Annotated in this window: 103 protein-coding genes; 49 read left to right on the top strand and 54 right to left on the bottom strand. The window is 69.5% G+C overall.

The features are described 5' to 3' along the window. The first annotated feature begins 372 nt into the window (after positions 1-372). Entirely contained in the window at positions 373-540 is a 168-nt protein-coding gene (locus H7965_RS14255) for a hypothetical protein (protein WP_186771256.1), read from the top strand. Positions 541-568: 28 nt separating this feature from the next. Here H7965_RS14255 and H7965_RS14250 read toward each other — a convergent pair whose 3' ends face one another. From H7965_RS14250 to H7965_RS14220, 7 genes are all read right to left on the bottom strand, one after another. Continuing rightward, positions 569-2,050, bottom strand: coding sequence for a sulfite reductase subunit alpha (locus tag H7965_RS14250; RefSeq protein ID WP_186771255.1), 1,482 nt, complete (start codon positions 2,048-2,050; stop codon positions 569-571). A gap of 15 nt (positions 2,051-2,065) precedes the next feature. Next, positions 2,066-3,073, bottom strand: a complete 1,008-nt coding sequence (locus H7965_RS14245; protein ID WP_186771254.1) for an FAD:protein FMN transferase — start codon at positions 3,071-3,073, stop codon at positions 2,066-2,068. 34 nt (positions 3,074-3,107) lie between these two features. After that, positions 3,108-3,926: a DUF4198 domain-containing protein gene (locus H7965_RS14240; RefSeq protein ID WP_186771253.1), complete on the bottom strand. Its 819-nt coding sequence runs from the start codon at positions 3,924-3,926 to the stop codon at positions 3,108-3,110. A gap of 21 nt (positions 3,927-3,947) precedes the next feature. After that, positions 3,948-4,460 (bottom strand): DUF2271 domain-containing protein, encoded by a 513-nt coding sequence (locus H7965_RS14235; RefSeq protein WP_222440611.1) that lies wholly within the window; start codon positions 4,458-4,460, stop codon positions 3,948-3,950. Positions 4,461-4,471: 11 nt separating this feature from the next. Beyond that, positions 4,472-5,179: a PepSY-associated TM helix domain-containing protein gene (locus H7965_RS14230; RefSeq protein ID WP_186771251.1), complete on the bottom strand. Its 708-nt coding sequence runs from the start codon at positions 5,177-5,179 to the stop codon at positions 4,472-4,474. A 100-nt stretch (positions 5,180-5,279) separates the two neighbouring features. Then, positions 5,280-5,690 carry an aldolase/citrate lyase family protein gene (locus H7965_RS14225; protein ID WP_186771250.1) on the bottom strand — a complete coding sequence of 137 codons (411 nt, stop codon included), beginning with the start codon at positions 5,688-5,690 and terminating at the stop codon, positions 5,280-5,282. 57 nt (positions 5,691-5,747) lie between these two features. Next, on the bottom strand, positions 5,748-5,912 hold the full coding sequence (locus tag H7965_RS14220) for a hypothetical protein (RefSeq protein ID WP_186771249.1): 165 nt from the start codon (positions 5,910-5,912) through the stop codon (positions 5,748-5,750). A gap of 614 nt (positions 5,913-6,526) precedes the next feature. Between H7965_RS14220 and H7965_RS14215 the strand changes: the two genes are divergently transcribed. Beyond that, entirely contained in the window at positions 6,527-8,284 is a 1,758-nt protein-coding gene (locus H7965_RS14215; protein ID WP_186771248.1) for a flavin-containing monooxygenase, read from the top strand. 239 nt (positions 8,285-8,523) lie between these two features. On the opposite strand, the gene H7965_RS14210 is transcribed toward H7965_RS14215, so the two are convergent. The 4 genes from H7965_RS14210 to tcuA all read right to left on the bottom strand — a co-directional run bounded on the left by H7965_RS14210 (position 8,524) and on the right by tcuA (position 13,660). Further along, positions 8,524-9,258, bottom strand: coding sequence for an endonuclease/exonuclease/phosphatase family protein (locus tag H7965_RS14210; RefSeq protein WP_222440609.1), 735 nt, complete (start codon positions 9,256-9,258; stop codon positions 8,524-8,526). Positions 9,259-9,704: 446 nt separating this feature from the next. Then, complete coding sequence (locus H7965_RS14205; protein WP_186771246.1) at positions 9,705-11,108, bottom strand: MmgE/PrpD family protein; 1,404 nt, start codon at positions 11,106-11,108, stop codon at positions 9,705-9,707. 46 nt (positions 11,109-11,154) lie between these two features. Next, positions 11,155-12,144 (bottom strand): NAD-dependent epimerase/dehydratase family protein, encoded by a 990-nt coding sequence (locus H7965_RS14200; protein ID WP_186771245.1) that lies wholly within the window; start codon positions 12,142-12,144, stop codon positions 11,155-11,157. Between the two features lie 4 nt (positions 12,145-12,148). Further along, positions 12,149-13,660, bottom strand: a complete 1,512-nt coding sequence (gene tcuA / locus H7965_RS14195) for an FAD-dependent tricarballylate dehydrogenase TcuA (protein WP_186771244.1) — start codon at positions 13,658-13,660, stop codon at positions 12,149-12,151. A gap of 187 nt (positions 13,661-13,847) precedes the next feature. Between tcuA and H7965_RS14190 the strand changes: the two genes are divergently transcribed. The 3 genes from H7965_RS14190 (at position 13,848) to H7965_RS14180 (ending at position 16,154) form a co-directional block, all read left to right on the top strand. After that, positions 13,848-14,591: a GntR family transcriptional regulator gene (locus H7965_RS14190; RefSeq protein ID WP_186771243.1), complete on the top strand. Its 744-nt coding sequence runs from the start codon at positions 13,848-13,850 to the stop codon at positions 14,589-14,591. A 249-nt stretch (positions 14,592-14,840) separates the two neighbouring features. Then, a complete protein-coding gene (locus tag H7965_RS14185) occupies positions 14,841-15,185 on the top strand; it encodes a hypothetical protein (RefSeq protein ID WP_186771242.1) in 345 nt (114 codons plus the stop codon). Positions 15,186-15,482: 297 nt separating this feature from the next. After that, complete coding sequence (locus H7965_RS14180) at positions 15,483-16,154, top strand: cyclase family protein (RefSeq protein ID WP_222440608.1); 672 nt, start codon at positions 15,483-15,485, stop codon at positions 16,152-16,154. 133 nt (positions 16,155-16,287) lie between these two features. On the opposite strand, the gene H7965_RS14175 is transcribed toward H7965_RS14180, so the two are convergent. The 5 genes from H7965_RS14175 to H7965_RS14155 all read right to left on the bottom strand — a co-directional run bounded on the left by H7965_RS14175 (position 16,288) and on the right by H7965_RS14155 (position 20,832). Continuing rightward, complete coding sequence (locus H7965_RS14175; RefSeq protein ID WP_186771240.1) at positions 16,288-16,446, bottom strand: hypothetical protein; 159 nt, start codon at positions 16,444-16,446, stop codon at positions 16,288-16,290. Further along, on the bottom strand, positions 16,443-17,357 hold the full coding sequence (locus H7965_RS14170) for an MBL fold metallo-hydrolase (protein WP_186771239.1): 915 nt from the start codon (positions 17,355-17,357) through the stop codon (positions 16,443-16,445). The genes H7965_RS14175 and H7965_RS14170 overlap by 4 nt, the downstream gene beginning before the upstream one ends. A 37-nt stretch (positions 17,358-17,394) precedes the next feature. Further along, entirely contained in the window at positions 17,395-17,919 is a 525-nt protein-coding gene (locus tag H7965_RS14165; RefSeq protein ID WP_186771238.1) for a GNAT family N-acetyltransferase, read from the bottom strand. Positions 17,920-18,168: 249 nt separating this feature from the next. Beyond that, a complete protein-coding gene (locus tag H7965_RS14160; RefSeq protein ID WP_186771237.1) occupies positions 18,169-19,359 on the bottom strand; it encodes an amidase in 1,191 nt (396 codons plus the stop codon). A 102-nt stretch (positions 19,360-19,461) separates the two neighbouring features. Further along, positions 19,462-20,832, bottom strand: a complete 1,371-nt coding sequence (locus H7965_RS14155; protein WP_186771236.1) for an esterase-like activity of phytase family protein — start codon at positions 20,830-20,832, stop codon at positions 19,462-19,464. A 352-nt stretch (positions 20,833-21,184) separates the two neighbouring features. On the opposite strand from H7965_RS14155, the gene H7965_RS14150 reads away from it, so the two are divergent. Continuing rightward, positions 21,185-21,994 (top strand): ferredoxin--NADP reductase, encoded by an 810-nt coding sequence (locus H7965_RS14150; protein WP_186771235.1) that lies wholly within the window; start codon positions 21,185-21,187, stop codon positions 21,992-21,994. A gap of 58 nt (positions 21,995-22,052) precedes the next feature. Here the strand turns inward: H7965_RS14150 and H7965_RS14145 are convergent, their stop codons facing one another. Further along, positions 22,053-23,678: a GMC family oxidoreductase gene (locus H7965_RS14145; RefSeq protein ID WP_186771234.1), complete on the bottom strand. Its 1,626-nt coding sequence runs from the start codon at positions 23,676-23,678 to the stop codon at positions 22,053-22,055. A gap of 128 nt (positions 23,679-23,806) precedes the next feature. Here H7965_RS14145 and H7965_RS14140 point away from each other — a divergent pair, with 128 nt between their 5' ends. The 3 genes from H7965_RS14140 to H7965_RS14130 all read left to right on the top strand — a co-directional run bounded on the left by H7965_RS14140 (position 23,807) and on the right by H7965_RS14130 (position 26,419). After that, complete coding sequence (locus H7965_RS14140) at positions 23,807-25,219, top strand: FAD-binding oxidoreductase (RefSeq protein WP_186771233.1); 1,413 nt, start codon at positions 23,807-23,809, stop codon at positions 25,217-25,219. Between the two features lie 132 nt (positions 25,220-25,351). Next, positions 25,352-26,101, top strand: coding sequence for a dienelactone hydrolase family protein (locus H7965_RS14135; protein WP_186771232.1), 750 nt, complete (start codon positions 25,352-25,354; stop codon positions 26,099-26,101). A 12-nt stretch (positions 26,102-26,113) separates the two neighbouring features. Next, on the top strand, positions 26,114-26,419 hold the full coding sequence (locus tag H7965_RS14130) for a DUF6295 family protein (protein WP_186771231.1): 306 nt from the start codon (positions 26,114-26,116) through the stop codon (positions 26,417-26,419). A gap of 143 nt (positions 26,420-26,562) precedes the next feature. Here the strand turns inward: H7965_RS14130 and H7965_RS14125 are convergent, their stop codons facing one another. The 4 genes from H7965_RS14125 to H7965_RS14110 are packed head-to-tail and all read right to left on the bottom strand — an operon-like array spanning position 26,563 to position 31,871. After that, positions 26,563-27,954 (bottom strand): dipeptidase, encoded by a 1,392-nt coding sequence (locus H7965_RS14125; protein WP_186771230.1) that lies wholly within the window; start codon positions 27,952-27,954, stop codon positions 26,563-26,565. A gap of 25 nt (positions 27,955-27,979) precedes the next feature. Next, positions 27,980-29,995 (bottom strand): ABC transporter ATP-binding protein, encoded by a 2,016-nt coding sequence (locus H7965_RS14120; RefSeq protein WP_186771229.1) that lies wholly within the window; start codon positions 29,993-29,995, stop codon positions 27,980-27,982. A gap of 8 nt (positions 29,996-30,003) precedes the next feature. Beyond that, positions 30,004-30,864, bottom strand: coding sequence for an ABC transporter permease (locus tag H7965_RS14115; protein ID WP_186771228.1), 861 nt, complete (start codon positions 30,862-30,864; stop codon positions 30,004-30,006). Continuing rightward, the gene (locus H7965_RS14110; RefSeq protein ID WP_186771227.1) at positions 30,861-31,871 is read right to left on the bottom strand and encodes an ABC transporter permease; all 1,011 of its coding nucleotides are present in this window, start codon (positions 31,869-31,871) and stop codon (positions 30,861-30,863) included. Before H7965_RS14110 ends, H7965_RS14115 begins: the two co-directional genes overlap by 4 nt. A 63-nt stretch (positions 31,872-31,934) precedes the next feature. Between H7965_RS14110 and H7965_RS14105 the strand changes: the two genes are divergently transcribed. Further along, positions 31,935-32,942 carry an NAD(P)-dependent oxidoreductase gene (locus tag H7965_RS14105; RefSeq protein WP_229682613.1) on the top strand — a complete coding sequence of 336 codons (1,008 nt, stop codon included), beginning with the start codon at positions 31,935-31,937 and terminating at the stop codon, positions 32,940-32,942. Between the two features lie 12 nt (positions 32,943-32,954). Then, positions 32,955-34,037, top strand: a complete 1,083-nt coding sequence (locus tag H7965_RS14100) for a TauD/TfdA family dioxygenase (RefSeq protein WP_186771226.1) — start codon at positions 32,955-32,957, stop codon at positions 34,035-34,037. A gap of 6 nt (positions 34,038-34,043) precedes the next feature. On the opposite strand, the gene H7965_RS14095 is transcribed toward H7965_RS14100, so the two are convergent. Then, positions 34,044-35,324, bottom strand: coding sequence for an LLM class flavin-dependent oxidoreductase (locus H7965_RS14095; RefSeq protein WP_186771225.1), 1,281 nt, complete (start codon positions 35,322-35,324; stop codon positions 34,044-34,046). Between the two features lie 23 nt (positions 35,325-35,347). Continuing rightward, the gene (locus H7965_RS14090; RefSeq protein ID WP_186771224.1) at positions 35,348-36,970 is read right to left on the bottom strand and encodes an ABC transporter substrate-binding protein; all 1,623 of its coding nucleotides are present in this window, start codon (positions 36,968-36,970) and stop codon (positions 35,348-35,350) included. A gap of 236 nt (positions 36,971-37,206) precedes the next feature. Between H7965_RS14090 and H7965_RS14085 the strand changes: the two genes are divergently transcribed. The 6 genes from H7965_RS14085 to eno all read left to right on the top strand — a co-directional run bounded on the left by H7965_RS14085 (position 37,207) and on the right by eno (position 43,767). Continuing rightward, positions 37,207-38,289: an amidohydrolase family protein gene (locus H7965_RS14085; protein WP_186771223.1), complete on the top strand. Its 1,083-nt coding sequence runs from the start codon at positions 37,207-37,209 to the stop codon at positions 38,287-38,289. A 34-nt stretch (positions 38,290-38,323) separates the two neighbouring features. After that, complete coding sequence (locus H7965_RS14080; RefSeq protein WP_186771222.1) at positions 38,324-39,433, top strand: amidohydrolase family protein; 1,110 nt, start codon at positions 38,324-38,326, stop codon at positions 39,431-39,433. 3 nt (positions 39,434-39,436) lie between these two features. Further along, positions 39,437-39,850 (top strand): Rieske (2Fe-2S) protein, encoded by a 414-nt coding sequence (locus tag H7965_RS14075; protein WP_186771221.1) that lies wholly within the window; start codon positions 39,437-39,439, stop codon positions 39,848-39,850. A gap of 68 nt (positions 39,851-39,918) precedes the next feature. Continuing rightward, positions 39,919-40,242 carry a preprotein translocase subunit SecG gene (gene secG, locus H7965_RS14070; protein WP_186771220.1) on the top strand — a complete coding sequence of 108 codons (324 nt, stop codon included), beginning with the start codon at positions 39,919-39,921 and terminating at the stop codon, positions 40,240-40,242. Positions 40,243-40,676: 434 nt separating this feature from the next. Further along, entirely contained in the window at positions 40,677-42,311 is a 1,635-nt protein-coding gene (locus H7965_RS14065) for a CTP synthase (protein ID WP_186771219.1), read from the top strand. A gap of 178 nt (positions 42,312-42,489) precedes the next feature. Continuing rightward, entirely contained in the window at positions 42,490-43,767 is a 1,278-nt protein-coding gene (eno, locus tag H7965_RS14060) for a phosphopyruvate hydratase (protein ID WP_186771218.1), read from the top strand. Positions 43,768-44,089: 322 nt separating this feature from the next. On the opposite strand, the gene H7965_RS14055 is transcribed toward eno, so the two are convergent. The 10 genes from H7965_RS14055 to H7965_RS14010 all read right to left on the bottom strand — a co-directional run bounded on the left by H7965_RS14055 (position 44,090) and on the right by H7965_RS14010 (position 54,485). Further along, positions 44,090-45,070 (bottom strand): Bug family tripartite tricarboxylate transporter substrate binding protein, encoded by a 981-nt coding sequence (locus tag H7965_RS14055; protein WP_186771217.1) that lies wholly within the window; start codon positions 45,068-45,070, stop codon positions 44,090-44,092. A gap of 26 nt (positions 45,071-45,096) precedes the next feature. Then, positions 45,097-45,954: an amidohydrolase family protein gene (locus tag H7965_RS14050; protein ID WP_186771216.1), complete on the bottom strand. Its 858-nt coding sequence runs from the start codon at positions 45,952-45,954 to the stop codon at positions 45,097-45,099. Between the two features lie 332 nt (positions 45,955-46,286). Beyond that, entirely contained in the window at positions 46,287-47,600 is a 1,314-nt protein-coding gene (locus H7965_RS14045; protein WP_186771215.1) for an MFS transporter, read from the bottom strand. Positions 47,601-47,927: 327 nt separating this feature from the next. Then, positions 47,928-48,560, bottom strand: a complete 633-nt coding sequence (locus H7965_RS14040; protein ID WP_186771214.1) for a flavin reductase family protein — start codon at positions 48,558-48,560, stop codon at positions 47,928-47,930. A 165-nt stretch (positions 48,561-48,725) separates the two neighbouring features. Next, complete coding sequence (locus H7965_RS14035; RefSeq protein ID WP_186771213.1) at positions 48,726-49,814, bottom strand: ABC transporter ATP-binding protein; 1,089 nt, start codon at positions 49,812-49,814, stop codon at positions 48,726-48,728. Then, entirely contained in the window at positions 49,811-50,581 is a 771-nt protein-coding gene (locus tag H7965_RS14030; protein ID WP_186771212.1) for an ABC transporter permease, read from the bottom strand. Before H7965_RS14030 ends, H7965_RS14035 begins: the two co-directional genes overlap by 4 nt. Before the next feature lie 38 nt (positions 50,582-50,619). Further along, positions 50,620-51,396, bottom strand: coding sequence for an ABC transporter permease (locus H7965_RS14025; RefSeq protein ID WP_186771211.1), 777 nt, complete (start codon positions 51,394-51,396; stop codon positions 50,620-50,622). A gap of 64 nt (positions 51,397-51,460) precedes the next feature. Beyond that, positions 51,461-52,444: a polyamine ABC transporter substrate-binding protein gene (locus H7965_RS14020; protein WP_186771210.1), complete on the bottom strand. Its 984-nt coding sequence runs from the start codon at positions 52,442-52,444 to the stop codon at positions 51,461-51,463. 113 nt (positions 52,445-52,557) lie between these two features. Then, a complete protein-coding gene (locus tag H7965_RS14015) occupies positions 52,558-53,856 on the bottom strand; it encodes an NtaA/DmoA family FMN-dependent monooxygenase (protein ID WP_186771209.1) in 1,299 nt (432 codons plus the stop codon). A 422-nt stretch (positions 53,857-54,278) separates the two neighbouring features. Next, positions 54,279-54,485, bottom strand: coding sequence for a dodecin (locus H7965_RS14010; RefSeq protein WP_390624568.1), 207 nt, complete (start codon positions 54,483-54,485; stop codon positions 54,279-54,281). Positions 54,486-54,817: 332 nt separating this feature from the next. On the opposite strand from H7965_RS14010, the gene H7965_RS14005 reads away from it, so the two are divergent. Both H7965_RS14005 and H7965_RS14000 read left to right on the top strand, forming a co-directional pair. Further along, complete coding sequence (locus tag H7965_RS14005; protein ID WP_186771208.1) at positions 54,818-55,126, top strand: hypothetical protein; 309 nt, start codon at positions 54,818-54,820, stop codon at positions 55,124-55,126. Positions 55,127-55,441: 315 nt separating this feature from the next. Beyond that, a complete protein-coding gene (locus H7965_RS14000; protein WP_186771207.1) occupies positions 55,442-56,665 on the top strand; it encodes a M23 family metallopeptidase in 1,224 nt (407 codons plus the stop codon). Between the two features lie 67 nt (positions 56,666-56,732). Here H7965_RS14000 and H7965_RS13995 read toward each other — a convergent pair whose 3' ends face one another. From H7965_RS13995 to H7965_RS13975, 5 genes are all read right to left on the bottom strand, one after another. Then, on the bottom strand, positions 56,733-57,695 hold the full coding sequence (locus H7965_RS13995) for a Bug family tripartite tricarboxylate transporter substrate binding protein (RefSeq protein ID WP_186771206.1): 963 nt from the start codon (positions 57,693-57,695) through the stop codon (positions 56,733-56,735). A 191-nt stretch (positions 57,696-57,886) separates the two neighbouring features. Then, entirely contained in the window at positions 57,887-58,660 is a 774-nt protein-coding gene (locus H7965_RS13990; protein ID WP_186771205.1) for an SDR family NAD(P)-dependent oxidoreductase, read from the bottom strand. Continuing rightward, a complete protein-coding gene (locus H7965_RS13985; RefSeq protein ID WP_186771204.1) occupies positions 58,657-59,337 on the bottom strand; it encodes a cyclase family protein in 681 nt (226 codons plus the stop codon). Before H7965_RS13985 ends, H7965_RS13990 begins: the two co-directional genes overlap by 4 nt. Positions 59,338-59,340: 3 nt before the next feature. Continuing rightward, positions 59,341-59,484 (bottom strand): hypothetical protein, encoded by a 144-nt coding sequence (locus tag H7965_RS13980; RefSeq protein ID WP_186771203.1) that lies wholly within the window; start codon positions 59,482-59,484, stop codon positions 59,341-59,343. A gap of 18 nt (positions 59,485-59,502) precedes the next feature. Continuing rightward, positions 59,503-60,309: a Bug family tripartite tricarboxylate transporter substrate binding protein gene (locus H7965_RS13975; RefSeq protein WP_186771202.1), complete on the bottom strand. Its 807-nt coding sequence runs from the start codon at positions 60,307-60,309 to the stop codon at positions 59,503-59,505. A gap of 83 nt (positions 60,310-60,392) precedes the next feature. On the opposite strand from H7965_RS13975, the gene H7965_RS13970 reads away from it, so the two are divergent. Then, positions 60,393-61,433, top strand: coding sequence for a cobalamin-independent methionine synthase II family protein (locus H7965_RS13970; protein WP_186771201.1), 1,041 nt, complete (start codon positions 60,393-60,395; stop codon positions 61,431-61,433). Between the two features lie 46 nt (positions 61,434-61,479). Here H7965_RS13970 and H7965_RS13965 read toward each other — a convergent pair whose 3' ends face one another. Then, positions 61,480-62,886: a phospholipase D-like domain-containing protein gene (locus tag H7965_RS13965; protein WP_186771200.1), complete on the bottom strand. Its 1,407-nt coding sequence runs from the start codon at positions 62,884-62,886 to the stop codon at positions 61,480-61,482. Positions 62,887-63,024: 138 nt separating this feature from the next. Then, a complete protein-coding gene (locus H7965_RS13960) occupies positions 63,025-63,603 on the bottom strand; it encodes a TetR/AcrR family transcriptional regulator (RefSeq protein ID WP_186771199.1) in 579 nt (192 codons plus the stop codon). A 124-nt stretch (positions 63,604-63,727) separates the two neighbouring features. Here H7965_RS13960 and H7965_RS13955 point away from each other — a divergent pair, with 124 nt between their 5' ends. The 6 genes from H7965_RS13955 (at position 63,728) to H7965_RS13940 (ending at position 70,704) form a co-directional block, all read left to right on the top strand. Next, positions 63,728-64,939 (top strand): efflux RND transporter periplasmic adaptor subunit, encoded by a 1,212-nt coding sequence (locus H7965_RS13955; RefSeq protein ID WP_229682615.1) that lies wholly within the window; start codon positions 63,728-63,730, stop codon positions 64,937-64,939. Positions 64,940-64,981: 42 nt separating this feature from the next. Next, positions 64,982-68,140, top strand: coding sequence for an efflux RND transporter permease subunit (locus H7965_RS13950; RefSeq protein ID WP_186771198.1), 3,159 nt, complete (start codon positions 64,982-64,984; stop codon positions 68,138-68,140). Positions 68,141-68,238: 98 nt separating this feature from the next. Next, positions 68,239-68,724 (top strand): DUF1269 domain-containing protein, encoded by a 486-nt coding sequence (locus tag H7965_RS13945; protein ID WP_186771197.1) that lies wholly within the window; start codon positions 68,239-68,241, stop codon positions 68,722-68,724. A 139-nt stretch (positions 68,725-68,863) separates the two neighbouring features. After that, entirely contained in the window at positions 68,864-68,992 is a 129-nt protein-coding gene (locus tag H7965_RS30895; protein WP_261394197.1) for a hypothetical protein, read from the top strand. A 27-nt stretch (positions 68,993-69,019) separates the two neighbouring features. Further along, on the top strand, positions 69,020-69,154 hold the full coding sequence (locus tag H7965_RS30890) for a hypothetical protein (protein WP_261394196.1): 135 nt from the start codon (positions 69,020-69,022) through the stop codon (positions 69,152-69,154). A gap of 245 nt (positions 69,155-69,399) precedes the next feature. Beyond that, on the top strand, positions 69,400-70,704 hold the full coding sequence (locus H7965_RS13940; protein WP_186771196.1) for an MFS transporter: 1,305 nt from the start codon (positions 69,400-69,402) through the stop codon (positions 70,702-70,704). A gap of 6 nt (positions 70,705-70,710) precedes the next feature. Here the strand turns inward: H7965_RS13940 and H7965_RS13935 are convergent, their stop codons facing one another. Beyond that, the gene (locus H7965_RS13935; RefSeq protein WP_186771195.1) at positions 70,711-72,087 is read right to left on the bottom strand and encodes an MFS transporter; all 1,377 of its coding nucleotides are present in this window, start codon (positions 72,085-72,087) and stop codon (positions 70,711-70,713) included. A gap of 172 nt (positions 72,088-72,259) precedes the next feature. Between H7965_RS13935 and H7965_RS13930 the strand changes: the two genes are divergently transcribed. After that, positions 72,260-73,240 carry a Bug family tripartite tricarboxylate transporter substrate binding protein gene (locus tag H7965_RS13930; RefSeq protein ID WP_186771194.1) on the top strand — a complete coding sequence of 327 codons (981 nt, stop codon included), beginning with the start codon at positions 72,260-72,262 and terminating at the stop codon, positions 73,238-73,240. Positions 73,241-73,706: 466 nt separating this feature from the next. Here H7965_RS13930 and H7965_RS13925 read toward each other — a convergent pair whose 3' ends face one another. Continuing rightward, on the bottom strand, positions 73,707-75,053 hold the full coding sequence (locus H7965_RS13925; protein ID WP_186771193.1) for an LLM class flavin-dependent oxidoreductase: 1,347 nt from the start codon (positions 75,051-75,053) through the stop codon (positions 73,707-73,709). Between the two features lie 34 nt (positions 75,054-75,087). Beyond that, positions 75,088-76,419 (bottom strand): LLM class flavin-dependent oxidoreductase, encoded by a 1,332-nt coding sequence (locus H7965_RS13920; RefSeq protein WP_186771192.1) that lies wholly within the window; start codon positions 76,417-76,419, stop codon positions 75,088-75,090. A 200-nt stretch (positions 76,420-76,619) separates the two neighbouring features. Here H7965_RS13920 and H7965_RS13915 point away from each other — a divergent pair, with 200 nt between their 5' ends. Beyond that, positions 76,620-77,318 (top strand): CoA transferase subunit A, encoded by a 699-nt coding sequence (locus tag H7965_RS13915; RefSeq protein ID WP_186771191.1) that lies wholly within the window; start codon positions 76,620-76,622, stop codon positions 77,316-77,318. A 13-nt stretch (positions 77,319-77,331) separates the two neighbouring features. Next, on the top strand, positions 77,332-77,991 hold the full coding sequence (locus H7965_RS13910; protein WP_186771190.1) for a 3-oxoacid CoA-transferase subunit B: 660 nt from the start codon (positions 77,332-77,334) through the stop codon (positions 77,989-77,991). Between the two features lie 51 nt (positions 77,992-78,042). On the opposite strand, the gene H7965_RS13905 is transcribed toward H7965_RS13910, so the two are convergent. Beyond that, positions 78,043-79,203 (bottom strand): phytanoyl-CoA dioxygenase family protein, encoded by a 1,161-nt coding sequence (locus H7965_RS13905; protein ID WP_186771189.1) that lies wholly within the window; start codon positions 79,201-79,203, stop codon positions 78,043-78,045. 209 nt (positions 79,204-79,412) lie between these two features. Continuing rightward, positions 79,413-79,946, bottom strand: coding sequence for a 4-vinyl reductase (locus tag H7965_RS13900; protein WP_186771188.1), 534 nt, complete (start codon positions 79,944-79,946; stop codon positions 79,413-79,415). A 124-nt stretch (positions 79,947-80,070) separates the two neighbouring features. On the opposite strand from H7965_RS13900, the gene H7965_RS13895 reads away from it, so the two are divergent. Next, a complete protein-coding gene (locus H7965_RS13895) occupies positions 80,071-80,799 on the top strand; it encodes a transporter substrate-binding domain-containing protein (protein ID WP_186771187.1) in 729 nt (242 codons plus the stop codon). A gap of 118 nt (positions 80,800-80,917) precedes the next feature. Here the strand turns inward: H7965_RS13895 and H7965_RS13890 are convergent, their stop codons facing one another. Next, on the bottom strand, positions 80,918-81,589 hold the full coding sequence (locus H7965_RS13890; RefSeq protein WP_186771186.1) for a hypothetical protein: 672 nt from the start codon (positions 81,587-81,589) through the stop codon (positions 80,918-80,920). Positions 81,590-82,040: 451 nt separating this feature from the next. Between H7965_RS13890 and H7965_RS13885 the strand changes: the two genes are divergently transcribed. The 7 genes from H7965_RS13885 to H7965_RS13855 all read left to right on the top strand — a co-directional run bounded on the left by H7965_RS13885 (position 82,041) and on the right by H7965_RS13855 (position 91,390). After that, positions 82,041-83,306 carry a metallophosphoesterase family protein gene (locus tag H7965_RS13885; protein WP_186771185.1) on the top strand — a complete coding sequence of 422 codons (1,266 nt, stop codon included), beginning with the start codon at positions 82,041-82,043 and terminating at the stop codon, positions 83,304-83,306. A gap of 2 nt (positions 83,307-83,308) precedes the next feature. After that, a complete protein-coding gene (locus H7965_RS13880) occupies positions 83,309-86,821 on the top strand; it encodes an AAA family ATPase (protein ID WP_186771184.1) in 3,513 nt (1,170 codons plus the stop codon). Between the two features lie 62 nt (positions 86,822-86,883). Then, on the top strand, positions 86,884-87,780 hold the full coding sequence (locus H7965_RS13875; RefSeq protein WP_186771183.1) for a cupin domain-containing protein: 897 nt from the start codon (positions 86,884-86,886) through the stop codon (positions 87,778-87,780). A 158-nt stretch (positions 87,781-87,938) separates the two neighbouring features. After that, complete coding sequence (locus tag H7965_RS13870) at positions 87,939-88,250, top strand: putative quinol monooxygenase (RefSeq protein ID WP_186771182.1); 312 nt, start codon at positions 87,939-87,941, stop codon at positions 88,248-88,250. Between the two features lie 254 nt (positions 88,251-88,504). Next, a complete protein-coding gene (locus H7965_RS13865; RefSeq protein WP_186771181.1) occupies positions 88,505-89,680 on the top strand; it encodes an ABC transporter substrate-binding protein in 1,176 nt (391 codons plus the stop codon). Between the two features lie 29 nt (positions 89,681-89,709). Further along, positions 89,710-90,156, top strand: a complete 447-nt coding sequence (locus tag H7965_RS13860; RefSeq protein ID WP_186771180.1) for a cupin domain-containing protein — start codon at positions 89,710-89,712, stop codon at positions 90,154-90,156. 4 nt (positions 90,157-90,160) lie between these two features. Beyond that, positions 90,161-91,390 (top strand): flavin-dependent oxidoreductase, encoded by a 1,230-nt coding sequence (locus H7965_RS13855; RefSeq protein ID WP_186771179.1) that lies wholly within the window; start codon positions 90,161-90,163, stop codon positions 91,388-91,390. Between the two features lie 57 nt (positions 91,391-91,447). On the opposite strand, the gene H7965_RS13850 is transcribed toward H7965_RS13855, so the two are convergent. From H7965_RS13850 to H7965_RS13835, 4 genes are read right to left on the bottom strand one after another with little or no spacing between them, the layout of a single operon-like run. Next, entirely contained in the window at positions 91,448-91,822 is a 375-nt protein-coding gene (locus tag H7965_RS13850) for a phage tail fiber protein (RefSeq protein WP_186771178.1), read from the bottom strand. A 28-nt stretch (positions 91,823-91,850) separates the two neighbouring features. Further along, positions 91,851-92,153: a hypothetical protein gene (locus H7965_RS13845; RefSeq protein WP_186771177.1), complete on the bottom strand. Its 303-nt coding sequence runs from the start codon at positions 92,151-92,153 to the stop codon at positions 91,851-91,853. 28 nt (positions 92,154-92,181) lie between these two features. After that, positions 92,182-94,635 carry a glycosyl hydrolase family 28-related protein gene (locus H7965_RS13840; RefSeq protein ID WP_186771176.1) on the bottom strand — a complete coding sequence of 818 codons (2,454 nt, stop codon included), beginning with the start codon at positions 94,633-94,635 and terminating at the stop codon, positions 92,182-92,184. A 53-nt stretch (positions 94,636-94,688) separates the two neighbouring features. Continuing rightward, positions 94,689-95,342, bottom strand: coding sequence for a hypothetical protein (locus H7965_RS13835; RefSeq protein WP_186771175.1), 654 nt, complete (start codon positions 95,340-95,342; stop codon positions 94,689-94,691). 250 nt (positions 95,343-95,592) lie between these two features. Here H7965_RS13835 and H7965_RS13830 point away from each other — a divergent pair, with 250 nt between their 5' ends. From H7965_RS13830 to H7965_RS13805, 6 genes are all read left to right on the top strand, one after another. Beyond that, the gene (locus tag H7965_RS13830) at positions 95,593-96,690 is read left to right on the top strand and encodes an extracellular solute-binding protein (protein WP_186771174.1); all 1,098 of its coding nucleotides are present in this window, start codon (positions 95,593-95,595) and stop codon (positions 96,688-96,690) included. After that, positions 96,691-97,548, top strand: coding sequence for an ABC transporter permease (locus tag H7965_RS13825; RefSeq protein WP_186771173.1), 858 nt, complete (start codon positions 96,691-96,693; stop codon positions 97,546-97,548). It begins immediately after the preceding gene. After that, positions 97,545-98,345 carry an ABC transporter permease gene (locus H7965_RS13820; protein WP_186771172.1) on the top strand — a complete coding sequence of 267 codons (801 nt, stop codon included), beginning with the start codon at positions 97,545-97,547 and terminating at the stop codon, positions 98,343-98,345. The genes H7965_RS13825 and H7965_RS13820 overlap by 4 nt, the downstream gene beginning before the upstream one ends. 55 nt (positions 98,346-98,400) lie before the next feature. Then, positions 98,401-99,603, top strand: a complete 1,203-nt coding sequence (locus H7965_RS13815) for a pyridoxal phosphate-dependent aminotransferase (protein WP_186771171.1) — start codon at positions 98,401-98,403, stop codon at positions 99,601-99,603. A 134-nt stretch (positions 99,604-99,737) separates the two neighbouring features. Beyond that, positions 99,738-100,940, top strand: coding sequence for a pyridoxal phosphate-dependent aminotransferase (locus H7965_RS13810; protein WP_186771170.1), 1,203 nt, complete (start codon positions 99,738-99,740; stop codon positions 100,938-100,940). After that, positions 100,937-101,971 carry a GNAT family N-acetyltransferase gene (locus H7965_RS13805; protein WP_186771169.1) on the top strand — a complete coding sequence of 345 codons (1,035 nt, stop codon included), beginning with the start codon at positions 100,937-100,939 and terminating at the stop codon, positions 101,969-101,971. The genes H7965_RS13810 and H7965_RS13805 overlap by 4 nt, the downstream gene beginning before the upstream one ends. Positions 101,972-102,014: 43 nt before the next feature. Here H7965_RS13805 and H7965_RS13800 read toward each other — a convergent pair whose 3' ends face one another. Then, on the bottom strand, positions 102,015-102,893 hold the full coding sequence (locus H7965_RS13800; RefSeq protein ID WP_186771168.1) for an alpha/beta fold hydrolase: 879 nt from the start codon (positions 102,891-102,893) through the stop codon (positions 102,015-102,017). A 184-nt stretch (positions 102,894-103,077) separates the two neighbouring features. Here H7965_RS13800 and H7965_RS13795 point away from each other — a divergent pair, with 184 nt between their 5' ends. After that, positions 103,078-103,902: an isocitrate lyase/PEP mutase family protein gene (locus H7965_RS13795; RefSeq protein ID WP_186771167.1), complete on the top strand. Its 825-nt coding sequence runs from the start codon at positions 103,078-103,080 to the stop codon at positions 103,900-103,902. A gap of 36 nt (positions 103,903-103,938) precedes the next feature. Here H7965_RS13795 and H7965_RS13790 read toward each other — a convergent pair whose 3' ends face one another. Then, the gene (locus tag H7965_RS13790; RefSeq protein WP_186771166.1) at positions 103,939-104,931 is read right to left on the bottom strand and encodes a Bug family tripartite tricarboxylate transporter substrate binding protein; all 993 of its coding nucleotides are present in this window, start codon (positions 104,929-104,931) and stop codon (positions 103,939-103,941) included. Between the two features lie 345 nt (positions 104,932-105,276). On the opposite strand from H7965_RS13790, the gene H7965_RS13785 reads away from it, so the two are divergent. Further along, a complete protein-coding gene (locus H7965_RS13785) occupies positions 105,277-106,434 on the top strand; it encodes a thiolase C-terminal domain-containing protein (RefSeq protein ID WP_222440607.1) in 1,158 nt (385 codons plus the stop codon). 4 nt (positions 106,435-106,438) lie between these two features. Next, on the top strand, positions 106,439-106,858 hold the full coding sequence (locus tag H7965_RS13780; protein WP_186771164.1) for a Zn-ribbon domain-containing OB-fold protein: 420 nt from the start codon (positions 106,439-106,441) through the stop codon (positions 106,856-106,858). Between the two features lie 45 nt (positions 106,859-106,903). On the opposite strand, the gene H7965_RS13775 is transcribed toward H7965_RS13780, so the two are convergent. Continuing rightward, a complete protein-coding gene (locus H7965_RS13775) occupies positions 106,904-107,869 on the bottom strand; it encodes a Bug family tripartite tricarboxylate transporter substrate binding protein (protein WP_186771163.1) in 966 nt (321 codons plus the stop codon). Then, positions 107,866-109,464 carry a class I adenylate-forming enzyme family protein gene (locus H7965_RS13770; protein WP_186771162.1) on the bottom strand — a complete coding sequence of 533 codons (1,599 nt, stop codon included), beginning with the start codon at positions 109,462-109,464 and terminating at the stop codon, positions 107,866-107,868. Before H7965_RS13770 ends, H7965_RS13775 begins: the two co-directional genes overlap by 4 nt. Before the next feature lie 221 nt (positions 109,465-109,685). Here H7965_RS13770 and H7965_RS13765 point away from each other — a divergent pair, with 221 nt between their 5' ends. The 3 genes from H7965_RS13765 (at position 109,686) to H7965_RS13755 (ending at position 113,931) form a co-directional block, all read left to right on the top strand. Beyond that, entirely contained in the window at positions 109,686-111,284 is a 1,599-nt protein-coding gene (locus tag H7965_RS13765) for a GMC family oxidoreductase (RefSeq protein ID WP_186771161.1), read from the top strand. Between the two features lie 42 nt (positions 111,285-111,326). Further along, the gene (locus H7965_RS13760; RefSeq protein ID WP_186771160.1) at positions 111,327-112,070 is read left to right on the top strand and encodes a glucose 1-dehydrogenase; all 744 of its coding nucleotides are present in this window, start codon (positions 111,327-111,329) and stop codon (positions 112,068-112,070) included. Positions 112,071-112,284: 214 nt separating this feature from the next. Beyond that, positions 112,285-113,931 (top strand): flavin-containing monooxygenase, encoded by a 1,647-nt coding sequence (locus H7965_RS13755; protein ID WP_186771159.1) that lies wholly within the window; start codon positions 112,285-112,287, stop codon positions 113,929-113,931. The last annotated feature ends 277 nt before the right edge of the window (positions 113,932-114,208 follow it).

Below are 114,208 nucleotides of genomic sequence, written 5' to 3'. Positions count from 1 at the left end.
GTATGGGCGGCGTGATCATGCATGGCTGCGTGGCATGCCATTGCGGCTGAATAAGACGGAGAATAGAAATATTTGCAATGATTGGCGCCGACCGCTTGGCAGACTTGGTTGCCGTTAGGATACATGAATGTGGCACCGTCGCGGCACCGCGAGTGATCATGACAAGCACTTGAGCGCATCGTTTAAATCACATCGTGCTTTCATTTCTGATGTGGGTGGAAAAGGCCGCCGACGCTTCGGCTATTCAAATTGAGTCTTGATAATTCGTCAGACCTGCAAAAATGGCATGGGAATGGTGGGGGCTTCCTACGGCGGCATCATGTCAGCCCGCCCGATCCTGATCGTCGAAACGATGCAACCCTTCGCACTGCATTGGCCCATCAACTGACCTGCGACGACAGCTTCCTGTCCGATGAGACGGATTGCGTGGCGGATGCCGAGGTCAAGCTGATGGCCGCCAGCCCAGGCTGCGACGCGATCCTGCCGACATGGCCGCCGGGCCTGGACGCCATCGATCGCAGCGCGCTGCGGGAGGGGTGAGGACGTCCGCTCGCGGTGGATACCGGCCTCAGTAGACGTCCCGTCGATAGCGGCCGCTGTCCGTCAGCGCTTTCAGGGCCGCTGTGCCAAGAATGTCGGCCAGCGCGGCTTGCACATCGCCGGCCATGCCCTCGAGACTGCCGCAGACATAGATCGCAGCGCCCTCGTCCACCCAGCGGCGCAGCTCTTCGGCAGCCTCGCGCAGCCGGTGCTGCACATGGATCCGCTCTGCCTGGTCGCGGGAGAAGGCGAGGTCGAGGCGCTGGAGGCTGCCCTCGGCGCAGCAGGCCTCGATCTCCGTGCGATGGAAGAAATCGCAGCCCCGGCTCCGCTCGCCAAAGAGCAGCCAATTGCGGCGCTGCCCCGCAGCGCGGCGGGCCCGCAGATGCGCCCGCAGCCCAGCCAGCCCGGTCCCATTGCCGATGAGGATCAGCGGCCGGCCCGGCTCCGGCGGGTGGAAGCTGCGGTTGGTCCGCACCCGAAGCGCGATGGCACCGCCCAGCGGGGCATGGGCGGTGAGCCAGCCGGAGCCGAGGCCGAGCCTTCCATCGGGCCGTCGCACCTGCCGCACCAGCAATTCGAGGCGCCCATCTTCCGGCAAAGAGGCGATGGAGTATTCCCGGTGCGGCAGGGGTGGCAGCCGCCGGCGCAGCTCCGCTGGCGGCAGGCCGGCCAGTGCGGCGATCGCCTCGGGCTCCTGCGGCAGCAGCCGATCCTCGAAACCCTCGGCGGAGCCGAGACCGAGGCGATGGAGGAAACCCGCCACCGCCTCAGCGGCATTGCGCGGTCCGATCTCGGCAATGTCGCCGGCACACCAGCGTGGCGCGCCTGCGATGGGCTCCAGCGCCAGGTGGAAGGCCGGGCCGCCCTGGCTGCCGGGATTGAGCAGCCGGCGCTCGACCAGCCGCCACGCGTCGAAGTGTGGCGCCTCCCAGTCCGGCAGCTCAGTCGTGCCGGCCAGGCGGCCGAGATGGTGCTGCCAGTGCCGCAGCGCCCCTTCCTCGCCGTCATCCACCTCAACCCTGTCGAAGAGCGGCGTGGCGCCACACTGCCTCAGCCAGGCGTCCAGGCTGCGGCCGAAGGCGCAGTAGCGGGCGTAGCTGCGGTCGCCGAGCGCCAGTATGCCGAAGCCGAGGCGCGAGAGATCGGGCGTGCCGGCCATGACCCTGCGCAGGAAGCGCGCGGCGCTGTCGGGGGCGTCGCCCTCGCCGGTGGTGCTGACAACGAAGAGGGCGCGGCCCGCCACGGCCAGGGAGTCGGAGGACAGGGCGCCGAGCGCCTCGACGCGCACCGGCAGCGCCGCGGTCCGCAGCAACTCCGCGCTGCGCCAGGCGAGCTCCTCGGCAAAGCCGGTCTGGCTGGCATGGGCGACGAGCAGTGCCGGCGCCGCATCCTCCGGCGCCACGCTGCGGCGATGCCGGCGCCTGGCGCGCAGCATCACCAGGGCGCAAAAGCCGAGGTAGAGCAGCAGCACGGTGAGCGCCGCCAGCAGGCGTCGCGGCTCGGACATCATGGCCGCCACATCTCAGTCGAGCATCGCGGCGAAGGCGGGGGAGACATGCTCGCGCAGCCGGCCGGCCTCGCGCGTCAGGAAGCGCGCGGCGATGCCGTGCCGCCTTGCATGATGAAGCCCTGCCTCGGTCCCCAGCACGCTGAGCGCGGTGGCCAGCGCATCGGCGCGCATGCAGTTCGGGTGCAGGACGGTGACCGAGGCGAGGCTCTCCTCCACCGGCCAGCCGGTGCGCGGGTCCAGCGTATGACCGTAGCGTCGTCCGCCATGCTGGAAGAATCGCCGGTAGTCGCCCGAGGTGGCGACGGACAGGCCGTGCAGGGCGACGACGTATTCCTCGCCCCCGGCCGCCTCCATTGGCTGCTCCCCTGGTGGTGTCTCCAGCGCGACCCACCAGGGCGTGCCGTCCGGCTTCATGCCCTGGCCGCGCAACTCGCCGCCGATCTCGACCAGGAAGGCGGCGACTCCCGCCGTGGCGAGGGCCTCCGCGACCAGATCCACCGCATAGCCCTTGGCGATGCCGGAAAGGTCGAGGCCGAGGCCGCCCGGCTGCAGCGCCCGCCCGCCCGGGACATCCAGCCGGAGCCTTTGCCAGCCGCCGCCGGCCCGGGCCGGGGCCAGCAACTCAGCCCCGGGCGGGCCGGGTGTTGGGGCGGGCCGCGGGCCGAAGCCCCACAGATCCACCAGCCTGCCGATGCTGGGGTCGAAGGCGCCGCCGGTCTCGGCGGCGATCGCCAGGGCGCAGTCCAGCACGGCGAGGAACTCGGCGGGCAGGCGCTGCCAGCTGCCGGCCGGGGCACGGTTGAAGCGGCTGAGATCAGAGCCCGGCTCCCAGCCGCTCATCTGCGCCACGACGATGTCGAGCCGGGCCTGGATCCTGGCCCGCAATACCTCCGGACGGGCGCTACCGACCCAGCGGACCGACCAGCGCGTGCCCATGGTGGCACCATCCAGGGCCTGCACGCGGTCGCCCGCGGGCCGTCCCGGCGCGGCCTGGAGCGTGGGGATCAGGATGCGCGGCATGGGGTACCGCGTGCGTCAGCCCTGCGGCCTGGCCTCAAGGCAGGACCTCGAAGGTCGCGACATAGCTGGCGTTGCGCTGGACGTTCGGGATGCCGGAGCGGTCGTCGCGCACCGACCCGCTCAGCCAGTACATGCCGGGGCCCTGCCACCGCACCTCGATCAGCCCCGCCTCGTCGGCCTTCACCTTCGTCTCGCCGAGGTTGTCGCGGTAGCGGATGCCGCCGGCGATCACCGAGACCTCGACCCCGGTTGCCGGCTTGCCGTCCAGCAGCAGGCGGAACCGGGCCGGCTCGCCCGCGACCAGATCATTCGGATGGGTGACCGGCACCAGCTCCAGCCCTTCATTCGTCGGCTGCAGCGCGCGGTCGGTCGGCGCGCCGCGGGTGACGAAGAACTCGACCCGGCGCTGGCCGAAGGTCACGCGCAGCCCCTCGGCAGTGGCCGGGACCTCGCGCGCGAAGGCTTCCCGCGAGCCGCGCCAGCGGCGCGGCTGCCCGTCCTGCTGCCAGGACGCCATCATCGTGTCGCCGGCCACCGCGACCCGGTAGGTGCCGGCCTGCTTGAGCTGGAAGTCGAAGGTGCTGCGGTAGCGGCCACGGGCCTGGTTCTCGGCCTCCGCCCGTGAGCCATCCGGGGCGGTGATCAGCAGCCCGTCGAGCGGCATCGGCATGTGCTCGAAGTAAAACAGGTCGTTGGAGATCGCGGCATCCACCGTGACCCAGGGATTCTCGCCCGACAGCACGGTGGCCGAAGGCAGCATCCAGGCACGGTGCGCCGTGGCCGGCAGGGGCAGGAGCATGACGACCGCGAGCAGCAGCCGTCGGCAAGCCGGGAGAGTTCGGGAAAGCCTCATGATCGCCACTCCTCTATCGCCTCACGGCTTGACGTTGATGGCCACGGCGCCGAGCTCGCTGCTGCCCCGGGCTTCGGCGGTCTGGGGGGCGGTGGGCGGCCACTGGAAGGGCAGGCGCAGCATCTCGCGCCCGCCGACCTCCCGCGCCGCCTCCACCACCAGATTGTAGGTGCCGGGCGGAAGCTCGGAGAGCGGGCCTCTCGCCGCGCCGAAGGCCTGGGTGTGGCGGCCAGGAGCGCGGGTCGCGCCGCTGACGCCATCGACCGGCATGCGCATCTCACGCCCGGCGCGGCGCCACCACTGGCGGATGTCCTTCAGCCATTTCTCGCCCTCGTTGTTCCGCATGTCGAGGTCGTACCAGACCGCGAGGGTGGCGGCGGCCTGCTGGTCCGCGCGCTCCACCCAAATCGCGACGTAGGGCCGGTGATATTCCGCCACGTTGAGGCGCGGAACCTCCACCGTCACGCTGAGCTCCGCCGCCGCGGCGGGCGCGGTGGCCATGCCGGCGGCGGCGAGAATGGGCAGGATGCGCATGGAACGCCTCATCAATGGATGAACAGGATGGCCAGGATCAGCGGCACCACGAGGCCCAGCCCGACCACCGGCCAGGTGGCCGGGCGCGCCCCCGCATGCAGCTTCAGCAGCACCAGGCCGGTGGCGCAGAAGACCAGGCAGGCCGCGGCGAAGACATCGATGAACCAGCGCCAGGCCCAGCCGGTGTCGCGGCCCTTGTGCAGGTCGTTGAGATACCCGATCCAGCCGCGGGTGGTGACCTCATGCGTCGCCTCGCCGGTCTCGCGGTCGATGCTGAGCCAGCCATCGCCGCCCGGCCGCGGCAGCGCGAGGTAGATGTCGGTGCCCGACCACTCCGCCTCGCGCCCTGCTGCGCTCACGCTGAACTCCTGGCTGATCCAGGCGTGGAGCGGGGCCGGCAGGGGATGCTTCCCATCGGGCGCGGAGTCGGGGGTCTGATTCAAAAGGCCGGCCGGCAGGGTTGCGTTGCGGGTGGTGACCTGCGGCGTCGCGCCGATATCGGCAGCGTGGTTGAGGGTGATGCCGGTGACGGCGAAGAGCAGCATGCCGACGAGGCACAGGGCGGCGCTGACCCAGTGCCATTGGTGCAGATGCTTCAGCCAGAAGGAACGGTTGCCGCGCGACCTCGCTGCATCGGACCGGCTCGCAGCCCCTGATGTTGCGGCTGGCCCGGACACAGGATGGACCTGACCCCGTGCCGTCCCTGGGACGGTACGCATCGCCGCCGATCCCGCATCTCGCTGCACCATACGCCGGCCAACACCCAATTTGCGAATGATACGCAATATCGTAAATGACCTGCCGGAGCAACACATGCCGTTAGCGGGTCGGCCGATGCCTGGTACCGGGATTGGAGGCTTCGCTTCGTTCGGGGAATACGGTGTCGATCGGCGGCTCCAGCCCGGCGCAGCGGCTGGCCAGCACCACCTCGCTGCGCGCCGTTGCGAGTTCCGCCTCGTCGCGCATCCAGGTGATCCCGAGGTCCAGCGGATATTCGCCCGCCCCGAAGGCCAGCCGCCGGACCCGCCCACCCAGGCTCGCCGCCGCCGCCAGCTCGCGGCAGGCGGCCAGGCCGCGCCCGATTTCGATGATCGGCATCAGGTCGATGCCGCGCTCCGGCAGGCCGCGTTGCCGTTCCAAAGCCGCCATGGCCCAATCGACCGCCACCAGTTGCGCCGGCGCCTCCAGCATCGGCAGCACGATGCCGTCCAGTCCTGGTCCGTTCTGCAAGCACCAGGTCACGGCGGATCGGCGCTCAGCCGGGACCGCAAGCTGCCGCAGTTCCGCTCAGCCATGCCGCTGCAGCGTCAGCTCATGGTTAAAGCGTTCGGCAGGCTGGAACTCGGCCGCATCAACATTGCCTCTCGCGGTCGGCTCGCCGGAGGGGGCGCTGCGTATGGCCACCAAATACGCCCAGCTGCGCAGGACCTTCGGCAAGTCGGTTGCAAGCATCAGGTAATCCCTCGGAGACCGACAACACCTGATTCACCCGACTGACGATGAACACCCACCCGCTGCACTTCGGCATGGCCTATGCGGCGAGGCCGGAGTCCGGGCGGCCGCTGGTGAACAGCTGCCTCACCCTGTCCGTCATCGCCGGGACAAGCGTCAGCGACCTCAGCCAGAAGGCGATCGGCAATCTCGGTTGGAACGACATCGCCGGACCGCATCGGTCTTCATCGGCGATACGCTTTACGCGGAACCCGAGGTGCTGGCGAAACGGAAATCGACCAAGCGCCCGACCCAGGATGTCGTCACCCTGCGCACCATGGGGAAGGAGGCGGACGGCACCGTCTGCATGAGCTTCGGGCGTAGGATGCTGATACTGAAGCGCGGCCATGCTGTCGATCACATGGTGGAGTACTGGTGGCGGAGCCGCCCGGTCGGGGGCCATCGTCACCGGCCTCGACATGACGCGCAGGCCCGAGCCGGAATGGCGTGAACTGTACCAGGTCGTTGTATCCGCCCAAGGCCGGCGGCGCCTTGCCGCATAGGCGGGTGGCGATTAGCATCCGGGCAAAGCATCCTCGCCGCGGCGAGGATCGGCATTGGAGGGAAACGGCGCCATGGATGGCATCCTGACCGGCATTTCTGCGGAGGCCGCAACCAAGGCCTGGCTTGACGATTTCGAGGCGGCGCTGACCTCCGGCGAGGCCGCGCGCATCGCAGCACTCTTCGCCAGCGAATGCCACTGGCGCGACATCCTCGCCTTCACCTGGAACCTGCGAACGACTTCCGGGGCCGCCTCAATCGCCGAGCGGATGGTGCCGACCCTGGCGCGCATGGCGCCGCGCAACCTGGTCCTCGCAGCCGGCCGCACGCCGCCGCGGCGCGTGCAGCGCGCGGGAACCGAGGCGACCGAGGCGATCTTCACCTTCGAAACCTCGGTCGGCCCCTGCAACGGCGTGGTGCGCCTGGTCTCCGAAGGCGGACAGCCGCGCGCCTGGACGCTGATGACCACGCTGGACGAGATCCGCGGCCATGAGGATCCGGCCAACGGCAAGCGCTGGCAGAACGTCGACTGGAAGCGGAATTTCGGCGGGGAGAACTGGCTCGACCGGCGCAACAAGGCGCGCGCCTATGCCGACCGCGACCCCGCCGTGCTGGTGGTGGGCGCTGCGCAGGCGGGACTGTCGGTCGCGGCGCGGCTGACGCAACTCGGCGTGGATACGCTGGTGGTGGACCGGGAAGCGCGGATCGGCGACAGCTGGCGCCGCCGCTACCATGCGCTGACCCTGCACAACGAGACGCGCGTCAACCACCTGCCCTACATGCCCTTCCCGCGGTCCTGGCCGGTCTTCATCCCGAAGGACATGCTGGCCAATTGGTTCGAGATCTATGCCGAGGCGATGGAGCTCAACGTCTGGACGCAGACCGAGCTCACCGGCGGCAGCTGGGACGAGGCGACGCAGCGCTGGGATGTGACGCTGAAGCGCGGCGACGGCACGGAGCGGCGCATGCAGCCGCGCCACATCATCTTCGCCAATGGGGTCAGCACCACGCCGGTCATGCCAGACCTGCCGGGGCTGAAGGAGTTCGGCGGCGAGGTGCGGCATTCGAGCAGCTATGGCAGCGGGTTGGACTGGAAGGGCAAGCGCGCGCTGGTGCTGGGCACCGGCACCTCGGGGCATGACGTGGCGCAGGACCTCTGCGTCTCCGGTGCGGCGGAGGTGACGCTGATCCAGCGCCGGCCGAGCCTGGTGGTGAGCCTGAAGGAGGCGCAGGCGCCCTACGCGCTCTATGACGAGGATATCTCCTTCGAGGATTGCGACCTGCTCGCCACATCCTTTCCCTTCCCGATCTATCGCCGTTCGCACCAGCGCATGACGGCGATGAACCGTGCGGCGGACCGGGAGCTGTTGGAAGGCCTGGAACGACGCGGCTTCCGCCTGAGCTTCGGAGAGGATGATACCGGCTGGCAGATCATGTATCTGAAGCGCGGCGGCGGCTATTACTTCGACGCAGGCTGTTCGCAGATGATCATCGACGGCCGCGTCGGGCTGATGCAGTTCGACGACATCGAGCGCTTCGGGACCGCGGGCGCGATGATGAAGGACGGCAGCGTCAAGCCCGCCGACCTGATCGTGCTGGCCACCGGCTACGAGGGCCAGGCGGCGGCGGCGCGGCGGCTCCTGGGCGACGCGGTGGGAGACCGAATCGGCCGCGTCTGGGGCTTCGACGAGGAAGGGGAACTCCAGGGCATGTGGCGGCCCACTGGGCAGAAGGGGCTGTGGTTCCATGCCGGGGGGCTGGCGCAGTGCCGTATCTTTTCGAAGGTGCTCGCGTTGCAGATCAAGGCGCGGGAGCTGGGCATCACCGCATGATCGAGGTGGTGCGGGACGCGGGGGCTGTCGCCGGTTCCGCGGACGGCTGATCGGCCGTTACCTTGGGGTGGATGCTGCCCGTGTGGCCGCGGCGACCGCAGGCAGGCTTGATGCGTTGGACGGGCGAGCGGTGCCTGCAGCCGCTCATTGAAGGCGGTGCTCCTGGCCTTCTTGCTCCTTTTGTGGCCGTCCCGCATCCGGGCGGAGGATGTGTGGCAGCCGTGCCATGCCGCGCCGGCTCAAGGTCCCGCCCGGATGACCAGATCCGCGACAAGCGGCAGATGGTCCGAGGCCAGACGCTCCAGTGGGCCGCGGCGCACCTCGACCCGAACCGCCTCGACCCGCTGGCCAAGAAAGATATGATCGATGCGCAGCAGCGGCCATCGTGCTGGAAAGGTCGGGACGGATCTCTGCCCGGGTGGGACGCCCTGGACATCACGCAATTGCGCAGCCAGTCGCCGGTAGGTGCGCGACCGGGGCGGCGCATTGAAGTCGCCGAGCAACACTATCGGCTTGGTACGGCAATCCGGATGGCCAAGCCACGCTGTCCCGAGCAGCGCCTCAGCTTGCGCCAGGCGTTCGTCTCCCCGCAGTCCGAGATGGGTGGTGACGACCTGCAGCTCCGTCCCGCCGCCGACATCCACAGCAACCCAGAGCGCGCCACGTGGCTCCAGCAGTGGCCGGCGTGACAAGCCAGGAAGTGCCCCGGTCTTGACCAGACGAAGGGGCAGGGAGGTCAGGATCGCATTGCCGTAGCGCTCCTCCTCCACCCGCAGTGCAGGGTGAAAGTGGAAGTCCATGTTGATGCTGCGCGCAATGATCTCCGCCTGATCCAGGCTGCCGCTCCGGGCGCGCCCGACATCGAGTTCCTGCAGCGCCACGATGTCGGGCCGGGCCGCGCCGATCACCCTGGCGATGCGTTCGGGCGAGAGATGGCCGTCGGTGCCGCGGCAGCTGTGCACATTGTAGGTCATGACGCGAATCATGCCACGGCAACGCGCAACGGAGCTCTTGGAGCCGGATGGCTGCCAACTGTGCCGCATCAAGGCCAAGCTCATTCAGCCGCGCCGCCACATCGCTGTCAGCCAGCACGGTGTTGAGCGCCAAAGGCGGCGTGGCCGACGATCTTGGCAGGCGTCGCGACCGGCGCGACCAGCGAGCACCAGACATCGCGTCGAAGCCGGGCAGTTAGCAGCCGATCGGCGGCAATTCCGGCGCCAGCGGGAAGTGCTTTCCGTTGGTCACGGTGATCAGGCGCACCCGGCTGCCGCGGTGCTGCGCCATGCCGGCACTGAATCGGTGAGGTTGCAATCCACCTGCCCGGTGTGACTTCGGCCAGCGCTTCCGTCCCGCCGCACAGGGCATGGCGGTCATGCGGATGCCGGCGGCCCGGCCGATCATCTATGCCATGATGGGCATCTCAGCTCCCTCCCAGCACGGCGGTGGTGTGGCGGATGGGATGGCGGTCGATGGCCAGGATGGCGTCGCGCGCCCGCGTGGCGATGGCGGTGTCCAGCACCATGCCGGCCGCGCCCATGAACTTCGCCGAGGCACCGGCGACGTCCAGCTTGCGCTCCCCGGCGCCGCTGTTCACCCGTTCGTGCCAGCGCAGCGTGCTGCCATCCTGCAGGGTCACCTCCACCCCGCCGGAGAAATAGGTCGGGAAGGCAGTGTCGGGATCCGCTTCACAGCGGCTGCGGGCGGCGAGTGCCAGCGTCGCCTCATCCGCCAGGGCCTGGGGCAACAGCTCGGCCAGGCCGAAGCGGCCCAGGCGCAGGCAGGTGGCGACGACGAAGGGGGCGCTGAATTTGGCGGCGTAATCCGTGGCCGGGCGCAGCTTGTCGGCCGCCGGCTCGGCCACGATGGGCAGGGTCTGGGCGGGGACCAGGATGCGGACGCTGCGGATCGCCTCGACACTCGGGATGCGCTCGCGCAGCGCGATGGCGGAATCCGCCGCGCCATGGATGAAGTGGCAGACCGGATAGGGCTTGATGGCGGTATCGGCGAGATCCCAGCGCTCGCCCAGACCATCGCTCAGCGCCGCAACATCGGCCTCGGCGGCATGCGCCTGCAGATGGGATTCGAACAGGCCGAATTTCCCCTCATAGGGACGGCTCGGGCCGATGAAGCCATGCTGCGCCAGATGCGCAGCGGTGATGCCCGCAACCGCACCCCAGCCGGGGTGGAAGCGCTTGGTCCAGGCGCCTTCTTCCAGGAACACCTGCAACCCGGCGGCGGAGCTGGAGGCGATGCCCTGCGCATGCAGGATCTGTTCGGCGGAGAGCTGCAGCAGCCGCCCGGCCACCACCGCATTGCTGAAATGGCTGACGATGCCGGTGGCGTGATAGCCGGCATGGTGAAAGCCGCCCTTCACCGCGGCGCCGATGCGGATCGCCACCTCCATCCCGGCGGTATAGGCGGTGAGGAACTCCTCGCCGCTGGCATCCAGCGCCTCGGCCAGGGTCAGTGCCGCCGGCAGGCAGGCGGCGGTGGCATGGACGATGCTCGCCAGATGCGTATCGTCGAAGTCCAGCCCATGCACCAGGATGCCATTGGCCAGCGCGGCATCGCGCAACGGCAGCTTCTGCCGCCGGCCAAGCACGGTGCAATCGCCGGCGCCGCCCAGCGCGGTGAGCCCGGCCAGCGCCCGGTCCGCGAAGGCGAAGGCGTTGGAGGCGAAGCCCACCCCCAGCCCGTCCAGGATCTGGATGCGGGCGCGTTCGCGCACCGTGGCGGGAATATCTTCATAGCGCAGCGCAGCGGCGAATTCGGCAATGCGGCGGGCAGGCAGCAATGCACCCGTGCCCTTGTCGATGGCGGTCATGCGCCTCCTCCCATTCTTGTTGCGTATGCCGGCGTGGCGCCGGGTTTCAGACCGGTTCTTGCTGCCGCAGCCAGCCGATGTAGCGGCGGATACCTTCCTGCAACGAAAATCTCGGCACCCAGCCGATCATCGCTTCCGCCCGCACCCGGCTGAAGCCGAGATGCGTGCCGCCGGCCGAGCGCACGGCGCGCGTGTCCGGCCGGTATTCCGGCTCAAGCCGTGATTCGCAGATATCCAGCACCGCCTGCACCACCTGGGTCAGGGTCGAATCCACGCCGGTGACGAGGTTCAGCACATGGCCATGGCTGTCGCTGGCCATGGCAGCCAGACAGCCGGCGGCGACATCGGTGACGTGGATGTAGTCATGCACTTCCCGCCCATCGCCGATGATCACCGGGCGTTCGCCCTTGCGCACGCGCTCATAGGTCTCGGCGATGAAATTCGCATTCACCGCCCGCGCATGTTGCCGTTCGCCATAGACCGAGCCGAAGCGCAGCGCGTTGAACTGCATGCCATATTTCTGCGCATAGAGCCGGCACAGGCTTTCGCCGAACAGCTTGCTGACGCCATAGACGGCCGAGACCGGCGAGAGGGTGGTGATGACGGTCGGCGCATCCTCGGCCAGCACCTCGGCCTCGGTATTGCCATAGGCTGCGACCGAGGAGGAGAAGACCAGCCGCCGCACGCCTGCGAAGCGCGCCGCCTCCAGCGTGTTCAGCAAGCCGATGGTGTTCACCTGCACACCCAGCGAGGGTGTCGCCAGCATGGGAATGGTCAGGAAGCCGGCGAGCGCGAAGATGCCATCCGCGCCCTGGCTTGCCTCCAGCACCTCGTTCAGCCGCAATACGTCGCCGCGGATCAGCTTCACCCGCGGATCGTCCATGAGGTGGGCGATGGTGTCCGACGTGCCGAGGGCGAAATTGTCCAGCAGCCGCACCTCGGCGGCACCGCCCGCCAGCAGCGCATCGGTCAGGTGCGAGCCGATCAGGCTCGCCCCCCCGGTGATCAGATAGGCTTTGCCCGTCACCGCAAGCATGGGGCTACTCCGCCGCCGTGCGCGTGGCCTGGGTGGCGTATAGCCCGGCCGAGCGGCCGGACAGACGGCCGAAGACCGAGCCCGACATCAGCCCGGCGCCGCCCAGGTAATTCTGGTAGAAGATACCGCCCACCAGCTCGCCGGCCGCATAGAGGCCGGGGATCGTGGCATCCGTCGTGTCCTGCACCTCGCCGCTGGTGTTAATGCGGAGCCCGCCGAAGGTGAAGGTGATGCCGCAGGTGACGACGAAGCCGTAGTAGGGCGGTTCGTTGAGCGGCAGCGCCCAGTTCGACTTGGGCGGGGTGATGCCTTCCGTGCGCTTCCCATCCAGGATGGCCGGGTTGTAGTCACCCGCCTGGCAGGCGGCGTTGTAGTCCTTCACCGTGCGCGCCAGTCCTTCGACATCGATCTCCAGCGCCCGGGCCAGACCCTCGATGGTGTCGGCCTCGGCCTTCGTCACCTGCTTGATGCGATATTCGTCCCGCACCATCTTGATGGTCTGGCTGTCGAAGATCTGCACCGCCGCCCGCTGCGGCTGCTTCATCACCTCGCGCCCGTATTTGGCATAGGTGTGGTTGCGGAAATCCGCGCCCTCATCGATGAAGCGCTCGCCGTTCATGTTGACGACGATGCCAAGCGGGTAGGAGTGCTTCTGGTAATTGTCCAGCACCACGCGGTCGCCGAAGGGCGGCGCGCTGATGTCCCATTGCACGGCGTGGCAGGTGGACCAGCCGCCATAGGCCTGGGCGCCGATATCGAGCGCGGCGCGGATGCCGTCGCCGGTGTTGTGCTTGGTGCCGCGTACGCGGCACAGCTCCCACCCCGGGCCGAAATAGCGCGTGCGCATTTCCGGATTGGCCTCGAACCCGCCGCAGGCCAGCACCACCGCCTTGCCGTGGATCTCCTCATACCCCTTGGGCCCGAAGGCCAGCACGCCGGTGACCGCGCCACTCTGCGCCTGCAGCAGCTTGCGCAGCCCGGTGGAATAGCGGATCTCGATGCCGGCGCGCTCCGCCGCCTTGACCAGGAAGTCCACCAGGCCCCAGCCGCCGCCGACGGCCTCGATGTTCACGCCGCCGTAGAAGTGGTGCTTGCCGTTCACGGAGTAGGACTGACGGCCGAACATGGGGATGAAGCGCACGCCCTTGCCGCGCATCCACACAACCGTCTCGCGTGAGCGGCCGATCAGGATCTCGGCCAGCTCCTCCTGCGAGAGGTTCTCCGTCACCTTCATCAGGTCACGCATGTAGAGGTCCGACGGCAGCGGCGGGATGTAGATCTGGTTCGCCTCGGTCTCCGACAGATCGACCAAAATGTCCTTGCGCAGATCCTCTAGCCCATCGTGGACGAAGCGGAAGCCGCCGGCGGTGAAGGTGGAATTGCCGCCGCGTTCCTCCTTGCTAGCCTTTTCCAGCACCAGCACGCGGGCGCCCTGTTCGCGCGCCGACAATGCGGCGCAGAGCGCGGCATTGCCGGCGCCCACCACGATCACGTCGTATTCGGTGCTGTTCGCCATGGGGCGGCCTTCCTCCTTTGCTGCCGCATGGGGCGGCGACTTGTTGCTTGGCGAGAGGGTGGGACCCGCTAATAAACCTGTCAATACTTATGTATACATGGGTATCCTTGTTTCTCTTGAGCGGAGTGGGGTAGCCGACCTATACCCGTGCCACCGCCATCCCGGCCGTGGTCTGTCTGGAGCAGGTATGAGTTTCGAGAATCCGGGCGCCGTCCCGGAGGATGACAGCGCGCGCAACAGCCGCGGCCGAAGCGACTGGGCCTATGACATGCTGCGCGAGGCGATCCGCGAGGGCACGATCGAGCCTGGCCAGCGCCTGATGGAGACGGAAGTCTCAACCTGGCTGCGCGTCAGCCGCACGCCGGTCCGTGAGGCGATGCACCGCCTGCAGGCGGAAGGGCTGCTGGAGCACGCCCCCGGCGGCGGCCTGGCGGTGGTGCTGTATGATCTGCGCGCCATCGGCGAATTCTACGCCACGCGCGAAAGCCTGGAGGGGGCAGCGGCGGCGCTGGCGGCGCGGCATGCCGACGACACCGAGATCCGCATCCTGTCCGCCATAGGGGACACCATGCGCGCCCTGCCGCCTGACCCGCGCGTCCATGCACGGGAGAACCAGGCCTTCCACGAACAGATCTACCGCGCCGCGCATAACCGCTTTCTGCTGAAGAGCCTGCAGACGCTGCTGAACTTCGTCCCCCTGCTGGGCCGCACGACCTATAACGCGCCCAGCCGGGTGGAGGACTCGCTGCGCGAGCATGCCGCCATCGTCGAGGCAATTCGTGCCCGCGACCCTGCCCGGGCCGAGGAAGCCACGCGCCAGCATATCCGCCACGCCTATGAAAGCCGCGTCCGCGTGGTGACCGAGGATCTCCGCAACGCGACCCAGCGCCGCTCCGCGCGCCCACCCATGCGCGGCCCGCTGGGAGGCTGAGCCGGACTAGGCATTCGACCGGCATGCGCCCGCGTGGATGGTGCATCTCGAAGTCGAGCAGGGCTGATGTCCGGAGCGGCGAGCCATCTGGCAGGGCGTGACGCCTTCCGGTGGATCGCTCTCGTTCGGAACCGGGCGATGGCTCCGGGGCACGCATCCGTTTGTGACAGGCGGCGGTCAACCGAGCCGTGGACTGCGGCGTTCTCCTGGCAGTGCAAGGGCGCTCGCGCCCGGAAGGAGGAGATAGCCATGAGGCGACCCACCGCCTCGGCCATGGGCATGCTGGCCTTGCTGGGGGCCAGCCTCTGTGCCTGTGCCGGGCCGACCGGCGGCCGCTCGTGGAGTGGTCCCGACTATTACCCCGGCGGCTACACCGGGCGTAGCTACGGGAGCTACTATCCTGGTCCAGGCTACTACCGCGACTACCGCGCCGACCGGTACGGCGCGTTCCAGCCGCATGGTCCGCGGCACTGGACGCGGCCGCCGGAGCATCGGCCCGCGCCCAGGACGCAGAACTGGTCGCAGGACCGGCTGCGCCAGCACTGGGATCAGTTGAAGCAACGTGACTGTGCTGCGGCCGGGATCCGTTGTTGAACTGAGAAGCCGGGCCACCGCTCGCCGAACACCCCGTCTGGTTGATGCCGGTTCCATATCGGCAATGCACTGCCGCCAGCAGCCCCCCCGGCTGCTATTGTCCCCCGTGGCCCCTGATCTGCCGGCGTTTCGCTGGCCTGGGCTGATGGGAGGGATGCGATGTGCAATGCCTGCGTAATGGACATCGTTGCAAGCCGGCTTGGGCGCCGCAAAGCGCTGGCCGCGGCGGGTGCGGCGATCGCCGCCTTCCGGCTCTCCGCCGCGCCCGCCGCCGCGCAGGCCATCAGGACGGCGCGGGTGGTGGAGCTCACCCACAGTCTGGGTCCGAACTTCCCGACCTTCGACGGGGCGCCCGCGATCGAGATCGAGCGGAAGCTCAGCTTCGCGCGCGACGGCTACAACATGAATAAGCTGACCTATCTGGAGCATGTCGGTACGCATTTCGACGCGCCGATCCACTTCAGCACCAATGGCCCATCCGTGGACGCGATCCCAGTAGAGTCGCTTGTCTGCCCGCTCGTGGTGCTGAACGTCACCGAGCGTGCCGCTGCTGATCCCGATTACCAGCTGACGCCCGAAGATCTGGCGGCGCATGAGCGCACCCATGGCCGGATCCCGCAGGGCGCCTGCGTTGCGCTCCGATCAGGCTGGGACGCGCATGTCGCCACCTCGCGCTTCCGCAATGCGGATGCCGCGGGCGTGCTGCGTTTTCCGGGCTTCCGTCCCGACCTGGCGCCGATTCTGCTTGAGCGCGGCGTCGCCGGCGTGGCGGTGGACACGCTGTCGCTGGACCACGGCGCCTCGCGCGACTTCGCATTTCACCTGGCCTGGCTCGGCGCGGGCCGGTGGGGGCTGGAGTGCGCCGCCAATCTCGGCGCTTTGCCGCCGACCGGGGCGACAATCGTCGCGGGCGCCCCCCGGATCGCCGGTGGCACCGGCGGACCTGGCCGCGCTTTGGCGCTGCTGTAGCCCAGGTCAATCCGGCGCGATGCTCCGCTGTGGCGTGCGGCTGCCGCGCAGCCAACCTGGAGGAACACCGTCCGGCGATCGCGCGAGCCGCCGTGGCCAGCGGCGCAGACCAATCCGGCCGTCGAACACCTGACTACGGCCGGTGCCGCGCCAACTGCTCCAGCAGCAGGGCATTGACCCGGTCAGACATCTGATCCGTCGCGTAATGCCCGACGTCGGGCAGCACTTCGAAGCGGCAGGGTCCGGTGACGAAATCCACCGTGCCCTCCGCCGCCATGCTGTCGGTGATCATCGCCCGCCGCCGGCTACGGCTGGCGGCTGGGTATTGGCGCCGCGCAGCCCGCCCTTCATCGTCACTGGGATGCGCATGTAGCGCACGCCATTCGCCTCGGCCGGGGGGAAGCGCCCGGCCCGCATGTTCACCTGGATGGAGGGCAGCAGCAGCAGCGGCGGCGCCAGCTTGGCGTCACGGCCTTCACGCATCGCGACGAATTCCGCCTCGGTCATGCCGTCCTTCACATGCGGGTTGCGCGCCCGCTGCTCGGCGACGGTGCTTTCCCAGGCGAAGCTGTCGCGGCCGGGCGCCTTGTAGTCGTGGCAGGTGAAGATGCGGGTGGCGGGCGGCAGCGCCAGCAGCCGATGGATGCTGCGCCAGAGCGCCCGCGCATCGCCCCCCGGGAAGTCGCAGCGTGCGGTGCCGTAATCCGGCATGAACAGCGTATCACCGACGAAGGCCGCATCCCCGATGACATAGGCGATGCAGGCCGGGGTATGGCCGGGCACATGCAGCACCTTCGCGGTGAGCCCGCCGATGGCGAACTCCGCGCCATCGGCGAACAGCACGTCGAAATCCCCGCCATCCGGCAGCAGGTCCTCCGCGCCGAAGACGGGGCGGAAGATCGCCTGCACGTCGCGGATATGTTCGCCGATGCCGATGCGGCCACCGGCCCGTGCCTTCACATAGGGCGAGGCGGTCAGATGGTCCGCATGCACATGGGTCTCCAGCACCCAGTCGAGGGTCACCCCCTCGGCCTCGGCCGCCGCCAGCACCGCATCGGCGCTGCGGGTATCCGCCTCGCCGCTGCGGTTGTCCCAGTCGAGCACCGGGTCTATGATCGCGCCGATGCGCGTTCCCGGGTCCCAGACCAGGTAGGTGACCGTATTGGTCGCCTCGTCGAAGAAGGCCCGGATCGCTGCCGCCATCACATCCTCCATCCGCAGCGGAAGATAACAGCGGAAATCAGTCCGCCGGTACATCCTGATCGCCGAGGCCCATGCTGCGTTGCATCAGCACCAGGTCGACCCAGCGACCGAACTTCACCCCGGCCGAGCGCAGCACACCAGCCTGGCGGAAGCCGAGCGAGACATGCAACCCGATCGATCCGGTATTCTCCGAATCGCCGATCAGCGCGAACATCTGGCGGAACCCCGCCGCCTCCGCCCGTTGCAGCAACGCCGCCACCAGCGCCTTGCCGACGCCCTGGCCGCGGACGTCGTCGCGGACATAGATGCTGTCCTCGGCGGTGAAGCGATAGGCGGAACGGTCGCGGAACTGGGTGTAATAGGCGAAGCCGATGATGCCCTGGCCCGGCTCATCGGCAACCAGCCAGGACCAGCCCTGGCCTTGCACCCGGGCGAGCCGCCGGGCCATCTCCGCCTGATCCGGCGGCGCTTCCTCGAAGGTGCCCGCGCCATGCAGCACGTGGTGGGCGTAGATCGCGGTGATGGCCGGCAGGTCGGCCGGGTCGGCATCGCGGATCGGCATGCGGGGCTCCCCAGCGTATCGTCTACAGCCTGCTCCTAGAGCAGTTTCGCATAGATCGGAAACGGTCCGCGTGACGGAATTTGCTTCGGCCGAATCCGCCTGCTCGTCTTCGATCACCTGACGCCCGCCGGCGGACTGTCCGGGGGCGATGCTCCACGAGCACGACCTCACGGTCCGCCTCCAGGCAATATCATGCAAAACAGCAACAACAAGCCGGCTGCGGACCGGCGGCAGCGCCGGCCGTGGCGATCAGCGGCCGAGCGCCTCGGTCAGCCGCGCCGCCAGCGCCAGCAGCGCCCGGTCGCGCCCCGGCGCGGCGACCAGCGAGAAACCGACCGGTGCCCCCTCCGCCCGGCCGGCCGGAATGGTCACCTCCGGCAGCCCGCCGAGCCCGGCAATGGCGGTGACTCCCATGGTCCGCTCCCGCACCGCATTCTGCTCCGCCTGGCTGCTGTCCCGCTTTGGCGCCGGCGCCGGGGAGGTGGGGTAGGCGAGCACCGCGCCGCCGGCCAGCAACGCCCGCAACTCTGCCTGGAATGCCCGGCGGAAGGCGCGGCCGGCGCTGGCCTTCGCCGGGTCCATCGCACGGGCGGCTTCGAAGCGTTCCTTCACGCCGGGACCGAATTCCGGCTTGGTCGCGGCGACCCAGGAGCCCAGCGTGGCCCAGGCTTCCTCCGCCTGGACGCAGCGGAAATGCTCATAGAGGGCGCCAAGGCCAGCAGGGGCCACCTCGATCCGTCGGGCGCGGCCGAGCAGCCCTTCCAGCGCAGTGAAGGCCGGGGCCAGGGCGGCAGCGGTGGCGGGCTCGGCATTGGCCCAGGCCTGCTCCGGCCGCAGCAATGGGCCGATGGTGCCGGGCGCATCCTCCGGCAGGAGCACCTCGCCGACCCGCGCCAGCACCGCGGCGCTGGCAGCGAACCAGCCGGGCGTGTCGAAGCTGGGGCCGAGGCCGCAGGCGCCGGCCAGGCTGATCGCCCCCCAGCTCGGGCGGATGCCGAAGGTGCCGCAATAGCTGGCCGGGATCCGCACCGAACCGCCGGTGTCGGACCCCAGGGCAAAATCGACCAGCCCCGCCGCCACCGCCGCCGCCGAGCCGCAGGAGGAGCCGCCGGGGAAGCGGTCGGGCGCCGCCGGGTTGGTTGGGGTGCCGTGCCAGATATTCTCGCCAGTCAGCCCATAGGCCAGCTCAACCGTCTTGGTCTTGCCGCGCAGGTGGGCGCCGGCCTGCAGCAAGGCGGTGACGACCGGCGCAGTCGCCGCGGCAACGGGGTGGGTGAGGGCCCAATCCGGATTGCCATAGGTCGTGGGCTGGCCGGCGACGTCGTAGAGATCCTTCACCGCGAAGCTGAGGTCAGCGAGCGGCCCCGTTGGGCTGCCGGCGATCTCCACCCGCGGGCCGGGGATGAAGGCGCCTACAGTGTCGGTCAGGATCTCGGGCATCGGCGCCTCGGCTGTCGCGTGAGGTCCGAAACTGCGGCATCTGCATCGCGCGGGCAAGCAGTGGCCGGGGCGGCCGATGCCGGCCGCCCCGCCTCGCGTGGGTCAGCGCCCCCGTAGCAGCTCCGGCACCCGCAGCAGGATGAACTCATTCGCATCGGCCCGGGTCAGAAAGCGGCCGGCGCTGAACGGCAGGTTATTGTCATTCGCCACGATAATGTGGTCGGCATCCACCACCGCGACATTCTCGATGGTGAAGAAGGGGAAGCCGAAGCGGTCGGCCGGAGCGCCGGGCCCGCGGTCGCCCTGGGTGCGGGCCAGCTTCTGCGGATCGCGGATTGCCATCAGGTCGATATGGCCGATCTTGTGGACGAAGCCCTCGGCGTCGGTCCGCTGCAGGTCGACCAGGTAGATGCGCTTGAGCCCGGCCGGCTTCGGGAAACAGGCCGGCGGCTGCTGGCCATCGGCGCAGGCAAGGGACGGATCGCCCTCGCCATCGTCGCGCTCGATGATCAGGGCGCGACGCTCGTCCACCATGTTGAAGTCGCCGATCGAGGTGCTGCCTGGCTCGAGGCGATACTTCATGGCCCGGCCGGTCCAGGCGCCGCGGGCGGTGTCGAGTTCCAGGATCCGCAGGAAATTCCCTTCCGGCTGCCCGGCGGAGATGAACAGCGGCTTCTCCAGCAGGGCAAACAGCCGGCTGCCATCCGGGGAGAGCGCCAGGCCCTCATAGCCACCGCTGCGCTGGGCGCGGAAGGCGGTGGTGGCGGAGGGGTTGGCCGCCAGTTGCAGTGCCGGATTGTCGGGGCTGCGGATCTCGGCGTTCTCAAGCTGCGTCGCCACCACCCGCTGCACCCGGCCTTCGAGGTCGAGCTTGATAAGGAAGGGGCCGAATTCCTCGCCGATCCAGAAGCCGTCGGCGACCGGCTGGATGCTCTCCGGGTCGAAATCGGCGCCGGTCAGGAAGCGGGTGGCGGAGGAATCGGTGGCGATGGGGAAGGGCACCACCCGGTTGGGATCGGAGAGAAAGATGCTGCGTTCGATGGTCACGTTGCCGGTACGGAAATCCGGCCGGAGCTTGTGGAACATCAGCAGCGCGTCGGAGGAATTGCGCCGGTTGCCGAAGCCGTTGTCGGTCAGCACCCAATAGGCGCCCGGCTCGCCGGCCACCGGCTTGATGCCGGAGAAGCCCTGCACCGGCTGGCCTTCGAAGGGCAGCGACAGCCCGGTCGGGCGGCGGCCATAGGCCGGGCCGGTGTCGCCCGGCATGCTGCCGCGCTGCTCGACCCGCAAATTGCCCGGTCCGGTGAAGCGGCCTGAAGTGGCGAAGCCCGGGAGGGCCCCCGCCGGCGGCGCGACGAAGCTGGCGGCGGGCAGGAAGGCGTGGCCGGCGAGCGTTGCCTCGAAGCGCTGGTCGGCGCGGGCGGCGCCAGGCAAGGCCGCCATCAGGCTGGCGGCGAACAGGATTGAGCGCATGCTACTCCTCGATTCGGCAACGAGGGCAGGCTAGCGGTCGGGTGTTTCAACGGCGCTGCGGTCGCGTGACACCTCGGCGACCGGCGACCGGCGACCGGCAACCGGCGACCGGCGACCGGCGACCGGCGACCGGCCACCGGTGATCGATCACACGATCTCGAACAGCACCGTCCTGACCGCCAGCGCCGCGCTCACGGCCACAGCCGAGGAACCCCGGCGATGATCTCGTTCAAATTGCAGCACGGGCAGAAGAACGTAATGTTGAAATTGCGCAATAAAAAGGGAAATTGCAGGCCAGCATTGCACTGTCCCGTGTTGCGCTTTGCACCACCTTGCAGCATCTAACCGCCCCATGGACACGCTCGCCCCAACCTCGAAGCCCGCCATCCCCGCCGCCTTCCATGGCGAGACGGTCACCTGGGTGCAGCACTGGACCGATCGGCTATTCTCTTTTCGCTGCACCCGCGACCCGCGGCTGCGCTTCACCTCCGGTCAATTCGCCATGATCGGCCTGATGGTCGCCGGCAAGCCGCTGGTCCGGGCCTATTCCATGGTCAGCCCGGCCTGGGACGAGGCGTTGGAATTCCTCTCCATCAAGGTGCCGGACGGCCCGCTCACCTCCCGGCTGCAGCACATCGGGGTGGGCGACACGGTGCTGATCGGCCGCAAGCCCACCGGCACGCTGCTGACCGAGAACCTGCTGCCGGGAAAGACGCTCTGGCTCCTCGCCACCGGCACCGGCCTCGCTCCTTTCATGTCGCTGATCCGCGAGCCGGAGGTGTATGAGCGCTACGAGAAGGTCGTGCTCTGCCACACCGTGCGGGAGGTGAAGGAGCTGGCCTATCGCGACTACATCACCCAGGAGCTGCCGCAGCACGAATTCCTTGGCGAGATGCTGCGCGGCAAGCTGCTCTACTACCCGAGCGTGACCCGCGAGCCCTTCCCGACCCAAGGCCGTGTCACCACGCTGATCGAGTCCGGCCGGATCTTCACCGACCTCGGCCTGCCGCCGCTGTCGACCGAGCATGACCGGGTGATGCTCTGCGGCTCCGAGGCGATGAACGCCGATGTGAAGGCGCTGCTGGAAGCCCGCGGCTTCATCGAGGGCTCGAACAGCGAGCCCGGCAGCTACGTGGTCGAGAAGGCTTTCGTCACGAAATAGGCCAGGGGGGGCGTCGCCCCCCTCTCGGCACCAACGGCGAGCCGATTCCAGCAGCCGCTCAGGCCGCCAGCCGGACCCGCGCCGATGCCTTCACCATCTCGGCGCATTTCTCGCCAATCATGATGGCCGGCGCATTGGTGTTGCCGGAGACCACCGTCGGCATGATCGAGGCATCGGCGACCCGCAGCCCCTCGATGCCGCGCACCCGCAACTCGGGATCGACCACGCTCTCGGCGTCGCCGCCCATGCGGCAGGTGCCGCTCGGGTGGTAGATCGTGCCGCCGGTGCAGCGGATCCAGGCGAGGATCTCATCATCCGAGGCGGCCGCCGCGCCGGGGGAGATCTCCTCCTCCACCCAACGCGCCATGGCGGCGGCCTGGGCCAGCCGGCGGCCGAGCTTGACCCCTTCGATCATGCAACGCCGGTCGGTCTCGGTGGCGAGGTAATTGGCGTGGATCAGCGCCTTGGCCTGCGGGTCGGCGCTGGCCAGGGTGATGGTGCCGCGGCTCTCCGGCCGCAGCTGGCAGGCGCTGATGGTCATGCCGGGGAAGGGGTGCAGCTCCAGCATCGTCGTGCCGGTGCTGAAGGGCAGGAAGTGGTACTGCACATCCGGCGTCTCGCTGCCCGGTAGCACCCGCGCGAACAGCCCCGCGGTGCCAGCGCTGACGGTCAGCGGGCCGGTGCGGCGCAGGGCGAACTCGGCGCCCATCAGCGCCTTGCCCCACCAGCTGCGGGAGCGGGTGTTCATGCTGGCGCGCTGGTTGACGCGATAGGCCAGCCGCGCCTGGAAATGGTCCTGGAGGTTGCGCCCGACCTGCGGCAGCTCATGCACCACCTCGATGCTCAGGCTGCGCAGATGCTCCGCCGGGCCAATGCCCGAGAGCATCAGCAATTGCGGGGAGGCGATGGCGCCGCCGCAGAGGATCACCTCCCGCTCCGCCCGGATGGTCAGGGCCGCGCCGTGCCGCACCAGCTTCACCCCGGCAGCGCGGCGACCTTCCAGCAGCAGCCCGGTGCTGTGCGCATCCGTCACCACCACCAGGTTCGGGCGGCTGCGCGCCGGTTTCAGATAAGCGGTCGCCGCACTGCAGCGCCAACCGTTGCGTGAAGTGGTCTGATAGAGGCCAGCGCCCTCCTGGGTGGCGCCGTTGAAATCCGGATTGTGTGGAAAGCCCAGCTCGGCCGCCGCTGCGATGAAGCTCTCGGCCAGCGGGTTGCGGTCGCGCATATCGGAGACGGCGAGCGGCCCGCCCGTGCCGTGGAGCTCGCTCGGGCCGCGCTCCTGATCCTCGCTGCGCTTGAAGAAGGGCAGCACATCCTCGAAGGACCAGCCGGTGCAGCCAAGCTGGCGCCAATGGTCGTAGTCGGCGGGCTGGCCGCGCAGATAGAGCAGCCCGTTGATGGCGGAGGAACCACCCAAGGTGCGGCCGCGCGGCCAGGGCACCCGGCGGCCATCGAGGTTGGGCTCCGGCTCCGTCATCAGGTTCCAGGACAGGGTCGGGTGGTACATCGTCTTGGCGTAGCCGATCGGCACATGCAGCCAGGGGTTCCGGTCGCGACCGCCGGCCTCCAGCAGCACCACCCGCACGCCGGGATCCTCCGACAGTCGCGCGGCGACGGCGCAGCCGGCCGAGCCGGCACCGACCACCACGTAATCCGCACTCAACGGCAACACATCGGCCATGCCAGATCCCCGGAAATCGCTGTTGCGACGCAGCATGCTCGACGCCGCGCCGCATGCAGCAAAGCCCAACATCGGTGGCGCGACCAGGGGGCTTGCTGCGCCGGACGGCGCGGCGGAGACTTCGCCGCATGAGCCCGATCGACGCCCTCGCCGAACTGCTCGGCCCGCGCCACTGCCTGCGCGACGCCGCCGACACCGCGCCCTATGCCGCCGACTGGCGCGGCAGCTATCGCGGCGCGCCGCTGGCGGTGCTGCGGCCGGGCACGGTCGCGGAGGTCGCCGCCGCGGTTGCGCGATGCGGCGCCGCGGGTATCGCGGTGGTGCCAGCGGGCGGCCGCACCGGGCTGTGCGGCGCGGCGGTGGTCTCGCCCGGCGGCCCGGCCGCGGTGGTGCTGAGCCTGGAACGGCTGAACCGCATCCGCGACATCGATGCGCGCGACTTCTCCCTGGTCGCCGAGGCCGGCTGCGTGGTGCAGCGGGTGCAGGAGGCGGCGGCCGAGGCCGGGCGCTTCTTCCCCATCGCCTGGGGCGCCCAGGGCAGCGCGCAGATCGGCGGCATGCTGAGCACCAATGCCGGCGGCATCCGCACCATCCGCTGGGGCAATGCCCGCGACCTGGTGCTGGGGCTGGAGGTGGTGCTGCCGGACGGAAGGGTGCTGAACGACCTGCGCCGGGTGAGAAAGGACAACAGCGGCTACGCGCTTCGCCATCTCTTCCTCGGCGCCGAGGGCACGCTCGGCGTCATCACCGCCGCGGCGCTGCGGCTGGTTCCGGCGCTGAAGCGCGTCGAGACCGCCTTCGTCGCGGTGCCCTCGCCGGATGCGGCGCTGACCCTGCTGTCGCGGGTGATGGGCAGCGGCGCCGAGGTCATTGCCTTCGAACTGGTGCAGCGCATCTGCCTGGAGATGGTCGCCGAGCACGGGCCGCACCTGCGCCTGCCGCTGCCGTTGGACAGCCCCTGGTACGTCATGGTGGAACTGGCCGCGGCACACCCGGACGTGCCGGTGCGGGCGATGCTGGAAGCCTCCCTGGCCGAGGCGCTGGAGGCGGGCGAATGCACCGATGCGGTGCTGGCCGGGAATGAGGCGCAGCGCACCGCCTTCTGGCGCATCCGCGAGGATTACCCGGAATTCGCCCGCATGGCCGGGCCGGCGATCTCCACCGACACCGCCGTGCCGGTCTCCGCCGTGCCGGAATTCCTGGCGCGGGTGGAGCAGGTGCTGGCGGAGCGCTGGCCGGAGGGGCGGATGGTCGCCATCGGCCATGCCGGCGACGGCAACATCCATGTTGGACTCAGGGCGCCGCCCGGCGTGACGCGGGAGGATTGGATGACGCGCGCCGGGGCGGCCGACATGGCGGTGAACGAGATCGCCGTGGCACTCGGCGGCAGCTTCAGCGCCGAACATGGCATCGGCGTCTCCAAGCTGCATGTGATGCAGGCGTTGAAGGACCCGCTGGCCATCGAGGTGATGCGCGGGATCAAGCGCCTGCTCGACCCGCGCGGGGTGATGAATCCGGGGAAGGTGCTGCCGGCGAATTAACGGCACTGGCCGGCTATTGACCAGCCCACGAAGCCGGGCGGAAAAATGAGGGCGGCCGGCCGCCCCTTGATGACGGTACGGCGCCGCATCCCACCGATCGCCGACAAGGCTGGCGCCTGAGGAGGAACACCAATGGCTTTCTACCGAGGCATGACCTGCGAGAACGTCACCCTCAAGGGCGACGGGGGAACCCCGATCACCGCCTATGTGGCCAAGCCGGAGGGCAAGGGTACCTTCCCGGGCGTGGTGCTGGTCCACCACCTTCCTGGCTGGAGCGAGCTTTACATCGAGACGACGCGGCGCTTCGCGCATCATGGCTATCTTGCGATCTGCGCCAACCTTTATGAGCGCGCGGGCGAGGGCAACCCGGACGACGTCGCCGCCAAGGTGCGCGCCGAGGGCGGAATCGCCGATTCCCAGATGGTTGGCGATACCGCGGCCGCGGTGGCCTGGATGCGCGCGCAGCCGGAGCACAACGGCAAGGTCGGCATCTTCGGCTCCTGCTCCGGCGGCCGGCACGCCTTCATCTACGCCTGCCAGAAGAAGGATGTGGATGCCTGCGTCGATCTCTGGGGCGGGCGCGTGGTAATGGGCCAGGAGGAGCTGAACGCCAAGACTCCGGTGGCGCCCATCGACATGACGAAGGACCTCTCCTGCCCCCTGCTCGGCCTCTTCGGCAATGACGACCGCGCGCCGAGCCCGGAGCAGGTGGACCAGCATGAGGCCGAGCTGAAGAAGCACGGCAAGAACTACGAATTCCACCGCTATGACGGCGCCGGCCATGGCTTTTTCTACTGGCACAGGCCGCTCTACCGGCCGGAGCAGGCCATGGATGGCTGGAGCAAGGTCTTCGCCTTCTTCGGCAAGCATCTGGCGAAGTAGGGAGGCGCCGGCATGTGCACCTCCATCATCGAGATCGTTGCCGCCGAGGGCATGGCGAAGCGCGGGGAGGGATGGTTTCCGCTGACGCAGGCGGTGGTCGCCTATGACCATGCGCGCCATGCGCCGCTGGCCGACGTCATCACCCTCGACTTCTTCAATGCCGGCCTGGAACCCGGGGCGCGCGCCGGTGTCGAGCTGACGCTCGACTCCGCCAAGGGCCTGCGCGCCGCGCTCGACCGCGCCATCGCCGCCGCCGAATTCGAAGAGGCGGAAGTGCGGGGCAAAGGTGCGAGCCCGCGCCTGGTCCACGCCGCGTAGAAGCGGCGGCATCCAACTTAGGCCGGGGGCAGCGCGCCATAGGCGCCAACTTCAAAGAAGTTCCATAAGGCAAACGGCTTAATCGGGGACGCTGCCCCCGAACCCCTGCTGGGGGGATGCTTATCCCCCTGGCCTCGCTCCCTCTATCTGCCGGCGAACGCCGCCAGCATCCGCGCATGGCTTCGCGCACCCCTGTGCAGGCAGGTCAGCTCGAATTTCTCGTTTGGGCTGTGCACCTGGTCGTCGTTCAACCCGAAGCCGACGAGTAAGGAATCGAGGCCGAGCAGCCGCCGCAGGCTTTCCACCACCGGGATGGAACCGCCGCTGCCGACCAGTACCGCCGGCCGGCCATATTCCGCCGCCAGCGCCGACCGCGCCGCCGCCACCCAGCGGCTTTCGGCCGGCACCTCGATGCCCGGGGTGGTGTTGAGGATGCTGACCTCGGCCCGCGCCCCCGGCGGCAGGCGTTCGGCGACGAAGCGGCGGATGCCCTCGGCCACCTTGGCCGGATCCTGCCCCGGCACCAGGCGGCAGGAGAGCTTGGCATGCGCCTCGGCGGCGATGACGGTCTTGCCACCCTCACCGGTGTAGCCGCCCCAGATGCCGTTGAGATCGGCAGTCGGCCTGGCCCAGAGCCGTTCCAGCGCGCCGCGGCCACGCTCCCCGGCCGCATGGCTGAGGCCGATCTCGCCGAGGAAGGCGGCCTCGTCGAAGCCGAGCGACGCCCATTCCGCCGCCTGGGCGTCCGAGACCTCGGCGACGCCGTCGTAGAAGCCGGGGATCTGCACCCGGCCTTCGCTGTCCTGCAGCCCGCCGAGAATCCGCGTCAGCGCGTTGATCGGGTTCAGCGCCGCGCCGCCATAGAGGCCGGAATGCAGATCACGCGAGGCGGCATGAAGGTCGATCTGCGCATAGACCATGCCGCGCAGCCGCGTGGTGATCGCCGGCGTGGCGATGTCCCACATGTTGGTATCGCTGATCACCGCGACATCCGCCGCCAGTTCCGCCTTGTTGGCAGCGAGGAAGGCATCGAGGCTCGGGCTGCCGACCTCCTCCTCACCCTCCAGAAGCACGGTGACGCGGCAAGGCGGGCCGCCGGCGACCGTATGCCAGGCGCGCAGCGCCTCCAGCCACATCGAGACCTGACCCTTGTCGTCCACCGCGCCGCGCGCCACCACGCGCCTGCCCTGCGGCCCCTCGGCGATCACCGGCTCGAAGGGCGCGGAGTGCCACAGCGGCAGCGGGTCGGCCGGCTGCACATCGTAATGGCCGTAGAACAGCAGATGCGGCGCGCTGCCGCCGGGGCCGGGGTGATGCGCCACCACCGCGGGGTGGCCGGCGGTCGGCCGCAACGCGGCGGTGAAGCCGATGGTGGCCAGCCGGTCGCGCGCCCATTCGGCCGCGCGCAGGCAATCCGCGGCATGCGCCGGCTGGGCGCTGATGCTCGGGATGCGGAGCCAATCCATCAGGCGGTCGCGGGCGGCATCCGCCTCGGCGTCAATCTCGGCGAGGATCTTGTCGAGCGTGTCGGTCATCCCGGCATCCTGCACCCGGTGGCGGTCAGGGCGAAGGGGGTGGGGCGAATTCCCCGGGGAAATGGCAGGCGGCGAAGCAGCCGGGCGCGTGTTCCACCAGCGGTGGCGGCGTCTCGCAGATCGGCCGGGCGATTGGGCAGCGGCCGCGGAAGGGGCAGCCGGTCGGCTTGGCGAGGGTGCTCGGCGGCTCCCCCTGCAGCAGGATGCGGCCGGCCCGGCCGGGGACGGCGGAGATCAGCACGCTGCTGTAGGGGTGCAGTGGCCGGGCGAAGAGTTCGGCGCTCGGCGCCAGTTCCATGACCTTGCCGAGGTATAGCACCGCCACCCGGTCGCAGAGGTGCCGCACCACCGCCAGATCATGCGCGATGAACAGGTAGGTCAGCCCCATCCGCTGCTGGAGGTCCAGCATCAGGTTCAGGATCTGCGCCTGGATGTTCACGTCGAGCGCGCTGATCGGCTCATCGGCCAGGATCATGTCGGGCTGCAGCGCCAGCGCCCGGGCGATGGAGATGCGCTGCCGCTGGCCGCCGCTGAACTCATGCGGGCAGCGCGTTGCCCATGCGGGATTGAGGCCCACGGTAGCGAGCAGTTCCGTCACCCGCTCCCGCGCTGCGGCGCCGCGCCCGATCAGCCCATGGGCGATCAGGGGCTCCGCAAGGATATCGCCCACCCGCATGCGCGGGTTGAGCGAGGCATAAGGGTCCTGGAACACCATCTGCAACCGCCGGCGCAGCGGGCGGATCTCGGCGGCACTGGCCTGGCCGATCTCCTGCCCGTCGAAGACGATGCTGCCGGCGCTCGGCGCATGGATGCGGGTGATGAGGCGGGCGAGGGTCGACTTGCCACAGCCGCTCTCGCCGACAACGCCGAGCGTCTCGCCGCGCGCCACGTCGAGGTCGATGCCATTCACCGCATGCACCACGCGGCGCGGCGCGAGCAGCGACTCGCGTGGCAGCGGGAAGCGCTTCTCCAGCCCGCGCACGGAAAGGATCGGCTGGGTTGCCACCGGTATCCGCGCGGTGCCGACAAAGCCCGCGACACCGGCCTTCGGTAGCACCTCCCCGGCCTGGGTCACCCAGCAGCGGGCGAGGCGACCGGGCGCCACCTCGGCCAGGGGTGGATGCTCCGTCTCGCAGCGGGCGATCCTGAACGGGCAGCGCGGGGCGAAGCGGCAGCCTGCGGGCAGCGCCAGCGGGTCGGGCGGCGCGCCCTCGATGGCGACCAGCCGGCGGTCGGTGCCGAGCGGGGTGCCGATCCGCGGCACCGCATTGACCAGCGCCCAGGCATAGGGATGGCGCGGGTCGGCCAACACTGCCGCGGTCCCCGCCTCCTCCACCACCTCGCCGGCGTACATCACCGCGACCCGGCGGCAGACATCGGCGATGACGCCGAGGTCGTGGCTGATCAGCACGATGGCGGTGCCGAATTCGCCGTTCAGCCTGCGCAGCAGGTCGAGGATCTGCGCCTGGATGGTCACGTCCAGCGCCGTCGTCGGCTCATCGGCGATCAGCAGCGCCGGGTCATTGGCGAAGCCGATGCCGAGCATGACGCGCTGGCGCATGCCGCCGGAGAATTCGTGCGGAAAGCGAGCGGCGCTGCGCTCCGGCGCGGTGATGCCCATGCGGCCGAGCAGTGAGATCGCGCGGGATTTCGCCTCGGCCGGGGTAGCGCGGCCGTGCGCGACCATGTGCTCGGTGAGCTGGCGCAGGATGCGGACCACCGGGTTGAGGCCGGTCATCGGGTCCTGGAACACCATGGAGATGCGGTCACCGCGCAGCGCCCGCAGCGCCTCCTGGTCCATCGCCAGCAGGTCACGCCCCTGGAAGCGGATGCTGCCGCCGACGATGCGGGCGGGTTCCTCCAGCAGCCGCAGCAGCGACAGGGCGGTGACGCTCTTGCCGCTGCCGCTCTCGCCAACGATGCCGAGGGTCTCGCCCGGCATGACGGTGAAGGAGACGCCATCGACCGCGCGCACCGGCCCGGCATCGGTGAGGAAGACGGTGCGGAGGTCTTTCACCTCAAGGACGGGGATCTCCCGCATCGGCCGCGTCACCGGCTGCGCGCCTTCGGGTCGAGCCAGTCGCGCACGCCATCGCCGAGAAAGTTGAAGCCGAGCACGATGGTAAGGATGGCAAGACCGGGGAAGGTCGCCACCCACCATTGCTCCACCAGTTCGCGCCCCTCGGCCACCATGGCGCCCCATTCCGGCGTCGGCGGCACCACGCCAAGGCCCAGGAAGGACAGGCCGGCGAAGGTGATGATGGCATTGCCGACATCGAGGGTGACCAGCACCACCAGCGGCCCCACCGCATTCGGCACGATATGGCGGCCGAGGATGCGCGCCGGCTTCAGCCCAAGCACGACGGCCGCCTCCACATATTCCTGGCCGCGCTGGACCAGCGCCAGCGCCCGGGCCAGGCGGGCGAATTTCGGCCACCACACCACCAGCATGGCGATGATGGTGTTGGTGGTGCCGATGCCGAGCGCGGCGGCGATGGCCAGTGCCAGGATGATCGGCGGGAAACACAGCACCAGATCGGTCAGCCGCATCAACGCCTCATCCACCCAGCCGCGGGCATAGGCGGCGACCATGCCGAGCAGCGTGCCGAAGCCGGCGCCGAGCACCACCACGCTGAACCCCGCCAGCAGCGAGACCCGGGCGCCATGCAGCAGGCGGGAGAAGCAGTCGCGCCCCAGCGCATCCGTGCCCAGCCAATGCGTGGCGGAAGGCGGCTGCAGCCGGTTCGTCACCTCGACGAAATCGGGTGGGTAGGGTGAGAGCCAGGGCGCCAGCAGGGCGATCAGGATCCAGGCCAGCACGATGCCGGCGCCGAACCCCGCCAGCCCGTAGCGCCGCCACAGCCGGCTCCGGCGGGAGGGCACGGCCGGCAGAGCGATGGCGCCGCTCATCGCCGTACCCTGGGATCGAGCGCGGCGTAGGAGAGGTCGACCAGCAGATTGACCAGCAGGGTGCTGACCGAGACCACCAGGGTGATGCCCATGATCGCCGGGAAATCCAGCGCCGCCGCGCTGCGGAAGGTGTAGCGGCCGAGGCCGGGCCAGGAGAACACCGTCTCCGTCATCACCGCCCCGGCCAGCAGATTGGCATAGGCGATGCCGCCCAGGGTCACCACCGGGATCAGCGCATTCGGCAGCACATGGCGCAGGATGATGAAGCGCTCGCGCAGCCCCTTGGCGCGGGAGACGCGGACGTAATCCTGCTGCATCGCCTCCAGCATTGCTGCCCGCGTGGTGCGGGTGATGAGGCCGATGGTGGCGGCCGCCAGCACGATGCTCGGCAGCACCAGATGCGCCGCGGTGTCATGGAAGGTGTCCCAGTCGCCGGCGAGCAGGCTGTCGATCAGGAACAGCCCGGTGACCTCCTCCGGCGGGAAGGCGATCGGGTCCAGCCTGCCGGGGCCGGGCGCGATCTGCAGCCCGCCGTAGAAGATCGCCAGCATAATGAATGCCAGCCAGAAGGTCGGCGAGGAAACACCCACCAGCGAGATGACCCGCGCCGCCGCATCCACCCAGCTGTCCCGTCGCACCGCCGCGGCGATGCCGAGCGGGATGCCGACCGCGAGCGCCACGACGAAGGCGATGGTCGCCAGCTCGATCGTCGCCGGGGCGTATTGGGCGATATCCGCCAGCACCGGCCGCTGCGAGGCGATGGAGATGCCGAGGTCGCCATGCAGCACGCCCCAGAGGAACAGCCCGTAACGTTCCCACAACGGCAGGTCGAGGCCCCATTTGGCCCGCCATTCCATGACCGTATCCGGGTTGCTGGCGGCGAGGTCGCCGAGCTGGGCCAGCACCGGGTCGCCGGGGACGGTATTGGCGATGAGGAACACCACCAGGATCGCCAGCACGGCCATGACGGCGGCACCCAGCAGGCGCGTCAGCACGTACCGCAGCATCGGCCCCGCTATCCCCCCACGCCATTGCCTGTAGTGTAGACGGCAATTCAGGGGAGGGAAGCGGTGACGCAACACCTGCGGGTCTATCTCACCCATACCGCCGATGCGCTGGCCAATTATTACGGTGAGCGGGCGCTGGCGGCGCTGCGCCAGGTGGCCGAGGTGCGGCTGAACGACAGCGGCCGGCACCTGGCCGGGCGCGAGCTGGCCGAAGCCGCCGCGGGTTGCCAGGCGATCATCAGCTACCGCCAGTCGCCGGGCGAGGCAGAGACCTTTGCCAACGCCCCCGACCTCATCGCCTTCCATCGTTGCGCCGTCGATATCCGCAACATCGATGTCGCCGCGGCCAGCGCGGCCGGGGTGCTGGTCACCCAGGCGACGCCGGGCTTCATCCCGGCGGTCGCCGAGCTGGTGCTGGGCATGATGGTCGATCTGGCGCGCGGCGTCAGCGCCGCCGCGGCCAGCTACCATGCGGGCCAGGTGCCGGTGGCGCGGATGGGGCGGCAGCTGGCTGGCAGCACGCTCGGGATCATCGGCTACGGGGCCATCGGGCGCTACCTGGCGCCGCTTGGGCTGGCGCTCGGGATGCGGGTGATCGTCGCCGATCCGCATGCGGCGCCCTCGGATCCCCGGCTTGAGCATAAGCCGCTTGAGGCGCTGCTGGCGGAGAGCGACTTCACCGTCTGCCTCGCCGTCGCCACCGCGGCAACGGAGAGGCTGCTGGATGCCGCCGCCTTCGCCCGGATGAAGCCAGGAGCCTTCTTCATCAACCCGTCACGCGGCAATCTGGTCGATGAGGCGGCGCTGCGGGCGGCGCTCGACAGCGGGCATCTGGCCGGGGCGGCGATGGATGTCGGCCGTGCGCCGGATCAGATGCCGACGCCCGCGCTGGCGGCGCACCCGAAGGTGATCGCCACGCCGCACACCGGTGGCCTGACCCCGCCGGCGATCGAGCACCAAGCCTTCGATACGGTGCGGCAGGTGACGGCGCTGGCCGAGGGGCGGCTGCCGGATTATGCGGTGAATGCCGCGGCGGCACATCGGCTGTCGCGCCTCGGCATTCAGGTCTGAGGGGAAGCGATGATGCAACCGATGGCAGTGGGTGAGCGGGTGGCCTGGGATGCGGCGGGGCTCGCCGCGGATCGCGGCTGGATCTTCACCTTGGATGACCGGGCGCGGCGCGACCTGATCAGCGCTGTGCGCAAGGTGGCGGATCCGGATCGGCCGCTGTTCGACTTCGGCCGCAATGAATTCGACCTCGGCAGCGCCCTGCCGGTGCTGCGCGCCGCCTTCGCCGAGCAGCGCAATGGCACTGGCCTGGCGCTGGTGCGCGGCCTGCCGCGCGAAGGTGTGACCGAGGCCGAGTTCCGGCTGATGACCTGGGCCATCGGCCTGCATTTCGGCGTGGCGCGGCCGCAGGGCAAGGCGAGCCAGTACCTCTCCGCCGTGCGGAACGAGGGCACCGACTATCGCAGCGCCGGTGGCCGCGGCTACTCCTCCAACGCCAAGCTGGATTTCCACGTCGATGGCTGCGACGTGGTCGGGCTCGCTTGCTACAATGTCGCGAAATCCGGCGGCATGAGCCTCTGCACCAGTTCCATCGCCGTGCACAACCTGCTGGCGCGGGAGCGGCCGGATCTGCTGGAACTGCTGTACGAGCCCTTCTGCTTCAGCCGGCAGAATGAGCAGGCGCCGGATGAGGGACCCTATGTGCGCTGCCCGATCTATGGCGTGGCGGAGGGCGTGCTGTTCGGCCGCTGGAACCGCAACCGCGCCGCCAGCGCGCAGAAGCTGGAGGGCGTGGCGCCATGGACGCCGCGGCAGGCCGAGGCGCTCGACCTGCTGGATGCGCTGCTGCAGCGGCCCGATCTGATGTACAGCATGTGGCTGGAGCCGGGCGATCTGCAGCTGATGAACAATCATACCGCGCTGCACAGCCGCACCCAATTCGAGGATTGGGAGGAGCCGGAGCGCAGGCGCGTGCTCTACCGACTGTGGCTGGCCCCGCCCGACAGCCGCCGCCTGCCACCGGGCTGGGAGGACCCCTTCAAGACGGTGGAGCCGGGCGCGGTGCGCGGCGGCATCCGCGGCTTCCGCTGGGACGACACCTGCCGCGCCTTCGAGGCACGGCAGGCGGCGACGCTCGGCATGACCGTGCCGGGCTGAAGCCCGCTACTCGGCGACGAGCCGCGGGTTGAAGGCCGGCAGCTCCGCCGTCTCCGACTGGTCCATTGGCTGCGGCCACCAGCGGTCCTCCCATTCGCCGAACAGGTCGCGCAGCTGCGGCATGACCTTTTCGGCGAAGAGCTTGGTGTTGTACTTGGTCAGCTGCTTCGACATGTTGCCGTATTGCAGCAGCAGCATGAAATGGCCGACGTTCAGCGTCTTCGCCACCTCACGCAGCTGCTCCGCCACTTCGTCGGGGCTGCCGATCAGCACATAGCCGCGGTCGACGATGCCTTCCATGTCCTTGGCAGTGCCGGCGAAGCGTTCCTGGGTGCCCTTGCCGAGGGTGCTGCCCTCGGCCGCCTTCGCCACCTGGCTTTGCAGCCCGGCGCGCTGCGTCGCCTCGGTCATGTAGCCGGGCGGCGTCGCCCAGCGTCCGTCGACATGCAGGCAGCGGCCGTAGAAATACTCGGCCGGCTCGCGGTACAGCTCCATCGCCTGCTCGCGCGTCTCGGCGACGCCGATGAACTGCAGGAAGCCGGCGCGGTAGGGGTTCCGGTCCTTGCCGAGCCGGTCCATCTCCGCCCAGAAGCCGTCCATGATGGCCTTGCCGGCCTTGTAGCCGTAGTAGGAGAGATAGCAGTAGACATAGTCCATCTGCGCGCACCACTGCCAGGTCTCGACGCTGCCGCCACCGGGAATCCAGATCGGCGGATGCGGCTGCTGCACCGGGCGGGGCCAGATGTTGACGTAGCGCTGCTGATTGTAGCGGCCGTTGAAGGCGAAGGTGTCCTTCTCGGTCCATGCCTTCAGGACCAGATCATGCGCCTCCAGATAGCGCTCGCGCAGCATCGATGGGTTCTGGCCATAGGCGTAGCAGGTGTCCATCGGCGTCCCCACCGGGAAGCCGGCGATCAGCCGGCCGCCGGAGATGACGTCGATCATCGCGAATTCCTCGGCGACGCGGGTCGGCGGGTTGTACAGCGCCAGGCTGTTGCCCATGACGCAGATCGGCGTCCGCTGCGTCCGCCGCGCGAGCGACGAGGCGATGAGATTCGGGCTCGGCATCAGCCCGTAGCCGTTGGAATGGTGCTCGTTCACGCAGATGGCGTCGAAGCCGACTTCGGCGGCGTATTCCAGCTCATCCATGAAGTCGTTGTACATCAGATGCGCCCGCTTCGGATCGAACAGGCTGCTGTGCACATCGACCCACACCGAGGGGTGCTTCCGCTGGAAATCCTCCGGCAGCTCGGTATAGGGCATCAGGTGGAACCACATCATCTTCATGGTCGGCTCTCCCGGTGTGGATGTCAGGCGGGCGTGGTCTGCCCGATCTCGAGCTGCCATCCCGCGGCGGTCAGCGGGAAGCGCTTCACCGTGTTGCGCACCGCGATCTGATAGATCGGCTGGAACAGGATGAAATGATTGGCCTGGTCGACCATGGCACGCTGCCATTCGACCCAGAGCGTGGCGGCCTGCGCGACGTCGGGCTCCTCCGCCGCGCGCTTGACCAGCGCGGTCATCTCCGGCGGCACCGGCCAATGGACGCGGCGCGCCACCCGCTCCACCACCGCTGCGGCCCAGAGTTCGTTCTCCACCGCCGGCGGGTTCCAGAAGGTCAGCACGCCGCCCTGGGTGCGGCCGGTGGTGTAGGCGGTGCGCAGGTTCACCTGGTCCATCGGGTTCAGCCGGACGCGGATGCCGACGCGGGTGAGGTCGGCCTGGATCTTCTGCGCGAGAAGCTGGTAGGAGACGCCGGCGACCGCGGCATTGCCGTAGGCGATCTCGAATTCGAAGCCATCGGCGAAGCCGCCCTCCTGCAGCAGCCGCTTCGCCTTCTCCAGATCCTGGCGGAAGCCGATCTCGCGGGCGATCTCCTCGGTGCTGCCATTCACCCCGATCGGCAGGAAATGCGCCGGCCGCAGCGCCGCGCCGCCGAGCATGTTGGTGGTGATGCCGTCATAGTCGATGGCATGGCCGATCGCCTGGCGGCAGGGCTTCTGCGCCAGGGCGCGGTTGAACTCGGGGTTCTGGGTCAGCGCCATGTAGACGAAGTCGAGGCTCGGCAGCCGTTCGGCGCGTACCGCCGGGTCGTCGCGCAGTGTCGCGATCTGCTCGGGGATCAGGTTGAATGCCGCCTGGATGTCGCCGCGCCGCACCGCCAGCAGCTGTGCCGCGCTGTCGCTGAAGTGGCGGATCACCACCCGTTCAAAGGCCGGGGCGCCGCGCCAGTGGTGCGGGTTGCGCGCCAGTTGGATCTGCTGGTTGCGCTCCCACCGGACCAGCCGGTACGGCCCGGTGCCGGCGCTGTTCTGGTTCAGCCAGTCGGTCGCCTTGTCCTTCTCCTTGGCGTCATCGGCCATGCTGCCACCCTGGGCTTCGACCACCTTTTTCTCGAGGATGCCGAAGCTCGGCGCACAGAGGATGTTCAGCAGCGGCGCCGCGGGCGCGTTCATCACCAGGTCGATGGTCTTCGCATCGACGATCTCGCAGCGGTCGACCGCTTTCAGGTACTGCTGGGTCTGCTCCTTCATCGCCAGCAGCCGCTGGAAGCTGAACTGCACATCCTCCGCGGTCATGGTCGCGCCGGAGGCGAATTTCACGCCTTCGCGCAGGGTGAAGCGCCAGCCCTTGCCGTCCGGGGTGCGGCGCCAGGCGGTGGCTAGCGCCGGCTTCGGCTCGATGTAGTCGCCCGGCGCCAGGGTCATCAGCGCGTCATAGGTGGCGGCCAGGGTGATCGGCGGGGTGTATTGCGCCTGCTTCACCGGATCGAGGGTGATGGTGTCGCTGATGTCGATGCCGATCACCAGGGTCGCGCCGCGCGCCTGGGCATAGGCCTGTCCGGCCGGCAGCCAGGCCGCGGCGCCGGTGAGGCCGAGCAGCCCGAGCAGGTCACGGCGGGCGATAGGCTGAAAGTCCTCGGACCGTCCCATGCGCTTCTCCCTCGGCCCCTTCAGGGTGCCCTTGTTGCCGGGGAGGATAGGTGCAGGGCGGAAGGGTGTGAAGCCATGCCGGGGCCCGGTGCCGCAGGAGGGGTGGTCGACCGACCCCAATCGAGGCAATATGTCGGGCGGGCCGGAGCAAGGTACCGCCGCGGTGCGCCATCCCGCCCCGCGAAGCAGCAGGCCGGCGCGGCGACCGCCGGCAAGGGAGCGCCCGAGGCAACGGCATGTTCAGGGAATACCGCCCGATCGATTGCGACGTGCACCCGATGGTGCCGAACATGCGCGCGCTCACGCCCTATATGGACGCGTTCTGGCGCGACCAGGTGGTCGAGCGGAACATCACCAACCTCGACAGCCAGTCCTGGCCGATCAGGTCGCCGAAGACCATTCGCGCCGATTGGCGCGGCCCGAACGGCCGTGGCGCGGAGACGGTGGAGCAGCTGCAAACCCAGCTGCTGGACCGGCTCGGAACCGAGATCGCAATCCTGAACCCGCTCTACGGCATCCAGCTGGTGCTGAACCAGGACATGGCGGTGGCCTTCGCCCGGGCGCTGAACGACTGGACCAGGGCCGAATGGCTGGACCGCGATCAGCGGCTGCGCGCCTCCATCGTGCTGCCGCTGCAGAGCATCGAGGCCTCGGTGGCCGAGATCGAGCGGCTGGCGCCGGACCGCCGCTTCGTCCAGGTGCTGGCGCTGGTGATGGGTGAGGATCCGCTCGGCAAGCGGCAATACTGGCCGGTCTACGAGGCCTGCGTGCGGCACGGGCTGGCCTTCGGCATCCATGCCGGCAGCGCCTATCGGCATCCGCAGACCTCGGTCGGCTGGACCAGCTGGTATCTGGAGGAATACGCGGCCAACCAGCAGGGCTTCCAGAGCCAGCTCGCCAGCCTGATGACGGAAGGGGCGCTGGTGAAGCACTCTGATCTGAAGGTGGTGCTGCTGGAATCCGGCGTCACCTGGCTGCCCGGCTTCCTGTGGCGGCTGCAGAAGACCTGGAAGGGCGTGCGCTTCGAGATCCCCTGGGTGGACCGGCCGCCGGCCGAGATCATCCGCGACCAGGTGCGGCTGACGGTGCAGCCGCTGGACGCGCCGGAGGAGGCGGTGCCGCGGGCCCTTGGCCATCTGCGGTCGGAGGAGATGCTGCTCTGGGCCTCCGACTGGCCGCACTGGCAGTATGATGGCGATGCGGCGGTGCCGCCGGGGATTCCGGATGGGTTGCTGCCGAAACTGATGCGCGCCAATGCGTTGGCGACCTACTCGCGGCTCTCGCCCCCGATGGCCGAGAGCCAGGGTCGGGTCGCGTGAAGAGGTTCGGTCCCCGGGTTCAAGGAGCTTCGGCATGAACGTCATCCAGCCCATCGCCGCCCCTGGCAAGCCGGCGGCCGCGACCCTCGGCCTCGTCGATGTCGACATCCATCCGCGCGCCGACAGCATGGCCGCCTTCAAGCCTTATCTGAGCGCGCGCTGGTGGGAATACCTGAATACCTACGGTATCCGCGCCCGGCACGGCTTCACCGGCGGCCAGCCGCCCTTCCCGAAGGCGCAGCCGCTGGCCTGCCGGCGCGACGCCTGGCCGCCCACCGGCGGCACCCCGGCCTCCGACCTCGACTTCCTGCGCTTCCAGCTGCTGGATAATTACGGGGTCGATGTCGGCGTGCTGAACCCGCTGCAGCCGAGCGGGCAGGGAGATCGCAACAACGGCTTCTCCGCCGCCATGGCGCATGCGGTGAACGAGTGGCAGCTGGAGGCCTGGCTGCGCAAGGAGCCGCGGCTGCGCGGCAGCGTCGTCGTCCCCTATGAGGATGGCGCCGCCTCGGCCGCCGAGATCCGCAAGCGCGCCGGCGACCCGAATTTCTGCCAGGTGCTGATGATGAGCCGCACCGGCGAGCCGGCCGGCAACCCCCGCTACTGGCCGATCTATGAGGCCGCGGCCGAGGCCGGGCTGCCGGTGGCCTTCCACGCCTTCGGCTATTCCGGCTGGGCGATGACCAACGGCGGCTGGCCCAGCTTCTACACCGAGGAGGTCAGTGAGCACGCCACCTCCTGCCAGAACCAGGTCACCTCCCTGGTGGTGGAGGGCGTCTTCGAGCGCATCCCCAAGCTGAAGGTGGTGCTGATCGAATGCGGCTTCGGCTGGCTGCCCGCGGTCGGCTGGCGGCTCGACAAGCATTGGAAGCATCTGAAGGCCGAGGTGCCGCATCTGAAGCGCGCCCCCAGTGAGTACATCCGCGACCACATCTGGGTCTCCACCCAGCCGATGGAGGAGCCGGAGCGTGGTCAGCACCTGGCCGACATCATGGAATGGATCGGCTGGGACCGGATCCTATTCGCAACCGACTACCCGCACTGGGATTTCGACGACCCCCGGGCGGCGATGCCCGGCTTCCTTTCGGCCGAGCGGCGGGCGGCGATCTACGGCGGCAATGCCAAGGCACTGTACGGGTTCTGACGCGTGAGCAAGGTGATTGTCGCGCCGGTTGGGGAATTCCCGCCCGGCGAGCGGAAGCTGGTCGAGGCCGATGGCAAGCGCATCGTCGTCTTCAACCTGGACGGTGAGTATTTCGCGCTGCTGGACCGCTGCCCGCACCAGGGCGGCAGCCTCTGCGCTGGCGCCATCTCCGGCCATGTCGAAAGCTCCTCCCCGGGGGAGTATCATTACTCCCGCCGTGGCGAGATGGTCCGCTGCCCCTGGCATTACTGGGAGTTCGACATCCGCACCGGCAAATCCTGGTTTGACCCGAAACGGGTCCAGGTGCGGCAGTTCAAGGCGGCGGTCGAGCCCGGCGCGGCGCTGGTCGAGGGGCCGTACCAGGCCGAGACTTTCCCGGTGCGGGTCGAGGACCATTACGTGGTGGTCGAGGCCTGAGGCGCCTGCGGGAAGGTTGCGGGGCCGGGGTGGCGCCCGGACGGAATAGGCAGTAGAAGCCGCCGGTCATGGCCACCGTCCTCCTGATCATCCACCTCTTCGTCACGCTCGCCCTGATCGGCGTCGTCCTGCTGCAGCGCAGCGAGGGCGGTGGGCTGGGGGTCGGCTCCTCCCAGGGGATGGGCTCCTTCATGTCCGGGCGGGGCACCGCCAATCTGCTGACCCGGACGACCGCGGTGCTGGGAACGGCTTTCTTCGTCCTGTCCCTGACGCTGGCGCTGCTCGGCCGCGGGACCGGCCAGCCGCGCTCCATCCTCGACGCCCCCCCGCCGGCGGCCACTGCTCCGGCTGCGCCAGCCGTCCCGGCGGCGCCCAGCGTCCCGACCAACTGATCGCAGCGTCGCGGTGGCGGCGGAGCATTCCGCCGAAGCTTCCTTCCCGGTTCAGGCCCGGAGGATGGCAATACCGGGGGCAGCCGGGGCGGAGCAGGTGCTGGACATCATCGCCAGCGATGCCACGCTGCCTCTGCAGTCGCCTCGGCGCGGCCCTCGACACCATCGCTGGCGCTGCCTGAACCGGAGCAGCTTGAAAGCCATGCTCCAGCAGGTTTCGTTCGGTAATCAGCGGAGAAGTGATCTCGCCGATTGGCGCTACCCGGCCGGAGGCCATGCCCGGGTGATCCTGGGTCACTGCCCGATTCGCCGCCGGCGCCGGGACCGCTGCCGTTTGGCAACCCCATTGGAATTGAGCAACTCTCGCGGGCGCATGGCCGCCCCCCCACGTCATGGGTAGCGGTCCCTGCGCTGCACCGCTATGTAGGACGCCCATGGCGCGGTTCGTATTCATCACCGGCGGCGTGGTTTCCTCCCTCGGCAAAGGCATCGCAGCGGCGTCCCTGGGCGCTCTGTTGCAGGCGCGTGGCTACAAGGTCCGCCTGCGCAAGCTCGATCCCTATCTGAACGTGGATCCGGGGACCATGTCGCCCTATCAGCACGGCGAGGTCTTCGTCACCGACGACGGCGCCGAAACCGATCTCGACCTCGGACATTATGAGCGCTTCACCGGCGTGCATGGCTCCAAGGCCGACAACTGGACGACGGGGCGGATCTATTCCGACGTCATCGCGGCCGAGCGCCGCGGCGACTACCTTGGCGGCACTGTCCAGGTGATCCCCCACATCACCGACAAGATCAAGGCGGTGATCCAGGAGGAGACCGACCCCTACGACTTCGTCCTGGTCGAGGTCGGCGGCACCGTCGGCGACATTGAATCGCTACCCTTCCTCGAAGCCATTCGCCAGCTGGCGAATGAACTGGGCCCGACCCGCAGCCTGTTCCTGCACCTGACCCTGGTGCCCTACATCTCCTCGGCCGGCGAGCTGAAGACCAAGCCGACCCAGCACAGCGTAAAGGAGCTGCTCGGCGTCGGCATCCAGCCGCAGATCCTGCTCTGTCGCTGCGACCGGCCGATCCCCGAGGGGGACCGCCGCAAGATCGCGCTGTTCTGCAACGTCCGGCCGGAAAGCGTGATCCCGGCGCTCGACGCCACCAGCATCTATGGGGTGCCGCTGCAGTACCATGCCGAGGGGCTGGACCGGGAAGTGCTGCGGCATTTCGGCCTGTCGATCTACGGCGAGCCTGATGTGCGGCGCTGGCAGAACATCATACGCTCTATCGAGCAGCCGGAGGGCGAGGTCACCATCGCCGTCGTCGGCAAGTACACCAACCTGCTCGACAGTTACAAATCGCTGGCTGAGGCGCTGACCCATGGCGGTATCGCCCACAATGTCCGGGTGAAGCTGGACTGGGTCGACAGCGAGGTGTTCGAGCGCAACGAGGAGGCGGTGCAGCGGCTGGGCGGCGTCCACGGCATCCTGGTGCCGGGCGGCTTCGGCGAGCGCGGTACCCCGGGCAAGATCGAGGCGGTGCGCTTCGCCCGCGAGCGCAAGGTGCCGTTCTTCGGCATCTGCTTCGGCATGCAGATGGCGGTGATCGAGGCGGCGCGGAACCTGGTGGGGCTGAAGGGCGCTTCCTCCACCGAATTCGGCCCTTGTGAGCATCCGGTGGTCGGGCTGCTGACCGAATGGCTGCGCGGCAATGCGGTGGAGCGGCGCACCGCCGCCGGCGACCTCGGCGGCACCATGCGGCTGGGCGCCTATACCGCGAAGCTGACCGAGGATTCCCTGGTGCGCGCGGTCTACGGCGGCCAGGACGAGATCCAGGAACGCCACCGCCATCGTTATGAGGTGAACGTCAACTACAAGGACCGGCTGGAGGAGGTCGGGCTGCGTTTCTCCGGCATGTCGCCCGATGGCGAACTGCCGGAGATTGTCGAGTACCCGGACCATCCCTGGTTCATCGGCGTGCAGTACCACCCGGAGCTGAAGTCAAAGCCTTTCGACCCGCACCCGCTGTTCCGCGGCTTCATCGGCGCGGCGGTGCGGCAGGCCCGACTGGTCTGACCCGGTCTCCGCGCCGGAGCCTCTCCGGCCGGATTGACCGCCCTGCCGCGCCGGCGGCCCTTGCCGCCCGGCGCCACCGCCGGTAAGCGCGGGGCCATGCGGCCGGAGGGGTGGTCCCGAACGCCGTCCCACGGCGGGCCGCCCGTGCCTCGCCGGATATTCCAATGCCGGAGGTCCCATGTCCGCCATCGTCGACATCATCGCCCGCGAGGTCCTCGACAGCCGCGGCAATCCCACGGTCGAGGCGGAGGTGGTGCTGGACAGCGGCGCCATCGGCCATGCCATCGTCCCCTCCGGCGCCTCCACCGGCGCGCATGAGGCGGTGGAGCTGCGTGACGGCGACAAGGCGCGCTACGGCGGCAAGGGCGTGCTGAAGGCGGTGGCCAATGTCGAAGGCGAGATCTTCGACGCCCTCTCCGGCATGGACCCGACCGAGCAGCTCCGCATCGACGAGACGATGATCGAGCTGGACGGCACGCCGAACAAGGCGCGGCTCGGCGCCAACGCCATCCTCGCGGTCTCCCTCGCGGTGGCCAAGGCGGCCGCGGCCGACCTCGACCAGCCACTGTTCCGCTATGTCGGCGGCGCCTATGCCCGCACCCTGCCGGTGCCGATGATGAACATCATCAACGGCGGCAAGCATGCCGACAACCCGATCGACATTCAGGAATTCATGGTCATGCCGGTCGGCGCCGGCAGCATGGCGGATGCGGTGCGCATCGGCTCCGAGGTCTTCGCCCAGCTGAAGAAGGCGCTGCACGACGCCGGCCACAACACCAATGTCGGCGACGAGGGCGGCTTTGCCCCCAACATCGGCTCGGCCGACGAGGCGCTGGGCTTCATCGCCAAGGCCTGCGAGGCAGCCGGCCACCGGGTGGGGGAGGACATCCTCTTCGCCCTCGACTGCGCCTCGACCGAATTCTTCCACGACGGGGTCTACAAGCTGGAAGGCGAGGGCAAGACCCTCGACCAGGGCGGCATGGTCGACTACCTGGCGGCGCTCTGCGCCAAATGGCCGATCATCAGCATCGAGGATGGCTGCGCCGAGGATGACTGGGCCGGCTGGAAGCTGCTGACCGAGCGGCTCGGCGCCAAGGTCCAGCTGGTTGGCGACGACCTCTTCGTCACCAACCCGGAGCGGCTGCGTGAGGGCATCGGCAAGGCCACCGCCAATTCCATCCTGGTGAAGGTCAACCAGATCGGGACGCTGAGCGAAACCCTGGAGGCAGTGGAGACGGCGCACCGCGCCAGCTACACCGCGGTGATGAGCCACCGCTCCGGGGAGACCGAGGATGCCACCATCGCCGACCTCGCGGTGGCAACCAATTGCGGGCAGATCAAGACCGGCTCGCTGTCCCGCTCCGATCGTCTGGCCAAGTACAACCAGTTGATCCGGATCGAGCAGCGCCTGGGCAGTGCGGCGCGCTATGCCGGGCGGACCATCCTGCGGCGCTAGGGTCCGTGACTGTTTTGCCTGGTGGTGGCCGAAGCGCTGGCGCGGCGGTCGTGCGGGCTGCGTGCTCTCGGGCCGGCTGCGGCCTCGGGATGCACGCATGGTCCGGATGTGCCTGGACGTAAAGACAGTGTGACATCCCAAGCCTCCGGCAACACCAAAGCCAGAGGCCGATGAACCACACGTCCATCCCGGGCTGGAAGACCCTCCTGATTCCAGTCAGCGTGAAGACGCTCTAAACCCTCGGCGACTCAGGCCACGACTGGTACGGGCTTCCCGCCGGCCGACGCACAGCGCAGCCGGCACTGTCGTTCGACAATGGCCATTATTCGAGGGAGATCCGGGCGTCCATGATGACGGGGCGCCAGAGGGCGACCTCCGCCTGCATCCTTCGCGTCAGATCCTCCGGTGTGCCGCCGAGAATGCGCGAGCCCATGGCGGTCAGCATCGCCCGGATGTCTGGTTTTGCCAGGAAGCGGTTCGTTGCCTCGTTCAGCCGCTGCACGATGCCGTTGGGTAGCCCCGCCGGGCCAAGCAGCGCAGTCCATCCCGTCGCCTCGAAGCCCGGCAGTCCCTGCGCCGCGATCGGTTCCGCGCCGGGGACCGCATGCAGCCTCTCCGAGGCAGCAACCCCGAGGACGCGCACCGTCCCCGCCTGGATATGCGCCTGGTAGGAGGGCACCAGGTCGACGGCCACCTCCACTGCGCCGCTGAGCAGCCCGTTGGTCAGCGTCGCGGAGCCGCGGAAGGGCACGGTCGTGACGCTGATCCCTGCGCGGCGCTGCAGCAACTCGGCGGCCAGGTGGCCCAGGGCACCTCTCGCCGGGACGCCGCAATTGATCCGGCCGGGGTGCGCCCTGGCATGGGCGAACATCTCCTGCAACGAGGCGTAGGGTGCGTCGCGCCGCGCGATGACGACGACCGGAAGGTCGGCCAGCAGCGCGACCGGCGCCAGATCGGTGAAGGGATTGTACGGCATCGACCGGAAGAGCAGCGTGTTCGTCGAGATCGGGCCATTGGTGGTGACGAGCAGGATCTGCCCGTCGGGCTCGGCGCGCACCACCGCATGGGTGCCGACATTGCCGTTTGCGCCGCCGCGATTGTCCACCACGAAGGTCTGTCCGAAGGCCATAGCAAGATGCTGGGCCAGCGGGCGCCCCAGCACGTCGGCGGATCCCCCTGGAACGAAGGGGACGACCATGGCGACCGGCCGGCTCGGCCAGGCCTGCGCATGCGCCGGGCGGGCGGTGGCGATGCCCAGCCCGGTGCCGATCATGCCGAAGCCGCGGCGCGTGATGCTTCCCATGACTGTCCTCCCCGTCCGGTCGTCCCTCACTCCGAGAAATAGAGGCGCATCGGCGTGTCGCCGGTGATCTGCCGGCGCATCGCCGCGTCCGGCACCCATGCGTGCAGCGCGGCGATGGTATCGGCATAGGTCACCCGCCCCTCGAAGGAGGCGAAGGGCCAGTCGCTGCCCCAGACCAGCCGCTCACCGCCGGCGATGGCGAGCAGCGCCTTGGCATAGGTTCGCGCCGCTTCCGGCGACTTGGTGCGGAAGCCACCCGAGAGCTTGACCCAGGTCCGGCCGCGCTCGATCGCGGCAAGCATCGCCCTGAAGCCCGGGCAGTTCACGCCCTGCGCCGGATCGGGATGGCCCATGTGGTCGATCACCAGCTTCACCCCGGCCTGCTCCATCGCCGCGATGATGTCCGGCAGCATCGGGCTCTCCACCAAGGTGTGGACGTGCCAGCCGAGGTCGCGCACGCGCCGCAGCAGCAGCCGGTACTCGGCCGAGCGCAAGTCAGGCGGGTTGGGCACGCGGCGGAAGAAGAGGCGGATGCCGATGATGCCGTCTGCCTTCATCCGTTCCAGCGCGTACATATCCGTCTCCGGCCGGATGAAGGCGGTGCCGCGCAGCCGCGGGTACCGCCGCATGGAGCGGATCGTGTAGTCGTTGTAGTCGCCGTAGAGGCTCGCCGCGGCGATCACGCCGAAGCCAATCCCGTGTGCATCCATGACGGAGAGGAATTGCTCGGCCGTCGCGTCCTCCGGCGGATGGTGCCAAGCCCAGTCCGTGATGGGCATGTCGCGCGTGTAGAGGTGGAAATGAGCGTCGACGAGCGGGGCGTCGCGGTCCAGAGCAGCGGCCGAAGCTGGCCCGGCAGCGGCCGCTATATGCGCCTGCGTCATGCGCTTCCTCCTCGGCCGCTTCGAGCGGCGCGTTTCGGCGAGCCTAGCAGCTCCACAGGAGGGGGTGCACAGATTTTGCCCGGACACGATCCCCTTCGCCAGAGTACCGGGGGTCGTGGCTCGGTTCGCCCCATGCACCAGAGAGGGCTTCGGAGGTTCCACGGACACCAGCAGTTATGGGCATCGAGCGAGCCGCAGGCCATGGCACGGCCAGATGGCGGCAGTACGGCGCAGTCCCTGTGCCCGTCAGTGGCTTGCAGGTTGAGACAAATATCAGTCCGCTGCCGCCCGGTTGAGCACGTGTGCGACCGTTGTGCGCGTCCGCGCACTGGTCACTTTCGTCCTGCCCGCCCCGGCACCAGCCGCACCTTTCTTGGCGCCGCGATCCAGATTGCCGCGGCCGAGACGACGCAACAGGCGCCGGCCAGTACGAAGGCAGGCCGGTAGCTGCCGGTCGCGTCGTGGATCACGCCCGCGGTCCACGGCCCGGCAGCGCCGCCACCGATCAGCGCCACCGTGATGGCGCCGAAGATGGCGCCGTAGTGGGGCCCTTCGAAGATCTCCACGACAATCGGGCCCATCACCGAGGTCAGCGCATATCCCAGGGATCCCTGCGCGATCACCATCAACCAGAGCAGCGCGGGAGACGGCGCCTGTTCAAGGGCAATCAGCGCGACGTAGCACAGAGCGAAGCCGCAGCACCCCACCATCCACACCCATTCCCGGCCCACGCGGTCCGACAGCGCGCCGAGGCCGATCTGCCCTGGAATGGCGACGACGCTGACAATGCCGAGCGCCCAGGCCGCGACCTCCGGGCTGAACCCGACCTCGACCAGATAGCGTGTCTGGTGGACCTGCACCGCGTACCAGGCGAAAAGTGCACAGAAGAAGCCGAGCGCGATCCACCAGAAGCGGCCTGTGCCCATCGCCCGTGCGAGCGTCCACTGAACGGATGCCCAGGCGGGGTCGACGATGTTCGCGGAGCGCGGCATGCCGCCGGCGCCATCCGTGCCGGATCCACCACCATCCGGCTGCAGACCGATATCCTGCGGCCGGCGGCGCACCAGCAGGGTCAATGGTATGAGCACGCACAGCACCAGCAATCCCATGGTCCAGCAGGCGGCCCGCCAGCCATTATCCAGGATGATCGCCTGCAGCCAGGGTAACAGCAGGATGGCCCCGATGCCGACGCCGGAGAAGGCGAGGCTGATTGCCAGGCCTCGGCGGCGCAGGAACCAGTTTGTCAGGTAGAGCGACTGAACATTGTAGCCCATCAGATTCGCGCCACCGCCGACCAGCACGCCGAGCGTGGCGTAGAGATGCCACGGTTCCGTGACGGCGGGTGCAAGGAGCAGCCCGGCGGTCATTACCGCCACGCCGGTGCCGATCACCGCGCGCGCGTCGTGCCGATCCATCATCCGGCCCATGACCGGGCCGAGCACCGCGGAGACGAGGAAGCCGAAGGAGAAGGCGCCGGCGACGAGGCCTCGCTCCCATCCGAACTCGTCGATCAGTGGCGGCAGCAGCAGCGAGAAGGCGGTCCGTGCGGTAACGCCGATCGCCATGGTGACAAAGGCCACTGCGACGATGACCCAGCCATAGTAGAAGGGCAGGCGCTGCGGCCAGGGACGGGCTGTGGTCGCCATCGGCCGGTCAATCGAAGGCGGAGGTGGTGAACTTGGGCACCTCCACGCAAGCCGCTGCGCGCACCGGAATGAATGCAGGCGGCGCGCAAGTCAGCCGGTGACCGTCGTCGCGCGATCCACCATGTCGCCGCGCGTCCGGGCCCGGCCATTGGCCACCACGAACTCGCGCACCACCAGCAGCAGCTGCAGGACCAGCGCAGCCTTGTCCTATACGTTCATTGGAGACGCGCTTGCCACGCGCGCTGACCCGGGCCACGCTGCGGCCTGGCCGAAAGCCATCGCCAGGAGACCATCCTATCATGAGGATCTCGACCCCTTGGGTAGGGTTCAGCGATCAGATTGACCGAGCCGGTAGGCACCGCCATCGGTCGGACGCAGAGCCTCGAACATCTCCGTGACAGCCGCATAATCGCGGTAACCGCAGCGAGCCAGCGGCTGTGCCGCAGCGGTGTCAAAGCGGCCGTCACGGATAAAGGCATCGTCGATGTGCACTCCGACAACCTGCCCCACAATCATCCAGCCATCCAGTGCGGTGCCATCCACATCGTGGAAGCGCATCGAATGAACCACACGGCATTCAAGCGCTGCCGGAGAAGCCGCGACGCGGGGCGCCTTGACGATGCGGCTCGATGCGACCGCAAGTCCTGCCGCCACGAACTCGCTTTCGCCACCGCCGAGAGCAGCTGAGGACATGTTCATCGCCTCGAAGAGCGGACGAGTGCAGAGATTGAACACGAACTCGCCGGTGGCGATGGCATTGGCGGCGCTGTGCTTCATGCTCTCGCTCGTGAATGCAAGCATTGGCGGACGCGAGTGGACCGCGTTGAAAAAGCTGTAGGGGGCGAGATTGGCGCGGCCCTGGGTATCTACGGTCGAGATCCAGCCGATCGGGCGCGGAGCGACGATCGCCTTGAAGGGATCGTGGGGCAGGCCGTGGCCAAGGCGGGGTTCGTAGAACATGGGGGATTACGTGCCTCTGATATCGATGCCAGTCGTGTAGCCTTTGCTGATAGCGACAGGAAGCAGGCCGCGATTGGTGAACTTCTGGCGTGGCTGCGCTGCAAAACACCGATCCACTATAGGCTATTCTTTGTAGCGCAGATTCGCGCTCCTTCGCCCTCCGGTCTAGTCGGAGTCAGCCAGCACATTGCAATCGGTTGCTGACCAGCCGAGGAGCACTTCCGAGCCCTCGGTCACGGCCGGCGACGCGGTGCCGATCGGCTGCAGCCCAAGCAATTCGGAGCCATCCTCCAGGCGAACTACGAACTTCCGTGACTGGCCAAGATAGATCACATCGCTGATCCGTCCGCGCAGTGCATTCTCCCGCGCCGTGTCACCAGGGGTGAGCAGCACCACACGCTCCGGCCGCACCGCGACAACCGCAGCCTCGCCAGGCCGTACGCCGGGTGAGGCGTGGCCACGCAGCGGGCCATGCGCCGTCAGCACCACCGCTTCCTCTTTCTGAAGCGCCTGGACCTTGCCGGGGAGGAAGGTCGAGTCACCCAGGAATCCCGCGACGAAACGCGTCACAGGACGCTCGTAAAGTGATTGCGGCTGGCCGATCTGCTCGACCCGCCCGTGATTGAACACGGCGATCCGGTCGCTCATCACCAGTGCTTCCTCCTGGTCATGAGTGACATAGAGAACGGTGATCCCAAGTTCACGATGGAGCCGCGCGATCTCGATCTGCATCTGCGCGCGCAGGTTCTTATCGAGCGCGCCGAGCGGCTCGTCCATCAGAAGCAGCGGCGGTTCGTAGGCCAAGGCGCGTGCCAGCGCCACGCGCTGCTGCTGCCCGCCGGAAAGCTGTGAGGGCAGCCGGTCGCCAAGGTCGGGCAGCCCGACCAGGCGCAGCACCGCCTCGGCGCGGCGCCGCGCTTGCATCCGGCCGAGCTTCCGCATTTCCAGCGGAAAGGCGATGTTCGCCAGCACGCTCATGTGCGGGAACAGCGCATAGTGTTGGAATACCACGCCGATGTTCCGCTTGTAGGGCGGCAACGGCGCGAGATCGCGTCCGTTCAACAGGATGGAGCCACTGCTTGGCGCCTGCAGTCCAGCCACCATCATCAGCGTCGTCGTCTTGCCCGACCCCGAGGGCCCAAGGAAGCTGATGAACTCGCCCTGCTTCAGCTCGAGGTCCACGTCGGCCACGGCGGCGACAGGGCCGAAGTTCTTGCTGACCCCGCGCAACTCGAGAACCGTCGGCCGAGTCATCGGCCAATCCCCTGTAGGACGGGGACGCCGCGCTGGCGTGACAGAAACCATTGCAGCGCCAGCAGGACCATCGATACCAGCAGTATCACCGTGGCGATGGCGCTGATCTCCGGGTCGATGTCGCCGAGGACGTTAGACCACATCAGCACGGTCACCGTGCGCAATTGGGGCGTACTCAGGAAGAGGGACACAATCAACTCGTCGAAGGACAGCATGGCGGCAAAGAGCAGGCCGGCCAGGATGCCGGGGCGGATGAGCGGCAGGGTGACGCGCATGAAGGCGATGCGCGGCGAGGCGCCGAGTGTCAGCGCAGCCTGTGTCAGGCGGTGGTCCATCGTCTCCAGCGCCGCGCCGACGGTCGCCACGACATAGGGGACGGCGAGGGCAATATGCCCGAGGACCAGCGCCTGCAGCGATCCGACCCAGCCCCATGCATCGAACAGCAGAAAGATCGCCGCGCCCGAAATGATGTGGGGAATCACAAGCGGCGCCATCAGCAGCGAGCGGATGGTTGCCGCGAGCGGCCCGCGCCAGCTGGCAAGCCCGAGCGCCGCGGCCGTGCCGAGCGCAGTCGCCGCGACCGCGGTCAGCACCATGACCTGCAGGCTGACGAGGATGGAATCTCGCCAGGCCGGTGTCTCCGCCAGGCTGCGGTACCAGCGCAGCGACAGGCCGGGTGGCGGGAAGGTCAGCAGCGCACTGTCGCTGAAGGAGATGACGACGATGATCGCCATCGGAGCGACCAGGTAGACGGAGATTGCGGCCACAAGCGCATACGCCGCCCAGCGCCAGGCCCATGGCGCTGTCATCCCGCTGGCCGCCTTGCCGGCGAGCGCACCAGGAGCTGCGATGCACCGAGGAGGATGAGCGTCGCCACCAGCAGCACCAGCGAAAGCGTTGCTGCCATGCCCCAGTCACCGAGCTGGGACACCTGCAGTTGGATCATCCGGGCAATCACGGCATCCCGCCGCCCGCCCAGTAGCGCCGGGGTGATGAAGTATCCAAGCGCCATGACAAAGACCAGCACCGCGCCCATCACCAGCCCTGCCAGCGTCAGGGGAAGCTGCACGCGCAGAAAGGCGCGTATCGGCCCTGCTCCCAGACATGCCGCTGCCGGCATCAGCGCCGGATCCATCGCGCGGATCGCGCCATAGAGCGGGAAGACCACGAAGGGCAACAGCACGTGAACCATGCCGATCAGCACGCCAGTGCGGTTGAAGATCAGCTCCAGCGGCTGATCGATCAGGCCGAGCCGGAGAAGCGACTGGTTCACAATGCCATTATTCTGCAGCAGCACCATCCAGGCGAAGCTGCGTACCAGGATGCTGGACCAGAATGGCACCAGCACCACCAGCGTCAGCAGCCGCGTCAGCCGGGGCCGTGTCGCCATGACATGGGCAAACGGGTAGGCCAGCAGGATGCAGCAGACGGTCGTGGCCAGGCTGATCTGGACGGTATTGCGGATCAGACTGGCGTAGACCGGCTCCTCCCACAGAGCGCGGAAATTCTGCAGGCCCCAGGTCGGATCGGAGACGCTGCGCAGCAGCAGCGCCCCGACAGGCAGCGCGAAGACCGTGGCCACGAAGGCAGCGCCAGGCAATAGCAGAAGGCGCGAGGCTTGGCGCTTCAAGCGCCAGCCCGCCCGCTCAGGTCAGTCGCCATGCATTCCATCGGCGGTTCACCGCATCGAGATTGTCGCGCCAATAGGCTCCGTCCTGGAGGATCACCTTGTCGGCGTAAGCCGGATTGGTTGCGAGCCAGCCGTGCAGCTCCGGCCTGATCAGCGGGAAGGCTGCGGGATTGGTCGGTGAGAAGACCATCAGATTGGCGAAGGCCGCCTGAGGCTCCGGCCGTGTCACGTAGTCGATCAGCGCCGTCGCCGGCTCCAGGTTGCGGGAGCCACGCGGGATGACGAGATAATCGACGGACTGGATTGCCTGCTCCCAGCTGAGTGCCAGCTTCGCGCCCTTCTGGACTGCGTCATAGAGCCGGCCGTTGTTGATCAGGCCCATGGTGGCGGCTCCGCTGACCAGGATCTGCTGCGACTGGGAATTGGTCTCCCACCAGATGATATGCTCCTTGATCTGGTCGAGCTTGCGCAGCGCGCGAGACACGTCCAGCGGGTAGAGCTGCGCCGGGGCCACGCCATCCGCCAGCAACGCCGCCTCCAGCGAGGTGGGGGCGTTCGCGTTCAGCATCCGTTTGCCGGGGAAGCGCTTCAGATCCCACAGATCCGCCCAGCGCTGCGGGCGATTGTCGCCAGCGAAGCGCTCCGTGCTGTAGGCGAGGTTGTAGGAGAACACGATGTTGCCGACCCCATGGTCGGTGACGTAGCGCGGGTCGATACGGCTGCGATCGATGACCTCGTAATCCAGCTTCTCGAACAGATTCTGCTGCTCAGCCCCCTGCATGAAGGCCGCCCCCACGTCCGCGACGTCCCAGACCACACGGCCGGAGCTGACCATCAGGCGCAGCTTGGCATAGTCATTCGGGCCATCCTGGTCGATCCGCAGGCCGGTCATCTCGGTGAAGGGGTCACAATAGGCTTTCTTCTGCCCGTCCTGGTAGGCACCGCCCCAGGAGACATAGGTGATGCGGCGCCCCTCGAAGCGCCTCTGCGCCCAGGCCATGCGCGACCCAGCCAGGGCAGCGGCGCCGCCGGCGAGCAGGCTTCGCCGATTAGGGCCCTGGCGCTGTGGTCCACATGGCTTTTCGTGCATCAGGGCCTCGGCGGTTGGGTGGGTCATGATCGCGCCGGTCCGCACAGGTTCTCGCGCAGGGTCCGGCCGGAATATTCCTTGCGGAAGATGCCACGCTTCTGCAGTTCCGGCACCAGGGCGGTGGCGATTTCCTCGAAGGTCCCAGGGAAGACAGTGGGCGCGACGACGAAGCCGTCACAAGCCTCGGCGGCGAACAATGCGTGCATGCGGTCGGCAACCATCGCCGGTGTGCCGACCAGCGTGAACCTCGTGCCGCGCCTCACCGCCTGGTCGAAGGTGAGGCCTTCGTTCTGCATCAGCTGCTCGATACGCTGCTGTGTGCCATCCATGCCCTGGTTGCCGCGGGCGCCGGCGACGCCGGCCTCGCCGACCTTGGCTAGGTCGACGGCAAGGCCGCTGGAACTCGCGGCGAGAGCAAGCTCGGGGTCGACCAGCGAATCAAGGTAGTCGGCCTTCTCCCGCGCGATCGACTCCGTCTCGCCCAGCACGACCGTCAGTTGCTGCAGGATCTGGCATTCCTCCGGCGCACGGCCGCGGGTGGCCATTCGAGTTTTCACGTCGTCATAGAACTGCTTCATCGCAGCCTGGCCATGTTGGGCGGCGAAGATTGCCTCCGCCCAGCGGGCGGCAAAGTCGCGGCCGCGGTCCGACGCGCCGGCCTGCATGATCACGGGCCGCCCCTGCGGCGACCGCGGGATGGAGAGCGGCCCGCGCGTGCGCAGATGCTTGCCAACATAATTCGCATAACGTATTCGGCGTGGGTCGCCGAAGATCCCGCTTGCCTTGTCAAGGACGAAGACCTCGTCGTCCCAGCAGTCCCAGAGGGCGCAGCATGCCTCCAGCACCTCATCGGCAATGTCGTAGCGCAGTTCCTTTGGCGGCAGTGCACCGATCCCGAAGTTCTGCGCCTCCAGGTCGGTTGCGGAGGTCACGACATTCCAGGCAACCCGGCCCTTGCTCAATACGTCGAGCGAACCGAGGACGCGTGCCAAGTGGTAGGCGGCGTGAAAGCTGGTCGAGAGCGTGGCGCCGAGCCCGAGGTGCTCGGTCACGCGCGCCATCAATGGCAGGACCACCATCGGGTCGAGGAAGCTGATCTGACCGCCGCGCTCGATGTAGGTGTCGAAGCCGCCCTTGTGGATGTCATACAGGCCGAACAGGTCGGCGAAGAAGCAGCCGTCGAACCTGCCGGCCTCAAGTACCCGGGCGATATGTTCGTAGCGGCTGGGCTCGAGGATATCGTCGATACGGCTCGCGGGGTGGCGCCAGGCACCGACGTGCATCCCGGTCGGGCCTGTCTTCAGATAGGCCAGCAGATGCATCTCGCGTCGGCACACGGGTGTCACGGACGTCCCTCCAGCCTCACTCCCGACCGCTCCGGCAGTCGACAACCGCCGCGTCTCAACGGCGATGACGCTATCGAGGCAGCGGCCCTCGCAAGCGCACCATGGCCGGAGCAACGATGTCAATGCTGCGGGGCGGCTTCGGAAGCCCAGGAATGGCTCGCGCGGCGCACTGCGCACCTCGGCCGCAAGGTCGGCGTGGCCAGCGCAGCATTACGCCGGCCGGCTATGAGGGATCCGGCGGTCGCGCGGCGGCAGGGCAGGGCCGTCCAGCAGGTGGATCAGCTGGCTTGTTGCTGGGACGCCGCGCTGGATGTGCCGCATTCGGACGCGCCGCAGCACCTGCCAGCGCACCACCATGGCATTGAGCCCGGCCGGCGGCGGAGCCCGGGTCGCTTCCGTTACACTAACCCATCGCGCCCCGGTCTGGACCGGGATTGGCAACCTCCAGGACCGAAGCCCCATCCTTCGTCGAGGGTGAAGCCGATCTTGAGCGTCACCTGGTAGTGCCCGACCTTCCCGTCGACTACCTCGCCCCGCACCTGCACGACCTCGAACCATCGGATGTTCCGGATATTCTCGGAGGCCCGGCTGATCGCATTTCCGATGGCGTCGGTGATGCGTTCCGAGGAAGCGCCGACAAGATCGACGACCTTGTGGTGGGAACCGTGCCCTGGCCGGCCAGTGCGAGTCGCTTCCGCATGGCTGCCGTGAGGCGATGATTCCGCTGCGGCAGGGTCGCTAGAGCGGAGTGTGAAGCCGCTCTATGGCGATAGGCTGCAGTGGGGCAGCGTGCAGACACGAATGCAATCCGCTGTAGGCACGGCTCGGCTCGCAGCGCCTCCAGGTCAGGTCCTCACGGCTGGCGGAGCCGGCCAGCCTGTAGTGCCGAGCCGCGAGGCCAGGGAACCAAAAGGCTGTCGGAGCGTCGTGCATCGTCATGGGCCCCGAACCACCGGATGCAGCCACGCGTCAGCAGGCCGAGATCGACAACCTACGCGGCCAGGTCCACGCCCTCTATGGCATCATCGCCGTGCTCATTGCGAATTTCGCCATCCTCGCCCGCGATCCGCTTGCCAAGCGGGAAGAAATCCTCCGCAGCCTGCACACCATGCTGCCCCAGGCACTGGCCAAAATCGAGCGAAGCGCGACACCGGCTACCTCTGCGGGTTTCGAGCGCGCCGTCGAGATGGTTACGCATCTCGCAAGGACAGCCATTCGCTTCAAGGCCGCACCTCCACGACAGTAGCCGCGCCGCCAGGGCGTCCATTCCGGCTCGCTCATTGCCTCTGGCGCATGGCTGACCCCGGGCGTCGTTCTTGTGCTCCTTGATGGGCGGCAGTGAATGTGTTGCCGGACGCTCAGGTGACGCTACGCCCCGATGCCGATGTTGCCGTGCCCGGATCGGCATCACCGGCTTTGCAGGGCGGCCGTCTTTGGTGCCGCCGCGCATGCGTTGGAACGCCCTACGGCCGCATCGCAACTTGCAGATTGTGATGAAATGCATTGCAACGCTCCGCCGCGCTTGCCAAGCTGGACAGCCAGGCAGCAGGACGGACCGAGAATGCGCCTTTCCCCTGTCGTTGTCGCTGTCCTGCTGCTGACAGCGACCGGTGCTCAGGCCGAGCGCTGTGCCGCACCACTCCCCACCGGTGCAGGCATCCCGCCGACGAGTATCAATCCGCTCATCGTCCGGCCGCTTGGCGAAACGATCATCCCTGTCCCGGCGACGGACGGCCTCATCCACCTGGCCTACGCGGCGCAGACGACCAACCTCGCAGCCGGACCTGCCAGGATCAGCTCGATCCTGCCAGTCGATCCGCTGCGTGGCTTCGAGCCCACCGGCCGCAACCTCGTGCTCAACGTGGAGGGTGCACCGATCACCGGTGAGGTACGGGTATTCGGAACACCGCCGGCCAGCAGCCGTGACACGCCGACGCTGGCTGCGGGAACCTCCGGAATCACATTCTTCGACGTCACTTACGCCAGGCTGGCGGAGGTACCCGAGCTTGTCGCCCATCGGGTTTCGGTCGGGTTTCCCGAGGGCACCAGCCTGACCACGATCACCGATCCGGTGCGGGTCAACTGTGACGGGCCGGTGCAACTCAGCCCGCCGCTTTCCGGGCGCGGGTGGTGGAACGGCAACGGCTGCTGCCGGACGGTGAATGCGCACCGGTCCGCGACGCTGCCGCTGAACGGCGATCTGCGCCCGCCCGAGCAATTCGCCATCGACTTCATGCAAGTCACGCCGGACGGTGGATGCTGCACGGGGCCGGTAAGCGACCTTCGGTCCTGGCCATTCCATGGCGTGCCGGTGCTCGCCGCCGCGGCGGGAACGGTCGTCGCCGCGGTGGACGACATGCCGGACCAGATTCCTGGCCCGCCGCAAGGCGTGACGGTCGAGAACGCACCTGGCAATCATGTCATCCAGGATATCGGCGGCGGCCGCTGGGTACTGTACGCACACCTCAGCCCCGGGTCGGTCACCGTCAAGCCCGGCGATGTGCTGCGTCCCGGCCAACCGCTCGGCAAGCTTGGCAATTCGGGATCCTCCACGGCGCCGCACCTGCATTTTCAGGTCATGGACCGCCCGTCGGCGCTGAACGCTGTCGGGTTGCCCTTCGTGTTTGATCGCCAGTGGCTCGAAGGAATTGTCGTCAACACTCCGGCCGAGGCCGAGCTGGCGTACGAGGCCGGGCGCAGGCTCGGCATCGACCGGCGGCCTGCCGAGCTGCGCCGTGGGGAGATGCCCGCCGAGGGTCACATTCTCGGCTTTCATCTGGACTGAAGGCCCTGCGGGGTGGCGGCGGGCCGGCGTGCCGGCATCGCTCGCCACCAGCGCTGCGCCGAATCGACTACTCGACCTCGATCTTGCCGGCGCGGACGGTGGCGCCGAAATCCTTCTGCTCGGCACGCATGAAGTTCAGCGTCTCCGCCGGTGTGCTCCTGCGCGGGGCGGCTCCCATCTCGCGCAGCCGGCTGACGATCTCCGGCTCCGCTACCACCTGGTTGATCGCCTGGTTGAGCCGCTCGATCACCGCGGGCGGCGTCGCCTTGGGCGCCATGAAGGCATACCAAGCGACGTATTCACGCTGATCGAGGCCAAGCTCCAGCATGGTCGGTACATCCGGCAGCCGTTCGGTGCGGCTGCGGGCGGTGACCGCCAGGGCGCGGAAGCGGCCGCCGGCGATGTGGCCGGAGCCGGCGCCGAGGCTGTCCATCATGATCGGGACCTCACCGGCGATCACGCCCATCTGCGCCGGCGGGGTGCCGCGGTAGGGCACCGCCGGCATGTCCAGCCTGTGCCGTAGCTTGAAATCCTCGACCACCAGATGGTTAATGCTGCCCGAGGCCGGCAGCGCGTAGCGCCACTTGTCCGGCTCCGCCTGCACCCGCGCCACCAGCTCAGGCATTGTCCGGAACGGCGCTGCCGGGTTCACCACCCAGACCATGGGTGAGGTGACAGCCACCGCGATGGCGGCGAGATCCGCCACCGGGTCGAGCGGCATGTTGCGATAGAGGGCGGTGTTGATGGTGATGGCGCCGACATGGGCGAACATGATGGTATGGCCATCGGCCGGGCTGCGCTGCACCTCCTGCATGCCGATGTTGCCATTGGCGCCGGGGCGGTTGTCGACCACCACCGGCTGCCCGAGCAGCTCCGCGAGCCGCGGCGCCATGATGCGGGCATAGGTGTCGTAGCCGCCGGCGGCGCTCGGCACGACGCAGCGGATGCTGCGGCTGGGCCAGGGCCGGGTCTGGGCTGCGGCCGGCAGCGTGGCGAGCAGCCCCAATGCGGTGCGGCGCGGTAGGCGCATGATCATTTCCCCCTTCGGTTTGCGCAAGGAAGCAGGAACGGAGGCGGGAGGGAACTGGACCCCGGCGGGAATCCGCGAAATGCTGCCACGGCAGATTGCATCCGGCCCTGGGCGCAATCTGCGATGGACGGCCCGCCGTTCAGCTCAGGCCGGGATTCCGGCCAGGCTTTGTCGAAGCAACGCGCCGGCGATCACGGCCCATCCGCCGGATCGTAGAGCACCCCCGCGGCGGCGAAGCCGCCATCGACATTCAGCACATGGCCGGTGACGAAGCCGGCATCATCCGAGCACAGGAAGGCAACGCCGGCGGCGATCTCCGCCGGCGTTGCATAGCGCTGCAAGGCCATGTGGTTCAGGAAGGCCGCCCGCTGCTTCGGGCCATGCGCGGTGCGGGCGACCTGGGTCGGACCGGGCGCCACGCAATTGACCAGGATGCCATGCTGCGCCAGCTCCATCGCCAGCACCTGGGTGAGGCTGATGATGCCTGCCTTGCTCGCGCCATAGGCCACCCGTCCGGTCCCGCCGAACTGCCCCGACACCGAGGAGGTGGTGACGATCCGGCCGCCCTTCCCATGCCGCACCATGGTGCGCGCCGCCGCCTGGGCGGTGACGAAGCAGCCCGTCAGGTTGGTGCGGAGGATTCGCTCGAAGTCGCGCCGCGACATCTCCAGCGCCGGGACGCGGTCCGTGATGCCGGCATTGCAGACCGCGATGCGCAGCGGGCCGAACTCCGCCTCCGCCGCAGCGACGGCCGCGGCAGCCTGCTGCTCCTCCGCCACGTCGAGGGTGAAGGGCGCGGCGCGCAGCCCGGCGGCGCGAAGCTCCACCGCCACGCGCTCCGCCCGCTCGGCCATAAGATCGGCGACCAGCACCGCGGCGCCGTCCCGTGCCAGGCGATGGGCGATGGCCTCGCCGATGCCGGCGCCGCCACCGGTCACCAGGGCGACATCGCCGGCGAGGATCATGCGCCATCCTCCTCGATGGCGATGACCCGGGCGGGGGCGCCGTCGCTGTCCGGCAGCTTCACTGGCAGGGCGACGACGAAGCTGCGCGGCGCGCGCAGGGCGCCGGTGTTGCGCAGGTATTCGAACATGATCACGCCCTGCTTCAGCAGGTGGTAGTGCGTCACATGCTCCGGCAGCGGCGGCCGCGCCTCGCCGGTCAGGAAGAAGCGGATGCAGTAGTCCTGCGGGAAGTCGAAGCCCACCGCCTTGATGCCCGCCTCGCGCAGCCAGATCGCCGCCTCGGCGGTCATCCAGGGTGCCCGCGACCAGAAATCCGGCGTGGCGATGTCGGCCCGCTCGTCCCAGCGGGTCCTGAGGATGGCGATGTCGCCGCGGCGGAGATGCCCGCCGGCGGCGGCGATCCGCTCGCCGCTGATGGCGGTGTTCTCCGGCACTTCCGAGAGGTCGAGGATGGCGGCCTCGCCCACCGTCATGTCGAGGCTGACGGAATCCGTCGTGAAGCCTTCCGGATCGACGTGCCGCGGGCTGTCCATATGGGTGAAGCCATGGACGTTCCAGCCGGCCCAGGTGCCCTGTCCGGCACCCTCGGCATGCGATTTGAGCAGACGGCGCTCCACCGGCCAGCGGAAATGGCCGGTGGTCACCGGAGTCGAGAGGTCAATAATGCGGCGTGCCATGGGTCAATCCTTCCAGGGGCGGGTTTGCCAGAGCTGGCGCAGCCGCTCGGCTTCCTCCTGCACCAGCCCGGCGAAGCTGGTGCCGTCCATCCGGCGCAGCGGCTGGTAGAGCCGGGCCGCGTCGGCCTGCCAGGCGGGATCCTCCATCGTCGCCAGCAGCGCGGCTTACAGCCGGGCGCGGATCGGCGCGGGTGTCGCGGCCGGGACCGCCAGCCCGCGCACCACGCCGCCGGTCAGCGCGAAGCCCTGCTCACGGAAGGTTGGGATATCGGGGGCGAGCGCCGTCCGCTCCGGCGCGGCCTGGGCCAGCGGGCGCACCTGGCCCTGCTTCACCAGCTCCAGGCTCTCGCCGATGTTCATGGCGGCAACGGTGATGTGACGGCCGAGCAGCGCGGTGACGGTGGGCGCCTGGCCGGCGAAGGGGATGTGCACGAGGCGGGCGCCGATCATCCGCTCGAACCCCATCATCAGCAGGTGATCGTCCGAACCGATACCCGCGGTGCCGACCGCGACCTTGTCCGGATTGGCCCGGGCATGCGCGGCAAGGTCGGCGAGGGTGCGCAGCGGGCTGTCGGGTGCCACGAAGAAGCCGCCGGGATCATCCACCACGCTGCCGAGGAAGGCGAGGTCCTGCAGCCGGTAGCGCGGCGTGCGCTCGATGGTGATGGTCTGCAGGCTCGGCACGATGACGACGCCCATGGTGAGGCCGTCGGGCGGGGCGGTGGCGAGTGCGGTATACCCCACCTCGGCCCCGGCGCCCGGCCGGTTCAGCACGACGAAGCGCGCGCCGGGCAGGTGGCGTTCGAGATAGGGCAGCATGGCGCGGGCCATGACATCGGTGCCGCCGCCGGGCGGGAAGGGCACAATGAAGCCGATCGGCCGCTCGCCCGGCCAGCCGCCCTGACCGAGGGCCGCGAGCGGTGCGCTCGCCAAGCCGGCCGCGACCAGGGCGCGGCGCGTGGTCTTCGCCATGATCATTTCCCTCCCGGTATTGCCGCCAGCCTAGCGGGCGCTCCGCATGGCGCCTAGGCTGCGACAATCGAGGGAACACGCCAATGGCCCAACCGCTTCCCATCCTGCCGACCACCGTCGTCGGCAGCTATCCGCAACCGGCCTGGCTGATGAACCACGAGGCGCTGCGCGCCCGGCTGGTGCCACGGGTGCGCGCGCCGGAGATGTGGCGCGTGCCGGAGCCCTTCCTCGCCCAGGCGCAGGATGACGCGACGATCCTGGCGATCCGCGACATGGAGCGGGCAGGGATCGACATCATCACCGATGGCGAGATCCGTCGTGAGAGCTATTCCAACCACTTCGCCTCGACGCTCGATGGCATCGACCCGGACCGGCCGGGCGAGGTGGTGGGCCGCACCGGCAAGACCACCGTGGTGCCGCGCGTCATTGGCCGGGTGAGGCGGGTGCGGCCGGTGGAGGTGCGGGACGTCGCCTTCTGCCGCGCGAACACCGACCGTCAGGTGAAGATCACCTTGCCCGGCCCCTTCACCATGACGCGGCAATGCCAGAACGAGTTCTACGCCGACGAGGCTGAGCTGGCGATGGACTACGCGGTGGCGCTGAACGAGGAGATCCGCGAGTTGAAGGCCGCCGGCGCCGATGTGATCCAGCTCGACGAGCCTTGGCTGCAGGCCTTCCCGGATCTGGCGCGGCGCTACGCCATACCGGCCATCAACCGCGCGCTGGAAGGCATTCCCGGCACCACCGTGGTGCATCTCTGCTTCGGCTATGCCGCCATGGTCGGCGACAAGCCATCCGGCTATTCCTTCCTGCCGGAGCTGGCGGGGACCAGCGCGGCGCAGATCTCCATCGAGGCGGCGCAGCCGAAGCTCGACCTTGGCGTGCTGGGCGATCTGCCGGGCAAGACCATCATGCTGGGGGTGCTGGACCTGGGCACGCCGGAGGTGGAATCCGCCGAGGAGGTCGCCGACCGCATCCGCGCCGCGCTGAAGCGGCTGCCGCCGGAGCGGCTGGTGCCGGCGCCGGATTGCGGCATGAAGTATCTGCCGCGCGAGCGTGCCTTCGGCAAGCTGCGGGCGCTGGTGCAGGGCACGGCGATGGTCCGGCGCGAACTGGGCGCCTAGGATGCGCCGCCGCCAGGCGCCGGCCATTTCAGGGTAGGGCGCGCGCTCAGAGTACGGGGGCGAACAGCCGCACCAGCCCCTCTGCCACATGCCGGACCGGCGTGAGCGGTGGCAACTCGCCGTCGCAATCGGCGAACAGCACCTCGGCCCAATCGGCCACCGCCCGGGTCTCGGCGGGGCCATGGAACAGCGCCATGACCTCGAAATTCAGGAACAGGCTGCGCTGGTCCAGATTGGCAGTGCCGGCGAGCGCCAGTGCGTCGTCGACGATCACCGCCTTGGCGTGCATCAGACCGTTACGTAATCGCAACACCTTCCCGCCCGCCCCGACCACCGCCCGCAGATAGGGAATGCTGGCGAAGTCGACAAAGCCGGCGTCGGAGCTGCGGTTGGTCACGACCGTCACCTCCACCCCATGCCGCGCCGCCACGGTCAGCGCCTTCAGCATGGCTGCATCAGGCACGAAATAGGGGGTGACGATCCAGAGACGGCGCTGTGCCCGATGCGCCATGTCGAGCAGCAGGTCATGCAGCGGGTCGCCGTCGAACTCCGGCCCGCTCGGCACGACCTGGACCACGCCCGAGCCGGCCTCCCGCGCCGGCAGCGCCTCCCAGGGACGCGCGGCCCGCAGGTCCTCGCCGGCGGCATCCAGCCAGTCCGCGGCGAAGACCTCGGCATAGACCGCTGCCGCCGGGCCCTCGATGACGAAGGACAGGTCGCGGAAGCGGTTGGCGACCGGCTTCGTGCCGAGGTACTCCTCCGCGAGGTTCATCCCGCCGCTCCAGGCGCGGCGGCGATCGGCGATGATGATCTTGCGGTGATTGCGCAGGTTGGCGTAGTGGCGCGGCCACGGGATGAGCGAGGCCGGCATGAAGCGCTCCACCCTGCCACCTGCCGCGACCAGCGGCGCCAGCGCCGCGTCGCGCAGATCCTTCGAGCCGACGTCGTCGATCAGCAGCCGGACCTGCACCCCCGCAGCTGCCCGCGCGGCGAGCCGCCGAAGGATCTCCTGCGCCACCCGGTCGGTGCCGAGGATATAGGTCGTGACCCAAAGGGTCTCCTCGGCCCGGTCAATGAGGTCGAGCACCGCCGCATAGGCAGTCGCCGGGGTGGTGCGCAGCGCCACCGCATTGCCCGCGGTGGCGGCGGGCAGGCCATGCGACTGGACTAGGCGGTCGAGGCCGTTGACCGCCACGCAATCCGCCTGCGCTCCCGCCGATCGTTCGGCCGGCTGCGCCTTGCGCGCCGCCCGGCGGCGCAGCTTGCGCGCCCCAAGGGCGAGATAGGCCACGACGCCGACCGGCGGGGACAGGATGAATAGCAGCAGCCAGGCGGTCACCGCCTGCTCCTGCCGCCGTGAGCGCAGGATCTCGACTGCGAACCAGAGGCAGAGCAGCACGCAGCCGCCCCAGGCCACGCCAAGGATCGAGGTGATGGTGGAGTCGTCACTCACGACGCGGCCTCCGGCCAAGGCCGCACGGCCCGCGCAGCTGGAGCGGAATGCAGTCCGGTTGGGGCTGCGTTCCGCTCTAACTTGTTGCTTTCAGAGCAGATTCACGCCTCCATGCGCCCAGCATTCCGGCGATCCGCTCTAGCGCAAAGCGTCCGACAGGACGACCTCCGCGCCATGGCGCAGCACCTCCGCCGCCCGGCGGCCGCCAAGATAGGGCATTGCCGCCCAGGCGCCATCGACCAGCAGCGCCAGCGTATCGGCCAGCCGCGCCGGCTCCGCCGCGCCGGCTTCCGCCGCGAGTTGTGCCAGGCCTTCCCGCATCCGGGTCTTGTGCGCCGCCACCAGCTGATGCGTCGGGTGGTCCGGGTCGGGGAATTCGGCCTGCGCCAGCAGCAGGGGACAGCCGCGGTACTCCGGATGCTCCAGCTTCGCCCCGATGGCCGAAACCAGTGCTCGTAGCTTCGCCGCGGGTTCCGCCGCCTCGGCTGTCACCGCCACGAACCAGGCATCATAGGCCGCGGCGTCCTCGCACAGGATGGCGGCGACCAGGGCGTCCTTGCTGGGATAGCTCCGGTACAGGCTCATCTTGGTCGCTTCCGCCACCCGGCAGACTTCCTCGATACCGGTGGCGCGGATGCCATGGCGGTAGAACAGGTCCTTGGCGGCGGTCTGGATGCGTTCGGCGGCCTTCGGGCGGTCGGCCGTGGCGCGGGACATGGTGGCGGGCTCTCCTCTCAGCGGACCGGAATTGTGCGGCGCCGCAAAAATTCCTCTTGATGATACTGACCGGTCACTTATTTGGGGACGGACCGGTCGGTATCATTCGGCCTCGGAGATTGGCATGTCCCCTGACCAGCACAAGGCTCAATCGGGCCGGATCGCCGGAAGTTCCTGGAATCCCTGGCTGAACCGGATCGTTCTGGTGGCGGCGCTGGGCGCCGGCGCCACCCTGCTTCCCCCGATGGCTCCCCCCGCTTCTGCCCAGGGCGCCCCGTCGGCGCCACCGGTGACCGTCGCCACGCCGCTCTCCCGCTCCGTCACCCAATGGGATGAGCACACCGGGCGCATCGAGCCTTCCGCCCGGGTGGAGATCCGCCCCCGCGTCTCCGGTCAGGTGACGCAGGTGCATTTCCGGGATGGCGCGCTGGTGCGGACGGGCGACCTGCTCTTCACCCTGGACCGCCGCCCCTTCCAGATCGCGGTGGACAGTGCCCGGGCAGAGCTGGGCCGGGCCGAGGCGCGGCTGACCCTCGCCGAGCAGCAGGTGCAGCGCTACACGCCGCTGGTCGCCCAGCGCTTCGCGCCGGAAGCCGAGATGGACACCAGGCGCAGCAGCCTGCGCGAGGCCCAGGCCGGCCTGGCCGCCGCCCGTGCCGCCTTGCAGCAGGCCGAACTCGACCTGGAGTTCTCGGAGATCCGCGCCCCCCGCCCTGGCCGCGTCAGCGACCGCCGGGTGGATGCCGGGAATCTGGTGCAGCAGGGCACCACCCTGCTCACCACCCTGGTCGCGCTCGACCCGGTGTATGTCAGCTTCGATGCCAGCGAGGCGCAGTACCTCCGCTATGCCAGCGCCGCGGCCGGCGGCTTTCGCCCAGCGGCCGGCGAGGCCGGGGTGCAGGTTCAGCTCCGTCTGCTGGACGAGACCGGGTTCGGCCATGAAGGCCGGGTGGATTTCGTCGACAGCACCTTCGACGGCCGCAGCGGCACCATCCGTGGCCGCGCTGTGGTGGCCAACCCCGAGCTGTTCCTGACCCCCGGCAGCTTCGCCCGGCTCCGGCTGTTCGCCGGGGATGTGCCGGCGCTGCTGGTGCCCGACGCGGCGGTGGTGGCCGACCAGTCCGGCCGGATGGTGCTGACCGTGACACCGGACGGCACCGTCGCGCCCCGCACTGTGCAACTCGGCCCGCTGGTCCAGGGGCTGCGGGTGGTGCGCTCCGGGCTGGCGCCGGAGGACCGAGTGATCATCGGCGGCCTGCACCGGGCGCGGCCGGGATCGCATGTCACCGCGGAGCCCGGCCGCATCGGCCCCAGCCCGCTCGCCTCCGCCGAGTAAGCAGGAGGGGCGGCGTCCGCCCCCGACAGGACATCCCGCACCATGCGCCTCGCCCGCTTCTTCATCGACCGCCCGGTCTTCGCCGCGGTCATCTCCATCGCCATCACCCTGGTCGGCGCCATCGCCGCTATGCGCCTGCCGGTGGCCGAGTATCCGGATATCGCGCCGCCGACCGTGCAGGTGACGGCGCTCTATCCCGGTGCCTCGGCGGAGACCATCGCCCAGACCGTCGCCGGGCCGATCGAGCAGGAGGTGAACGGGGTGGACGGCATGCTCTACCTCTCCTCCCAATCCACCGGCGATGGGCGGGTGACGATCAGCGTGGTGTTCCGCCAGGGCACCGACGTGGACCAGGCCCAGGTGCTGGTGCAGAACCGCGTCGCCATTGCCGAGCCGCGGTTGCCGGAGGATGTCCGGCGGCTCGGCATCACGGTGAAGAAGGCCTCGCCGGACCTGCTGATGGTCGTGCACATGACCTCGCCCGATAGCAGCCGCAGCCCGGAATACGTCTCCAATTTCGCCACACTGGCGATCAAGGACCGGCTGACCCGGATCGATGGCGTCGGCGATGCCCAGGTCTTCGGCGCCCGCGATTACGCAATGCGGGTCTGGCTCGACCCCGACCGCGTCGCCGCGCGCGGCATGGCGCCGGGCGAGGTGGTGGAGGCGCTGCGCCGGGCGAATGCCCAGGTGGCCGCCGGCGCCATCGGCCAGGCACCCCGCGCCGCCGAGGCGGGGGCGTTCGAGGTGAGCGTGCAGGCGCTCGGCCGCCTTGCCACACCGGAGCAATTCGACGAGCAGGTGGTGGCCACCGGCAGCGGCGGCGCCCCGGTCCGGCTGCGCGACGTGGCGCGCACCGAGATCGGCGCCGCCGACTACACGATCAATGCGCTGCTGAACAACCAGGTGGCGACCGCCATCGTCATCTTCCAGCGGCCCGGCAGCAACGCGCTGGAGACCGCGGTTGCGGTCCGCCGCACCATGGAGGAGGCCGCCGCCGGCTTCCCGTCCGGCATCGGCTGGAGCGTGGTCTACGACCCGACGCGCTTCATCGCCCAGAGCATGGAAGCCGTGCTGCACACCTTCGCCGAGGCCGTGCTGCTGGTGGTGCTGGTGGTGATCCTGTTCCTGCAGAACTGGCGCGCCGCGGTGATCCCGCTGCTGGCCATCCCGGTCTCCATCGTCGGCACCTTCGCCGTGCTGCTGGCGCTCGGCTTCACCCTGAACACGCTGACGATGTTCGGGCTGATCCTCGCCATCGGCATCGTCGTCGACGACGCCATCGTGGTGGTGGAGAATGCCGAGCGGCACATGGCCGCCGGCCTTTCGCCGCTGGAAGCGACGCGGCGCACCATGGACGAGGTCGGCTTCGCGCTGATCGCGATCGCCCTGGTGCTGGTCGCGGTCTTTGTGCCGACCGCCTTCATCACCGGCATCTCCGGTGCCTTCTACAAGCAGTTCGCGGTGACGATCTCGGTCGCGACGCTGCTCTCGGCGGTGGTTTCGCTGACCTTGTCGCCGGCGCTGGCGGGGCTGCTGCTGAAGCCGCATGGCCATGCCGCGCCGCGCAACCGGCTGCTGGCGCCGGTCGGGCTGTTCTTCCGCGGCTTCAACCGGCTGTTCGATCGGTTGTCGCTCGGCTATGGCGGGCTGACCCGGCGGCTGGTGCGGCTGCCGGTGATCCTGCTGCTGCTCTATGCCGGGCTGCTGGTAGCGACCGGACAGCGTGTGCTGGCCACGCCGACCGGGCTGATTCCGGCACTTGACCGTGGCTATCTGATCGCCGCATTCCAGCTGCCGCCCGGCGCCAGCCTCAGCCGGACCGATGCGGTGGTCCGCCGTGCCTCGGAGACGATCATGGCGACGCCGGGCGTTGCCGATGCGGTGGCCTTCGTCGGCTTCGATGGCGCGACCTTCACCAATGCGCCGAACACCGGTGTGGTCTTCGCCGGTCTCAAGCCCTTCGAGGAGCGGGCGCCGCTTGGCCTGACCAGCAACCGGATCCTGGCGGATCTGCAGCAACGGCTGGGCGGCGAGGAGGATGCGCTGGCGCTGGTGCTGCCGCCACCGCCGGTGCCGGGCATCGGCACCGGTGGTGGCTTCAAGCTGATGATCCAGGATCGCGCCGGCCGCGGCCCGCAGGCGCTGGAGCAGGCGACCCGGCAGGTGCTGGCGGCGGCGAACGGCGCACCGGGGATCGGCTTCGCCTTCAGCCTGTTCAATACCGCGACGCCGCAGATTCGCGCCGACATCGACCGGACCCGGGCGGAGATGCTCGGCGTGCCGATCTCCCGCGTGCATGAGGCGATGGGGATCTACCTGGGCTCGGCCTTCGTCAATGACTTCAACCTGCTCGGCCGCACCTGGCGGGTTACCGCCCAGGCCGACATGCAGCACCGCATGGCGATCGAGGATATCGCCCGGCTGCGCAGCCGGGCCGACAGCGGCGGCATGGTGCCGCTCGGCAGCGTCGCCACTTTCCACGAAACCTCAGGCCCCTACCGAGTGCCGCGCTACAACCTGTTCCCGGCGGCCGAGGTGCAGGGCGCTGCGCTGCCCGGCATTTCCACCGGCCAGGCGATAGCGGCGATGGAGGAGGTGCTGCGGTCCAGCCTGCCAGAGGGCTTCGGCTATGAATGGACGGAGCTCGCCTTGCAGGAAAGCATCGCCGGCAACACCGCGCCGATCGCATTCGGCATGGCGGTGGTCTTCGTCTTCCTGGTGCTGGCGGCGATGTACGAAAGCTGGCTGCTGCCGCTGGCGGTGGTGATGATCGCGCCGATGTCGGTGCTGGCGGCGCTGCTCGGGATCGGTCATGCCGGGCTCGATAACAATGTGCTGGTGCAGGTCGGGCTGGTGGTGCTGGTCGGGCTGGCGGCGAAGAACGCGATCCTCATCGTCGAATTCGCTCGTGCGGCGGAGCTGGCCGGGGCGACGCGGTGGGAGGCCGCGGCGGCGGCGGCGCAAACCCGGTTGCGGCCGATCCTGATGACCAGCCTGGCCTTCATCCTCGGCGTGCTGCCGCTGACCGTGGCGACCGGCGCCGGTGCCGAGATGCGGCAGAGCCTGGGTGTCGCGGTGTTCTACGGCATGCTCGGCGTGACCTTGTTCGGGTTGCTGTTCACGCCATTGTTCTATGTCGTGGCGCGGACGGTGGCGCGGCGGCGCGCCACCGCGCCGGACCAGGCCGCAACCGGCTGAGCGGCAGAGCGCGGGAGGCGTGGCAGGATCACGCGTTCTTGCCTCCCTCCTGCCCCGCCCCGTGTTAGCAGGCGCGACCCGGAGAGCAGGAGCGGACCATGGCCGATCTCGTCATCATCGCCTATGAGAACGAAGCGAAGGCCGAGGCTGCGCGAGAGAAACTGTTTGAACTCCAGAAGGAGTATCTTATCGAGCTTGGCGACGCCGTGGTTGCGGTGCGCCAGACCGATGGCAGCGTGAAGCTGAACCAGTTGATCAACACCACGGCGGCCGGCGCGGCCTCTGGCGGGCTGTGGGGCGCGATCATCGGCATGCTGTTCCTCAATCCGCTGCTCGGCGCGGCATTCGGGGCCGGGGCGGGCGCCTTGAGCGGCTACCTCACCGACATTGGCATCGACGACAACTTCCTGAAGGATGCGGCAGGGGCGCTTAACCCTGGCCAGGCCGCGCTCTGCGTGCTGGTGCGCAAGGTGACCGCCGATAAGGTGCTGCCCGCCATGGCGGCGTTCGGCGGCACGGTGCTGCGCACCAACCTCACCGCCGAGCAGGAGACCAAGCTGCGCGAGGCGCTGAAGGCGGCCTGATGCCGCTTGGCATGAACGTTCCATTCATGCCGAGTGGCGCGTAGCCAAGGGCTGCAGAGCAAGCTGCTCCACGACGGAGGCGACCGTCGATCAGTTACGATCAACGGCCGTTGGTGCGAGTTCAGGCCAGCGCCTTGCCATGCACTGGGCCGGCCGTAGGCCCGACCGTGACAAATGGACTTTGGCACGCGGCATCATGGTGCTGGACAGCAACGCCAAGGCCGACGAATACATGGTCTGGCCGCAGAGCGCCTTGCGCTTCTACTAACAGCACCTGCTGCACATCTTCAAGACCTTGCCCGAGGTGCCGGACAAGGTGCTGACCATCAAGCGCCTGCTGTCAGAAATCGTGATCTGCGGCGGCCCGAAGACGGTGCTGGACCGGCTGGTGCAGATCGTCGGCGATCTCGCCCGCTCGGCGGGCTGCTGATGGCGAAGGAGTGGGATGAGCCGGCGCTGCACCGTCGCTCCTACCAGCTAATGGCGGAGGAGGTGATGCCGAAGCTCCGCGCCCATGTCGCCTCCCTGCCGATGGCCGCGGAATAGACCCGCCCGGGGCAGGTGGCCGGCGTTACTCTCGCCTCCGACGGCCGCTTGGCCCCATACTGCCGGGAGTACGCTGCGGCGGCATGTCCGCGGGGGAGGAAACCGGATGTCAAAGACCAGGGCGCGGCCATGAGCGGGCCGGACCCCAAGGCAATTCGCGCCGATCCATCGGTTCTGGCCTATGCCGCCGACCGCCCGGCGCCAACCGCCGGACGCAGCTCTCCCTTCAGCCAGCGCAGCTTCCGCTTCCAATGGCCGGCCGACCTCGCGGTCTCCTGGGCCTTCGAGATGGAGACGCTGGTGCTCGGCTGGTACGTGCTGATCGAGACCGGCTCGGTGGTGTGGCTGACCGCCTTCGGCTCGCTGCAATTCACCGGCACCTTGATTTCGCCGCTGTTCGGCGTGGCCGGTGACCGGCTGGGGCATCGGACCGTGCTCTCCGCCATGCGGGCGGCCTATGTGCTGCTGTCGCTGTGCCTCGCCGTGCTCGCGCTGACTGGCCAGCTGAATCCGCTGGCGGTCTTCGTGGTGGCCGCCTTTTCGGGACTGGTCCGGCCCTCCGACATCGGGGTGCGCAACGCGCTGATCGCTGCCACCGTGCCCCCGGCGCAGCTCGCCGGCGCCATCGGGGTGGAGCGGGTCAGCATGGATTCCGCCCGGGTGATCGGCGCGTTGAGCGGCGCCGCGCTGGTCGCGGCGCTCGGCATGGGACCGGCCTATGTGGTGGTGGTTGGGCTCTACCTGACGAGCCTGCTGCTGACCTTCGGCATCCGCGAGCCGGCGCGGCCCGGCGAGGCGCGGGCGAAGGCCTCGCTGCTGTCCACCTGGCGGGAACTGGGGGAGGGTGTTGCCTATGCCCGCGCGACGCCGGCGCTGCTGGCGGCGCTGTGGCTGGCCTGCCTGGCGAATTTCGCCGCCTATCCGCTGTCCGGCGGGTTGCTGCCGCATGTGGCGCGGGATGTCTACGGCCTCGACCGCACTGGGCTCGGCACCTTGGTCGCCTGCTTCGCCGGCGGGGCGCTGCTCGGCTCGCTGCTGCTCAGCCTGCGCGGGGTCGGGGCGCGGCCGGCGCGGGTGATGCTGCTGGCGGCTGGGCTGTGGTTTGCGGTGCTGCTGGCCTTCGCCCAGGCGGAGACGGCACTGGCTGGCATGGTGCTGCTGTTGCTGGCGGGTTTCATCCAGAGCTTCTGCATGGTGCCGATGCAGGTGCTGCTGCTGCGGATCACCGCGGCCGGGCTGCGGGGGCGGGTCATGGGGCTGCGGATGCTGGCGATCTATGGGCTGCCGGTCGGGCTGCTGCTGGCCGGCTTCGGCATCGCCCGCCTCGGCTTCGCCGCTACCGCCACCCTTTATGCCGGGTTCGGTCTGCTGGCCACCGCCGCCATTGCCTGGCGCTGGCGTGCGGCACTGTGGCGAATGGGGGAGGCGCGGTAGGTGCCGTCATGTCTGCGACGGCGGGGGCCGGGCCAGCAGCAGCAGCACCCCACCGCACAGCACAGCGGCCAGGGCGAAGGCGGCGCTGAAGCCCTCCAGGAAACCCGCGGCCGGCGCGGCGCCGGAGGCGAGGGCGGCCGCCTGCCAGCGGTCGAACCACAGGGTCAGCAGGGAGGCGGCGCTGACCACGCCCAGGGTGCGGGTCATCATTGTAAGGCTGCCGGCGACGCCCCGGTCCCGCCGCGGCAGGGTGGCGGTGACGATGTCGGTGTAGCCCACCTGCACCAGCCCCTGGCCGGCGCCATGCAGCAGCAGGCAGGCCACCAGCAGCGCCGGCGCCGTGCCGGCGCCCCAGAGCGCAATCAGCGCCAGCCCTGCCGCGCTGAGCCCGACGCCGAGGCGTACCATCGGCCAGGCCGCCACCCGCCCCAGCAGCCAGCCTGCAAGGGCCGCACCGAGCATGGCGCCTGAGGGGCTGGCCGCCAGCACCAGCCCGGCCACCGCCGTAGGCAGGCTGGCGATGTCGGCCAGATAGTAGGGCACGAACAGCAGCACCGCGAAACCGGCCAAATTGGCCAACGCATTCCCGGCGTTCAGCCGGGCGAAGCCCGGCCGGCGGAAATGCTCCAGCGCGATGATCGGCCGTGCCGCCCGGGCGCTGCGGCGGAGGAAGCCGAGCAGCGCCGCGAGGAACACCGCCGCCAGCGCCGGCGCCACCAGCCCGCCCTCTGCAAGGTAGCGGGCCTGGTTCACCGCCAGCAGGAGGCTGCCGACCGCCAGTGCCAGCAGCACCGCGCCCGGCAGGTCGAACGGCTCCCGCATCGCGGCCGGTGGCGGTGCCGGCAGGCCGCGCAGCAGCAGCAGCGCCAGCAGGGCGATGGGGGCGCGGAACCAGAACACCGCCGGCCAGCCCCATGCCGCCACCAGCACCCCGCCGAGCGAGGGACCGAGCACCCCGCCGGCGGCGAACATCAGCGCGTAAAGCCCAAGCACCCGGCCGCGCAGCGCTTCCGGGAACAGCCCGGTGACCAGCGCCGGGCCGCAGCCGATGACCAGCGCCGCCCCCACCCCCTGCGCCACCCGGCAGCCCAGCAGCCAGCCATACCCCGGTGCCCCGGCGCAAAGCAGGTAGGCCAGGGCGCTGCAACCGAGGCCGATGCGGAACACCAGCGCATGGCCGAAGATGTCGCCCAGCCGGCCGATGCCCAGCATGAGGCTGCCATAGGTCAGCACATAGCCGATGACGAGCCATTGGATATCCGGCAGCGCCAGGCCGAAATGCGCGGTGATCGGCGGAAAGGCGATGTTCAGCGCGCTGTCGAGCGGCACCACCAGCGTGCCGAGGCCGACCAGCAGCAGCCGCCAGAGCGCGCCGCCCTTCACCCTCTGCTCCGCATGGCATGCCGTCCGTTCCCGCCCATGCGCCAGTGTGGCCCGCCCGGGTGCCTGACCGGAAGGGGCGGCCGGAAATCGCGCCGGCGGGGTGTCGCGGCGGGTTGCCAATGCGACACAAAAGCGTATTTATTTATTAAAGCACCAAATTTTCGAGGAATATATGCACGCTCCACGTCGGGCCCTGCTGGGCGCGCTTCCCTTGCTGGCCGCGCCGGGGCTGTTGCGCGCCCAGACAGGACCCTGGCCCAACCGCCCGGTGCGGGTGATCATCCCCTTTCCGCCAGGAGCTTCGACCGATGCGGTGGGTCGCACCACGGCAGCAGTGCTCGGGGCACGCCTCAGCCAGCCAGTGGTGGTGGAAAACCGTGGCGGCGCGGGCGGCAACATAGGCGCAGAGGCGGCGGCGAAATCCGATCCGGATGGCTACACCCTGCTGATCTCCACCATCAGCGCCAGCGCCATGGGGCCCCATCTTTACCCGCGGCTCGGCTATGATCCGGTGAAGGACCTCGTCCCGGTGGCGCGCACCTGCCATACGCCGAACTGCGTGGTGGCGCGCGGCGACCTGCCGGCGAATACGCTGCGGGAGGCGCTGGAATTGGCGCGGGCACGGCCGGGGCAATTGCTCTTCGGCAGCCCGGGCAATGGCACCTCCGGCCATCTAATTGGCGAATCCATCCATCGCAACGCTGGCGTGAGCCTGCAGCACGTGCCCTATCGCGGTACCGCCCCGCTGCTGACCGACCTGCTGGCCGGACGGTTAGACATCGTGAACGACAACCTCCCCGCCTATCCGCAGTTGGCGCGGGACGGCAAGGTGAAGCTGCTGGCGGTGACCAGTGCCGAACGCTGGTATTCCGTGCCCGACGTGCCCACCGTGGCCGAGGCCGGGGGGCTGCCCGGCTTCTCCGCCATGATCTGGTGGGGCGTTCAGGCGCCGGCCGGCACCCCGGCGCCGATCGTCAAGCAGCTTTCGGACATCATCCAGGAAGGCTTCGCCACCACCGAGGTGCGGGATCGGCTGCGGAATTACAGCATCGAGCCGGCGCCGCAGAGCACCGAGGATTTCGCCCGTCACCTCGAGGCCGAGCACAAGCGCTGGGGCGAGGTGGTGCGCAGCGCCGGGATCACCCTGGGCTGAACGCCAGGCGGGCTGGCCGGAGGCGGCCAGCCCGAAGCCGGGGCGCCGGAACAACGCGGTTCCGGCGTGAAATCCCCGGTGCCGGCCGATCAGCCGTGCCACCAGCGGCCCGGCGCCAGCCCGTCCCAGGGCAGGTGGCAGGCGTAGCCAGCGGTGGTGATGGCGGTCGCGACCTGCACCACGAAAAGCAGGGTACCCTGCACCGCTCGATAGCCGTTCTGCTGAATGCCGGGAGGATCAACCGCCCGAGGCCGGGCAGCGAGAGCAGCGCTTCGATCACCGCCACCGCCCCAGGATCAGCCCGATGAAGGTCGCCGCCGGCCCTCGGGCCTCGCCGATGTCCCTGATCCCTTCACCGGTGCGAGGCCGGACGGTACCGCCGCGCTTCGGCACGATCCCGCGGGAGGCAACCGCCATGGTGCGCTCGGCCGGGATGATCTCGATGCCGGCGATCCTGGGTATTGCGCTACTCCACGGCCCGCCGGGCCGCGGTGTGGCGGTTCACATGCGGCGGCAGGCCAAGATTCTCCCGCAAGGTGCGACCTTCATACGCCGTGCGGAACAGGCCGCGGCGCTGCAGTTCCGGGGTGATGTGCTCGACGAAATCCTCGCAGGCCACCGGAAGATGCGTCGGCAGCACGTTGAAGCCGTCGCAGGCGCCGGCCTCGAACCATTCCTGCAGGACGTCGACGATATCCGCCGCGGTGCCGATCAGGATGAAGCCGCCGGCGGTGAGCTGGGTGTAGAGCTGGCGGATGGTGAGGTTGTCGCGCCGCGCACGGGCCAGGATGCGCTCGACGCTGCTGCGCATCTGCGGCTCGATCACCGGCTCCGGCACCGGCCCGTCGACATCATGGCCGCTGAGGTCGCCGAGGGCGTTGAACACCCGGGCGAGGCCGACCAGCGGGTCGACCAGCGATTGCAGCTCGTCGAATTTCGCCTGCGCCTCCGCCCGGGTTCGGCCGACCACGGTGCGGACGCCGGGCAGGATCTTCAGGTGATCCGGGTCGCGGCCATAGCGCGCCATGCGGCCCTTCAGATCGGCGTAATAGGCCTGTGCCGCCTGCATGCTGTCCTGCGCGGCATAGACCACATCGGCGGTCGCCGCGGCGATCTCCCGCCCCTGTTCGGAGGCGCCGGCCTGCACCAGGATCGGCCTGCCCTGCGGCATGGCGGCGACGTTCAGCGGGCCACGCACCTTGAAATGCCGGCCCTGGTGGTCGAGCACATGCATCCGCCGCTCATCGTAGAACAGCCCGCCCGCCTTGTCGTAAGGGAAGGCGTCCGCCTCCCAGCTGTCCCACAGCCCCGTCACCACCTCGACGAACTCCGCCGCGCGCCCATAGCGCATGTCGTAGTCCAGGTGGCTGTCGCGGTTGAAGTTGCGCGCCTCCGCCTCCGACCAGCTGGTGACGATGTTCCAGCCGGCGCGGCCGTCGCTGATGATGTCGAGCGTCGCGAATTTGCGGGCGACGTGATAGGGCTCGTTGTAGGTGGTGGAGGCGGTGGTGACGAGGCCGATGTTCCGGGTCAGCGCCGCCAGCGCCGGCAGCAAGGTCATCGGCTCCAGCTCGACGATCTCGTAGCCTGAGCGGGCGAGGGAGCCGCGCGGCTCATCCTTCTCGCGGATGCCGATGCCATCGGCGAAGAAAATCATGTCGAACAGCCCGCGTTCCGCCGCGCGGGCATTGCGCAGGTAATGATCGAAGCGCAGCGTGCCGTCCGCCGGCACCTGCGGGTGGCGCCAGGCAGCGATGTGGTAGCCGAGGCCCCGCAGCGACATGCCGAGCCGCATCATCCTTCCTGCCGTCATGACGGTGCCTCCTCGCTGGTCCTGGCCGGATGCCTCAGGTCGCAGTGTAGCGGTTGGGCGGCATCGGCACGCCGAGATTCTCCCGCAATGTCGGCCCGGCGTATTCGGTGCGGAACATGCCGCGCCGGCGCAACTCCGGGATCACCAGCTCGACGAATTCATCGAGACCGAGCGGCAGCACCGGCGGGCAGATATTGAAGCCGTCCGCGGCGCCGGCCACCACCCATTCCTCCATGTCATCGACGATCTGCTCCGGCGTGCCGACCAGCACCCGGCCGCCGAAGCCGGCGGCGATGGTGGTGTAGAGCTCGCGGATGGTCAGGCTGTCGCGCCGCGCCAGGGCCAGCAGGTTGCGCGCCATGCTCTTGACCAGCGGATTGGGCGGCTCCGGCACCGGGCCGTCGAGATCATGGCCCGAGAGGTCGCCCATCTGGCCATAGAGGTAGGAGAGGCCGATCTCCGGCGCGACCAGTGCGTTCAGCAGGTCGAATTTCTCCCGCGCCTCGGCCTCGGTGCGGCCGATGAAGAGGGTGATGCCGGGCATGATCTTCAGATGCTCCGGCTCCCGCCCGTATTTTGCCAGGCGCGACTTCAGGTCGGCGTAATAGGCGCGCGCCGCATCCAGGTGATGCGCCGCGGAATAGACCACCTCGGCACTGCGCGCGGCGATCTCAAGCCCCTGGTCGGAGGCACCGGCCTGCACCAGGACCGGCCTGCCCTGCGGCGTCCGCTTCACGGTCAACGGCCCGCGCACCTTGAAGTGCTTGCCCTGGTGGCCGAGCACATGCAGCTTCGCTTGGTCGAAGAACAGCCCGCTGGATTTGTCGTGCAGCATGGCATCGGCTTCCCAGCTGTCCCACAGCCCCTTCACCACCTCGACGAACTCGCCGGCGCGCTCGTAGCGCGTCTCGTGGTCCATGTGCCTGTCGCGGTTGAAGTTCCATGCCTCGGCCTCGGACCAGGAGGTCACGATGTTCCAGCCGGCGCGGCCGCCGCTGATGTGATCGAGCGAGGCCCATTTGCGGGCAATGTGGAAGGGCTCGTTGTAGGTGGTGGAGGCGGTGGCAACCAGGCCGATGTGCCTGGTCATGGGCGCCAGCGCGGAGAGCAACGTCAGCGGTTCCAGCTCGGCGGTCTGGTGCGAGCGGCAGAGCGCGCCCGGCGGCTCGTCCTTGGTGCGCAGGCCGATGCCGTCGGCCAGGAACACCATGTCGAATTTCGCCGCCTCCGCGGTCTGGGCGATGCGCAGGAAATGGCAGTACTTCGACGCCGCGGCGGGATCGGCCGAAGGGTGGCGCCAGGCGGCGGCGTGGTAGCCGAGGTAACGCATCGAAAGACCGAGACTGATCTGCCTGCGGGCGCTCATGCGGTGCCTCCTGCAAGCCCCACCGGCCGGGGCATGTTGATGCAGCGCAACACGTCACGTCGCCGCGCGCAAGGCGACAACGAAATGGCCAACCGCTCTGGCGCGGCTGCCGCTTCCGCGCCTAGTCTCCGCCGCATCAGTGCCGGAGCCGTCGCAGGATCTCGGGCTGCGACCGCAACGGAGGGGAGGACACCCGCGGGATGATCGACAAATTCGTGCGCTCCATGGCGGAGGCCATGAATGGCATCCGTGACGGCTCGACCGTGCTCATCGCCGGCTTCGGCGATGTCGGCGCGCCGAACGCGCTGCTGGACGGGCTGATCGAGCAGGGCGCCACCGACCTGACCCTGGTGGTGAACTCCGCCGGCCGGGTGCACAAGCCGGGCGATCCGACGACCGGCGTCGCTCGGCTGGTCGAGCTTGGCCGGGTGCGCAAGGTGATCACGAGCTTCATCCGCGCCACCAGCATTGCCGGCGAGGCGGTGCGCGACGGCCGCATGACAGCGGAGGTGGTGCCGCAGGGCACGCTGGCCGAGCGCATCCGTGCCGCCGGTGCCGGGGTGCCGGCCTTCTTCACCCCGACCGGCGCCGGCACGCTGATCGCCGAGGGCAAGGAGGCGCGCGAGTACAACGGCCGCCCCTGCATCCTGGAACTGGCGCTGCCCGGCGACGTGGCGCTGGTCGATGCCTGGATGGCCGACCGCTGGGGCAACCTCGTGTTCCGCGACAGCAGCCGCAACTTCAACCCGATCATGGCGATGGCCGGCCAGCTGACCATCGTGCAGACGCACCACATCTGCGACCTCGGCCAGCTGTCGGCCAATGAGATCGTCACCCCGGGCATCTTCGTCGATCGCGTGCTGCATGTCGCGGCCGGCGATCCGCAGCTGCCGCGCTGAGGGAGGATTCGCGATGAACGACACTGCATCCGGCCACAAGCCGCTCGGCCGCAGCGGCATGGCCGCCCGTGCCGCGCGCGACATCCCGGAAGGCTGGTACGTCAACCTCGGCATCGGCGTGCCGACCCTGATCGCCAACCACATCCCGCCGGAGCGCGAGGTGGTGCTGCATTCCGAGAACGGCATCCTCGGCATGGGCCCGGCGCCGGAGCCGCACAAGGAGAATCCCTGGCTGGTCAATGCCAGCACCCAGCGGGTCAGCCTGCGCACCGGCGCCAGCTTCGTCCACCATGCCGACAGCTTCGCCATCGTCCGCGGCGGGCATCTCGACCTCTGCGTCCTCGGCGGCTTCCAGGTGGCGGAGAACGGCGACCTGGCGAACTGGGCGCAATCCGCCACCGAGGCCGGGCGGCAGATTGGTGGGGCGATGGACCTCGCGGTGGGCGCCAAGCGGGTCTGGGTGACGATGGAGCATACGACGAAGGACGGCCGCGCCCGCATCCTCCGGCGCTGTACCTATCCGCTGACCGCGGCCGCCTGCGTCAGCCGGGTCTACACCAGCCTTGCGGTGCTGGATGTGACGCCGAAGGGATTCGTGGTGATCGACATCATCCCCGGCCTCAGCTTCGAGGAATTGCAGGCCCGCACGGAGGCGGAGCTGCACCGCGAGTAGGTGCCGCGGCAGCCCCGGCGCGGCGCGGGCCGCACCGGGCTGTCGTGGCGGTCAGATGCTGAGGTCGAGCAGGTTGTAGTCCTTCATCCCGGCCTTGGCCGCGGCGTCCCAGCGGTAGGTTTCGCCGGCTTCGACATGCGGCCGGTAGGCGAAGGGCGTCTCCTCCGGGAAGCGCTGGCGCCTCGCGTCGATCGCATAGCCGATGATCCGGGCCCGCTCGCGGATGCGGGCCTCGTCATAGACCGCGGGCGCGTTGTGCACCCCGCCGCCCTTCACGCCGAGCACCGAGCGGCGCCGGTGGAAGCCGAAGTTCAAGGTCACCCGCCAGTCGCGGCTGGTATTGGCGAAGGAGCCATGCACCGTCTGCCGGTTGGTGATCGCCACATCGCCCGGCTTGCAGAGAATGGGCACCGCATCCGGCAGCCGCTCGGTCCCCGCCGCGGCGACCATCGCCTTGATGTCCGCCTTGCCGCGCTGGTGCGAGCCGGGCACCACCCAGACGCCATTCGCCGCGGTGCAGCCGTAGAGCTGGGCCATGAAGTTGAAGCCGTGCGAGCCCTGGTCCCACTCCGGGCTGTTCCAATGCGTCACCCCATCCTGGTGCCAGGCGACCGAGGCGCCGCGGCCCGGCTCCTTGATGAAGAACGCCTCGTTGAACGGCGTGAAATCATCGCCGTTCACCGCCGCCGCCACCGCCAGCAGGCCCGGGTGGCCATAGAGCCTGAGCGCCGCCTCCGAGAATTGCAGCGAACCGAGGATGAGGTAGACCACCTCCTTCGGCGCATCGGCATCCGGCGTCGGCTCGAACATCTTCACCGGGTGCCGTCCGTTGGCGAGCGCGGTGCCGCCGAAGGGGTCGCCCAGCGGGCGGGCCCAGAACAGGGTCGCCGCCTTGTTGTCGGCGGCCAGCGCCGGGCGGCCCTTGGCATCCAGCGCGGCGCCACGCTCCGCCGGCAGCCGGTCCAGCACCGTCTGGATGTCGGCCTCGATATCGGCCAGCTCCGCCGTGCCGACCACGCCCTCGAAGACGTAGAAGCCGCAGCGCCAATAGGCTTCCAGAATCTCCGGATGCAGCCTGCCATCGGCGGTGCGGCGGATCGGGCCGCGGTTGCCGAGGGCATGGGCGCGCTGCTCGCCGGCGCGCAGATAGGCCTGCATGGCGGCGCCCTCGGAGCCGTACTCGACCTCGAGCGTCGTGGCGGAATGATTCATGCCGCTGCCTCCCGTTGCTGGTCGCCGCGCGAGGCGGGGCCTTGCGGGACGGTAGGGCCTGGTGGCGGCGCCTGGCAACCGGCGTAAGCTGGGGCATTGCTTCAGGCTGGTGTATCGGGGACGGCGCTGCCTTCCCCAAGCCCCAACCGCCAGGGGCAAGCGCCCCCTGGACCGGCCTGAGTCAGAGGGGTGCCAAGCTCTCCTCGTACCTACCCCACCGGCTCGCAGCGCAGCTCGAACCGGCACTCCGGGTGCCCGTCCGCGGCACAGGCCACTTCCCGGCAGACCGGCTCGCCGGCGCGCCCGGCCATTTCCAGCACGTAGCGCATGCCACCGCTGAAGCTGCCCTCGAGCATGTAGCAGACCCGGCGTCCGGTCCCCGGCCCATAGCCCAACGCATAGGCCGAGTGCCGCACCGTCACCGCGGCGCTGCCTGCCGCCGCATCCAGCGCGGTGATCTCGATCCGGCCATAGCCGCGCTGCGAAAGCCGCTTGAGGTAGTGGCGGAAGGTATCCACCGGCGAGAGCCCGTGCGTCCTCGCCTCCTCCCGGCACCATTGCAAGGCGGAGAGGTCGCTGGCGCCGTAGAGCATGGCGCGGAACGCCTCGACGCCGATGGCCGCTTCGACGCCCTTCTGGATGTTCACCAGGAAATGCCGCGGCAGGTAGATCATCGGCAGCCCGTCGGTGCGCCAGATGCCGGTCTCGGGGTCGATGTCGATCGGAACCTCGGGTGCTGCCATGCGCATGGTCTCCTGCCGGCGACGATGGTGCGGCGTGGGTGCGGCGTGCTGCAAGGGCGCGGCTGGCGGTGGCGGTCGGGCGGTCTATGCTGGCGCCGCAGTCCAGGAAACCGGAGCCCGAAGCATGTCCCCAGAAATCCTCGCCCAGCTGGCGCCGACCGGCGTCCTGCGCGCCGGCATCAACATGGGTAATTTCCTGCTCGTCACCGGCCGCAGTGCCGATGGCGGCCCCGAGGGCGTCTCCCCCAGCATGGCCCGCGCCATCGCCGACAAGCTGGGTGTGAAGGTGCAGTACGTACCCTATGCCAGGCCGAGCGAACTGGCCGATGCCGCCGGCACCGGCGCCTGGGACATCGGCTTGATCGGCGCCGAGCCGCAGCGCGCCGAGAAGATCGCCTTCACCGCCGCCTATTGCGAGATCGAGGCCACCTATCTGGTGCCGCCGGGCTCGCCGATCACCGCCATGGACCAGGTGGACCAGCCCGGCAACCGCATCGTCTCCAGCGCGGGCGCGGCCTATACGCTCTGGCTGGAGCGCAACATCAGGCGGGCCGAACTGGTGCTGGTGCCGGGCGGCGGCGGCGCGGCCTTCAAGACCTTCCTCGACCAGAAGCAGGAGGTCTATGCCGGGCTGCGGCCGGGGCTGCTGACCGATGTCGAGACGCTGCCCGGCGCCCGCATCCTGGAGGGCCAGTTCATGGCGGTGCAGCAGGCGATCGGCACGGCGCGGGCGAATGTCGCCGCCGCCGCCTTCCTGGCCGACTTCGTCGAGGAGGCGAAGCGCAGCGGCCTGGTTGCGCGCTTCATCGCGCAGCACAAGGTGCGCGGCCTGTCGGTGGCGCCGGGGGCCTGACAGGAGCGGCCCTGAAGCTCGACAGGTTCAGGGCCTCAGATTTCGGGCGTCGTGTCGTAAGCCGCGGCCCACCACGTGACGGGAACCTATCCCCGCTGACTTCCAGCATGAGGCCGCATCACCAGGCCGTGCCGAGGGCGGCACGGCGCATGGGATCGGCGGTCCAGTCGCGATGGAGGCCGAACAGGCGGCGCAGCAACGGCTGCGCCGCCTTCCAGGCGGCGGGGTCGTAGGCGTCCTCCGGCAGCAGCGGCGGACGGGCGTTCATGCCTTCGGTCGACAGCGCCTCGGCGACGATGTTGCAGCCTTCCTGCTCATTCGGCTCGGGCACCAGCCCGGTGAGCAGCCAGGCGGTTGCGGCGGCGAAGGCTGGGGCGAGATCGGGGCCGATCCCGGCCAGCAGCGCCAGTGGTTCCGCGAGGCCGCGCAGGCTGCGGGCCAGCGGCGCGAGCGGGTGCGGCGGCGGCGCGGCGAGTGCCACGCCATCCGTCCAGGCCAGCCGTGGCGCGCCTGGGGGCACTTCTTCTGGTTGCAGTGAGAGCAGGATATCGCCGAACGGGGGATCGCCAGCCGGCAGGTCCAGCGCATTCTGAAGCCGGAGGGAAAGCCGGGTGAAGGCGGCGCGGGCGGGCCGCAGATCGGGCTGCAGGACGATCTCCGGCTGCAGCCCGTCGCGCAGGATGATGCGGCAGGGCAGCCCCTGCAGCTCGCGGAGTGCCGCCGGAAGCGTCACCTCGATGCTGCCGCTGCCAGCCCCTGCCGAGCGGATGCTGCGGGTGCCGAAGTCCATGCCGGTCCTTCCTGTCCGAGTGCAGGAGCCGCCTTGGCGGTCCGCGCAAGGCGCGGTTTTGCGCCGGACAGCTCGTCTGACAGAAAAGTTATAACAGACTGTTAATGGTCTGGAGGCGGATTTCAGGAATCGCCGCTCAGCGGCGGAAGCTCCACTTCATCTCGCCATCCGGCGAAGCATGTGGCGAAGAGCAGCGCGTTCTGTGGCCCCTGCCGGGCGGTGGCGTCGAATTGCGCCGCGGCGCGGCGGGGGGGCATTCCGCAGGGCCGATTCTGGTGTCGGGGCGCGGGCGCAGTCTCGCTGCGGCATGGCGCGGGATGCCGGCATGGCCGGCAGGGATGGCAGACGGGGTCGCGCCGGCGGCCGCTGGCGTTGCATGGGCATCCCGGAATTGCCGCGGTACGCGCCGCCCCCATTCCCCGCCGCCCCGGCATCCGCTTTGATGGCAGCGATGGCCAACTTCCGTTTCCTCCATGCCGCCGACCTCCACCTCGACAGCCCGCTGCGCGGCCTGGAGGCGCGGCCGGACGTGCCCGCCGACCGCATCCGCGGCGCGACGCGGGAGGCGCTGCAGAACCTCGTCGCCCTGGCGATCGAGGAGCAGGTGGATTTCGTCGTCCTCGCCGGCGACCTCTACGACGGCGAATGGCGGGACTGGGGGACCGGGCATTTCCTGCTCGGCCAGCTGGCGCGGCTGACCCGGGCCGGCATCCGGGTGGTGGCGATCTCCGGCAACCATGACGCGGAGAGCATCCTCACCCGCCAGCTCCGCTTCCCCGAGGGCGCCACCATGCTGCCCACCCGACCCGAATCGCACCCGCTGCCGGAACTCGGCGTGGTGGTGCACGGCCAGGGCTATGCCCGGCGGGAGATGCTGGAGAACCTCGTGCCGCGCTATCCGCGGCCGGTAGCGGGCGCCTTCAACATCGGCCTGCTGCATACCTCGGTGAACGGCCGCCCCGGCCATGCCGGCTACGCCCCCTGCGCCCTGGCCGAGCTGCTGCGGCATGGCTACGACTACTGGGCGCTCGGCCACATCCATGCGCGGGAGGTGCTGGCCGAGGGCGATTGCTGGGTGGTCTTCCCCGGCAACCTCCAGGGTCGCCATGTGCGCGAAGCCGGGGCCAAGGGCGCCATGCTGGTCACCGTGCGCGACGGCCGGGTGGCGGCGGTGGAGCACCGCTCATTGGACACGGTGCGCTGGGCACGAGTGGAAGTGGCGCTGGACGGCGCCGCCGATGCGGCGGAGGTGCTGAACCGGGTGCGGCTGGCGTTGGAAGCCGCGCTCTCCGGCGTCGGCAGCCGGCTGCTGGCGGCGCGGGTGGTGCTGCGCGGGGCCACGCCGCTGCATGGCGCGCTGCAGCGCGACCCTGGCGACATCCGCGAGCAGATCCGCGGCGAGGGGCTGAACGCCGCGCCGGAGGGATTCTGGCTGGAGGATGTGACGCTGGCCACCGCACCCGCGGGTGATACTGGCGGGCTCGGCCGGCGCTCGGATGCCTTCGGCCGCATGGTCGCGGCGATCGAGGCCGCCGAGGCGGAAGCGGTCGCCGCAAGGACGAGGGACTACGCCGCGGCGCTGCTCAACCGCAGCGGTGACCTGCGCAGCTTGCTCGGTGAGGAGCATCCGGCGGTGGCCGCCGCGCGTGGCGAGGTGTCGCCGGAGATCCTCGCCCGCGCCCGCGTCCTGCTGCTGGCGCGGCTGGCCGAGGAATAGCCATGCGGCTCACCGCTTTCGAGGTCCAGCGCTACGGCAATTTCGACCGGATGCGGCTGGCGTTCGACCCGCGCCCCGGCTGCATCAACCTGGTCGCCGCACCGAATGGTGCCGGCAAATCGGTGCTGCTGCGCGCCATCTGCGACCTGCTCTACGGCATCCCGGCACGCACCCCGATGGATTTCCGTCATGGCTACGCCAACATGCGGCTGTTCGCCGAGGCGGTGGACGGCAGTGGTGCGACGCTGCGCTTCGGCCGCCGCAAGGGCATGGGCAACACGCTGATCGACGCCGATGGCGCGCCGCTGCCGCCCGAGGTGTTGCGTCCGCTGCTCGGGGAGGTCGACCAGCCGATGCTGGAACGCCTCTTCGTGCTCGGCACCGACCGGCTGCGCCAGGGTGGCGAGGAACTGCTGAAATCCGACGGCGCGCTGGGCGAGGCGCTGCTGGCCGCGGCCGGCGGGCTGCGTGAGGCGCATACGCTGAAGGAATGGCTGGCGGCGGAGCGCGACAAGGCGGCGCCGCTGCGCCGCAGCCAGACCCGGCCCTTCTACAGGGGGCTGGACGCGCTGCAGGAGGCGCAGCGGCGGCTGAAGCAGGAGATCTGGCAGCCGAAGGAATGGCTGGAGCAGGAACGGGCCGCCGCCGCCGCCGAGGCCCGCCGCATCGCCGCCCGGGCCGAGGCGGAGGCTGCCGGCGCCGCGATCACCCGGCTGGAACGCATCCGCCGGGTCCGCCCGCTGCTGGCCGAGGCCGATGAGGCGCGGGCCTGGCTTGCCGCCAACCCCGGTGCGCCAGTGCTGGATGCGGCGCTGGCGCCGCGCTTCCGCGCCGCCCGCGAGACGCGAGCCTTGGCCATGGCCGAGCTGGAATCAGCCGAGCGGCAGCGGCGAGGGCTGGCGGAACAGCTCGGTGCCGTGGTGCCCGATGGCGCGCTGCTGGCCGAGGCGGAGCCGATTGCCCGGCTGGCCGAGGAACTTGGTGCCGCCGAACGCGCCGCCGCCGGCCTGCCGCGGCTGGAGGCGGCGCTGGCTGATGCCGAGGCGCGCATCCGCGGCCTGCTGCGGCAGATCGGCGCCGACCACTCGCCGGCCGAGGCCGCGGCGCTGCTGCCGGCCACCCCCGACAGCGTCGCTGCCCGTGGGCTGATCGGCGCCGCGGAGGGCGCGGCGACGGCGGTGGCCAAGGCCGCGGAGCGGGTGGCGGTGCTGCGGCACCGCCTCGCCGAGGCCCAGGCGGCGCTGGCCACGCTTCCCCCCGATGGCACGGAGGCTGGGCTGCAACGGCTGCTGCGGGAGATCCGCGAGGCCGGCGAGCCGGCCGCGGCCGCCATCGCCGCCCAGGCCGCGGTCGAGACAGCCCGGGCCATGGTGGCGGCGGCGCTGGCCCGCGCGGCGCCCTGGCCGGGCACGGCGGAGGTGCTGCGCGCGCTGCCCGTCGCGCCGCTCTCGGCCTTCGAGCGGGCGGCGGCGGCCCTGGCGACGACGGAGGCGCGGCGGCGAACGGCGGCCGAGGCGCGGGACGCGGCGCTGGCCGATGCCGCGGATGCGGCGCGCCGTCTGGCGGAACTGCAGGCCCGCGCCGCCCTGCCGGAGGATGGCGCGCTGCCGCGGGCGCGTCGGCACCGCGACACGGGCTGGCGGCTGATCCACCAGCTTGCCTTCACCCTGACGCCGCCGGCGCCCGAGGCGGTGGCCGAATTCGCCGGCGCCGAGGCGCTCGACCTCGCCTATGACCGGGCTCTGCGCGATGCCGACGGGTTGGCCGACAGCATCGCCGCCGAGGCGACCCGGCTGGGCGAGGCACAGGCGATCCGTGCCGAGGCGGCCGGCCTCGCCGCGCGCGGCCAGGCGGCCGAAGCGGCGTTGGCGGCGGCCGAGGCGGAGTGGCGCGCCGCCGCCGCCGCCTGGGCCGAGGCCTGCGCGCCGCTCGGCCTGCCAGCCGACGCCAGCCTTGCCGAGCTGCGCGGCCTGCTGGCCGGCCGCGACCGGGTGGTGACGGCTCTGGAGGCGCTGGCTACGGCCGAGGCCGCTGCCGCTGCCCTGCTGGCCCGGCAGCAGGGCTGGGCGGCCCGGCTGGCGGCGGTGCTCGACCGGCCGGCGGCGCCGCTGGCCGTGTTGCTGGATGCTGCCGAGGCGCGGCTGGATGCGGCGCGGGCGCAGTCCACCGAACGGGCGAGGCAGGAGGCCACGGTCGGTGACCTCGCCCGGCAACTGGCCGAGGCGGAGGTGGAGGCGGAGGCCGCGGCGCAGCGCCGCGCCGCCTGGGCCGCGGATTGGGAGGCGGCGCTGGCAAAGCTCGGCCGCCCGGCCGGGGAGGCGCCGGCCGAGACCCGGGTAGTGCTCGATCTGCTCGACTCGCTGGCGGCGGCGGTGCAGCAGGCGGCGGCGGATGCCGCGGCGGCCCGGCGCGACCGGCTGCTGGTCGAGGGCTTCCAAACCGAGGCACTGGCGCTGCTCGCCCGGCTGCCGTCCGGCTCGCCGGAGCCCGACCCCTATGCCGCCCTGCGCGCGCTGCGCGATCGGCTGGCTCCGGCACAGGAGGCGGCGGCGAAACAGGCGCTGCTGCACGGCCAGCTCGACAAGGCGGAGGCCGCGAAAGCGGCGCGGGCGGCGGCGCTGGATGCGGCGGAGGCGGAGTGGCGGGTGGTGCTCGCGCTGCTCGGCGCCGGCTCGGAGCCCGAGGCGGAGGTGCGCCTCGCCCTGGCGGCGCAGCGGCGGGAGCAGGCCCAGACCCTGGCGCGCACCGCCGTCGCGCTGCGCGAGGCGGGCGACGGGCTGGGCGAGGCGGCGCTGGCGGCCGAGGCCGCCGCCGTTCCGGCCGAGACCCTGCCGCAGGCGCTGGAGGCGGCGCGGGAGGCTGCCGCGGCGGCGCAGGATGCGGCGGAGCAGGCGGCGGGCGAGGTCCAGAGCATCCGCCAGGCGATCCGGGTCCGGGAGCAGGCGGTCGCCGCGGTGGATGCGAAGGCGGATGAGCAGGCGGCGGTGGCGCTGCTCGGCCGCACCCTGGAGGAGGCGCTGGTGCTGCAGGTCGCCAGCGGGCTGCTGGAGGATGCGCTGCGGTCGGTGGAGGTGATGGACAGCCCGCTGCTGCTGCAACGCATCACCCGGGTGTTCCGCCGGCTGACCCGCGGCGCAATAGAGCGGGTGGTGACCGAGGAAGCCGAAGGCGGCCAAATCCGCCTGGCGGTGGTGGAGCCGCCGGATGCGGTGCCGAAGCCGGTGGCGGCGCTGTCCGAAGGTTCGCGCGACCAGCTCTTCCTGGCGCTGCGGATCATCGCCATCGAGGATCACCTGGCGGGCGCGCCGCCGCTGCCCTTCATTGCCGACGACATCCTGCAGACCTTCGATGATGGCCGCGCCCTGGCGGCCTTCGAGGCGCTGCTGGAGCTCAGCCACAAGGTGCAGGTGATCGTGCTGACCCATCATGAGCATCTGGTCGCGCTGGCGGGGCGGCTGCCGCCCGGCGCGGTGGCGCTGCAGCGGCTGGTGGCGCCGGAGCCGGCGCTGGGCTGATCCTCACCGGCCGATAACCACTGGCGGTGCATCGTCCATGTCCGACCGACGGCGAGGCGCGGATGAAGATCGGCTATCACGCCGATGGCGAGCCCTTTGTCATCATCTGGGAAGCCGGCGACTTGGCGACCTTGCTGGTGGAAGAGCCGGGGCCCTTCGGCACCGGCAAGGCGGGGGATCGGGGCCGGGTCACCCTGGGGGATTCGGCGGGGTGCGTGACCATCCTGCTCGCCGGCTATTCGCTGCCGCCCTCGGCGGCGCAGCGCAGCCTGTCCGGGCTGCCGGCGCGGCTGATGATGGCCTGCGATCCGCGCGGCCGGCCGCGCAACCCGGCCCGCCACCCGGACCGGCCGCTGGTAGGCCGGCCCATGCGGAAGGACAGGCCGGCCGATGGGTTTGACAGCCGCGCGCCGGACGCGCTTGCTATTGCGCCCACGGGAAAGGAGGGCGAACCCATGCCCATGTCGGTCGAGCAATTTGCCGCGCAATGCCATGACGTGCTGCGCACCCATCCGGATACCGCCGGCCGTCAGAAGGTGGCCGAGATGGTCCGCGAGGCGCTACGCGACCCGGCCTTCGTCGCCGCCGCCATCCCCGAAGGCACGCCCGAGCGGAAGGTGCTGTACGAGGATCCCGACCTCGGCTTCACCATCCTCGCTCACGCCTATGTCGGCGCGAAGAGCAGCAGCCCGCACGACCACGGCCCGTCCTGGGCGATCTATGGCCAGGCGGCAGGCGAGACCATCATGACCGATTGGGAATGCTTGGCGCGGCCGGAAGACGGCAAGCCGGGCAAGGCACGCCGCAAGAACGACTACGTGCTGCGCCCAGGCGATGCCTATCTGTACGAGCCCGGGGTGCTGCACTCGCCACGGCGCGACGGCGCCACGCGGCTGCTGCGGATCGAGGGCATGAACATGGACCGGGTGAAGCGACAGCCCTATGAGGCGGTCGACTAAAGCCTGATCGCTGCGCTTTGCCGCCAATGGCTGCGGGGCAACCCTCGCCAGTCACCGCCAGAGCGCTTCGGCCAGCATCGGCTGTATTGCGCAGGACGCTGCGCCAGGAAAGGGCTGCGCCAATGGGCGCGGCCTGCTGCAACGAGGAGGAAACCCATATGATCCATGTCATCGCCATCATCACCGCCAAGCCCGGCAAGCGGGAAGAGATCCTGACGGCGTTCCGCGCCAACATGCCGGCGGTGCATGCCGAGCAGGGCTGCATCGAATACGGCCCGGCCATCGATGCCGAGGGCATCGGCCGCTTCCAGACCCCCTTCGGGCCGGACACCTTCCTGGTCATCGAGAAATGGGAAAGCCCGGAGGCGCTGAAGGCGCATGCCGCGGCGCCGCACATGGCGGAGTATGCAGCGAAGACCAAGGATCTGATCGCCAGCCGGGTGATCCACGTGCTGTCGCCGGCGGGCTGACCCCGCGGCGCGGCTGGCGGCGCCGCGCCGCCGCATCCCATGGCTGAACCAGGGCGCGGGCCCGGCGGTTACGGGGCCGAGGCATCGGCACGCGGATCCCGCGTCGCCGCCGGGCGGCCCGGCGGCCGCGGGATGGAATGGCGACCTCCGGCATTCGGGGAGGCGAGTGGGCTGCTGCCGGACGCGCTTCCTGTATGATACGTTCCGACAACCGACGTCCACTGCCGCTTGACCTAGCCTGGGATGCTGCCGCCATGACCCTGCTCCGCCGCCGCGCCGCCCTTGCCCTGCCGCTCGCCATTGCCGCACCGCCGGTGCTACGGGCGCAGGGGGCGCCGGTGAAGATCGCGGTCGTCGCGGTGCTCACCGGGCCTGCCGCCGCGCTCGGCGCGCAGCTGCGGGACGGCTTCGCCACCGCCGTGCGCCACCTCGGCAACCGCGCCGGCGGCCGGCCGGTCGAGGTGCAGGTGATCGACGACGAGCTGCGCCCGGAGGTCGCGGTGCAGAAGGTCCGCGCCGCGGTGGAGCGGGACAAGGTCGATTTCGTGGTCGGGGTGGTGTTCAGCAACATCCTTGGCGCCATCGCGCGGCCGGTGACCGAAAGCCGCACCTTCCTCATCAGCAGCAATGCCGGGCCCTCGACCTTCGCCGGCCGCGGCTGCAACCCCTACCTTTTCGTCACCTCCTACAACAACGATCAGGTCCATAGTGTCATGGGCCAGGCGGCGCAGGATTTCGGCTATCGCCGGGCCTTCGTGCTGGTGCCGAACTACCAGGCCGGGCGTGACGCGGTCGCCGGCTTCAAGTCGCGCTTCAAGGGAGAGGTGGTGGAGGAGAGCTTCGTCCCGCTCAACCAGCTCGACTTCTCGGCCGAGCTGGCGCGCATCGCTGCGGCGAAGCCGGATTGCCTGTTCACCTTCATGCCTGGCGGGCTGGGGGTGAACCTGGTGCGGCAGTACCGCCAGGCGGGGCTGCAGAACATCCCCTTCCTGTCGACCTTCACGGTGGACGAGGCGACCTTGCCGGCGCAGCAGGATGCCGCCCTCGGCTTCTATTCCGCGGCGAGCTGGGCCCCGAACATGGACAATGCGGCGAACCGCCGCTTCGTCGCCGATTACGAAGCCGCCTTCGGCAGCGTGCCTGGCTCCTATGCCGCGCAATCCTATGACGCCGCGATGCTGATCGACAGCGCGCTGAAGAAGACCGGCGGCAACACCGAGGACAAGGACGCGCTGCGGGCCGCGTTGCGGGCGGCCGACTTCGCCTCGGTGCGCGGCAATTTCCGCTTTGGGGCCAATCACTACCCGGTGCAGGATTTCTGGCTCTGCCAGGTGGCCAAGCGCCCGGACGGCAAGTTCCAGACCGAGACGCTGCGCAAGGTGCTGCGCGATGATGTCGATCCCTGGGCCGGTGAATGCCGGATGCGCTGAGGCGCGGCCGGCCAGAACAGGAGGACGTGATGACGATTGCCATTACAAGCGGCGTGATGCGCGCCGGCCAGTCCATCGATGGCGTGGTCTGGAACATCCTTGGCCAGACCTACCGACCGGTACAGCATTCGGAGGCATCCTTCGCCTTCGACACGCTGTTCCCGCCCGGCACCTTCGTGCCGCCGCATGTCCACCCCACCCAGGATGAATACATCCGCGTGCTGGAAGGCCGGTTCGAACTGATGCTCGACGGCAAGGACAGCTTCGCCGAGGCGGGCGACCTAGTCTGCATGCCGATGGGCGTGCCGCATGGCATCTTCAACCGCAGTGCCGCCCCCGTCCGGGCGCTGTTCTGGGTGGCGCCGTCCCGCGGCCTCTACGAGCTGTTCACCCGGATCGATGGCGTGCCCGACCCGGCCGAGGTGGTGCGCATCGCCGCGGACTACGAGGTGACCTTCCTGCCGCCGCCGGGCTGAACCCGTGCGGGTGCTGATCGCGGGAGCCGGCATCGGTGGGCTGGCGCTGGCCCTCTCGCTGCATGAGCGCGGCATCGGCTGCACCGTCTTCGAGGCGGCGCGCGAGGTGCGGGCGCTCGGCGTCGGCATCAACGCGCTGCCGCATGCGGTGGCGGAGCTGGCAGCCCTTGGCCTGCTGCCGGCGCTGGATGCGGTGGCGATCCGTACCCGGACACTCACCTACGCCAATCGCTTCGGGCAGGAGATCCTGTCCGAGCTGCGCGGCATGCATGCCGGCCATCCGGTGCCGCAGTTCAGCATCCATCGCGGCCATCTGCAGGCGGTGCTGCTGCGGGCGGTGCGGGAGAGGCTCGGCGAGGGCGCGGTGCTGACCGACCACCGGCTGGAACGAGCCAGCCAGGATGCCGAAGGCGTCACCGCCCGCTTCGCCACCGCCGCCGGCCCGGTCGAGGCGCGCGGCGACATCCTGGTCGGCGCCGACGGCATCCATTCGGCCCTGCGCGCCGCGCTGCATCCGGAGGACGGCGGCATCCGCTGGACCGGCATCATCCTCTGGCGCGGCGCCACGGAATGGCCGGTCTGGCGCAGCGGCGACAGCATGATGGTCGCCGGCGACATGAACGAGAAGCTGGTTCTCTACCCGATCGCACCCGGGACGACGCCGGAGACGCGGCTGACCAATTGGGCGCTCGGCATCCGCCAGGCCGAAGGGGCGCCACCACCGCCGCGCGAGGACTGGTCGCGTCGTGGCCGGCACGAGGATGCGCTGCGCGGGCTGGTGCGCTTCCAGGTGCCGGATCTCGACGTCGCGGCGCTGGTGTCGGCGACCGAGGAGATCTTCGTCTACCCGATGGCGGATCGCGACCCGCTGCCATGGTGGACACGGGGCCGGCTGACCCTGCTTGGTGACGCGGCGCATCCGATGTATCCCACCGGCAGCAATGGCGCCGCCCAGGCGATCCTCGATGCCCGCTGTCTTGCCCGCTGCCTGGAGGCGCTTCCGGCACCGCAGGCGCTGGAGCGGTACGAGGCCGAGCGCCGCACCCGGACCACCGAGATCGTGCTCAGCAACCGGCGGGGCGGGCCCGAGCGGGTGCTCGACATCGTCAGCGCCCGGGCGCCGGAGGGATTCACCCGGATCGAGGCGGTGATCAGCGCCGCGGAGCTGGCGGAGATCGGCCTGCGCTACGCCGCGGCCGCCGGCTTTGCGCTAGGTGGGCAGGCGGCCCGGTAGGCGCGGGCAACCTCCACCCTTCGGCGGAGGTTGCCCTTTCATGTGGCGCCCGGTGCCTCAGCTCGCGGTCAGCACCAGCCCGGCGGGGTTGATCGTCACCGTGCCCGCGCCGGTCACCGCCGCAGCCTGGCTGAGCGCCGACCAGGTCAACGGATTGCCGCCGGTCACCGCATCGAACAGCCCGACATGCGTCAGCGTGCCGGTGGCCGCGGTGAAGGTGAAGCGGATGGCGCCGGTGTTCTGCTGGGCCCCGGTGCCGCTGAAGGTCACCCGCTGGCGCGCATAGCCATTGCTGGTCGGCTCGCCGACCAGGCCGGTGGCATCGCTGCCGCCGGTGCCGAGGCCGAGATAGACCTGCCCGGGCAGGGCAGGGGACCGGGCGCACAGGGCCCGGCCCAGCAGGTTCTTCGCATAGTCGGTCAGATCGGGCATGGCTCTCTCCGTAAACGTGAGCCGCGGCTCAGCAATCGGTGGCGTCGGCGAACCAGACCTGGCCATCCTCGGCCGGCTGGCTCCGGGCTGCCACGTAGAGCGCGGCGGTGGGCACCGAATGGGTGGTCTCGAGCCCGAGGTCGGCCGGGGTCAGCCGGTAGGCGATGGCCGGCAACGGCGCCTTGCCTGCGCTGCGGGCCTCGGCAGAGGGGTAGCCGTGCAGCCGGAATTCGATCACCCCGGCCATGTGGTCGGCCTGGGTGTGGGTCAGGCGCCAGTAAGCGGCGACCAGCCCTGTGTTGCGGATCTCGATGGGTTTCTGCAGGGCCATGAGGGTCTCCCGTTTGTCAGAAGGATGATCAGCCGACGGTTTCCACGGACAGCACGCGGGCGACCCAGTTGATCGCCTTGTCCGCCTCGCCGGTGACGGTGACGGCGATGCCGCCGTTGCTGGTGTCGGCCGCGAGGCCCAGCCGCCAGCCAGCGGCCGCGGCATCGTTGAGGGTGGGGGCGATTGAACCGCCGCCGCCGAGCAGCGTGGTCGTCGCCACGCTCGTGCCCCGCTTCACCAGCACCTCGGCGGTCCAGCCCGCGCTGTCGCCCGCCGTGCCGGCGCCGCCGCCGGTCTGCCGGGCGAGCACCATGAGGCGGCAGAGATAGCTGCCGGTGCTGGGCGGGTTGAGCGTGTTCTGGTTGCTCGGCGCGCTGTTGTCGGCGGTCAGCCGGGTGGCCGTGGCATCGGTGGTCTGGCGGCGCAGGACGAACTCGCCGGATTGCGCATCGCCATTCGACGTGAAGCGCCCGGCGGACCAGGCGCCGCGATGGACATTCGACTGGCTCGCCGCCTGCTGGCCGCCCGGGATCCAGCCAGCGCCGGCCGTCACTGCATTGGTGTTGCCGCCGGCGACCACGCTGTTCGTGCTGCCGGCGGTGTTGTTCTGGCCGCCGCCGATCACCGCGGCATTGCCGCTCGCCACATGCGCGCTGATACTCCGGCTCTGCTGCCAGTCCACGGCATTGGCGCCGCGTGCCTGGCCGCCGCTTACGAAGCCGTCCGGGATGGTTGCCGCCAGCGCACCGCTGCCCTTGCTGACCAGCGAGACGGTGACGTTGCTGTCGACCGAGCTGCTGTCCGCGCCGAAGGCGACGGCGGTGCCGGCGGCGCCGCCCTGGATGCGCGCGCTGTTGCCGCTGCCGCTGGTGTTGACCCGCAGCACGCCGGCGCCCTTGGGTGTCAGGGTGATGCCGATGCTCGCGTCGGCCCCTTGTGCCTGCAGCGTGACCGGGGCCCCGGTGCCACCACCGCTGATGAGCAGGCGGTTCGCGGTGCCGAGCGGCGTCGCCACCTCCAGCGCATGGCTGCCCGGCGTGGCGCCGAGCGTGACGCTGCCGGCCGAGGTGGCGCGCAGCACCTCGACGCCGCCAGCGGCGCCGGCGAGATTGCCGGAGGCCGGCAGGAACAGCCCGGTATCGGTGCTGCCCAGCATCAGCCCGGGGCGCGCCGCCCGGCCGGCCGGCGCGCCGGCCGCCAGGATGCCGTTGCTGCCGCTGTTGACGACCGGGGCGCTGTTGCTCTGCTCGAGCAGCGGTGGTGAGCCGAGATGGACGGTGTTTGGCGTGGCCGCGCCCGAATCGGCCAGGTGAATCGCCGCGGCGCCGTTGTTCTGGCTGTTGAAGCGCACGCAGCGCAGCGCGAAGAGGTCGAGCCGGTTGCCGCTGCCGGCCACCCGGATCGGGTTCTCCTCGACGGCGTCGACCCGGAGGTTGGCGACCTGGAGGCGGGTGTTCGAGGCATTGACGAAGATGCCGTGCGAGCCGGCAAGGGCCGGACCGCCGCCATCGAAGACCTCGCTCTGCGAGGTAAGGTTGGCGATCTGGCCGTCGGTGCCGTTCGCCTCGATCCAGACCGCGTATCGCACGAAATCGGCGTAAGCCTGGCCGATGTAGAACTTCGTCGTGTTGCCCGCCGCGGAGGCGGCGAAGCGGAACATGCTGCGGTAGCCAAGCACGAAGGCCTGGTCGATGAACACGCCGTCGACGCGGCGGAAGATCATCGCATCGCCATGCGCCTGCTGCCAGTGGACGACGTCGCTGTTCGAGGTCAGGAAGGTCCAGAAATGCAGGTTGTGGATGCGCGGGACATCCAGCGACTCATCGATCTCCACGCCGCAGGTGAAGACCTGGCCGCGCAGCCGGCGGATGTCGAGCCGTCCGGAGTTGCGGCAGTAGATGCCGCGGTTGATGTTGCAGAGGAAGACATTGTCGAAATCGACGCCGCCGAGGCTGTCCTCCACCCGGAATACGTAGTCGTAGTCGTTCGGCGCCCAGGAGGGGTTGAGCGCCGCGGTATGGATTTGCTGGACCGCGATGTCCCGCACCGCCGAGCCGCGGGTATAGACGCCGCTGAAGGTGAAGGGCGTGAAGCCGGTGGCCGGGATCAGCAGCCAGGTGCCCTGGCCGGCGCCCGGGCCCTCGGTGAAGCCGGCGCCCTGCAGCCGGATTGTCGCATCGCTGATCGTGATCGCCGAGGCGATGCGATAGACGCGGGCGCCGAAATGCAGGGTGCCGCCGCCCTTGGCCTTCAGATCGTTGATCGCCGCCTGGATCGCCGGGGCATCATTGGTGACGCCATCGCCCTTGGCGCCATAGTCGCGGACATGCGCGCCACGGTCGACGAGGACCGCGCTGCGCAGCTGGGCGACTGTCGCGCGGCGGGTTACGGATGTGGCGCCGCTGGTCTGGACCAGGGGCGCGAGGTCCGTGTCGCCAAGCGTTGTGGCGACCGGCAACTCGCTGATTCTCGCGTCGGGCATGGGGCTCCGTTCCGGACTGTACGACTGCGGGGAGGGGAGGGCGGGGATCGCGGCTACTGCTTCAGGGGGCTGCCGCTTTCGGACAGCAGCTTGCCGTCGCTCTCCTGCAGCATGAGCTGCAGGTCGGGCCCGACGTTGAAGCTGCGGGAGACCACCGCAACGGCAGGGTCGGCGACATCCTCCACACGGATGCGGTAGCCGGTGCCCACGGCGGGTGCGTTGAAGCTCGTGGCCGCCGTGCCGGCCGCCACCGCGATGGTCTGCACCGGCGGCAGCAGCACGCCATTGCCGTTGCGCAGGCTGAAGGCTACCGCGCTGATCGACCCGGTCACGGTGGCCGAGACCGGGATGGAGGTGCCGGCGACGATCCCGGCGGCGAAGGGCGCCAGAGCGATGGTCCGGACCACCGCCGCGGCGACCTGGCCGAAGCGGAAGCCGTGGGCCACGGCGCGCACCGTGTTCAACGGCCCCACCGCGCCATCGAGCGTCACCCCGGTGCCGAGGGCGGGGCCGGTGCGGATCGGCAGCATGGCCACCGCATCCGCAGCCTGCAGCACCATCAGGTCGCCGGTGCGGAGATTGGCGGCGACCTGCGCGAAATAGCCTGCCGCGGTGACGGTGGAGCGGGTGTCCGTGGTGCGGTAGTGCCAGAGAGTGAAATTATTGCCCTGGACCAGGGCTGTCAGATTGGCCGAGCTGAAGGGCACAGGAATCTCCGTCTCAGCGGCGGCGCGCGGCGGCCGGCCCGGGGCGATTGCCGTCGGGGCGGGCCACTGCGGGCAGGGCGCGGATTGTGCGGGGAGGTCGCCGGGCGCAGTTCGGCCGTCGGCGATGTGGGTCTACTGGAATGATTTCCAGAAATCAAGGAAAAATATCCTAGTTACGGAACCATTGGCGCGAATGCCCCGGTAGCGGCACTCTCCCCTTCCACACCACCTTCGCTGGACCAGGAATTCGATGCCGCACCGCCGTGCCATTGCCCTCTGGCTGGCCATGCTGCTGCTGGGCGCGAGCCCACTGCGGGCACAGCCGGTGCTGAACGTCTACAACTGGGCGGATTACATCGATCCCCATGTCGTCCAGCGGTTCCAGCAGGAAACCGGGATTCGCATCCGCTACGACGTCTACGACAGCCTGGAGACGCTTGAAGGAAAACTATCCTCGGGCCGCTCCGGCTATGATCTGATCGTCCCGACCAGCGAGCCGAGCTTCGCCAGGCTGGTGCGGGCCGGCGCGCTGCGGCCGCTGGACCGGACGCGCATCCCGAACTGGAGCAACCTCGACCCAGCGCTGATGGAACGGGTCGCTGCGGTCGATCCCGGCAACCGCCATGGTGCGATCTATCTCTGGGGCACCGTCGGACTCGGCATTCGCACCGATGCGCTGCGCGCCTTGTGGCCCGATGCGCCGCGCGATTCGCTCGACCTGCTGCTGCGTCCCGGGAATGCGGCGCGGCTGGCGCGCTGCGGCCTGGCGGTGATGGACAGCGCAACGGATGTGCTGCCCTCCGTGCTGCGCTGGGCCGGGCGCGATCCCGACAGCGCCGCACCGGCCGATCTGCGGGCCGCCGAGCAGGCGCTGCTGGCGGTGCGGCCACATCTGCGGGCCATCCCTGGCTCGGGTACGCTGCTCGACATGCTGGCGCGGGGCGAGATCTGCGTCGCCCTGACCTACAGCGGCGACGTCATCCAGGCCGCCGCCCGGGCGCGGGAGGCTGGGCGCGGCGTGGAGATCGCCTATGTGGCGCCCAGCGCTGGCGCGCATCTCTGGTTCGACCTGCTGGCCATCCCGGCGGATGCGCCGAGCCCGGATGCGGCGCATGCCTTCATCGACTACCTGCTGCGGCCGGAGGTGATGGCCGCCATCACCGGCCATGTCCGCTATCCGAATGCGGTCCCTGCGACGCGGCCGCTGGTGCCGGAAGCGGTGCGCGACGACCCCAGCGTCTACCCGTCGGAGGCCAGTCTGCGCCATGCCTTCGTGCCCGGCACCCTGACCCCGGCCGAGGAGCGGGCGCGGTCCCGGCTGTGGAACCGCTTCAAGGCCGGCCGCTGAATGCGGCGTCTCCTGCTGGCGCTGCCGCTCGGCTGGCTGCTGCTGCTGGTCCTGGCGCCGGTCCTGATCCTGCTCTGGATTGCCCTGGCGACGGTGGGTGACAGCGTGCCGCCTTTCGATCCGCCCCTGGCCTGGCAGGGCGGCGCGCCGGTCTGGCAGGGCAGCGGCGAAAGCCTCCTGATCCTGATCGAGGATGATTTCTACCTCCGGGCGCTGCTCCGCTCGGTAACGGTCGCTTTGGTCTCGGCATCCCTGGCCTTGCTGCTGGCCTATCCCATGGCGCTCGGCATTGCCGAGACCAGGCCGCGCTGGCGCCCCGCGCTGCTGCTGCTGGTCATGCTGCCGATATGGACCGGGCTGCTGCCGCGCCTCGGGGCCTGGATCGGGCTGCTGCGCGATGGCGGCTGGGTCAACCACTGGCTGCTGGAACTCGGCCTGGCGCAGCAGCCGGCGCGGCTGCTGTACACCGATATGGCGCTCTATGCCGGCATGGTGCACAGCTACCTGCCCTTCGCGGTGCTGCCGCTGGCGGTGGCGCTGATGCGCCGGGACCGGCTGGTGGAGGCGGCGGCGGCGGATCTCGGCGCCGCGCCGGGCCGGGTGTTCCTGACGGTGACCTTGCCGCTCTCGGTCCCGGCGGCGGCGGCCAGTTTCCTGCTCGTCTTCATCCCGGCGGCCGGCGAGTTCGTCGTCCCGGAACTGCTGGGTCCCCCGGATGATCCGCTGCTCGGCCGGGTGATCTGGTCCGAGTTCTTCCAGAACCGCGACTGGCCCCTGGCGGCGGCGCTGTCGCTCGCCCTGCTGGCGGTGCTGCTGGTGCCGATCCGGCTGTTCCAGCGCCTGGGTGCGGCCCGATGAGCCGCTGGCTGCTGGCCCTTGGCCTCGCCTTCCTCTGGCTGCCGATCCTGCTGCTCGGCGCTTATGCCTTCAGCGCCGATCGCATTCCCTTCCAATGGGGCGGCTTCTCGCTGCGCTGGTTCGCGGCCCTGGCCGGCAATGAGCGGGTGATCGAGGCCAGCCTGCTGTCGCTCCGCGTCGCCGCCGGGGCGGCGTCGCTCGCGGTGCTGCTCGGCGGCCTCACCGGCTGGGTGCTGGCACGTTGGGGCCGGTTCCGCGGCCGGGCGCTGTTCGGGATCATGGCCGGCGCCCCGCTGGTGCTGCCGGAGGTGGTGACCGGGCTCTCGCTGCTGCTGCTCTTCGTGGTGATCCAGGGCGCTGCCGAAGCCTGGGCCGGGTGGCGCCTGGACCGCGGGGCGGGGACCATCGTGCTGGCGCATGCGACCCTCGGCCTCGCCTATGTGGCGGTGCTGGTGCAGGCGCGGCTCGCCCGGCTGGACCCTAGGCTGCAGGATGCGGCGGCGGATCTTGGGGCTGGGCCCGGCACGGTGTTCCGCACTGTCACCCTGCCGCAGATCCTGCCGACCCTGGCGGTCGGCTGGCTGCTCGCCTTCACCCTCTCGCTGGACGATGTGGTGGTGGCGAGTTTCGTTTCAGGGCCAGCCGGGACAACCTTGCCGATCCTGATCTTCTCCTCCCTGCGGATGGGGCTGACGCCAGAGGTGAATGCACTGGGCGTGGTGATCCTCGGCGCCTCGATGCTGACGGCCGGAGTTCTCGCCTGCTTTATTCGCCGTAAACCGCCGCCGTTGGGTTGAAGCTAAGGGGAGGGGGGGGTAGCGTGCGCGCCCTCTGTAAAACCGCAGGCCCCCGATGAAGCTCATTGCAGACCGTCTCGACCGCATCTCGCCCTCCCTGACCATCGCCATGTCGACCAAGGCGCGGGTCCTGAAGGCGGCGGGGAAAGACGTCATCGGCCTGTCCGCGGGCGAGCCGGATTTCGACACCCCGCGCAACGTCAAGGATGCGGCGATCGCCGCCATCGAGCAGGGCGACACCAAGTACACCGATGTCTCCGGCACCCCGGCGCTGCGCCAGGCGGTTGCTGCCCGCTTCAAGGCCGACCATGGCATCGACTACAAGCCCGAGGAGATCCTGGTCGCCACCGGCGGCAAGCAGGTGATCTTCGACGCGCTGCTCGCCACGGTGAACCCGGGCGACGAGGTCATCATCCCTTCGCCCTGCTGGGTCAGCTACCCCGACATCGTCGAACTGGCCGAGGGCAAGCCGGTGATTGTCGCCTGCGACCAGAACAGCGGCTTCAAGCTGCGGCCGGAGCAGCTTGAGGCGGCGATCACGCCGAAGACCAAGTGGTTCCTGCTGAACAACCCCTGCAACCCGACCGGCGCCGCCTACAATGCCGAGGAGCTGAAGCAGCTCACCGACGTGCTGATGCGCCATCCGGACGTCTGGGTCTTCACCGACGACATCTACGGCAAGCTGGCCTATGACGGCTTCCGCCCGGCGACCATCCTGGAGGTCGAGCCGCGGCTGCGCGACCGCACCGTGACCATGAACGGCGTCTCCAAGGCCTATGCCATGACCGGCTGGCGGATCGGCTATGCCGGCGCGCCCGTCGGGCTGATCAAGCAGATGGACAAGCTGCAGAGCCAGAGCACCAGCAGCACCTCCTCCATCAGCCAGGCCGCGGCGGTCGAGGCGCTGACCGGGCCGCAGGAGTTCATCGGCGTGATGTGCGAGGCGTATCAGCGTCGCCGCGACATGATGGTGGAGCAGTTGAACCAGGCGCCCGGCCTCTACTGCCACAAGCCGGAAGGCGCCTTCTACGTCTTCCCGTCGATGCAGGGCTGCCTCGGCAAGACCACCGCCGGCGGCAAGACCATCACCAACGACGAGGATTTCTGCATCGCGCTGCTGGAGGAGGCGGGCGTGGCCTGCGTCCATGGCGCCGCCTTCATGTACCCGGGGCATTTCCGCATCAGCTACGCCACCAGCGACGCGACGCTGGCCGACGCCTGCAAGCGCATCCGCGCCTTCTGCGAAGGGCTGCGCTGAAATCTGGGCTCCGCGCCCCGGCCGGGGGCGGAGCCCGCCAGGGCGCGGAGCCGGTGATTCGCGCCCCGGATGTTTCCATACCGGGCGGCCGCAGGCTAGTTTCGACGCCCCTTGCCGACCAGGACGCATCATCCATGCCCGCCCTTGCCCAGCGCCTCTCCCAAGTCAAGGTGTCCGCCTCCGCCGCCATGACGGCGCGCGCCCGGGACCTGCGCGCGCAGGGCATTCCGGTCATCAGCCTCTCGAACGGGGAGCCGGATTTCGCCTCCCCCGGGCATGCGATCGAGGCAGCCTACAAGGCGGCACTGAGCGGCGACACCAAATACCCGCCGCAGGGCGGCACCGTGGCGCTGAAGGCCGCCATCAGCCGCAAATTCAAGCGCGACAACGCGCTGGACTACGGGCCGGACGAGATCATCGTCGGCAATGGCGGCAAGCAGGTGATCTTCAACGCCTTCATGGCGACGGTCGATCCGGGCGATGAGGTGGTGATCCCCTCGCCCTTCTGGATCAGCTACGCCGACATGGCGAAGGTCGCCGGCGGCGTGCCGGTGACCGTGCCCTGCCCGCAGAACAATGGCTTCAAGCCGCGGCCCGAGGATTTGGACGCCGCCATCACCCCGAAGACCAAATGGGTGCTGCTGAATTTCCCCGGCAACCCGACCGGCGCGGTTCCCAGCTACGCCGAGATGCGGGCGATCGCCGATGTGCTGCTGCGCCATCCGCATGTCTGGATCATGACCGACGACATGTATGAGCACCTGCTCTACGACGGCTTCGAATTCCATACCATCGCCGCGGTGGAGCCGGCGCTGAAGGACCGCACCCTGACGGTCAACGGCTGCTCCAAGACCTATGCGATGACCGGCTGGCGGCTCGGCTTCGGCGGCGGCCCGGCCGGGCTGATCCGCGGCATGTTCAACATGCAGGGCCAGGCCACGGCAGGCGTCTCGACCATCAGCCAGGCCGCCGCCGCCGCTGCCCTCGACGGACCGCAGGAATTCGTCAAGGAACGTGCCGAGCTCTACCGCCAGCGCCGCGACATGGTGGTGGAGATGCTGAACGCCGCGCCGGGCATCACCTGCCACAAGCCGGAAGGCGCCTTCTACGTCTTCCCCTCCATCGCCGGTTGCCTCGGCAAGACCACCAAGGGCGGCCGGAAGATCGACAGCGACACCGATTTCGTCATGGCGCTGCTGGAGGAGAAGCGGGTCGCCGCGGTGCAGGGCGCCGCCTATGGCATGAGCCCCTACATGCGCATCTCCTACGCCACCGACCCGGCCAGTCTGGTCGAAGCCTGCGGCCGGATCCAGGAGTTCTGCCGGGAACTGGCATGAGCGAATGCCTGCTGCGTCCAGGACGGGACAGCGACGCTGCAGGCTTCATCGCGCTGATCGGCGCCTGCTGGGCGGAGTACCCCGGCTGCATCCTCGACGTGGATGGTGAGCTGCCGGAGCTGCGCGCCCTCGCCAGCCATTTCGCCGCGGCGGGCGGAGCGCTGTGGGCGGCGGAGGCGGATGGTGAGATTGTCGGCATGGTGGCGGCACGGCCGGTAGGGGACGATGCCGCCCATGAGATCTGCCGCATGTATGTCGCCCGGCCGCTGCGCGGCACCGGCCTCGCGCAGCGGCTGCTCGATACTGCCGAGGCCCATGCCCGCTCCGCAGGAGCGCAGCGCCTGGTGCTCTGGACCGATACCCGCTTCGACGCGGCGCACCGCTTCTACGAGAAGCGCGGCTATGTCCGGCAGGGCGCCATTCGCATCCTCGACGACATCTCGCGGTCCCTGGAATTCCGCTACGCCAAGCCGGCGCAGGGGCTGGTGGTCGAGATGCTGGATGCGGCGGCGGCAGCCAGCGCCGAGCGCCGTCTGGCGGAAATCCTTTCCCGCTGCGTCGACACCGGCGCCAGCGTCTCCTACCTGCCGCCGCTGGCGCCGGAGGTGGCGCGCGGGTTCTGGCGCAAGGTGACCAGCGAAGTCGCTCTCGGCAGCCGCGTGCTGCTGGTGGCCTGGTACGAGGGAAGGCTGGCCGGGACGGTACAACTCGACCTCGGGACGCCGGAGAACCAGCCGCACCGGGCCGAGGTCGCCAAGCTGCTGGTCGATCCGGCGGAGCGCCGGCACGGGGTAGGCCGGGCGCTGATGCTGCGGGCCGAGCAGGCGGCGCAGCGCCTGGGGCGGCGGCTGCTGACCCTCGACACCCGTGCGGGGGATGTCGCGGAGCCGCTGTACCGCTCGCTCGGCTGGCAGGAGGCCGGGCGGATTCCCGGCTATGCGCTGGATGCCCGGCGCGTCGAGCAGGATGCGCTGTTCTTCTGGAAGCGGCTGGAGCGTGATCGCGCGGCCGGACGGCAAACCAGGACCTGATCGCTCATCCCGAAGCGATCAGGCCATGCGCCGGGGCCAGGCGCTACAGGAACCCTTCCAACCGGGCGAGGCATTCCTCCGGCGCCTCTTCCGCAAGGTAATGCCCGCTGTTCACCGCGCTGCCGCTGACGGGGCCGCTGGCGTATTGCCGCCAGATCTCCAGCACGTCGTACCAGCGGGGCAAGGAACCCTTGGCGCCCCATAGCGCGAGCAAGGGGCATTCCACCTTCTGCCCGGCGGCCCGGCTGGCGCGGTCATGCTCCAGGTCGATGCCGATGGCGGCGCGGTAATCCTCGCAGATCGCCGTCACCGTGCCCGGCTCGCGCAGCGCCGCCAGATAGTCGGCGCGGGCGCCCGGGTGGAAGAAGCCGCGGTCTTTCGGCTCGCGGGAAGTGTGCAGGTCGAACCAATCCTCGGTGTCGCGCAGGATCATCCGCTCCGGCTTGTCATGCGGCTGGGCGAGGAAGAACCAGTGATAGTAGCCGAGCGCGAAATGCATGTCGGCGCGCTCGAAATGTTCGAGGGTCGGGATGATGTCCATGGTGACCAGCCGGTCGACCGCGGCCGGATGGTCGAGCGCCAGCCGGTGCGCCACCCGGGCGCCACGGTCGTGGCTGACCACGCCGAAGCGGTCATGGCCAAGGCCCTGCATCAGCAGCACCAAATCCCGGGCCATCTCCCGCTTGGCGTAATGCCGGCTGTCCGGCGTCGCCGGGGGGGCGGCGGAGAAGCCGTAGCCGCGGATGTCGGGGGCGATGATGGTGAAGCGGTTGGCCAGAATCGGCGCCAGCCTGTGCCACATGGCATGGGTCTGCGGGTTGCCGTGCAGCAGCAGCAGCGGCGGGCCGGAGCCGCCGCGGCGCAGCCGGATGCGCTGGCCATTGGCCTCGCGGGTCTCCGGGGTAAAGCTCTCGAAGAACATGCCGCCACCTCCCGAATACGCCATCCTAATGCACTGATGCGAACTGAAGGTGCAGGGAGCCTTGCCCTCCTGGTCCGGCATGCCGACGGCAGGTCTTCCTCATCCGTATGACCGGGTTCCAATCCCGAAGTGGACCGGCCCGGCGCGCACGCGATAGACTCGGCCAAACCTGGAGGAACGGATCATGCCAGCCGATCAGGGCGTGAAAGCCGAGCGCTTCCGCGAGCTGCACCGCAGGGCCGGGGCATTCGTCATTGCCAATCCCTGGGATGCCGGCTCGGCCCGCATCCTTGCGGGCCTGGGCTTCGAGGCGCTGGCGACCTCCTCGGGCGCCTGCGCCGGCACGCTCGGCAAGCGCGATGGCGGCGTCACGCGGGATGAGGCGCTGGCCCATGCGCGGGCCATCGTGGAGGCAACCGAGCTGCCGGTATCGGCCGACCTTGAGCGCTGCTTCGCCGATGCGCCCGCGGCGGTGGCGGAGACCATCCACCTGGCCGCCGGCGTCGGCCTGGTCGGCGCCTCGGTCGAAGATGCCACCGGGCGGGCCGAGCAGCCGCTCTACGGGTTCGATGAGGCGGTTGCCCGGGTGAAGGTCGCCGCGGAGGCGGCGCGGAGCCTTGGCTTTCCCTTCGTGCTGACGGCGCGGGCCGAGAATTTCCTGCGCGGCAACCCGAGCCTTGACGACACCATCGCCCGGCTGCGCGCCTATGAGGCGGCTGGCGCCGATGTGCTCTTCGCTCCCGGCCTGCCGGATCTTGATGCGGTGCGCAGCGTCTGCGCCGCGCTGACCAGGCCCTTCAACTTCATGGCCGGCATCAAGGGCCGATCCTTCTCCGTGCCGGAACTGGCGGCGGTCGGGGTGAAGCGGATCAGCCTTGCGACCTCGCTTTACCGCGCCGCCATGACCGGCCTGGTCGAGGCGGCGCGCGAGGTGAAGGAGGCCGGCAGCCTCGGCTACGTCGACCGCGTGCTGCCGACGCCCGAGCTGAACCGCTTCATGCAGGGATGAGGCGAGGGCGTCCCGTCCTCTGACCGCAGCCGGCCGTCACCGCGACGTCTGGATGCCGGCGTCGGCGATGACCTTGGCCCATTTCGGGATGTCGGCGGCGATCGTCGCCCGCATCTCCTCGGGTGTTCCGGCGACCACGTCCAGCCCCAGGGAGCTGAATTTCGCCCGCATCTCCTGGTCTGCCAGCACCTTCATCGCCTCGGCATGCACCTTCCTGGTGATCTCCGGCGGTGTGCCGATCGGCGCCATCAGCCCGAACCACGACGTTGCCTCGAAGCCTGGGAAGCCCTGCTCCGCTACCGTCGGCAGATCCGGCGCCGCGGCCGAGCGGGCCAGCGAGGTCACGCCGATGCAGCGCAACCGTCCGTCGCGCACAAGCGGCATGGCGGCGCCCGCATTCTGGATGCCGATGGGCAGGACGCCGCTGAGCACATCGGCCATGTTGGCGCCGCGATAGGGGATGTGCTCCATCCGGATGCCAGCCTGGCGGCACAGCATCTCGCCGGTGATGTGCTGCGGCGTGCCGACGCCGGGAGTTCCATAGGACAGCTTGCCCGGATTGGCTTTGGCGTGGGCGACAAGCTCGGCGATGCTGCGCATCGGCTGGTCGTTGTGGACCAGCACGAGCGATCCCATCGACAGCGTCCGGCCGATCGAGATCAAGTCCTTCAGCGGGTCGAAGGGCAGGTTCTGCAGGCTTGGCAGGATGGTGATCGCGGCATTGGCGGCCCACATCAGCGTGTAGCCATCGGGTGCCGCCTTGGCGACGCGATCCACCCCGATGGCGCCGGAGTTGCCGGCGATGTTCTCCACCACCACCGGCTGGCCCCAGGCCTCGGTGAAGCGCTGCGCGAAGATCCGCGCGGTGACATCGGTGGAACTTCCCGCGGTGAAGCCGACCACCAGCCGCACCGGGCGGTTCGGCCAGACCGGCTGTGCCCGGGCGCCGTGCCGCGTGGCGGTGGCGCCGCCGATCGTTGCCATGCTGCCGGCCGCCAGCAGGCGTCGCCGCGGAAGCGGAATGGTCATGGTGTTCTTCCTCCCCGTTCGCTGCGTCTTCGACGCAACCTTGCCGTCCGGCGCGTGCCGGCCAGTGGTTGGCAAGCCTATCGGAACGGCCAGGGAAACGTCCATGCCGGACAAGCGCGGTCTTCGTCAGGACCGATGCCGCGCGGCCGGCGCCCCGCACGCCGCACCACATGCGGGCGTGATGGAGTTGCCCTGCACCGCCACTCCCGCCTAGGCTCCATCCCATCGCCCGGCGCGGCTCACGCGGCAGGCAGTTTCAGCGGCGGCCGGCGCGGAAGGCCGCAGCCGCCTCTCGTGCTGCGGGAGCCGGCGCCTGGACGCAGCACCGCCCAAGGGGGGGGAATGATGACACTGGCCAACAAGGCCGCCGTCACCGGCGTCGGTGACACGGATTACACGCGGGATGCCGGCGGTCGAAGCGCCCTGTCCTTGCAACTGGAAGCTGCGCTGAAGGCGCTTGCGGACGCCGGGCTCACGCCGCGCGACATCGATGGCATCGTCATGCCCTCGCCGGGCGGCCCGGTCGTGGCCGAGGATCTGGTCACCAACCTCGGCATCCCCGACCTGCGCTTCTCGACCGGCACGCCGCTGGGTGGTGCCGGCCCGGTGGCGGCGCTGCAATGCGCCGCGGCCGCGGTGGCCTCCGGCATCTGCTCGCATGTCCTGCTCACCCTGGGCCGCACCGGCCGCAGCGGCCAGCGCATCGGCGCGCGGATCCAACAGATGCCGCAGTTCCGCACGGTCGGCGAGTTCGAGGCGCCCTCCGGCGCGCTCGCTCCGGCGCAATACTACGCGCCGATGGCGCGGCGGCACATGGAACTCTACGGCACCACCAGCCGGCAGCTCGCCGAGATCGCCGTGACCACGCGGCACCATGCGATGCTGAACGGCAATGCCCGCATGACGCAGCCGATCAGCATCGAGGATCACCAGGCCTCCCGCATGATCTCCGACCCGCTGCGCCTGCTCGATTGCAGCCTGGAGAGCGATGGCGCGGTGGCGATCATCGTCAGCGCGGCGGAGCGGGCGAAGGACCTGCGGCAGCCGCGGATCCTGCTGGCCGGCATGGCAGAAGGCCACCCCGACTCCCCGAGCGCGATCACCCAGCGCGGCGACATGACGCGGCTGGGTCTGGCCAAGGCGGCGCCGCGCGCCTTCGCCATGGCCGGTGTCACCCCCGCCGACATTGATGTGGCGGAGATCTACGACTGCTTCACCTACATCGTGCTCTGCCAGCTGGAGGATCTCGGCTTCTGCGGCAAGGGCGAGGGCGGTGCCTTCGTCGAGGGCGGGGCCCTCGGGCTCGGCGGCCGGCTGCCGGTGAACACCCATGGCGGGCTGCTGTCGCAGGCGCATATGGCCGGGATGAACCATGTGGCCGAGCTGGTCCGGCAGCTGCGCGGCGAGGCCGGGCGGGCCCAGGTAAAGGAGGCCGAGGTCGGTCTGGTGACCGGCTATGGCGATCTGGGCGACGGCACGCTTGCTATCATGACGCGGGGTTGAGGCGATGAGCACTGCGGTTCCGGGCAGGCCGATGCCCGAAGCGACGCCGGAAAGCCGGCCGTACTGGGAAGGGCTCGAGCGCCAGGCGCTGATGCTGCAGCGTTGTGCCAATTGCGGCCTGGTACGCCACTATCCACGGCCGATGTGCGATGCCTGCCAATCCATGGCGACCGACTGGGTCGAGGCCTCGCGCGATGCGACGGTGCATAGCTGGACCGTCGCGCATCACCCCTTCCACCCGGCGTTTCGCGCGGAGCTGCCCTATGTGCTGGTCACCGCCGATTTGCCGGAAGGCGTACGGCTGCTGGCGCAACTGCGCGGCGGCACGGCGGAGGCGCTGCGCCCCGGCCTTCCCCTGCGGGTGGAGTTCGAGGCGAATGCCGAGGGGTTGACCCTGCCGGTGCTGAGGCTGCGGGACGGCTGACCGCAGGCTCCGGAAGCCTTGGCTTCCGGAGCTTCTGCCTCCGGGTCAATCCAGCTTGAGGTTCGCCTCGCGGATCAGTCGGCCCCAGCTGTCCGTTTCCTTGCGCAGATAGGCCCGCAGCTCCGCCGGTCCGCCCGGCAGCACCGCCACGCCGCGCGCTTGCAGGTCGGCGCGCAGCGCGGGATCATTCTTGGCCGCCAGCAGTGCGGCGATAAGGCGTTGCAGCACCGGCTCCGGCGTGCCGGCCGGCGCGAACAGCCCCTGCCAGTACACCGCCTCATATCCCGGCAGCGTCTCCGCGATCGCCGGCACATCCGGGAATTGCGGAATGCGCTGTGCGGTGGAGGTGGCAAGGACACGAAACGACCCGTCCTCGATCTGCGCGCGCGCGTCGTTCGGGGTGGCGAAAAAGGCTTCGACCCGGCCCGCGCGCAGGTCGATCAGGGCAGGAGCGCCACCGCGGTAGGGGATATGTTCCAAGGCGACGCCCGCGGATTTCTTGATCAGCTCCAGCGCCAGGTGGTTGACCGCGCCGGTGCCGGAGCTGGCGAAATTGACCTTCCCCGGATTGGCCTTCGCATAGGCGAGGAATTCGGCGAAGCTGCGGGCGGGAAATTCGCTGCGCACCACCAGGATGAAGGGGCTCATGTAGGCAAGCCCGATCGGCGCCAGGTCCCGCTCGGGATCCTTCGGCGGCAGATGTGGCAGCGCGGTCGGGTTGGTCGCCAGGCTGTTCGACGCCATCAGCAAGGTGTAGCCATCCGGCCGCGACTGGGCGACATAGCCGGAAGCGACCGAGGTGCCCGCGCCGGGGCGGTTCTCCACCACGATTGTCTGGCCAAGCTCCTGGCCCATGCGCTGGCCGATAATCCGCGTCAGGACATCGGACAACCCACCCGGCGGGAAGGGGACAACGATGGTGATGGGTCGGTTCGGGAAGGCTCCCGCGGGCTGCGCCGAGGCACCGCCGGCCAGCAGCAGCGGCACCAGCAACACTCCACGTCTGTTCATGACTGCACGTCTCCTGGATCTTCGGCGCTCCGCAGGCGCTCTTCGAGGATGTGGCGCTGCACCTTGCCGCTGGTGCTGCGCGGGAATTCGGACTCGCTGAGGAAGCGCACCGCCTTCGGCACCTTGTAGCCAGCGATTTGCCCGCGGCAGAGCGCCAGCACCTCGGCTTCCGTCAGCGCCGCCTCGCGCGGGGCAACGAAGGCGACCGGCACCTCGCCCCAGCGCGCATCGGGACGACGGACCACCACCGCCTCGGCAATGCGGGGCGAGGCGAGCAGCACCTGCTCGATCTCCGCCGGGTAGATGTTCTCGCCGCCCGATTTGATCAGGTACTTGCGACGGTCGACGAAGTCGAAGGTGCCGTCCGGATTGCGGCGCAGCACGTCGCCCATGTGATACCAACCGTTGCGGAAGGCCTCGGCATTCGCTTCCGGATTGGCCCAGTAGCCGCTGAACAGGCTTGGGCCTCGGAAGGCCACCTCGCCGGGCTCGCCATCCGGCACCTCATTCCCGTCGGGATCGACCAGCTTGACGACGCAATAGCTGCTCTGCGTCTTCGACAGCCGTTCCGGCAGCACGCCCACGGGGATGCGGCCCTTGCTGAAGGGGGCGGGGCCGGTCTCGGTGGAACCGAAGGAGTTTCGGAAGGGGGCGCCGAGCAGGCTGGTGATTGCCGCGATCTCGTGGCGCGGCACCAGATCCGCCATGCTGCCCAGAAGGCCGATGCCCTTCGGCGTGCATGAGGTGCTGCGCAGCTCCTCGATCATGCGGGCGAACATGCCGGGCATCAGCGACAGCCAGCCGATCGTCTCGCGCTCCATCAGCCCGGCGATGGTCGCGGGGTCGAAGCCGTCCAGAACCACCACCTTGGTGCCGTGCATCATGGCGGCCATGGTGCTGTCCGTCGCCCCCATGTGGAACAGCGGCGTCCAGGCGATGAAGGTGCGGTCGGGGAAGAAGGATTGGTCGATGCGGGCGATTGCGCTGCGCGCGATCATGGCGCGGTGGCTGATGACGGCGGCCTTCGGCAGCCCCGTCGTACCGCTGGTGTAGAGGATGACCAGCCCGTCTTCCGGCTGCGCAAGGTCGGGCAACGGGCTTGGCGACGCAGCGCGCAGCAGCGCCTCATACTCCTCGCCGAGCGTCACCGTCCGTGGCACGGCGTGGTCGATCGCGCTCAGCCGCTCCGCCTGGCCTTCGGACGCCACCAGCAGGCTCGGCGCCACCAGGCGGATGCAATGCTGCAGCTCCGGCCCCGACTGCCGCCAGTTCTGGCAAGCGAGGATCGCGCCGAGTCGTGCTGCGGCGAGTTGCAGCTCAGGGTACTCCAGCCGGTTCTCGGCCAGCAGGGCGATCCGATCGCCGCGCCTCACGCCGAGGGCCACCAGGGCATGGACCAGGCGGAACACCCGCTCGCCGAGCTGCGCGTAGCTCAGGCTGCGGTCACTGCCTTCCAATGCGGTCCGGTCGCCGTTCCGCAAGACCTGATGCTCGAACAGGCTGCCGACCGTCAGGCCGGCGGCCTGCGCCGCCAAGGGCGAGAGTCCCGCGCCGGGTCCATCCGAGATGCCGCACGGATGCAGCCCATTCGCCATGCCGTTTCCTCCGCCCTTGTCCATGGGCCGCTGGTGCCAAGACTAGCAACCCCCGTCCCAAAGCGAAATCGGCCGGGCGCTGCCGCCTCCGGCGTCGTTGCCATGCCGGCTTGCGTGGGCGCGCGTGCCGTGAGTTGATCGGCCGGCAGCCATGCCGCCCGTGCCGAATATCGGGTCAGGCGGGCGGCACCATATCGTGCGATTGGCCGGAGCCGAGTGACATGCAGACCTACGACTACATCGTTGTCGGCGCGGGGTCCGCCGGGGCGGTGGTGGCGAACCGGCTTTCGGCCGATCCCCGCAACCGGGTCCTGCTGCTGGAAGCGGGTCCCGCCAGCCACCCCTGGGGACGCATCCCGATCGGCTACGCCAAGATGCTGACCAACCCCGCCGTCAACTGGACCTACAGCGCGGAGCCCGAGGCCAACACCAACGGGCGCCGGTTGCCGGTGCCGCGCGGCCGGATTCTTGGCGGCTCCAGCGCGATCAACGGCATGGCCTTCGTGCGCGGGCAGGCCCAGGATTTCGACACCTGGGCGCAGATGGGGAACCAGGGCTGGAGCTACGCCGACGTCCTGCCCTTCTTCAAGCGCATGGAGCGCTATGAGGGCGGTGGCGAGGACGCCTTCCGCGGCCGCGACGGCCCGCTGCGCGTCACCAACCCGGAGCCGAGCGAACCCCTCTACGCAACGCTGATCAAGGCGGCGGGCGAGGTCGGCATTCCGCACAACCCCGACTACAATGGTGCCACCCAGGATGGCATCGCCATGAGCCAGGCGACCATCGCCGCGCGGCAGCGGATGAGCACCGCCCGCTGCTACCTGGACCCGATCCGCCAGCGCCAGAACCTGCGCATCGAAACCGGCGCCCTGGCCGAGGCGCTGGTACTGGAGGGCAGGCGCTGCATCGGCATCCGCTATTCCGTGGCGGGCGAGACGCGCGAGGCCCGCGCCGGCCGCGAGATCGTGGTGAGCGCCGGCTCGATCAACTCCCCGCAGCTGCTGGAGTTGTCCGGCATCGGCCAGCCGGAGCGGCTGCGCAACCTCGGCATCGAGGTGCGGCACGCCTTGCCCGGCGTCGGCGAGAACCTGCGCGACCATTATGCGCCGCGCACGCGCTGGGCGATCGGCGCGAAGCGGATCAGCTTCAACGACCGCAGCCGCGGCCTCGGCATGGTGCAGCAGGCGCTGCGCTACGCCATGTCCGGGCGCGGCATGCTCGGCATGGTGGCGGCGCCGATCCGTGCCTTCGTGCGGTCCCGCGAGGGGCTCGAGGCGCCGGATCTGCTGCTCGGCTGGGTGCCGATGCTGACCGAGCCGGGGCCGAAGGGGCCGAAGCTCTCACATCAATCCGGCATGACCTGCTACGCTCATCCGATGCGGCCGGAGAGCAAGGGGCATATCCACATCGTCTCGGCCGATCCGCGCCGTCCCCCGGCGATCAACTTCAACTTCCTCTCCTCCCCGGTCGATGCCGAACTGACCGTGCGGGCTATCCGCATCGCCCAGTCCGTCATGACCGCGCCGGCGATGGCGCCGCTGCAGGTGACGGAGATCGCACCCGGCAAGGACCGGACCACGGACGACGAGATCCTCGACTGGGTCAGGCGGGCGGCGGAGACCACCTACCATCCGGTGGGAACCTGCCGGATGGGCGCCGACGCGCTGGCGGTGGTCGATGCCCGGCTGCGCGTGCATGGCATCGAGGGGCTGCGCGTCGCCGATGCCTCCATCATGCCGACGCTCACTTCGGGCAACACCAATGCGCCAGCGATCATGATCGGCGAGAAGGCGGCGGATATGGTGCTGCAGGACGCGTAGCCCAATGCGGGATCAACCGCGCAACAGGAATGGAGGAACGGCATGCGGCTGAAGGACAAGGTTGCCATCATCACCGGCGGCGCCCATGGCATGGGCGAGGCGGAAGCCCGGCTCTTCGCCAAGGAGGGCGCCGCGGTGGTCATCGCCGATGTGCTGCCCGAGATAGGTGAGGCGGTGGCGGCGGACATCAACGCCGGCCAGGGAAGGGCGATGTTCCTTCGCGCCGACGTGACCTCGGAGATGGATTGGCAGCGCCTGATCGCCCGGACCATCGAGACCTATGGCAGGCTCGACATCCTGGTGAACAATGCCGGCATCAGCGGCAGCTCGGTCGGCAGCGACCTGTCGCTGGAGGGCTGGAACAAGCTGATGTCAGTCAACGCGACCGGCGTCTTCCTCGGCACCACCCTGGCGGCGCAGGAGATGGCCAAGGCCGGGCGCGGGGCGATCGTCAACATCTCCTCCATCATGGGCTTCATCGGCGGTGCCGAGGGGCATCCGGGCTACTCCGCCTCGAAGGGCGCGGTGCGGCTGCTGACCAAATCGGCGGCGGTGCGTTGGGGACCGCAGGGCGTGCGGGTGAACTCGGTGCATCCGGGCTACCTGCCGGCGATGCTGGGCGGCACCAACGCCGGGACCCGTTCGGCGAAGATCCCGCTGACGCCGCTGCGGCGGCTGGGCGAGCCGTTCGAGGTCGCCTATGGCGTGCTGTTCCTGGCTTCCGACGAGGCCTCCTTCATCACCGGCACCGAGCTGGTGATCGATGGCGGCTACATCGCGCAATAGAGCGGATCGCGGAGGGGCGTGAACGCTCCGGAGCGGCAATCCGCCCTACAAACAGTGGTTACAGCGGAGTGGCGTTCCCGGCAGGAATGCCATCCGCGCTGTAGTGTCTGCCAGGGCGTGGCCTTGCGATGACGGCGCCGCATGGCGATGATGCGGCCGCCCGGTTGCGCCCTGCGAAGGCGTCCGGGCCAATTCGGACCAAGGAGCGAAACGAATGGCAGCCCCCGGGGCGACTCAGGCCGATGCCGGTGTTCAGGCGGACACGTGCTACGACGCCATCATCATCGGTGCGGGCATCGCCGGCCTATATCAGCTCTATCGCCTGCGTGAGCTGGGGCTTTCGGTCCGGGTGTTCGAAACCGGCAGCGGCGTGGGCGGCACCTGGTACTGGAACCGCTATCCGGGCGCCCGCTTCGATTCCGAAAGCTACACCTATGGCTACTCCTTCTCCGACGCCTTGCTGCAGGAGTGGAGCTGGAGCGAGCATTTCGCCGCCCAGCCGGAAACCCTGCGCTACCTGAACCATGTCGCCGACCGCTTCGACCTGCGGCGGAACATCCAGTGCAACAGCCGCGTCACCGCCGCCCGCTTCGACGAGGCTGCCCGCCGCTGGGAGGTGACGCTGGAGAGCGGCGAACGCCACGCCGCGCGCTTCCTGATCACCGCGCTCGGCCCGCTCTCGGCCGATACGCTGCCGCGGCTGCCGGGGGTGGAGAGCTTTCGCGGCGAATCCTTCCACACCTATCGCTGGCCGCATTACCCGGTGGATTTCGCCGGCAAGCGCGTCGCGGTCATCGGCACCGGCGCGACCGGGGTGCAGATCATCCAGACCATCGCCACCCTTGTCGGCCACCTCACCGTCTTCCAGCGCACGCCCAATTGGTGCGCGCCGCTGCACAACCGCCCGATCACCGAGGAGGAGCAGCGGAAGATCAAGGGCAGCTACCCCGAGCTCTTCGATCTGCTGCGCCAGACGCCCGGCTGCTACATCCACAACGCCGATCCGCGCGGCACCTTCGAGGTCACGCCGGAGGAGCGCGAGGCCTTCTGGGAGCAGCGCTACGGCGAGCCCGGCTTCGGCATCTGGCAGGCCAATTTCCGCGACATCCTCACCGACCCCAAGGCGAATGCGCTGATCAGCGACTTCATCGCCCGCAAGATCCGCCAGCGGGTGAAGGACCCGAAGGTGGCGGAGAAGCTGATCCCGAAGGACCACGGCTTCGGCACCCGCCGCGTGCCGCTGGAGACGAGATACTACGAGGCCTACAATCAGGAGAATGTCCGGCTGGTGGACATCCGGGCGACGCCGATCGAGCGGATCTCCCCGGACGGCATCAAAACCAGCGATGCCGAATATCCCTTCGATATGATCATCTACGCCACCGGCTTCGACGCCATCACCGGCGCCTTCGACCGGGTGGAGTTCCGCGGCACCAATGGCCAGCGCCTGAAGGAGCATTGGGCGGATGGGCCGAAGACTTACCTCGGCCTGCAATCCGCCGGCTTCCCCAACATGCTGACCCTGGTCGGGCCGCACAACGCCTCCACCCGCTGCAACATTCCGCGCTGCATCGAGCAGAATGTGGAATGGGTGACCGGGCTGATGCGCACCGTGCGCGACCGCGGCTACACCCGCTTCGAAGCGACACCGGAGGCCGAGGCGGAGTGGTCGCGGCACATCGAGACACTGGCCGACGGCATGCTCTATGCACAGATCGATTCCTGGGCGACCGGGATCAACACCAATGTCGAGGGGCGGAACGTGCGCCGCATCCTGCAGTACCAGGGCGGCGCGCCGGCTTACCGGGCGCATTGCGATGAGGTCGCCGCGAAGGGATATACCGGCATGGTACTGAGCTGATCCGCAGCTCGCCCTGATTGCCGGAGACCACCCCATGACCCACCAGATCGACCAGGCGAAGGCGCGCGCCGCCTTCGAGCGCGCCGCTGCCGGCACGCAGGAGGTCTTCGGCGATTTCTTCCTGACCCGCTTCCTGGGGTTTGACATCACCTAGAGCGAAATCTGACCATTCAGAGTCGCTGAGGATTCCCGCCCGGCGCGAAATCTGATTCACCGTGCCTGCTGGGCACGGAGGCCAGCTTGCATGGCGAGAACCCTGTCCGAAGATCTACGCGCC

This window comes from Siccirubricoccus deserti, assembly GCF_014283215.1.
In the GTDB taxonomy this organism is placed as follows: domain Bacteria; phylum Pseudomonadota; class Alphaproteobacteria; order Acetobacterales; family Acetobacteraceae; genus Siccirubricoccus; species Siccirubricoccus deserti.
Note: the sequence above shows the minus strand (reverse complement) of the source record. Positions and strands in the feature narration are given on the sequence as shown.

Coding starts and splice junctions, on each gene's coding strand:
- H7965_RS14250 (WP_186771255.1), bottom strand. CDS start 2,050: ATGTCCGAGCCGCGACGCCTGCTGGCGGCGCTCACCGTGCTGCTGCTC.
- H7965_RS14245 (WP_186771254.1), bottom strand. CDS start 3,073: ATGCCGCGCATCCTGATCCCCACGCTCCAGGCCGCGCCGGGACGGCCC.
- H7965_RS14240 (WP_186771253.1), bottom strand. CDS start 3,926: ATGAGGCTTTCCCGAACTCTCCCGGCTTGCCGACGGCTGCTGCTCGCG.
- H7965_RS14235 (WP_222440611.1), bottom strand. CDS start 4,460: ATGCGCATCCTGCCCATTCTCGCCGCCGCCGGCATGGCCACCGCGCCC.
- H7965_RS14230 (WP_186771251.1), bottom strand. CDS start 5,179: ATGCGTACCGTCCCAGGGACGGCACGGGGTCAGGTCCATCCTGTGTCC.
- H7965_RS14220 (WP_186771249.1), bottom strand. CDS start 5,912: ATGCTTGCAACCGACTTGCCGAAGGTCCTGCGCAGCTGGGCGTATTTG.
- H7965_RS14215 (WP_186771248.1), top strand. CDS start 6,527: ATGGATGGCATCCTGACCGGCATTTCTGCGGAGGCCGCAACCAAGGCC.
- H7965_RS14210 (WP_222440609.1), bottom strand. CDS start 9,258: ATGACCTACAATGTGCACAGCTGCCGCGGCACCGACGGCCATCTCTCG.
- H7965_RS14205 (WP_186771246.1), bottom strand. CDS start 11,108: ATGACCGCCATCGACAAGGGCACGGGTGCATTGCTGCCTGCCCGCCGC.
- H7965_RS14200 (WP_186771245.1), bottom strand. CDS start 12,144: ATGCTTGCGGTGACGGGCAAAGCCTATCTGATCACCGGGGGGGCGAGC.
- tcuA (WP_186771244.1), bottom strand. CDS start 13,660: ATGGCGAACAGCACCGAATACGACGTGATCGTGGTGGGCGCCGGCAAT.
- H7965_RS14190 (WP_186771243.1), top strand. CDS start 13,848: ATGAGTTTCGAGAATCCGGGCGCCGTCCCGGAGGATGACAGCGCGCGC.
- H7965_RS14185 (WP_186771242.1), top strand. CDS start 14,841: ATGAGGCGACCCACCGCCTCGGCCATGGGCATGCTGGCCTTGCTGGGG.
- H7965_RS14175 (WP_186771240.1), bottom strand. CDS start 16,446: ATGATCACCGACAGCATGGCGGCGGAGGGCACGGTGGATTTCGTCACC.
- H7965_RS14170 (WP_186771239.1), bottom strand. CDS start 17,357: ATGGCGGCAGCGATCCGGGCCTTCTTCGACGAGGCGACCAATACGGTC.
- H7965_RS14165 (WP_186771238.1), bottom strand. CDS start 17,919: ATGCCGATCCGCGATGCCGACCCGGCCGACCTGCCGGCCATCACCGCG.
- H7965_RS14160 (WP_186771237.1), bottom strand. CDS start 19,359: ATGCCCGAGATCCTGACCGACACTGTAGGCGCCTTCATCCCCGGCCCG.
- H7965_RS14155 (WP_186771236.1), bottom strand. CDS start 20,832: ATGCGCTCAATCCTGTTCGCCGCCAGCCTGATGGCGGCCTTGCCTGGC.
- H7965_RS14150 (WP_186771235.1), top strand. CDS start 21,185: ATGGACACGCTCGCCCCAACCTCGAAGCCCGCCATCCCCGCCGCCTTC.
- H7965_RS14145 (WP_186771234.1), bottom strand. CDS start 23,678: ATGGCCGATGTGTTGCCGTTGAGTGCGGATTACGTGGTGGTCGGTGCC.
- H7965_RS14140 (WP_186771233.1), top strand. CDS start 23,807: ATGAGCCCGATCGACGCCCTCGCCGAACTGCTCGGCCCGCGCCACTGC.
- H7965_RS14135 (WP_186771232.1), top strand. CDS start 25,352: ATGGCTTTCTACCGAGGCATGACCTGCGAGAACGTCACCCTCAAGGGC.
- H7965_RS14130 (WP_186771231.1), top strand. CDS start 26,114: ATGTGCACCTCCATCATCGAGATCGTTGCCGCCGAGGGCATGGCGAAG.
- H7965_RS14125 (WP_186771230.1), bottom strand. CDS start 27,954: ATGACCGACACGCTCGACAAGATCCTCGCCGAGATTGACGCCGAGGCG.
- H7965_RS14120 (WP_186771229.1), bottom strand. CDS start 29,995: ATGCGGGAGATCCCCGTCCTTGAGGTGAAAGACCTCCGCACCGTCTTC.
- H7965_RS14115 (WP_186771228.1), bottom strand. CDS start 30,864: ATGAGCGGCGCCATCGCTCTGCCGGCCGTGCCCTCCCGCCGGAGCCGG.
- H7965_RS14110 (WP_186771227.1), bottom strand. CDS start 31,871: ATGCTGCGGTACGTGCTGACGCGCCTGCTGGGTGCCGCCGTCATGGCC.
- H7965_RS14100 (WP_186771226.1), top strand. CDS start 32,955: ATGCAACCGATGGCAGTGGGTGAGCGGGTGGCCTGGGATGCGGCGGGG.
- H7965_RS14095 (WP_186771225.1), bottom strand. CDS start 35,324: ATGAAGATGATGTGGTTCCACCTGATGCCCTATACCGAGCTGCCGGAG.
- H7965_RS14090 (WP_186771224.1), bottom strand. CDS start 36,970: ATGGGACGGTCCGAGGACTTTCAGCCTATCGCCCGCCGTGACCTGCTC.
- H7965_RS14085 (WP_186771223.1), top strand. CDS start 37,207: ATGTTCAGGGAATACCGCCCGATCGATTGCGACGTGCACCCGATGGTG.
- H7965_RS14080 (WP_186771222.1), top strand. CDS start 38,324: ATGAACGTCATCCAGCCCATCGCCGCCCCTGGCAAGCCGGCGGCCGCG.
- secG (WP_186771220.1), top strand. CDS start 39,919: ATGGCCACCGTCCTCCTGATCATCCACCTCTTCGTCACGCTCGCCCTG.
- H7965_RS14065 (WP_186771219.1), top strand. CDS start 40,677: ATGGCGCGGTTCGTATTCATCACCGGCGGCGTGGTTTCCTCCCTCGGC.
- eno (WP_186771218.1), top strand. CDS start 42,490: ATGTCCGCCATCGTCGACATCATCGCCCGCGAGGTCCTCGACAGCCGC.
- H7965_RS14055 (WP_186771217.1), bottom strand. CDS start 45,070: ATGGGAAGCATCACGCGCCGCGGCTTCGGCATGATCGGCACCGGGCTG.
- H7965_RS14050 (WP_186771216.1), bottom strand. CDS start 45,954: ATGACGCAGGCGCATATAGCGGCCGCTGCCGGGCCAGCTTCGGCCGCT.
- H7965_RS14045 (WP_186771215.1), bottom strand. CDS start 47,600: ATGGCGACCACAGCCCGTCCCTGGCCGCAGCGCCTGCCCTTCTACTAT.
- H7965_RS14040 (WP_186771214.1), bottom strand. CDS start 48,560: ATGTTCTACGAACCCCGCCTTGGCCACGGCCTGCCCCACGATCCCTTC.
- H7965_RS14035 (WP_186771213.1), bottom strand. CDS start 49,814: ATGACTCGGCCGACGGTTCTCGAGTTGCGCGGGGTCAGCAAGAACTTC.
- H7965_RS14020 (WP_186771210.1), bottom strand. CDS start 52,444: ATGGCCTGGGCGCAGAGGCGCTTCGAGGGGCGCCGCATCACCTATGTC.
- H7965_RS14015 (WP_186771209.1), bottom strand. CDS start 53,856: ATGCATCTGCTGGCCTATCTGAAGACAGGCCCGACCGGGATGCACGTC.
- H7965_RS14005 (WP_186771208.1), top strand. CDS start 54,818: ATGGGCCCCGAACCACCGGATGCAGCCACGCGTCAGCAGGCCGAGATC.
- H7965_RS14000 (WP_186771207.1), top strand. CDS start 55,442: ATGCGCCTTTCCCCTGTCGTTGTCGCTGTCCTGCTGCTGACAGCGACC.
- H7965_RS13995 (WP_186771206.1), bottom strand. CDS start 57,695: ATGCGCCTACCGCGCCGCACCGCATTGGGGCTGCTCGCCACGCTGCCG.
- H7965_RS13990 (WP_186771205.1), bottom strand. CDS start 58,660: ATGATCCTCGCCGGCGATGTCGCCCTGGTGACCGGTGGCGGCGCCGGC.
- H7965_RS13985 (WP_186771204.1), bottom strand. CDS start 59,337: ATGGCACGCCGCATTATTGACCTCTCGACTCCGGTGACCACCGGCCAT.
- H7965_RS13980 (WP_186771203.1), bottom strand. CDS start 59,484: ATGGAGGATCCCGCCTGGCAGGCCGACGCGGCCCGGCTCTACCAGCCG.
- H7965_RS13975 (WP_186771202.1), bottom strand. CDS start 60,309: ATGGCGAAGACCACGCGCCGCGCCCTGGTCGCGGCCGGCTTGGCGAGC.
- H7965_RS13970 (WP_186771201.1), top strand. CDS start 60,393: ATGGCCCAACCGCTTCCCATCCTGCCGACCACCGTCGTCGGCAGCTAT.
- H7965_RS13960 (WP_186771199.1), bottom strand. CDS start 63,603: ATGTCCCGCGCCACGGCCGACCGCCCGAAGGCCGCCGAACGCATCCAG.
- H7965_RS13955 (WP_229682615.1), top strand. CDS start 63,728: ATGTCCCCTGACCAGCACAAGGCTCAATCGGGCCGGATCGCCGGAAGT.
- H7965_RS13950 (WP_186771198.1), top strand. CDS start 64,982: ATGCGCCTCGCCCGCTTCTTCATCGACCGCCCGGTCTTCGCCGCGGTC.
- H7965_RS13945 (WP_186771197.1), top strand. CDS start 68,239: ATGGCCGATCTCGTCATCATCGCCTATGAGAACGAAGCGAAGGCCGAG.
- H7965_RS30895 (WP_261394197.1), top strand. CDS start 68,864: ATGCACTGGGCCGGCCGTAGGCCCGACCGTGACAAATGGACTTTGGCA.
- H7965_RS13940 (WP_186771196.1), top strand. CDS start 69,400: ATGAGCGGGCCGGACCCCAAGGCAATTCGCGCCGATCCATCGGTTCTG.
- H7965_RS13930 (WP_186771194.1), top strand. CDS start 72,260: ATGCACGCTCCACGTCGGGCCCTGCTGGGCGCGCTTCCCTTGCTGGCC.
- H7965_RS13925 (WP_186771193.1), bottom strand. CDS start 75,053: ATGACGGCAGGAAGGATGATGCGGCTCGGCATGTCGCTGCGGGGCCTC.
- H7965_RS13920 (WP_186771192.1), bottom strand. CDS start 76,419: ATGAGCGCCCGCAGGCAGATCAGTCTCGGTCTTTCGATGCGTTACCTC.
- H7965_RS13915 (WP_186771191.1), top strand. CDS start 76,620: ATGATCGACAAATTCGTGCGCTCCATGGCGGAGGCCATGAATGGCATC.
- H7965_RS13910 (WP_186771190.1), top strand. CDS start 77,332: ATGAACGACACTGCATCCGGCCACAAGCCGCTCGGCCGCAGCGGCATG.
- H7965_RS13905 (WP_186771189.1), bottom strand. CDS start 79,203: ATGAATCATTCCGCCACGACGCTCGAGGTCGAGTACGGCTCCGAGGGC.
- H7965_RS13900 (WP_186771188.1), bottom strand. CDS start 79,946: ATGGCAGCACCCGAGGTTCCGATCGACATCGACCCCGAGACCGGCATC.
- H7965_RS13895 (WP_186771187.1), top strand. CDS start 80,071: ATGTCCCCAGAAATCCTCGCCCAGCTGGCGCCGACCGGCGTCCTGCGC.
- H7965_RS13890 (WP_186771186.1), bottom strand. CDS start 81,589: ATGGACTTCGGCACCCGCAGCATCCGCTCGGCAGGGGCTGGCAGCGGC.
- H7965_RS13885 (WP_186771185.1), top strand. CDS start 82,041: ATGGCCAACTTCCGTTTCCTCCATGCCGCCGACCTCCACCTCGACAGC.
- H7965_RS13880 (WP_186771184.1), top strand. CDS start 83,309: ATGCGGCTCACCGCTTTCGAGGTCCAGCGCTACGGCAATTTCGACCGG.
- H7965_RS13875 (WP_186771183.1), top strand. CDS start 86,884: ATGAAGATCGGCTATCACGCCGATGGCGAGCCCTTTGTCATCATCTGG.
- H7965_RS13870 (WP_186771182.1), top strand. CDS start 87,939: ATGATCCATGTCATCGCCATCATCACCGCCAAGCCCGGCAAGCGGGAA.
- H7965_RS13865 (WP_186771181.1), top strand. CDS start 88,505: ATGACCCTGCTCCGCCGCCGCGCCGCCCTTGCCCTGCCGCTCGCCATT.
- H7965_RS13860 (WP_186771180.1), top strand. CDS start 89,710: ATGACGATTGCCATTACAAGCGGCGTGATGCGCGCCGGCCAGTCCATC.
- H7965_RS13850 (WP_186771178.1), bottom strand. CDS start 91,822: ATGCCCGATCTGACCGACTATGCGAAGAACCTGCTGGGCCGGGCCCTG.
- H7965_RS13845 (WP_186771177.1), bottom strand. CDS start 92,153: ATGGCCCTGCAGAAACCCATCGAGATCCGCAACACAGGGCTGGTCGCC.
- H7965_RS13840 (WP_186771176.1), bottom strand. CDS start 94,635: ATGCCCGACGCGAGAATCAGCGAGTTGCCGGTCGCCACAACGCTTGGC.
- H7965_RS13830 (WP_186771174.1), top strand. CDS start 95,593: ATGCCGCACCGCCGTGCCATTGCCCTCTGGCTGGCCATGCTGCTGCTG.
- H7965_RS13825 (WP_186771173.1), top strand. CDS start 96,691: ATGCGGCGTCTCCTGCTGGCGCTGCCGCTCGGCTGGCTGCTGCTGCTG.
- H7965_RS13820 (WP_186771172.1), top strand. CDS start 97,545: ATGAGCCGCTGGCTGCTGGCCCTTGGCCTCGCCTTCCTCTGGCTGCCG.
- H7965_RS13815 (WP_186771171.1), top strand. CDS start 98,401: ATGAAGCTCATTGCAGACCGTCTCGACCGCATCTCGCCCTCCCTGACC.
- H7965_RS13810 (WP_186771170.1), top strand. CDS start 99,738: ATGCCCGCCCTTGCCCAGCGCCTCTCCCAAGTCAAGGTGTCCGCCTCC.
- H7965_RS13805 (WP_186771169.1), top strand. CDS start 100,937: ATGAGCGAATGCCTGCTGCGTCCAGGACGGGACAGCGACGCTGCAGGC.
- H7965_RS13800 (WP_186771168.1), bottom strand. CDS start 102,893: ATGTTCTTCGAGAGCTTTACCCCGGAGACCCGCGAGGCCAATGGCCAG.
- H7965_RS13795 (WP_186771167.1), top strand. CDS start 103,078: ATGCCAGCCGATCAGGGCGTGAAAGCCGAGCGCTTCCGCGAGCTGCAC.
- H7965_RS13790 (WP_186771166.1), bottom strand. CDS start 104,931: ATGACCATTCCGCTTCCGCGGCGACGCCTGCTGGCGGCCGGCAGCATG.
- H7965_RS13785 (WP_222440607.1), top strand. CDS start 105,277: ATGACACTGGCCAACAAGGCCGCCGTCACCGGCGTCGGTGACACGGAT.
- H7965_RS13780 (WP_186771164.1), top strand. CDS start 106,439: ATGAGCACTGCGGTTCCGGGCAGGCCGATGCCCGAAGCGACGCCGGAA.
- H7965_RS13775 (WP_186771163.1), bottom strand. CDS start 107,869: ATGAACAGACGTGGAGTGTTGCTGGTGCCGCTGCTGCTGGCCGGCGGT.
- H7965_RS13770 (WP_186771162.1), bottom strand. CDS start 109,464: ATGGCGAATGGGCTGCATCCGTGCGGCATCTCGGATGGACCCGGCGCG.
- H7965_RS13765 (WP_186771161.1), top strand. CDS start 109,686: ATGCAGACCTACGACTACATCGTTGTCGGCGCGGGGTCCGCCGGGGCG.
- H7965_RS13760 (WP_186771160.1), top strand. CDS start 111,327: ATGCGGCTGAAGGACAAGGTTGCCATCATCACCGGCGGCGCCCATGGC.
- H7965_RS13755 (WP_186771159.1), top strand. CDS start 112,285: ATGGCAGCCCCCGGGGCGACTCAGGCCGATGCCGGTGTTCAGGCGGAC.